Source organism: Klebsiella sp. CB_Kp196, assembly GCF_040061575.1.
GTDB lineage: Bacteria > Pseudomonadota > Gammaproteobacteria > Enterobacterales > Enterobacteriaceae > Klebsiella > Klebsiella michiganensis.
In genome coordinates this window covers 1-87,808 of record NZ_JBEAFH010000050.1, presented here as the reverse complement: position 1 = coordinate 87,808, position 87,808 = coordinate 1, and the positions used below count along the sequence as shown (strand labels likewise).

The window sequence follows — 87,808 nt, the reverse complement described above, 5'->3', positions numbered from 1 at the left end:
AAAGTATCGGCAACTAAAAATGGTTGCAGGCGTTCACAGTATCTACCGGCCCGCAAACGGAGGTAAACCCGTAGCCCGGTCAGCGCAGCGCCACCGGGATGAAACTAAGCCGGTCATCATAATTGCGCCTGACTCTGCAGCCAGTGGATAAAGGCGTCAATTTTCGGCCACTGACGGCCCGGCAGGGTCGTCACGTAGTAGTGCTGATGGCACTTCAGGGTCATCTCGCCGAACGGTGCGATCAGCTCGCCGCTCTCCAGGCGCTTTTGCACCAGCCGCTTACGCCCCATCGCCACGCCAACGTGATTCATCGCGGCAATCACCGCTAAATCCGAACGATCGAAGCCAATACCCGACGATTGCGGCAAATCGACGGAAAATGTCTGCGCCCAGCTGAACCACTCATCGGTGCCGGAATCGTTGCTCCACGCCTGACGATCGTGCAGCAGCGTACAGTGACGAAGATTGCCGGGGTTCTGCTGTAGCTGATGCTGGCGCGCGTAATCCGCCGTGCAGACCGGTACGATGGCCTCATCCATCAGAAAATGGTGGCTCAGCTGCGAGGAAGGCGCATCATCGAAGTAGATTGCCAGATCGATGCCCGCGCGCTGCATATTGACGTTATCGTTGCCGGTCAGCACGGTAAGCGAGATCGACGGATAGCGGCGGGTAAAATCGCCGAGCGCGGGAACCAGCCAGCACTGGGCGATGGACGGGCGCGAATAGACCGTTAACGTCCCCGACAGCTCCTGGTTTTTAATATCCAGAATTTCCTGGTTCAGGCTATCCAGCGAGGACTTCAGCGCCCAGAACACCCGCTTACCTTCATGCGTCAGCTCTACTTTGCGGTGCGAGCGCACAAACAGCTGGATCCCCAGCTCTTCTTCCAGCTGATTGATACGGTGGCTCACCGCGCTGGGCGTCAGCGACAGCTCCTCCGCCGCCAGCGCAAACGACTCATGCCGGGCGGCGACTTCAAAGGTATACAGCTTCGATAGCTGCCAGCCGTTAAGCAGGCGAGTGCCTAACTCTTTTAGCGTCTCCATCTCTTACTCCTTCACAATTCCCCGCCGAGTGTAAGAAATTTTTCGCGCCAGCTGCGCATTAAAGATGAATAAAAGTGATGCATAGCACACATAACAGACAATTTTAGAGCAAAATCACCTTTTTGATTCAATCTGATTCACCTGAAGGGCCGTTTATATCGTTTGTCAGCGCGTGCCGTTTTTCTGTTCAATACCCATAGATTATTCACAGGCGAGGTGGGGTATGGAATCTCAGATCTGGGTTGTGAGCACGCTGCTGATCAGCATCGTGTTGATTGTATTAACTATCGTCAAACTGAAGTTTCACCCGTTTCTGGCGCTACTGCTGGCAAGCTTTTTCGTCGGTGCCATGATGGGCATGAGCCCGCTGGATATGGTTAACGCCATTGAGAGCGGGATTGGCGGCACGCTGGGCTTCCTTGCGGCGGTGATTGGGCTGGGAACGATTCTCGGCAAAATGATGGAGGTCTCCGGCGCAGCGGAACGTATCGGCCTGACGCTCCAGCGCTGCCGCTGGCTGTCCGCTGACGTTATTATGGTGCTGGTGGGCCTGATTTGCGGGATCACCCTGTTCGTTGAAGTGGGCGTGGTGCTGCTGATTCCGCTGGCGTTTTCCATTGCCAAAAAGACCAACACGTCGCTGCTGAAGCTGGCCATCCCGCTGTGTACGGCGCTGATGGCGGTGCACTGCGTGGTGCCGCCGCATCCGGCTGCGCTGTTCGTCGCCAACAAGCTGGGCGCGGATATCGGAACGGTGATCGTTTACGGTCTGCTGGTGGGCCTGCTGGCCTCGCTGGTCGGCGGCCCGCTGTTCCTGCGGCTCCTCGGCAACCGCCTGCCGTTTAAAGCGGTGCCGGCTGAGTTTGCCAACCTCGAAGTGCGCAAAGAAGAGACCCTGCCGTCGCTGGGCGCCACGCTGTTTACGGTGCTGCTGCCGATCGGCCTGATGCTGGTAAAAACCATCGCCGAACTGAATATGACCAAAGGCGGCACGCTGTATATGCTGCTGGAGTTTATCGGCAATCCGATCACCGCCATGTTTATCGCCGTCTTTGTGGCCTACTACGTGCTGGGTATCCGCCAGAATATGGGCATGAGCACTCTGCTGACGCATACGGAAAACTGTTTCGGTTCTATCGCCAATATCCTGCTGATTATCGGCGCAGGCGGGGCCTTTAACGCCATTCTGAAAACCAGCGGCCTGGCCGATACGCTGGCGGTGATTCTGTCGAACCTCGATATGCACCCGATTCTGCTGGCCTGGCTGGTGGCGCTGATTCTGCATGCCGCCGTCGGTTCCGCCACCGTCGCCATGATGGGCGCAACCGCCATCGTCGCGCCGATGCTGCCGCTCTATCCCGGCGTGAGCCCGGAAATCATCGCTATCGCCATCGGCTCCGGTGCGATTGGCTGCACTATCGTGACGGATTCCCTGTTCTGGCTGGTTAAGCAGTACTGCGGGGCAAGCCTTAACGAAACGTTCAAATACTATACCACGGCGACCTTTATCGCTTCGCTGCTTGCACTGGCCGGTACATTCCTGCTTTCTTTCATCATCTGAGCGCAAAGAGACGTAATATGAAAAACGCTGACATGACCACTTTACTCGCCCAGTTTCCTCTACTGGAGGAGCTGATAGCCCTGAAAGAAACCACCTGGTTTAACCCGTCAACGACGTCGCTGGCGGAGGGGTTACCCTACGTAGGCCTGACGACAGAAGACGTTCAGGAAGCCCACGCCCGCCTCGATCGTTTTGCGCCCTATCTGGCGGAAGCCTTTCCGGAAACCGCCGCCACCGGCGGTATTATCGAATCCGAGCTGGTGGCCATCCCGGCAATGAAGGCCCGGCTGGAAAAAACCTTTCGTCAGCCCATTGCTGGCGATCTGCTGCTGAAGAAAGACAGCCACCTGCCGATTTCCGGCTCGATTAAGGCCCGCGGCGGCATTTATGAAGTCCTGACCCACGCGGAAAAACTGGCGATCGACGCGGGATTGTTAAACACAGCCGACGACTACCGCAAGCTGCTGACCCCCGAGTTCAGGACGTTCTTCAGCCAGTACAGCATCGCCGTTGGCTCCACCGGCAACCTGGGGATGTCGATTGGCATAATGAGCGCGCGCATCGGCTTCAAGGTGACGGTCCATATGTCCGCCGACGCCAGAGCGTGGAAAAAGGCCAAACTGCGCAGCCACGGCGTGACGGTGGTGGAGTATGAAGAGGATTACGGCGTGGCGGTTGAGCAGGGGCGTAAAGCCGCCGAGTCCGACCCGAACTGCTTCTTTATCGATGATGAGAACTCGCGCACCCTGTTCCTCGGCTACTCCGTGGCCGGCGAGCGGCTAAAAGCGCAGTTTGCCCGCGAAGGGCGCGTGGTGGATGCCAGTCATCCGCTGTTTGTTTATCTGCCGTGCGGCGTTGGCGGCGGCCCCGGCGGCGTGGCGTTTGGCCTGAAGCTGGCGTTTGGCGATAACGTCCACTGCTTCTTCGCCGAACCGACCCACTCCCCTTGCATGCTGCTGGGGGTGTATACCGGCCTGCATGACCAGATTTCGGTTCAGGATCTGGGAATTGATAATCTGACCGCCGCGGATGGTCTGGCGGTAGGCCGCGCTTCCGGTTTCGTTGGCAGGGCAATGGAGCGCCTGCTGGATGGGTTCTACTCTCTCGATGACCAGACAATGTACGACATGCTGGGTTGGTTAGCCGAGGAAGAAGGTATTCGCCTGGAGCCGTCCGCGCTGGCCGGCATGGCCGGGCCGCAGCGGGTCTGCGCCAGCCAGGCGTATCAGCAGATGCACGGTTTCACCGCCGGGCAGATGCGCAATGCGACCCACCTTGTGTGGGCAACCGGCGGCGGCATGGTGCCGGAAGAGGAGATGGCGCAGTATCTGGCAAAAGGACGGTAAACCTCCCGTCAGGTCAACGCGATGGCGACGAAGCTTCTTTCGTCGCCATTTTTTAGCGCAGCAGATGCATAAGCTCAACCGGCGAACGATGCTGATTGAGTAGATCGCGCAGAACGCGCATATAGGGGGCGCTCCAGCTATAAAACTGCCGGTAACCCTCGCATAGCGCATTGGAGCCATCCTCCAGACGCAGCTGCGGGCAGCCCCCACCGCATAATCTTAGCCAGGCGCAGCCCGCGCAGGCTGGCCCCGGCGGATTGTTGGCATACTGCACCGACTCGCCGCGCCAGGCGCGCAGCGTGGCCTCAAACAGCGGCACGACGATGCGGTTAGCATCTTCTTTAACCCAAATCGCAAACACCGCGCAGAGGAAATCCCCCCACAGCCGGGCGTCGGAAGGTTGCAGATGGGGAATAAACTTGATGGCCACGGCTCCCTGAGCGCTCAGCTGATGGTAGACACGCTCGGGGCGTTGGCACGCCTGACGATCGATAATGACTTCCTGTACCGGAAGATCGCTCGCCAGCGATTTGCAGTTCCCGCAGTGCCGATCGTCACCGTAATCGGCCTGACATCCTGTCATGTCATATCCTTAATAAACAAAATCACCTGTCGTATATGGGTTACAGCAAACAACAATGACAGGGAAAGTACTGCGAATGCGATCAAAAATTTGTCACGAACCGCCTGCGGCTGAGCAAAATCGCTTTGCTCAACGTTCATCAGATTGCGGCTGCGGGTATAGCGCCAGAGGATGAGGGCGGCGAACGGCAATATGCACAGCGAAATCCAGAATGCGATCCCCGCCTGATGCCAGTGGTGCTTAATCGCCAGCGCCAGCAGCGCGCCATAGCCTAAAAGGGTGCGAAACCAGGCCAGCGACGTACGCTCCGGCTGCAGGCCCGGATCGCTCTCGCGACGCGCCCGGCGATTATCCGGCATAGAGCACCAGCGCCATCACCACCACGATGACGAGGGTCAGCAGAATACTGATCAGCAGCAGCGTGCGGGTATAGGGAAGATCCTGTTTCAGCCGCATCGCCTTTTCGTTGCTCAGCCAGCGTATATAGCCGTAAATCGCCAGACCGCCGGCAAACAGGCACAGCAGCAGCGCCAGAATTTCGCGAATCAGCGGCGTAGCGAAATCCGGCGCCAGCTGGTCCAGGCCGACGCCACCGGCTAAAAAGCCAAGCGAAGTGCGGATCCACGCCAGAAAGGTACGTTCATTCGCCAGCGAGAAGCGGTAATCCGGCGCTTCACCAAGGCGGGATATTTTCATCATGACTCCTTGATGGATTCCCGGTTGCGTAAAATACCGCCGATTCTACCTGACTGCCAAAGCGGAGGGCATTAATAATCGCCCCGTTTCAGAGGAAGCTCAGGCCTGATAACCGTATAAAGTCGGGCTATCAGGCCGATAAATGAATAACCGGCACCCTGTGGCTGCCGGTCAGCAGGATTAATGCAGTTCCGGCCAGTACGCTTTATTGGCCGCAATCAGGTCATCAAGAATCGCTTTCGCAACGGATGCGCTCGGCACGGTTTTCGACAGCGCAATGGCCTGCCACAGCTTGTGATAAGAGCGCTGTTCCCAGGCATCCACCACCAGTTTTTCCACCGCAACCTGCTGGCTCATCATCCCTTTCTGGAAGTGGGGAATGTCGCCTACCGTCAGCGGCTCCGGTCCGTTGTGGCCAACCAGGCACGGAATTTCCACCATCGCATCGGCGTCAAAGTTATGAATCGCCCCGTTGTTTGGCACAATCAGCAGCATGCGTTCCTGAGTATTAAAGGCAATCGCCGCCGCCAGATCGACGATGTAGGACGCGTGTTCGTCAATTTCCAGATCGCCTGCGGACGAGTGGCCCGCGGCAATAATGGCCCGGCAGGCGCTAAAGACGTTTTTCTCACGGTGGTCCATCACCTCGTTGGCGCGGGTGCGTTCCGGATTGGAGTGCGCCACGACGTAGTCCGGGAACAGATAATACTTAAGGTAAGTATTCGGCATCGTATCCGGATCCAGCGCCTGCACGTCCTTCGCCTTGGCGAAGGTGTCGTTCCAGCTCGCCTCGGTATGGGGATCGTTTGATGGCGGAACATAGCCGAATTTCGCCACATGTTCGCGCAGTTTCGGCATCAGATCGTTACCCTGCAGATCTTCAATCGAGGTCCACCAGCCGAAGTGGTTCAACCCATAGTAGCGCACGCGCATCTGCTTGCGATCCTTGAGGCCGACGATTTGCGCCATCCGCCCTTCGATACCGATCGGCATATCGCAAATGTTGAGAATTCTGGCGTTCGGACGCAGGCGACGGGTCGCTTCCGCCACAATGGCCGCCGGGTTGGAGTAGTTCAGCATCCAGGCGTTCGGCGAATATTTTTCCATATAGTCCACCAGCTCCAGGACGCCGCCGATGGAGCGCATACCGTAGGCGATACCGCCAGGGCCGCAGGTTTCCTGCCCCAGCACGCCGTGGCGCAGCGGAATTTTTTCATCTTTTTCACGCATCGGGTATTTGCCCACGCGGATATGCGCCATCACGAAATCAACGTCGGTAAAAGCCGCCTGCGGGTCGGTGGTATAGCTGAATTCAATCTCCGGCGCCTGCTCTTTGAGGATCACTTTGCACGCCTCGGCGATGGTCTCCTGACGCGCGCCGTCGTTGTCGTAAAATTTCAGCGACCGCAGCGGGAAGCGATCCTGGTTCGCTAACAGCATCAGCACGATGCCCGGGGTGAAGGTACTGCCGCCGCCTGCGATAACAACTGAGAATTTTTTCATGATACTGCCTCCGTCATGGTGGTTTGTTCGGTCTGTAGAGAATCTTTGATGAGGGTTTCCAGCTGGTCACGGACCTGAGGGACGTGCAGGCCGACGATGACCTGAATTCCGTTGCCGCGGCGGACTACGCCGTGGGCGCCCAGCGCTTTAAAGACGTCGTCGCTTTGCGTCTTCGCCATATCGACCAGCGCGATGCGCAGTCGGGTGGCGCAGTTATTAATGCTTTCGATATTGCCCGCTCCGCCCAGCGCCTGCAGGAAGCCGGCGGCCTGGCCCAGTTTGGTGTCCGCGGCCCCCGCGGCGCTGGTTTTGCCGCGCGCGGCCTGATAATCCGCTTTGCTATAGAGCTTAATTTCACTCTCTTCGCGGCCCGGCGTTTTCAGGTTCAGGCGCAGAATCAACGTGCGGAAGATGACGAAGTAGAGTGCGGTGAAGCACACGCCAACGCCTATCTGGATAAACATCATTGAGGCATGGTTGTGGAACATGGGGATCCAGTTTTGCGGCAGGAACTGGTCGAGCAGGCCGCCGCCAAAGTTGCCTACCACGCCGCAGATATACATCACCGTCGCCATAGTGGCCGCCAGCACCGCATGGACGGCAAACAGCAGCGGCGAGATAAACAGGAAGGTGAACTCTAACGGCTCGGTTATTCCCACCAGTACGGCGGTCAAGGTGGCGGGAATCAGCAGACCGGCGACTTTCACGCGATTTTCCGGCGCGGCGGTGTAGTAGATCGCCAGCGCGATACCCACAGAACCAAAGACCTTCGAGTTACCGTGCAGCGCGAATCCGCCTTCCGGGAAGAGGGTTTTCAGCGCCTCGGTACTCTGGCTGAACTCATGTAAATGCTGCGCCCAGTAAACCTGAATACCGCTTTCCACTACCGCCGGGCCGAAAATAAACGGTCCGTAGACAAAGTGATGTAAACCGGTCGGGATCAGAATGCGCTCAAGGAAAATATAGACCCAGACCCCCAGCGCCCCGGCCGAGCGTAAGAAGGCCTGCAGCGATTCAATGCCCATCTGCACTTTTGGCCAGCCAAGCAGGGTCAGCCAGGCGCAGGGGATCATCGCCAGGAAGGCGACAATCACCACAAACGAGGAGCCCTGGAAAATCCCCAGAAACACCGGCAGCGGTTTATCGAAGTAGCGGTTATGCAGGGCGGTCACCAGCCCGGAGATAACAATCGCGCCGATAATGCTGGTATCGAGCGTTTTAATCCCGGCCATCATCGTCAGGCCGCTGCCTGGCGTCGGCTCCACGGAAAAATCGACGCCGAAGAAGTGGCCCCAGGTCATTCCCATGGCGTTGATGAAGTAGTTCCAGGTGAGGAAGCTGACCAGTACCGCCAGGCAGGCCCGGCCCTGGGCCTGTTTCGCCAGGCCGATCGGCAGACCGACGGCGAAAATCAGCGGCATATTACGAAAGACGGTCCAGCCGCCCTCTTCAACAATGTGAACGATCTGAGCAAATAAACTATCGGGTGCTGTGAGCGCTTCCCCGACGAACATCGGGTTGCGCAGCATAATGGCGATACCCACCACGATCCCGGCGAAAGGAAAGAGTAAAACCGGGGTAAACATGGCGCCGCCAAAGCGTTGTATTTGACTGAGCATTTGAAAATCCTCATATAACAACTCATAGGGTGAGTGGCCTTATCCATACCCGGCATGCTTCACGTACCGCGGTGAATGATTCAGGGTAATTATTTGTACTGGCCTGAAACGAGAATAGAAATTTGCCCGGTCGACAACATGCGGCGCCGTTACGATTCGTGATCGCTTTCATGGTTTTAATTGCGCCAATGTTGTCTACTTTTTAAGTAAAAATTAGACATCCTGAATTGCGCTGATTACGCCTCTGTAACGAAAAGTATTTATCCATATGTATTAACTCTATTTTTAAAGCTAATAATCCGTGCATCATCGTTTTCAACTGAGTGAATAGAGGTCTACTGGTGATCTACAAATCCATCGCCGACAGATTACGTTTGCGCCTCAACTCCTCCGATTTCGAAGTCGGCAGCCCGCTTCCCGGGGAAAAAAAACTGGCGGAAGAGTTCGGCGTCGCGCGCATGACTATCCGCAAAGCCATCGATCTGCTGGTCACCTGGGGACTGGTGGTGCGTCGGCACGGCTCCGGCACCTACGTCGCCCGCAAAGACCTGCATCATGAAACCAGCAATCTGACCGGGCTGGCCGAGGTGCTGCGCAAGCAGGGTAAAGAGGTGGTCAGCCGGGTATTGGTTTTTGAGGTGATGCCCGCCCCCCCGGCTATCGCCAGCCTGCTGCGGATACAAATTGATGAACGGATCTACTTCTCGCGCCGGGTGCGCTATGTCGATGGCAAGCCGCTAATGCTGGAGGACAGCTATATGCCGGTGAAGCTGTTTCGCAATCTGTCGCTGGTGCATCTGGAAGGGTCGAAGTTCGATTACATCGAGAAGGAGTGTGGCATAACCATTAGCGGCAACTATGAAACGCTGTCGCCGGTGCTGGCGGACAGGCAGCTGGCGCAGTCGATGAACGTGCCGGAGCAGACGCCGCTGCTGCGTATAACCTCCCTTTCCTACAGCGACAGCGGCGAGTTTCTTAACTATTCAGTGATGTTCCGTAACGCCAGCGAGTATCAGGTGGACTACCACCTGCGGCGCGTCCAGGCGGAGAATCCGTTAACCTATCCCCCAGAACAGCACCGCCAGTAGCTGCGGCGTGATAATACGTAAGAACATGACCAGCGGATAAACGGTCGCGTAAGAGAGCGCCGCCGCGCCGCTGGTGGCATGCAGGTTGTTGGCAAAGGCCAGCGCGGGCGGGTCGGTCATTGAACCGGCCAGCATCCCGCACAGGGTCAGGTAGTTCATCTTCGCCAGCATCCGCGCCAGAATACCGACAGCCAGCAGTGGGATAGCGGTGATAAAGATGCCGTAGACAATCCAGCTCATGCCATCACCGTCAATCAGCGTCGCCACAAAATCGCCGCCGGATTTCAGGCCAACCACCGCGAGAAACAGCACAATGCCCAGCTCGCGCAGCGCAAGGTTAGCGCTGGGCGGCATAAACCAGTAGAGCTTACCGATGCTGCCGATACGCCCGAGGATCAGCGCCATAATCAGCGGCCCCCCTGCCAGGCCCAGCTTCAGCGCCGCCGGGAACCCCGGAATAAACAGCGGAATGGAGCCCAGCAGCACGCCCAGGCCAATACCGATAAATACCGGCAGCATCTGCACCTGCTGCAGTTTTTGCTGGGCGTTGCCCAGCTCGGCGGCCACCGCGTCAATCGCCTCCGGACGGCCGACGAGGTTAAGAATATCGCCGAACTGCAGGCTGGCATGGCTGCTGGCGACCAGCTCAACCCCGGCGCGATTGAGTCGCGAGATCACCACGTCATAGCGCTGTTTAAAGTGCAGATCGCGTATGCGTTTACCCAATACTTTTTCGTTAGTGACCACCACGCGCTCGACTTTCAGATCGGTACCGCGCGTGGAGAGCGAAGTGGAAACCTCCTTACCAATCACCAGCTGGGCATTGTGTAAATCCTCCGGTCGCCCGACCAGGTGCAGCAGGTCCCCAAGCTGAATCAGGGTATTCGGCGCGGGCACCATTAGCATCTCCTCGCGCTTGAGGCGCGAGCAGATCAGCTTGTCGCTGTTAAGCATCGGCACATCCTGAATCGCCATATTGTTCAGGTTGGGGTTTTCGACCCGCACGTTGATGGTCTGAAGATGCGCGTGGCCGTTGCCGCTGATCTCGTCAAACTGCTGGGCTTCTTTCTCGACGTTGATGCGGAAAAACAGTCGCACCAGCCACATGGTCAGCAAAATGCCGCAGATGCCAAACGGATAGGCCATGGCGTAGCTCATCCCCATCTGATCGACGGTATCAAGCGGCACGCCAAGGTCGCGCAGGATCTGCTGCCCGGCCCCCAGCGCAGGCGTGTTGGTTACCGCGCCGGAGAAGATGCCGAGCACCACGGGAAGAGGGATATCGAACAGTTTATGCAGGACCGCGGTGACCAGGCCGCCGAGAATGACGATCAGAATAGCGAAGAGGTTCAGCCGCAGGCCGGAGACGCGCAGCGAGGCGAAGAAGCCCGGCCCCACCTGGATACCGATGGTATACACGAAGAGAATCAGGCCAAATTCCTGAATAAAGTGCAGCATAGGGCTGCTGAGCGTAATGCCCGCCTGGTCCACAAAGTGGCCGACGATAATACCGCCAAACAGCACGCCTCCGATACCGAAGCCGACACCGCGCACTTTTACATTGCCGATCCACAATCCGACGACCGCCACCAGCGCCAATACGCTAACGGTCAATGCTATATCACTCATCGTCTCTTCCCTGTGTATAACATTACTCACAATGAGGATTATGACCGGTACTCACCAGGCTGTATGCCGCCTGGCGCACAATAATCACGGGATCAGCCAACGACCATTTTGTTGAACACAGCAAGAAAGGACAAAGTAATGCGTATCACGCACAAAAAAGCCCCGAACATCGGGGCTTTATAGGTGGTTAGCTTAATTAGCTATCTAACGCGGGGCGCTCGCTGATGGCGATGCGCTGCGGTGCGATCTGTTCCGGCTCGTTGCGGGTCAAATCGATATGCAGCAGGCCGTTGGTAAAGGTTGCCCCGGAGACTTCCATATTTTCGGCGAGCGTGAAGCTCAGGCTAAACGCCTGGTTAACCAGCCCCTGATGCAGCCATTTGGTCTCTTTTTCCGGCTGCTGCGGCGCGCCTTTTACCGTCAGGCGCGTGCCTTCAAGCTGGATATCCAAATCTTCCTGACGGAAACCGGCCAGCGCAAGGGTAATGCGATAGTGGTTGTCGTCGCTTTTTTCGATGTTATAGGGCGGGAAGCTCTGGCTTTCACCGGCGGTTTGTAGCGCGTTGGCCAGTTTGTCAAAACCGATCCATTGACGCAGCAGCGGGGATAAATCGTAGTTACGCATAGTCTTTCTCCTTCTAAGAAGCGAGTGGATATCTGCAAATCCTGTGGATTCGCCTTTGCCCCCTGACGGCGGGCAGTTTTTTTGAATGAATACCGGGCCGCCTTCGCGGCCCAACAAATTAGTTGATCTCGATACGGCGCGGCTTATTCGCTTCAGGAATAACTCGCTCAAGGTCGATATACAGCAGACCGTTTACCAGGTTGGCGCCGCGAATATGAATATTTTCCGCAAGCTGGAATTTACGCTCAAAATTGCGTTCAGCGATGCCCTGATACAGGTAAGTGCGCTCTTTCTGCTCGGCGGCATGGGCGCCTTTTACGATAAGCAGATTATCCTGCGCGGTAATTTCCAGTTCGCTCTCGGCAAAACCGGCAACGGCAATCGCGATGCGGTAGTTGTTCTCGTCTACTAACTCAACGTTGTACGGAGGATAGCCGCCATTACTCTGGCTTTGATTATTTTCTAACAGATTGAAAAGGCGGTCGAAACCAATAGCAGAACGATACAGCGGGGAGAGATCGAAATTACGCATAATACATAGCTCCTGAAATCAGCGAGAATTATCTGACCTTCCATCATGGACAGGCCGTTATTACCCGGAATACCCATTCGGCGTATTCTCCGGGAGACACATTCCTAAAATGGGTATATCCATGACCTTTTCAAGGGGAAAAGGGCAATTTTTTTTGCAGTTTGCGGTCTATTGCTTAGACTGGAGGGACAGCACAAAAGGCAAAGTGCGACGCCTGCCACAGTGCGGCGCAATGGCACTATGCATCCATGGAATGGCCCGATATAACCGATATGTACGCCATTCTTCAGGCCACGGCTCTGTTGGCTGCGCCCTGCATGATTTTGTACATAGAAGGTTCTATCAACGCCCGTAACGATGACGGAAAAATGATGAAAAACGGTCTGTTAAAGCTGGTCCTGTTTAGCGGGATGATAAGTTTAGGCGGTTGCTCCAGCGTGATGTCACATACCGGCGGTAAGGAAGGAACCTATCCGGGAACGCGCGCCAGCGCGCAAATGCTGGGAGATAGCGATGCCAACTGGGGTACGAAATCCCTGGTGGCGCTGGATATGCCGCTCACGGCCGTTATGGACACGCTGCTGCTACCGTGGGATATGTTCCGCACCGATAGCTCGGTTAAATCGCGCGTGGAAAAGAGCGAAAAAGAGACGCTGGCGACCAACGCAGTGATCCCGCCAGCGCCAATGCCGAACCCCTGATTTAGCGCGCCGTTGCGGTTACCCACAGCTGGCGGTAACCGTCCACCTCTTCCATCCAGGCAAGCTGTTTGCCGTCTGGCGAAAAGACGACCGCGTCGGCCGAAGGCGGATTGGCATGCTCATCGGTCAAAAAGTCGATTTCCCCGCTCCGCGCATCACAAAGCGCGATGCGGTTTTCCAGCACAAAGCCCAGCCATTTTCCTGATGGATGCCAGTTAAACGCCGACTGGATATCGGATCGGCTGTGGGTCAGCTGCCGCAGCTTGTCTCCCTGCGCCGAGATAAGCCACATTTGCACCACGCCGGCCTCGTCGCGCATCAGAAAAGCGATGTCCGTTGCCGACGGATTAGCGCGCACCCAATGACGCGGCGTATTCACCAGTCCCGGGTAACGGCGTTGGTGGGTAAACGTTAAGCGACGCTGAACAACGCCGGCAGGGGGAGCCGGCATCGTGGTTTCCGTTCCTGCCAATGGCGCATCGCCAGACTGCTTCCAGCCCTGTTCGCTCTCCGGCAGCTCGACAATAAATAGCTCCGGCACTTTGTCGCCATTTACCGCCAGCGTATCGCCAATAAACGCCAGCGCACGGTTGCCCACCCAGCCCTCTTCATAGGCGCGATTAATCTCGTCGCTGCCCGGCGCGGGGGTCGGCGTTGTGCGGCTGACCAGCACGCACCAGTGGCTGCCGCCGTATTCTCGTGGATGATCCCCACGCGGTACTACCGGGCCATAGGGAACCGCCACGCCAACGTTGCGCAAATCCAGCGCCGGATCGCGTTCATGGAGCACGTGGTCGTTATAGGTAAAGCTGACAAATTCGCCGTTCGGGCTGAAAACATGCACATGGCTGCCGCCGCGCAGCGCGCCGGGAGTATAGGGAGCGGAAATATCCATCGCATCGAGGTTGTGCGTTTCGCCCTGCCAGGAGACCACGCCGCGACGATGGTGGAAATCGTAATGCCAGCGCTCGTCAGGGTTTTCCGGGCCGTGGATAAAGACATATTTATCTATCGATGGATGAACGGTCACCACGCCAACGTACGCGCCCTGTCCGGCACGGTAGAGGATCTCAACCTCTCCCGTCTCGACATTCACCCGCTCGATGGTTTCGCCGGTAAAAGAGGCGCCAGAGGGACGAACGTCAAAGACCAGCCACCGGCTGTCCGCCGTCCAGGCGCGCGTGTTGGTAAGCTGATGATGACGGGGAGCAAAGGTGACTTGTTTCATAAACATACCCTGATGCGAGACTTTCGCATCAGGGTATCGTATCGGAAAGAATTAGCCTACTCGTTTGACATCCCCCACCAGCAGGATGTAAGAGAGCGCGCCCACCAGCGCAATAACGGAAATATAAACCAGCGCAGGAGCAAAACCATAGTCCTGGGCCAGATAACCCACCACCAGCGGAACGGTGATACCGCCCAGCCCGCCGACGAAATTAAACATTCCACCGGTCAACCCGATAAGCCGCATCGGCGCAAGCGAAGAGACCAGCGACCAGGTAATGGAGGCGAAGCCGTTACCGAAGAAGGCCAGCGCCATCAGGACCATAATCCACACCGGATCGTTGGTATAGTTTGCGCCCATGATGCAGGTCGAGATCAGCAGGCCGCAGATAATCGGGGTTTTACGCGCGGCGCCTAATGAGAAACCTTTTCTCACCAGCCTGTCCGCCAGCCAGCCGGAGAGCAGCACGCCAACAAAGGCGGCAAGGAACGGAACCGTGGTCATAAAGCCCGCTTTCAGCGCCGTAATCCCCTTTTCCTGGGTCAGATAGTTGGGGAACCAGGTCAGGAAGAACCACAGCGTCGAGGTCACGGCAAACTGTCCAAGGTAAACGCCAATCAGTTTGCGATGGAATACCAGCTTCCAGTCGGCTTTGGTCAGCGGCTGCCGCGCCTCTTTTTTAACGGGCGCATCGCCGTCCACCAGACCACCGCCGTCGCGAATATAATCCAGCTCGGCTTTGCTGATGCTTTTCGTCAGACGCGGCGGCTGATAAACCTTAATCCAAATCAGTGACCATACGATCCCGATAGCGCCGGTAACGATAAATACCCAGTGCCAGCTCAGCATTTCCTGAATCCAGATTAATAGCGGGGTCAGGAATGCCAGCCCGACAAACTGGCCTGAGGTGTAAAAACCGACGGCTGATGCGCGCTCGTGCTCCGGAAACCAGCTGGTCACCATGCGATTATTGGTGGGAAACGCCGGCGCTTCAAATATCCCGGTAATCGCGCGCAGGCCAATCAACGACATCAGCCCCGTGGCAAATCCCTGCAGTAGCGTCGCCACCGACCAGCCAAAAATAGCGATAAAGTAGGTCAGCCTCGAGCCCACGCGGTCAAGGAACCAACCGCCGGGAATCTGGCAAAGCGTATACAGCCACGCGAAGGCGGAAAATACATATCCCATTTCCGCTTTGGTAATACCAAACTCTTCCTGAATATGCGCCGATGCCACCGCAAGGTTGGCGCGATCAACATAACAAATCACCACGGTAATAAAGATCATAATCAGCGTCAAATAACGACGACGCCCGGGTTTTGCAGCTGTAACTGAAATATCCATCGCAATCTGTCTCCAGATTTTGGGCATAGCGAGGCCGCTCACCATGCCCGGTAATTTACAGAGGGTTTATTTAAATTTTTTATTAATAACTTAACCGTAATGCGCTAAATAATTTGTGCTGGGGAAAGGCGGCAAATTTTCGCATTCCCAGGAGCATACATTAGTATGTGACTGGGATAAGAAAATGCAGCCAACGCATCAGCAGCGCAAAGTATGACGCGCATTTACCATTCGGCGACGCTACCATCCTCATGCCGCCACAACGGATTACGCCAGTCCGGCGCATTCTGACTTAATTCAATGACCCGCGCTTCATCGATTTCTACGCCAAGCCCGGGCTTCATTAATGGTTTAAAGAAACCGCCTTCCATATTGAAGTCGTCTTTATTTTTCACAAAGTCGAGTAATTCCGCGCCCTTGTTATAGTGAATGCCCATGCTTTGCTCCTGGAAGACGGCGTTATAGGAGACAAAATCGACGTGCAGGCAGGCGGCAAGCGCAACAGGCCCCAGCGGGCAGTGCGGCGCCAGCGCCACGTCGTAGGCTTCGGCCATTCCGGCGATTTTATAGCACTCGGTAATACCGCCCGCGTGCGACAGATCGGGTTGGAGAATGGCCAGCCCACCGGCTTCCAGCACGCGTTTAAACTCGAAGCGCGAGAACATGCGTTCGCCCGCCGCGATAGGAATCGAGGTTTGCGCCGCCAGCCGCGGATAATATTCCGCCTGCTCGGCAAGAACCGGCTCTTCAATAAACAGCGGGCGATATTGCTCCAGCTCTTTAATCAGCACCTTCGCCATTGGCGCGCTAACGCGGCCGTGAAAATCGAGACCGAACTCAATTTCATTGCCGAACGCTTCGCGAATTTGCGCGACGGTATTCACCGCCGCATCCACCGCGCGAGAATTATCGATCAGCCCCAGCTCTTCGCAGCCGTTTAATTTGAAGGTATCAAAACCAATACCGCGCAGCTTCTTGATGCCATCAATCACCTCTGCCGGACGGTCGCCGCCAACCCAGCTGTAGGCTTTGATTTTGTCACGCACCAGGCCGCCCATTAGCTGCCAGACCGGCGCGTTCAGCACTTTGCCTTTAATATCCCACAGCGCCTGGTCGATACCGGCGATGGCGCTCATTAAAATCGGGCCGCCGCGGTAAAAGCCCGCGCGGTACATCACCTGCCACAGGTCGTTAATCCGCGCCGGATCCTGGCCTATGAGATATTCGCCGAGCTCATGCACCGCCGCCTCTACGGTGCGCGCGCGCCCTTCAATCACGGGCTCGCCCCAGCCAACCACGCCTTCGTCGGTTTCAATTTTTAGAAACATCCAGCGCGGGGGTAAACGATACGTGGTGAGTTTGGTTATTTTCATTGCACTGCCTCTCGATACGCTTTAACAAATGCTGCCGCCTGCCGTTGGGTACGCTCTACGGATTGGCCAGCGCGATAGAGATCGCTGCCCAGCCCGGCACCGGTACAGCCTGCTTTTATCCACTGCGCCAGATTTTCCGGCGTCACGCCGCCCACCGCAAAAACGGGCACCTCCGGCGGCAAAACGGCCTTTAGCGCTTTGATGTAGTCAGGGCCAAAAGCCGAAGATGGGAAGACTTTCAACGCCTGAGCCCCGGCGTCCAGCGCGGCGAACGCTTCCGTCGCCGTCGCGCATCCGGGACAAACCGTCATGCCGTAGCTCACCGCACGGCGAATGACCTCGGGCTGAATATTGGGCGTGACGATAAGCCTGCAGCCCATTCGGGCAAGCTGGTCCACCCGCTCTGCATTAAGCACGGTGCCCGCGCCAATCAGCGCCTTATCACCATAAGCCTCAACAACGGCGGGAATACTCTTTTCCCACTGCGGTGAGTTGAGCGGAATTTCAACGGCGTCGAAGCCGGCGTCGATCGCCGCCCCCACGTGCGCCAGCGCCTCTTCCGGCGTAATCCCGCGCAGGATAGCGATAAGCGGTAAGTTAGTTTGCCACTGCATGGATGATGCTCCTTATTCCTGTCTGAAATGCGTTGTCGCCCGACACCACGGTGGTCTGACGGCCAATGGCGCTCAGTGCCTGCTGATAGCGGTTCGCCAGCGTCTCGCCGGCGACAATGGTGACCTGCTGGTCGCGAAAGCGTTGGCTCAGGGTGGCGACTTCCGCGCCAATCAGCAGTCCCGACAGAAACTCGCCGACATGCGCGCGCGGCAGCGAACCCAGCACGTGTGAAGCGCGAACTTCAAAAAGCTGCGGCAGGATGTCTGGCGAATGCAGGCCGCGCTCAAGCCCGGCGTTAAACGCGTCAGGAGCGGAGACCTGCTCCGGTAACCCGGCGCCGACCAGCGAGTGGCGCAGCAGCAGGTGGTGAAGTTCGCCGGTCATCACCGTGCGAAAGTCGTTAATTTGTTGGCGGTCTGCCTGCACCCATTTGCAGTGGGTGCCGGGCATCACGTAGACGGAAGAAGGGGCTATCGCCCGCGCGCCGAGGAGCTGAGTCTCTTCGCCGCGCATCACATTATGGTTATCGTCGCGAGAGACGCTGAGTCCGGGAATAATCCAGACGTTGTCGCTAACGGCAGTTAATTGTTCACCAATGGCGGAGAAATGAACGGGAACCGGCAAGTAGGGTACCGCCTGCCAGCCGACGTTACTGCCGACCATTCCTGCCATCACCGCCGGGGTCGCGCCGTCGCGCCAGCCCCGGGTTATTTCGCTAAACACCGCGGCGGGGGAGTGTCCGTTCAGACGCGTGACGCCTGCTTCCGATTGCCTGCTCTCCAGACACCGTTCGCCCTGATAGAGCCAGGCGCGCAGGTTGGTCGATCCCCAGTCAATTGCGATGTAGCGAGATGTCATGTGATTTCCTTTAACCTTCGTGTCGAGCTGGCGATCATGGTGAGCGCCGCCTGCTCCGCCGCTTCGCTGTCCTGATGCCGGATGGCGTCAAACAGCGCCTTATGTTCCTGGAGCGTTTTCGGCATGTTGGCCTCATCGCCCATCCACGTTCTTTCAAATACCGCCCGCTGTAGCGAGCTGATCGCCACGTTGAGCTGCTGCAGAACCGGGTTATGCACCGACTGCAGCACCGCCTCGTGATAGCGAATATCCGCTTCGTTAAACGCTTCCCTGTCCTGGTTATTGGCGATCATGTCGTTGAGCGCTTCTTCTATTTGCGCCAGGTCGCTCGACGTCGCGCGCTCTGCCGCCCAGCGGGCGATCGCGGGTTCAACCAGGTTACGTACCTCGCTCATCGCGCTAATCAGCCGCGGGTCGTAATCACTCTCCAGCACCCACTGTAAAACGTCGGTGTCGAGATAATTCCACTGGTTGCGCGGGGTAACGAACGCGCCGCGATAGCGCTTCATTTCAATCAGCCGTTTAGCCATCAACGAACGGAACACTTCGCGAATGATATTGCGCGAGGTGGCAAACTCCTCACACAGGTCGGCTTCAGCGGGCAGCGCAGAGCCGGGAACGTATTTGCCGCTGACAATCTGCTTGCCCAGCGTGATGACGATGCGATCGGTTTTATTGAGAGTCATGGAAAGTCCTTGTGCTCTGGATGTCTCTCTACTTTACCGCGACAGGCGGTTTTAACCGCAACTTTGTAGTACTAACGTGATGTCACTCGTCATCGCCATGGACACAATGTAGTACAACACAAACATGTTGTACTACAATTTAGATCACAAAAACGACAATTTGGTTTGGAGATTTTGCGGCGGGTTAAACTCAGGGCATAAAAAAACCCGCGATAAACGCGGGTTTTTCAGAAAGAGATTTTTAGTTTAAGACATATTTTTCAATAGCATATGCCACACCGTCTTCCAGATTGGATTTGGTGATAAAGTTTGCCGCTTCTTTGACGGCCGGAATCGCGTTATCCATCGCCACGCCGACGCCAGCGTATTCAATCATCGCGATGTCGTTTTCCTGATCGCCAATCGCCATCACCTCTTCCGGCTGGATGCCCAGCGCATCGGCCAGCGATTTCACGCCGGTACCTTTGGTGACGCGTTTATCAAGAATTTCAAGGAAGTACGGCGCGCTTTTCAGCACGGTGTACTTCTCTTTCACTTCAGCCGGAATGCGGGCGATAGCCTTGTCCAGAATCGCCGGCTCATCGATCATCATCACTTTCAGCAGCTGGATATTCGGATCCATCTTTTCGGCTTCGCAGAAGACCAGCGGGATCGTCGCCACGTAGGATTCATGTACCGTGTAATAGCTCACATCGCGGTTCGCGGTATACAGGGTGTTACGATCGAGCGCGTGGAAGTGGGAGCCGACATCGCGGGCCAGCTGTTCCAGATAGCGGTAGTCGTCGTAGCCCAGCGCGGTTTGCGCAACGGTACTGCCGTCGCTCGCCTTCTGCACTAAAGCACCGTTATAGGTGATGCAGTAATCTCCAGGCTGCTCCATATGCAGTTCTTTCAGATAGCTGTGCACGCCAGCGTAAGGACGGCCGGTGGTCAGCACCACGTTGACGCCGCGTTCACGGGCTGCGGCAATCGCGGTTTTCACCGCAGGAGAGATAGTATGGTCAGGCAGCAGCAGCGTGCCGTCCATATCGATTGCAATCAGTTTAATAGCCATGAAATCCCCGGGTAAGATGAGTCCTTACTCATGCTAACGCGATTAAGCCCACAAAAATAGAGCTACATTGCGCAGCAGAACCCCCCCTTTTAGGCAAGATCCGGGGAACGGGGTCTTACTCGCGGGTGAGCACGATTTTGCCAAACGCACCGCGATCGAGGTGTTCAAGCGCCTGTGCAAGCTGGTCAAAGCGGTAACGGTGCTCAATCACCGGTTTCAGCCTGGTCACGTCAACGGCGCGGACAAAATCTTCCAGTGCGCGACGGTGCCCCACGCCAATACCTTGAATCACCGGGGATTTCAGCAACAGTTCGCCCGCGGGCAGCGAGATTTCACTGCCGGCCAGCACGCCGATGACCGAAATACGCCCATGAACCGCCACGGCGCGCAGGGAATGCCTCAGGTTCTCCCCGCCAACGGTTTCAATGATGTGGTCGATGCCGCGATTGTTCGTCAGTTCGTATATCCCTTCAGCCCAGTCGCCTTTAAGCCGGTTGATGCCATAATCGGCGCCGAGTTGTTTGGCCCGCGCCAGTTTTTCATCGCTCCCGGACGTGACAAAAACCTCTGCCCCCTGCGCTTTGGCAATTTGCAAAGCGAATATCGCCACACCGCCCGTGCCCTGCACCAGTACCGATTGCCCGGCGCGTAAATGACCGCGCTCCACCAGCGCGAACCATGCGGTAAGCCCGGCGCACGGTAACGTGCTGGCCTCGGCGTCATCCAGGGTTTCCGGGGCGGCCACCAGCCCGTTTTCATTCACAATCACGTACTCAGACAGCATGCCCTGGAAGTAACCGCCGGTCGTTTTATAGGGCAAAGTGCGGGCGTCCGCTGTTGGCCTACCGTCGATCCACTCCGGGAAAAAGGTCGAGATGACGCGAGCGCCGGGTGTGAAACGCGTGACGCCCTCGCCCGTGCTTTCCACCACTCCCGCCATATCGGACGCCGGCGTAAACGGGAAGGAAAGCGCAATCGGCATGGTGCCTTCAATGACCATTTTATCGCGATAGTTGAGCGCAACGGCGTTCACCCGTACGCAGACTTCACCCGGCCCTGGCTGCGGAACAGGCGCCTGGATGAGTTTGAGGTTGTCGCGCCCGAGGGCGTCCATGGACCAGCGTTGCATTGTCTCAGTCATTTTTTCTCTCCTGCCATTAAATAAGCTTCAGGAGCGACAGTCTACCGTTGACTCAGGGTCGCCAGTGGCGATAAGTTTTCCCATTATTGATGAAAGAAAAGATACAATCCATGACCGATACGCTGAAGGATATTCCGGTTTTTGTGGCCGCCGTTGAGGCTGGGAGTTTTGCTCAGGCCGCAATCCGTTTGCATTTGTCGCGTTCGGCGGTAGGAAAGAGCATCGCTCGCCTTGAGGAGCGACTGGGGGTACGTCTGTTTCAACGAACGACCCGCAGCCAGAGCCTGACCGACAACGGCGCCCTTTTTTATGAACACTGCCTGCGCGCGCTGGAGGAAATTCGGGGCGCAGAATCGCTGCTGGAAACGGGGAAACAGCAGGTCAGTGGCCGCCTGCGCGTGGCCATGCCGGTGCTGTTTGGCCGCCAGTGCGTCGCCCCGCTGCTGATCGCGCTGGCGCAGGAACATCCAGGCCTTGAGCTGGAGATGTCATTCAGCGATCGCGTGGTGGATCTCGTCGAGGAAGGGTTTGATATGGCGGTGCGTAACGGCACGCTTCAGGACAGCAGCGTTCTGGTCGCCAGAAGGCTGGGAGAACACCGCATGGTGCTGTGCGCCGCGCCGGATTATCTGCTGAAGAAGGGCACGCCGCAAAGCGTTGATGATTTACTCCATCATGCGGCCATTAACTATCTGCAGGCAGGCAGAGTGCTCTCCTGGCAGCTTATGGATAGCGAAGGTGCCTCGCACACCTTCACTCCCCGTTCATCGCTCAATATGGATGATTTGCAGGCGATCTGCGATGCTGCGCTGGCCGGACACGGCATTGCATGGCTGCCCTGCTGGATGGTCAGCAAAGAAATTCATCAGGGAAAACTCGTTCCGCTGTTAAAGCAGGCGCCGGATGTGCGCTTCGACGTTCACGCGGTCTGGCAACAGACGCCGCATCTACCGCTGAGGGTGAGAATTGCCGTCGATACGCTCGCCAGCCGCTTACCGTCCGTGATGTCGCTGGACAGGCCTGCGCCCACAAAAAAGCCGCGCTAAACGCGCGGCCTGAGTATGGCGGTGTACGACGATTAAATATCGATGTTTGCCGCTTTGAGGGCGTTCTCTTCGATAAAGGCGCGACGCGGTTCAACGGCGTCCCCCATCAGGGTCGTGAACAGCTGGTCAGCGGCAATCGCGTCCTTGACGGTCACGCGTAGCATGCGGCGGCTGTCCGGATCCATGGTAGTTTCCCACAGCTGATCCGGGTTCATTTCACCAAGACCTTTATAGCGCTGGATAGAGAGTCCGCGACGGGACTCTTTCACCAGCCAGTCCAGCGCCTGTTCGAAGCTGGCCACCGGCTGACGACGTTCGCCGCGCTCAATAAAGGCATCGTCTTCAATCAGACCGCGCAGCGTTTCGCCCAGCGCGCAGATACGGTGGTATTCCGGCCCGGTGACAAACTCGTGATCCAGCGGGTAGTCGGTATCCACGCCGTGGGTACGCACGCGAACGATCGGCTCAAACTGCTGCAGCTCGGCGTTCTCGCGGACATCAAATTTCCACTGGCTGCCGTGCTGCTCTTTCTCGTTCAGCTCGCTCACCAGGGCGTTGATCCAGCGCGTTACGGTCTGCTCGTTCGCCAGGTCGGCCTCCGCCAGCGTCGGCTGATAGATAAGCTCTTTCAGCAGGGCTTTAGGATAACGACGTTCCATACGCGTAATCATTTTCTGCGTGGCGTTATACTCGGCAACCAGTCTCTCCAGCGGCTCGCCGGCTAAGGCCGGCGCGTTGGCGTTGGTGTGCAAAGTGGCGCCATCCAGCGCGATGGAGATTTGGTACTGATCCATCGCTTCGTCGTCTTTAATGTACTGTTCCTGCTTGCCTTTCTTCACTTTGTACAGCGGCGGCTGGGCAATGTAGACGTGTCCGCGCTCAACGATTTCCGGCATCTGGCGATAGAAGAAGGTCAGCAGCAGCGTACGAATGTGCGAGCCGTCGACGTCCGCATCGGTCATGATGATGATGCTGTGATAGCGCAGTTTGTCCGGATTGTACTCATCGCGGCCAATGCCGCAGCCCAGCGCGGTAATCAGCGTCGCCACTTCCTGAGACGCGAGCATTTTGTCAAAGCGCGCTTTCTCAACGTTAAGGATTTTACCTTTCAGCGGCAGAATCGCCTGGTTCTTACGGTTACGCCCCTGTTTCGCAGAGCCGCCCGCAGAGTCCCCTTCCACTAAGTACAGTTCAGAGTGCGCGGGGTCGCGTTCCTGACAGTCCGCCAGCTTGCCCGGCAGGCCAGCCAGATCCAGCGCGCCTTTACGGCGAGTCATTTCACGCGCGCGACGTGCGGCTTCGCGCGCGCGCGCCGCGTCGATGATTTTACCGACCACGATTTTGGCGTCAGACGGGTTTTCCAGCAGGTATTCGTTCAGCAGTTCGTTCATCTGCTGTTCGACCGCCGATTTCACCTCGGAAGAGACCAGCTTGTCTTTGGTCTGTGAGGAGAATTTCGGATCCGGCACCTTCACGGAGACCACGGCAATCAGGCCTTCACGGGCATCGTCGCCGGTGGCGCTGACTTTCGCTTTTTTGCTATAGCCTTCTTTATCCATGTAGGCGTTCAGGGTACGGGTCATTGCCGCACGGAAGCCTGCAAGGTGGGTACCGCCGTCGCGCTGCGGAATGTTGTTGGTAAAGCAGTAGATGTTTTCCTGGAAACCATCGTTCCACTGCAGCGCAACTTCAACGCCGATACCGTCTTTTTCGGTGGAGAAATAGAAGATATTCGGGTGGATCGGCGTTTTGTTTTTGTTCAGATATTCGACGAACGCTTTGATACCGCCTTCGTAGTGGAAATGATCTTCTTTACCGTCGCGCTTGTCGCGCAGGCGAATCGACACCCCGGAGTTCAGGAACGACAGCTCGCGCAGGCGTTTTGCCAGAATCTCGTATTCGAATTCGACCACGTTGGTAAAAGTTTCGTAGCTCGGCCAGAAACGAACCATGGTGCCGGTTTTTTCGGTTTCGCCGGTAACCGCAAGCGGCGCCTGCGGCACGCCGTGGGCATAAATCTGACGGTGAATTTTGTTATCGCGCTGAATGACCAGCTCCAGCTTCTGCGACAGGGCGTTAACAACGGAAACGCCTACGCCATGCAGACCACCGGAAACTTTATACGAGTTATCATCGAATTTACCGCCCGCGTGCAGAACGGTCATGATCACTTCCGCCGCCGACACGCCCTCTTCCGGGTGAATACCGGTCGGAATACCGCGGCCGTCATCCTGTACGGAGACGGAGTTGTCGCTGTGGATAGTAACAACGATGTCTTTACAGTAACCTGCGAGCGCTTCGTCGATAGCGTTATCCACAACCTCGAATACCATGTGGTGCAGACCGGTGCCGTCATCCGTGTCGCCGATATACATACCCGGGCGCTTACGCACCGCATCCAGCCCTTTCAGGACTTTGATACTGGAGGAGTCATAAGAATTCGACATCAACGTTTCTCGCTCATTTCATCTTAGGTTAATCCGCTATTTTACCCTTTTCCACGGTAAACATCTTCGAATTTTCGTCCGACATGTCCATAACGTGTTCAGCGCTAATGGCGCTGACGAAAACCTGCGACTGCGTGGCTTTTAAGCGGCTGGCCAGCAGCCCGCGCCGCGCGTCGTCAAGTTCCGAGGCAAAATCATCTATCAGGTACAGGCAGCGCCGCCCGCTTTCACGGGTCAGAAACTCGCCTTGCGCCAGTCGTAGGGCGCACATCAGCAGCTTAAGCTGCCCGCGTGACAATGTATCCTCTACCGGCGCGCCGTCGGCACGAATGCGGAAATCCGCTTTGTGCGGGCCGTGGGCGGTATAGGTTAGCATGCGGTCGCGTTCGAAATTTCGCTCCAGCACCTCGGCATAATCCGTTTCTTTCTCCCAGCCGCGCTGGAAAGAGAAGGTGAGAGCAAACTCCGGTAAAAACTGCCGACAGGTATCCGCCATGTCTTCGACGATAGCGGCACTGTATTCGGCCCGCCAGCGGCTGATTTGCTCCGCCAGCGGTATCAGCTCCAGATCCCAGGGCCGCAGCTGCGCATAGCGGCTGACCTGACGCAGCGCGGCGTTGCGCTGCTTCACCAGGCGCTTCAGGTTGCTCCAGGCGGTAAAGAATCCGGCTTCGTTGTGGAAGCATCCCCAGTCAAGGAACGCTCTTCTGTATTTGGGGCCGCCGTTGAGTAAAGTAAACCCCTCGGGCGTAATCAGCTGCATCGGCATCAGGTGCGCCAGCTCCGCCACTTTATGCCCGTCGGTACCATCGATACGCACCTTGCTGTCGCCCTGCTTATCTTTTGTCAGGCCGATAGATACTTCTCGCTCTTCGCCCTGCAGGCGACCGTGCAGGACAAAGGACTCCTGCTCGTGACGAATCACGCGGCCAATCTGCAAACTACGAAACGCCCGACCGTGGCCAAGCGTGTAGATAGCTTCAAGTACGCTGGTTTTGCCGCTGCCGTTGGCGCCAACCAGGAAGTTAAAGCCGGGGGATAAGGCGAGATCCGCATTTTCAATATTGCGGAAGTCTTTGATTAGAAGTCGGGATAGCGACATATCAGCTCGTCATCATTCAAGGGGCGTGGGTGTCGCAGCCAGTTCGTCTACCGCCAGCGCGCAGAAAGCGGAGCGTACACGAAGTACGTGAGCATTTCGAGCACTGCCGGAAGGCGAAATGGCAAGTAAACCAGCCCCTTTGCAGATTCTACAATCGCATAGGCATGACGACATAGGCTGCGGATTGAGAAGCCGCATCCTCAATCTGCACGCTCGACACGGAATCGGTCAGCAGAATACGCACATTCTCGCACTTCAGCGCGTTAAGCACATCCAGTACATAGCTGACGTTAAAGCCGATTTCCATCTCAGTCCCGGCATAGGTGACGTCCAGAATCTCTTCCGCTTCTTCCTGTTCCGGGTTATTGGCGGTGATTTTCAGCTGATTTTCACTGACGTAAAGGCGCACGCCGCGGAATTTTTCGTTAGAAAGAATCGCCGCGCGGGCAAAGGCCTGCTTGAGAATATCGCAGCCGGCATCCAGGTGCTTATCCGGGTTTTTCGGTAGTACGCGGCGATAGTCAGGGAAACGACCATCCACCAGCTTTGAAGTGAAGATAAAGTCGCCAACGTGAGCGCGGATATTGTTGCTGCCGATCTGCACGCGCAGCGGGGTATCGCCGCCGTCGAGCATACGCATCAGCTCAATCACGCCTTTACGCGGTACGATCACCGAATGATTGGGCAGGGACTCTTCCAGCGGCATCGAGCAAACCGCCAGGCGGTGGCCGTCGGTCGCCACGGTGCGCAGTTCGCTGCCTTCGGTTTCAAACAGCATGCCGTTCAAGTAATAGCGAACGTCCTGGTGAGCCATCGAAAACTGCGTCGCCTCGATCAGGCGCTTCATGGTCGCCTGCGGCAGGGTAAATTCAACTTCGCTCTGCCAGTCATCAAGGTTGGGGAAATCCGCTGCAGGCAGCGTAGAGAGCGAGAAGCGGCTGCGACCGGAACGCACCAGCATACGCTCGCCTTCCAGCTGTACCGCAATCTCCGCGCCTTCAGGCAGGCCGCGGCAGATATCAAAAAATTTACGCGCCGGAACGGTTGTTGCTCCCGCTTCGTGCGGCTGAATCAGCGCAACGCGCGCGACCATTTCCATTTCCAGATCGGTACCGGTCAGCGACAGCGCGCCATCGGTAACCTGAAGGAGCAGGTTGCCAAGAATCGGTAGCGTCGGACGACCACCTAAAGGACCGCTCACCTGTTGCAGCGGTTTTAATAAATGTTCACGTTCTACGGTAAATTTCATAGCGTCACGAGGATAATGTTCTGATTAAATTGGAAAAATCTTCTTTGATATCGTGGCTTTCTTCACGCAGTTGCTCAATCTTACGGCAAGCGTGCAGGACGGTGGTATGGTCGCGGCCGCCAAACGCATCGCCGATTTCCGGCAGACTGTGGTTGGTCAGCTCTTTTGCCAGCGCCATCGCCATCTGGCGGGGGCGCGCCACCGAACGGGAGCGGCGTTTAGACAGCAGGTCCGCTACCTTAATTTTGTAATACTCCGCCACCGTCTTTTGAATATTGTCGATGGTGACCAGTTTTTCCTGTAAAGCCAACAGATCGCGCAGCGCTTCGCGTACGAAATCGATGGTGATCGCCCGGCCGGTAAAGTTGGCGTTGGCGATAACGCGGTTCAGCGCCCCTTCCAGCTCACGTACGTTAGAGCGCAGGCGCTTGGCAATGAAGAACGCCACTTCGCCCGGCAGGCGGATGTCGTTTTCATCGGCTTTTTTCATCAGGATCGCCACGCGGGTTTCCAGCTCAGGCGGCTCGATCGCAACCGTCAGCCCCCAGCCGAAGCGTGATTTCAGACGATCTTCAACCCCGTTGATCTCCTTCGGATAGCGATCCGACGTCAGGATGATCTGCTGATTGCCTTCCAGCAGGGCGTTAAAGGTGTGGAAAAACTCTTCCTGCGAGCGCTCTTTATTAGCAAAAAACTGAATGTCATCGATCAGCAGTGCGTCAACGGAGCGGTAATAGCGCTTAAATTCTTCAATGGCGTTGTTTTGCAGGGCTTTTACCATGTCCTGTACAAAACGCTCGGAGTGCATGTAAACCACTTTCGCATTGGGTTTACGCGCCACAATTCCGTTACCCACCGCATGTAAAAGGTGCGTTTTACCCAGGCCGGTGCCGCCATAAAGAAACAGCGGGTTGTACGCGCCGCCGGGATTATCCGCAACCTGACGCGCCGCCGCGCGAGCCAGCTGGTTGGATTTACCTTCGACGAAGTTATCAAACGTATGTTTGACGTTGACGTTAGAGCGGTAGGTCGGTTCTGCCGGCGCCGGAACGTTATCCCAGCCCGGACGCACGATAGTGGGCGCAACGCGCGCCGTCTGGATCTGCTGCGCAGGTGCTGCGGCCGCAACGCTTACCGTACCTCTCTGCATCTGAACGGCAGGCTTAGCGCCCACCTCAAACCGCAGCTGTGGGGCATCCGCACCGCAAAAATCATTGAGGAGTCCATTGATATTATTGAGGTATTTATCCCTTACCCAATCGAGCACAAAACGGTTTGGCGCATACAGTGCCAGCGTGTTATCGCTCAATTCCGCCTGCAAAGGGCGTATCCACATGCTGAATTCTGTGGCTGGTAACTCATCCTGCAATCGGGCAAGACACTGCTGCCAAAGCGAAAGTGACACGGCGGACTCCACTCGAACAAAAATCGATATATAAAGAGAAACTGAAACAATCGTGATTGTTGGCACACGTCGACAAGACCCTGCATAGCCGAAAAGCCCCTGCACAAAAGGGGTGACGTGCGAACCGCTATCTGCGGTTATTACCCGATGCGGATCTCTGGATCCCGATCGGGACCGGGGATCATAGCCTAAACTGAGAAAGAGATCTTGTGTTTCTCAACAGATTCTTCCCGATTTATCCACAGGAAGGATCGAAGCTGGGTAAGTGTAATCGATCCTGGCTGGAGTGGGGCACGATTTCAGCCGCATATTGGAAAAATTAATGAACTATCCTGGTTTTGGGCTTAATCGATCTAACAAAGATCCTTTGCGATCCTTGCGCTTTATCCACCAGGTCGTATAATCCACCACCCGGCGCGTAATGCCCGTTTTCCGCAGCGTGCCATCGCCTGTTTTTTGTGCGGCAAGGTGCGAGAAATAAGGAAAGAGAATTGACTCCGGAGTGTACAATTATTACAATCCGGCCTCTTTAATCACCCACGCTGAGGCGTAGGCCGTTCGAAATTCGTTCGGATTTACGCGAAAGTCAGTGAAATTATTCAAGTTTAGGTAGAAATCGCCATGAAACGCACTTTTCAACCGTCTGTACTGAAGCGCAACCGTTCTCACGGCTTCCGTGCTCGTATGGCTACTAAAAATGGTCGTCAGGTTCTGGCACGTCGTCGTGCTAAAAGCCGCGCTCGTCTGACCGTTTCCAAGTAATAAAGCTAACCCTGAGTGGTTAAGCTCGCATTTCCCAGGGAGTTACGCTTGTTAACTCCCAGTCATTTCACTTTCGTCTTCCAGCAGCCATTACGGGCTGGCACGCCGCAAATCACCATCCTCGGCCGCCAAAATTCGCTGGGGCATCCCCGCATCGGTCTTACCGTCGCCAAGAAAAACGTCAAGCGCGCGCATGAACGCAATCGGATTAAACGTCTGACGCGTGAAAGCTTCCGTTTACGTCAACATGAACTCCCGCCAATGGATTTCGTGGTGGTGGCGAAGAAAGGGGTTGCCGACCTCGATAACCGTGCTCTCTCGGAAGCGTTGGAAAAATTATGGCGCCGCCACTGTCGCCTGGCTCGCGGGTCCTGATAGGCCTGATTCGGGTCTATCAGCGCCTGATTAGTCCGCTACTCGGGCCGCACTGTCGTTTCACGCCGACCTGTTCTCAATACGGAATTGAGGCATTGCGCAGGTTTGGATTGATAAAAGGCAGTTGGTTGACGGTGAAACGCGTATTAAAATGCCACCCTTTACACCCTGGTGGTGACGATCCCGTCCCGCCTGGACCATTTGATACCAGAGAACACTAACGATGGATTCGCAACGCAATCTTCTTATCATCGCTTTGTTGTTCGTGTCTTTCATGATCTGGCAAGCCTGGGAGCAGGATAACAATCCTCAACCCCAGCAGCAGACCACGCAGACAACGACCACAGCAACGGGTAGCGCCGCCGACCAGGGCGTACCGGCCAGTGGCCAGGGGAAACTGATTACGGTAAAAACCGATGTGCTTGACCTGACCATCAACACCCGCGGTGGTGATGTTGAGCAAGCGCTGCTTCTGGATTATCCGAAAGAGCTGAAGTCAACTGAGCCGTTCCAGCTTCTGGAAACCACGCCGCAGTTTACCTATCAGGCGCAGAGCGGCCTGACCGGTCGTGATGGCCCGGACAACCCGGCTAACGGACCGCGTCCGTTGTATAACGTCGATAAAGATGCGTTTGTGATGGCTGATGGCCAGAACGAAATCGTCATTCCTCTGACGTACACCGATAAAGCAGGCAACGTATTCACTAAAACTTTCACCCTGAAGCGCGGTGAATATGCGGTGAACGTCGGCTATAGCGTGCAGAACGCCAGCGAAAAACCGCTGGAACTGTCGACCTTTGGCCAGCTGAAGCAAACCGCCAACCTGCCGACGCATCGCGACACGCAGACCGGCGGTCTGACGACGATGCACACCTTCCGTGGCGCGGCGTACTCAACGTCTGAAACGAAGTACGAAAAATACAAATTCGATACTATCGTCGATAACGAAAACCTGAACGTCAGCACCAAAAACGGCTGGGTTGCCATGCTGCAGCAGTACTTTACTACCGCATGGGTTCCGCAGAACACCGGTACTAACAACTTCTACACCGCGAATCTCGGCAACGGTATTGTGGCAATCGGCTACAAATCTCAGCCGGTTCTGGTGCAGCCGGGTCAAACCGATAAGCTGGAAAGCACCCTGTGGGTCGGCCCGGCTATTCAGGACAAAATGGCCGCCGTTGCGCCGCATCTTGACCTGACTGTCGACTACGGCTGGCTGTGGTTTATCTCTCAGCCGCTGTTCAAACTGCTGAAATGGATCCATAGCTTCCTGGGCAACTGGGGCTTCTCCATCATCGTCATCACCTTTATCGTTCGTGGCATCATGTACCCGCTGACTAAAGCGCAGTACACCTCCATGGCGAAGATGCGTATGCTGCAGCCGAAGATTCAGGCAATGCGCGAGCGTCTGGGCGACGACAAGCAGCGTCAAAGCCAGGAAATGATGGCCCTGTATAAAGCTGAGAAGGTTAACCCGCTGGGTGGCTGCTTCCCGCTGATTATCCAGATGCCAATCTTCCTTGCGCTGTACTACATGCTGAGCGCCTCGGTTGAACTGCGTCATGCGCCGTTTATCCTGTGGATCCACGACCTGTCTGCGCAAGACCCGTACTACATCCTGCCGATCATCATGGGCGCGACGATGTTCTTCATCCAGAAGATGTCTCCGACCACCGTGACCGACCCGATGCAGCAGAAGATCATGACCTTTATGCCGGTCATCTTTACGGTGTTCTTCCTGTGGTTCCCGTCAGGTCTGGTGGTTTACTATATCGTCAGCAACCTGGTCACCATTATTCAGCAGCAGCTGATTTACCGTGGTCTGGAGAAGCGTGGCCTGCATAGCCGCGAGAAGAAAAAATCCTGATTCTCTTCATTCTTCAAGCCGCAGATGCGTTGGCTTCGTTAGTTCGCCCCGGTCACTTACTTCAGTAAGCTCCAGGGGCCTCTCTAACTTGCCGCCTTCCTGCAACTTGAACTATTTCGAGAATCTACGGTAAAGTTAATGCCAGAGAAGGCGGTCAATAGACCGCCTTTTTTACATCTACATAGAGAGTCACCATGAGCCATAACGACACTATCGTCGCCCAGGCAACCCCACCGGGACGCGGTGGTGTGGGCATTCTGCGCATCTCTGGCCTGAAGGCGCGCGACGTTGCGCAGGCGGTGCTGGGCAAGCTGCCGAAGCCGCGCTATGCCGACTACCTGCCGTTTAAAGACAGCGACGGCAGCGCGCTGGATCAGGGGATTGCGCTGTGGTTCCCCGGCCCGAACTCCTTTACCGGCGAAGACGTGCTGGAGCTTCAGGGCCACGGCGGCCCCGTTATCCTCGACCTGCTTCTGAAACGCATTCTGACGCTGCCGGGCGTGCGCATCGCCAGGCCCGGCGAGTTCTCCGAGCGCGCGTTTTTAAACGACAAGCTCGACCTGGCACAGGCAGAAGCCATTGCCGACCTGATCGACGCCAGCTCCGAGCAGGCGGCGCGTTCTGCGCTGAATTCGCTGCAGGGCGCATTCTCCACTCGCGTAAACCATCTTGTGGAAGCGCTGACGCACCTGCGCATCTACGTGGAAGCGGCCATTGATTTCCCGGACGAGGAGATCGACTTCCTCTCCGATGGCAAAATCGAAGCCCAGCTAAACGACGTTATCGCCGATCTTGACGCCGTGCGCGCCGAAGCGCGCCAGGGTAGCCTGCTGCGCGAAGGGATGAAGGTCGTCATTGCCGGGCGGCCGAACGCCGGGAAATCAAGCCTGCTGAACGCGCTGGCGGGCCGGGAGGCGGCTATAGTCACCGATATTGCCGGTACCACCCGCGACGTGCTGCGGGAGCATATCCATATCGACGGTATGCCGCTGCACATCATTGATACCGCCGGCCTGCGCGATGCGAACGATGAGGTCGAACGTATCGGCATCGAACGCGCCTGGCAGGAGATTGAACAAGCCGATCGCGTGCTGTTTATGGTCGATGGTACCACCACCGATGCGACCGATCCGGCAGATATCTGGCCAGATTTTATCGCCCGTCTACCGAAAAACCTGCCGATTACCGTGGTGCGCAACAAGGCGGATATCACCGGCGAAACGCTGGGGCTGAGCGAAGTGAATGACCACTCACTTGTACGCCTTTCGGCGCGTACCGGCGAAGGCGTAGACGTGCTGCGTAATCATCTCAAGCAGAGCATGGGCTTTGAAACCAATATGGAAGGCGGCTTTCTGGCGCGCCGCCGCCATTTGCAGGCGCTGTCCGACGCCGCAGAGCATCTTCAGCAGGGTAAAGCGCAGCTACTGGGCGCCTGGGCTGGCGAGCTGCTGGCGGAAGAGCTGCGCCTGGCCCAGCAGAGCCTGAGCGAAATCACCGGCGAGTTTACCTCCGACGACCTGCTGGGACGCATTTTCTCAAGTTTCTGTATTGGTAAATAAGTTCAGTATGTGAGCATTGACCAACCCGCACTAACTGATTGTTAATATGGGTTTTTATTGTTTGTACTGGCGCGTAGTCGTGCGGGACCATCCGCGATTTTGTATTCTGAATTAAAAACGCTGTGTCATTGTTCACTTTTTACGCTAAAAATCACATCAAATGTTTAGCGGCAAGCAAAAGAACTCACGAACTGCACCTGCATAAATCATATCGAGATTTCATTACTGACCGCCTGCAGTCTGATGAAAGCACAGCGCGATAACCTGACAGGGCAGAAAAATATCTACCCTGTCATTTTCATTCATATGAGAGGGTATAAGTCGCCGTCGCATTCACCGTTCCGGGAACCACATCGCCTGTTCTGTAGAATCTGGCGCCAAGAGTAATCACTTCGCTGGTCTGTGAATTTTCGATAATTGTCCAGGAACTCCCGAGTGGGACAGGCCTGTTGTTATTGTTGGGCTCCAGTAATTGCGTACCGACCCCCTCCGCGGTACCGGTATTTACCATGACCGTGTTATTGTCACTTACGCTGGTGCCGTCAATCTGTATTATTACTTTCGTACCGCTGATACAACTTAGCGGGATATTGAGTCCAACCTGATTAGCCGTTGAACCCACAGAAGGTAAATCCGCCCGGTCAACCGTACCCAAAGAAAGCGTGAAATCTGTAGCGCCATCTACTGTGCAGGATTGAGCCGTCAAATTTCCCGTAATATGAATATTGCCTCCGTCAGCCTCAGCCAGTGACGCTATAGCTAGCAGTAACAAAGGGAGAAAAAATAAACGCAGAAACATATTCATTCTCCTTAATCATAGTCAAGCGTGTAGGTGGCGCTGGCGTCAACGGAGCCCGGGGTTAAGTCGCCCGTGCGAATATAACGCGCGGCGAGCGGTATTTTTGCCGTCGTCCCTGAACTGGTAATCGGCGACCAGCGGTAATTCAGATTGACCGGGTGATTACCGCCGCCATGCAGATCCATCACCTGCACGGAAAGTCCTTTAGCGGTGCCATTATTCTTTAATATACTGGTATCACTGGTGCCAGGTTCCTGTGTGCCGCTAAGGGTAAAATAGACATTCGTTCCGGCAGTACAGCTCAGCGATATATCTTTTTCACTGCTCTCTCCCCAGGTGCTCCCGACCGAAGGCAGTTCGCTTTTTTGCACATCATCAAGCGTAAAACTCAGATCCGAGCCGCCGGAGAGGGTACAGCCGCTGGCCGACAACGTGCCAGTGAAATTAATATCGATATTTGCCGACCCCTGGTTGCCGTTCGCCTGACCGTAACCAACCTTTCCGGAGAGCGTACCGCCGCTTACCGAATCGGCGATTTTAATTAAATTAAGCTTTGGGGTAATCGACATATAAATCATCGCCCCCCAACCGATACTGTCATCGGTTAACAGCTTTATTGACGAGCCGCTGGTTATCCAGCCGTTGCCCGAGGCCCCTTTCGTATCCGACATGCTGGCGCCAAGCTGAACGCCAACGCCGGACAAATTGGTTTTAAAAGTCAGTCGGTCGTTATAGGTTCCCGCCGAAGCCAACGACGAATAGAGATAACCATAAAAGTATTTCTCTACCGTAAATGAGGATTCACATGACGCAAACTGAACCGAATCAAACGTTTTATCGCCGCCGGTAATCGATTGTCCAACGGCCAGATCCGGCGACACCGATATCGTTTTCAGATCAACGCTCGTTGAGGCAACACTCGAGTAACACTCTGAAGCCCAGACATTCAGCGATAGCGTGCAAGCGCATCCAGCCATTACCGCCTGGCGAAAAAACCGTGTGTTTGCCTCGCGCTGCCCTGTCAACGGCGGCCTGCATGTTGTTCTGTTTTTCATTTCACCACCTTTTCTCTACTGACATTGCGCATCAAGATTAATTACGCCAGTTTTTTCACCCTCTTGCGGCAGCTGATAATGGGCATGGCACTGCGCATTTTTTCCTTTGCCCCACTGTGCCAGGATGTCGCCCTGCTGCGGCATCCCGGTCAGATACACTGAACCGCCGTCGCTAACGATGCTGTTGACGCTGTCGTCCTCTGCCAGCGTGACGGTGGCGCCGAAAGGAACGTCCGTATTCGCGTGATGCAGATGCATCAACACCCTCGCGCCGATATGCGTTTTAAACCCCGCCAGTACAATCGCCCCTTCCGTCGGCACCACCTGCGCCGTGGAGCTATCGACTTCCGCATTGTCGGCCAGGGTGCTGGTATCAAGCCTTACCGTCGTGCGGCGATACGGCGTGAGATAAGGTACGATGGCATAACCGCGCCAGTCGGTGCTGACCCCGGTGCCGTTTTCCACGGTCACATCGCTGACCCCCGGCGAGCGCACCAGCGCCAGCGACTGGATATCCTCACTCAGCGACTGCGAAAAGGTGACGCCGTAAGGGTGCACCACCACTCCGCCCTGCACGCCATAGTTCACCTGCCTGCTGTCCGGATCGTAGTTGTAACCCATGTTCGCTTCGCCCGCGCGACCGGTATAATCGACGGATAGCGTGCCGTTATTGCCGGAATTTTCATGGTTACTGTAGCCTTCCATCACGCTATAGCTAAGGTTCGAATCCTTCAAAGCCGTACCGTACAAGCTGACCTGCTGGGTGGTGTCTCCGTGGCGGTTAGTGTTGAGGCTGTATCCGGCATAGGCTTTCGGCAGCCATTTACTCAGCGGGATACTGATATTCAACGCGCCCTGATGGTCGTCCTCTGTTCCCGGCATGCTGCTGAAGGTGTAGTTCAGGCCCAACGTCATGCCATCCCAGCTGGTGTCGTAGCCGAGGGACAGGTTTCGCTCATATCCACCTTCGTTCCAGTAATCCTGCTGGTAGCCGCTCGCATAAAGCGATCCCCAGCCCTCTGGTAGCGACTGACTGAGTGACAGCTGCCAGCGGGAACGTTTGTTATGGCTTAAGTCAAATTCATCCTGGTCGTTCAGATCGTCATCGTGAGAATCATTGACGATTAGATCCGCCGCATCCTGAAAGCTGTAGTAGCCCTTAGTGGAATAACGGTATGCCGCCAGCGTGATCGTTGAGCCGGTGCTGAGCATACTTTTTGAGTACTGGGCGCGTATGGACTGCCCCTCTTTGTGCTCGTCATTGCTCAAATCGGCCGAGGAATAGGCCCCGTCAAAGGAGATGGAGCCCAGTTCACCGAGGGTGAATCCCATCCCCAACAGCCCGTTCTGGTAGCTATCCGCCAGCTGCGTACCGCCGTATATCGTCATATCGTACGGTAGGCCGTAGATCAGCGTCATCTGGGCGAACTTCGGCTCCTGACCATCGCTGTTGCTGCGGTATTTACCGCCGGTGAAGTCATACTTAAGATGCCCTTCGCGCTGCATGATTGCCACGCTGGAGAACGGCTGGACGAAGCTGCGTTCGCTGCCGTCTGACTCTTTAATCGTTACCAGCAGGTCGCCGTTTGTGGAGTTTGGGTAGAGATCGTCGATCTTAAACGGCCCCGGCGGTACCTGCTTCTGGTAAATCACGCTATTATTCTGGCGAATGGTGACCGTCGCGTTGCTGGTTGCAATGCCATGTACCGTTGGCGCAAAGTTGTGCAGACTGTCAGGCAGCATGTCATCGTCTGAAGAAAGCTGGACGCCGCGGAACGTAAAACCGTCGTAAACATCGGAAGGAGTGGTCGCATCGCCCAGCGTTAACAGCCCCTGTACGGCTTGCACGTCGCGTTGTAAAAAGGTGTTGATGGAGCTCCAGTCGCTTTCGCTGCTCCCGCCGCTGCTAACGTCTTCGCCGCTTGTGGTGTCGTGATATTCCGGCGATTTGCTGTAGGTCCAGGTGCTGTAGTTTCGCAGCCGCCACGCGCCCAGGTTAATGCCGCTGTGCAGGTTCAGAAAATAGCTATCTTCCCTTCCAGAATCGTTCTCGTCGCGCCAGGTGTTTGAACCGTTAAAGTCATAGCCCAGCAGCAGCGCCGGCACTCCTTCATCCCACAGCGTCGGGCTGACGGAATCCTGCGCCGCGCTGTTGACGTCAGCCTGCGGTATGGTGAGATCCAGACGCATCTGGCTGTAATCGAGTCTGATCTGGCTATCCGGGACGGTTGCAGCCAGATCGTTGATACTGTTCTTGTTCCGCAGCGCATCGATATCACCAATCTTAATACCCCACTGCGCCAACAGCGCGGGGGTCACCACAGGCGTAAGCTGCCCATGTTTATCCTGCACAAAGTCCAGCGTTTGCGTGTCAACCTGCTCATGGTTCACATAAACGTCTACGTGGTAGCGACCCGGTAGCTGTGAACCGGGTTGGGAAAACTGGCTGAGATCAACGTTAAGTTTGGGTCCACTGGTCTCCAGCGCCGCCATATCGAACTCATCCTGAGCCAGCGCGCCCTGCGTTCCATACAGCGCTAAAATAATAATGCAGGCAAGCGGTTGTAATAAAAAAGCGCTGCTTTTGCCCGCTACGTCTATGGATGGTTGAGACATGATTACCCTTTCCCGTCCAGAACCAACGATCCTGCGCCATAATCATTGATATATTGCCAGGTGATTTTCCCGCCTGCCCCTGCCGGAATGGTGTAATCAGTCGAACCGTGCGGCGCGACCATGGTAAACGCCGTATCGACCACTTTGTCACCGACGTTCAGCTTAAAGAAGCTCAGATACCAGGGGGTTGGATTGGTGACGGTCAGCTTGTTGCCCGTCCTGTGAAAACCGATCGCCTCCATTGCCTCACTGGTGGGATCGGCAACGCCTTTGGGACGATAAAAAAGTTTGATTCGGTTTTTCAGCGAAAAGCGCAGCACGTTCTTGCCCTTATCCGCCGGATTGTTTGCCGGTATCGCCTTCACATCCAGCCAGTAAACGCTTTCCCGATCTGCCGGGAAATTCCCCCCTGTTCTGACAACGCGAATAGTATTTTCTGAACCAGCATCCAGTCGAAACAGCGGTGGCGTAACGGTAAAGGGCAGCGAACCGGTGGTACCAGGACGATCTCCTTTCGGGCCTTTGTCATCGACAAAACTTTGAATAAGGTAGGGAATCTGACCGTTAGCGCTGTTCATCACCTGAATGGACGCTTCCTTATCGCCGCCGTGATAAACCAGTCTCGTACCGCCGATAACGACCCCTGCGTGCGCAGATGTTACGGCGCACATCGCAGCCGCCAGCAGACCGTAAATAACTGACTTTCTCATGAACCGTTGCATCCTCTTTCCTAATCGTTTGAAAACAAGGGCCTCCGTGCCCTGGCGTTCTCCCTGATACGGAGGGTTACTGGTAGCTGATGGTGTAGTCAGCGTGAGAAACCAGCGTACCGGCAGTTGCGGTATCAGCCACAGCAACCATACGAGCGGTGAATGGAATATGTGCTTCGGTAGTGGTAGCGTCCGCCGTCAGGAAAGAGCTAACGTCGACAGCAGAAGACGGGCTGACTTTGGCTGCAGATGCGTCGTACAGCTGAACGCCAACATTAGTAGCCGCGCCGCTGTCGCTGGACTCATTTTTGAACGCCGTGTTCATAGAGCCATCGGCATTGCCAGTAAAAGTCACGCTTGCTGCGGTAACCGTATTCGGGCAAGCGGTGAGATCCAGCGTAAAGTTCGTTGCCGGACCGGTGTCGCCAGCTTTCGCCAGATCAACCGTGTTCACGGTACCCAGGTTCAGGGTTGGGTTTGTCTGATCGTTGATATCCACGGTGCAACTGTCGGCAGTAACGGTACCGACGAAGTTGATCGTTCCATCAACCGCATGAGCCACACCCATCCCTACGCTGAACAATGCTGCCACAGCAGTCATTACAAATTGCTTTTTCATTATTTAATCCTTAATAAAAATATAATCATTACTCATTCATTCTTTTAAAATAGAACCATACAACGGTTCATTCAGGGAAGAATGACCCCTAAATACATTATTTAAGATGACAAACAGCGGAGTAAAATATTGAAAAAGAAAGCCCATGGCGCATTTCAATCAGCACCCTAATGCTTACACGCCAACTTCCTTATGTAATATTAATCTGCAAAAGATTATGAAATAGAACCCCCAACCATCTCAACAGAATATTTCATCCATTATTGGACTTCGCTCAACACCCCGAAAAAAACATCAAAACCACCAAAACATTTATTAAAAAACAACAAGATACATAAAAGCACTCAACTATCATTTTACCCCCCCCCTGGTTATCCCAGTTCTAATATGTTCAGGTACTTGCTCGCTTTCTCTTAACGCACTACAAAATAACGCTTCACAACATTGCCTTTTTATACAGCCGAGCGTCGAGATTCCAGCATCGATCATGGCTGCTCTTTAAATAAAAAGTTGAATGCAGGCGGCTCTCAACCATCGCCTATTTATGGGGTCAGGATAAATGCAAAAAAAATATTATACGAGCCTCCAAAGCAGGGGTTCATAACACTCGGGGAGTCACTACTCGTATGCCATATGACGGTAGGTACTTGTGCCTTGAACAGCGCTTGCTCTGTTCCCGTAGGGGCGAGGTCTTAGGCCGAGTAACAAAGCCAACGCACATGCAACTTGAAGTATGATGGGCATAAACAGATAGTTGCGGAAAAAACACACCCTATCAGCAGGGCATCAGAAATGAGATTAAATAAAGCGTACTCACTCGCCTTAACATCCTGTTAAAGCGGGTTAATTATTTTCCTTTAGCGTCTTCACGGCGTATCGCTTTGTCTATTACCCTTATCGGTACTCCCACTTACCGGATACGACAATGATGGCTGATTACACGTTTATTGATACCGTCCCTTCGGCGGAAGATTTTTGTCGCCTGCGCGTCATATCAGGTATGTCGCCGCGCCCGCTGGAAGGCGCCCGCGCGGGTCTGCCGCGTAGCTGCTACGGCGTGCATGTCCTCTATGCGGACGTGCCCGTTGGTATGGGACGCATCGTCGGCGACGGCGCGCTGAACTTTGAAATCGTCGACGTCGCCGTGGACCCGGCCCATCAGGGAAAAGGTCTCGGTCGCCAGATCATGCAGAAAATCGTCTCCTGGCTGGATGAAAACGCGGTTAAAGGGGCATACGTCTCGCTGGTGGCGGATGTTCCCGAACTGTACGCCAAATTTGGGTTTTCCTGCGTCAGGCCAGAAAGTGAAGGTATGGCAAAGATCTGGAAATAATGCGGGACGCGATCGCTTGATTGGAAATATCAAAAAGCGATATAAAAACAAATAATTAAATTATCGCTGCACATCTTTCAACCGTTTTTCCTCCCAGGAAATCGTTGTTGTCCAAATGGCAACTCGTACTCCCGCACGAACCCCACTATTCTGTACCGCATTCTTATGCGAGGGGTTCTATGGCACGCTTTCTTATCTGCAGTTTTGCGCTGGTTCTGCTTTATCCATCCGGCATCGATATGTATCTGGTCGGTCTACCGCGCATTGCGCAGGATCTGGGGGCCAGTGAAGCGCAGCTGCATATCGCCTTTTCGGTTTATCTGGCGGGAATGGCCGCGGCGATGCTGTTTGCGGGTCGTATCGCCGATAAATCAGGGCGCAAGCCGGTGGCGATTTTCGGTGCCGTTGTCTTCATACTGGCCTCCCTTCTCTGCTCGCAGGCGCAGGTCAGCGCCCACTTCCTGGCTGGGCGTTTTATTCAGGGGATTGGCGCGGGCAGCTGCTACGTCGTCGCCTTTGCGGTGCTGCGCGATACCCTCGACGATCGCCGCCGGGCGAAGGTGCTTTCCCTCCTTAACGGTATCACCTGCATTATTCCGGTACTGGCGCCGGTACTCGGCCACCTGATTATGCTGAAATACCCGTGGCAGAGCCTGTTCTATACCATGACAGGCATGGGCGTTCTGGTGGGACTGCTCTCGGTCTTTATCTTGCGGGAAACGCGTCCCACAGCCGCGCCACATGCGGCGATGCAGCAAAATAATGTCCCCGAGTCGCTGCTTAACCGCTTTTTTCTCAGCCGAATTATCATAACCACCCTGAGCGTGACGGCTATCCTGACTTACGTTAACGTCTCCCCGGTGATCATGATGGAAGTGATGGGCTTCGATCGCGGCACCTATTCCATGGCGATGGCGCTAATGGCGCTTGTTAGCATGGTGGTGTCGTTCTCAACGCCGTTCGCTTTGACGCTATTTAAGCCCCGCACCCTGATGCTGACCTCGCAGGTGCTGTTCTTTATCGCCGGCGTGCTGCTGAGCCTCTCCACCAGCCAGACGATGACGATGCTGGGTCTGGGACTGATTTGCGCCGGGTTCTCCGCCGGCTTTGGCGTAGCAATGAGTCAGGCCCTTGGGCCATTCACCCTGCGCGCCGGCGTGGCGAGTTCTGTTTTGGGAATTGCTCAGGTCTGCGGCTCTTCACTGTGGATTTGGCTGGCGGCTATCATCGGACTCAGCGCGATGAATATGCTGATCGGGATACTTATTGCCTGTAGCATAGTGAGCATTGTTCTGATTATGGTCACCTCTCCGGCGCGGGCCGCGCAACGCTATGAAGAAACCCCTGTCGAGTCTCGATCTTAACCTGCTGCTGTGCCTGCAGCTCTTAACCCAGGAGCTCAGCGTCACCCGCACGGCGAAACGGATGAACGTTTCGCCGTCGGCAGTGAGTAAATCGCTGGCCAAACTGCGCGCCTGGTTTGACGATCCGCTGTTTGTCAAAACGCCTCTGGGGCTGTCACCCACGCCGCTGATGAGCAGTATGGAGCAGGATCTGGCGGACTGGATGCAGATGGGTAATCAGATCCTCGATAAGCCTCATCACACCATGCCGAGCGGGTTAAAGTTTGAGCTGGCGGCAGAGTCGCCGCTGCTGATGATCCTGCTGAATACGCTTTCACAGCGGATCTACCAGCGCTATCCGCAGGCGCTGATCCGCCTGCGTAACTGGGATTATGATTCGCTGGATGCGATTATTCGCGGTGAAGTCGACATCGGTTTTTGCGGCCGGGAAACCCATCCTCGCTCCCGTGAACAGCTCAGCCTGCTGCCCTGGTATATCGATTTTGAAATCCTGTTTACCGATCTCCCGCAGGTATGGCTGCGCGCCGATCATCCCGCGCTGAACGAGGAGTGGAATCTGGACACTTTCCTGCGTTATCCGCATATCAATATCTGTTGGGAACAAAGCGATACCTGGGCGCTGGATGATGTTCTGCACGATCTGGGGCATAAACGCACCGTGGCGTTGACCGTCCCGGGTTTTGAGCAGTCGCTGTTTATGGCGGCCCAGCCTCATCATACGATGTTGGCCACCGCCCCGCGCTATTGCCAGCGTTACAATCAACAGCACCATCTGCCGCTGGTTTCACTCCCGTTGCCGCTGGAGCCGTCCCAGCTGGAGAAAATACGCGTCCCCTTCACCCTCCTGTGGCATAAGCGCAACAGCTACAATCCGAAGATCGTCTGGCTGCGAGAAACGCTCAGGCAGCTCTATACTGAACCGCTCTAGCGTTGGATTAGCCCGTCTTGCGCAATAAATTGTAAAATTTATGCAATTTATTGCGCAAGGGGTGATTTCCGCATTAAAACCTGGCAATTCTGAGCGATAATATAATTCGCAATTTCTATCATTGACCATTAATCACGGAGCGACGAATGGCAACGCATTTTGCAAGAGGGATACTCAACACCCGGGAACCGCTATCAACACGCCTGTCAGCGGCCTGTCATCAATCCGCCTGCCGCCTGCCTGAGTACCGACAAAGCCGCTATCGCGCATCACGGTCACTCCTCGCAGAACTCCTCTTTATGCTGTACGGCATCAGCGAACTTCCTGAAATTATTGACGAAGAGAATGGAAAACCCGCTTTCCGCGACGAAAATCTCCCGCGTTTTTCCATCTCCTATGCCGGGAATATTGTCGGCGTCGCGTTATCCACCGAAGGTGATTGCGGCCTGGATATGGAATTACCGCACGCCTCCCGCAGTTTACATGCCTCGCCCGACACCGACCGCTACGTCTTTAACAGTAATGAGCGGGTATGGATTAGCAACCAGCACGATCCTGATGAAGCGCGCGCTCAGCTTGACGCACTCCGCAAAAGCGTCATGAAACTGACCGGTGAAAACGCCGTTAACCTCCAGCTTCTTCCGGGCTCCGGACGATTACGGACAAGCGGGACGCAGTCAATCGAAGCAGTATGCGATGCCGAAACGGTGCTGGTCTGGTCCATCGCCGCCAGTCCGGATATCGGCCAGCTGAAAGTCTGGGAATATAATGGTAAAGAGGGCTGGCGTAGCCTGCCCGACGCGCAGGCTCGCGCCAGAGAGCCGTCCGCCCGGCTGATGCGTTTCACCCATTTACCGGTAGAAAAAGCCTTCTCCCTCAACTGACCGGATAACCCGGCCATCATGATGCAAAGGAGCAATCATGTCTGATACGTTGAAAGTTGTTACGTTACTCGGAAGTCTGCGCAAAGGCTCTTTTAATGCCATGGTCGCGCGTACCCTCCCCGGCATCGCGCCCGCAGGAATGGCGGTTTCCGCGTTACCGTCCATTGGCGATATTCCTCTCTATGATGCCGACGTCCAGCAGGAAGAGGGATTCCCACAAAGCGTTCAGGATATCGCTCAGCAAATTCGCGAGGCTGATGGCGTGGTTATCGTTACACCGGAATACAACTACTCGGTGCCCGGCGGCCTGAAAAACGCCATCGACTGGCTATCTCGCCTGCCGGAACAGCCGCTGGCCGGTAAGCCGGTACTGATTCAAACCAGTTCGATGGGGGCTATTGGCGGTGCGCGCTGTCAGTATCACCTGCGTCAGATTCTGGTATTCCTCGACGCTATGGTGATGAATAAGCCCGAATTTATGGGCGGCGTGATTCAGAACAAAGTGGATCCGCAGGAGGGGAAAGTCGTCGATCAGAGCACGCTCGATCATCTGAGCGGACAGCTTAGCGCTTTTGCCGAATATATTCAGAGGGTTAAAGCCTGATAGACGCCGTCACACTCGCCAGAACGGCTGAGTGTGACGGCGCGGGTATTAATGCGCGTCGATAAACACAATCTTCAGCACAAACAGCAGCGAAACCACAATCACGCATGGGCTGAGGTCGCGCAGTCGACCGGTACCGATCTTCATTACGCAGTAAGAGATAAAGCCTAAGGCAATACCTTCCGTAATGGAGAAGCTAAACGGCATCATCACGGCGGTAATAAACGCCGGCACTGATTCGGTTAAATCATCCCACTTCACGCGCGCCAGGCTGGAGGTCATCAGGACGCCAACGTAAATCAGCGCGCCGGCTGCGGCATAGGCCGGGACCATACCCGCCAGCGGCGACAGGAAGATCACCAGCAGGAACAAGAGACCAACGACCACGGCGGTTAAGCCGGTACGTCCGCCTACGGAAACGCCCGAGGAAGATTCAATATAGGCGGTTACGGAAGAGGTGCCGATAAAGGAGCCCGCAACGGACGAGACGCTATCGACAAACAGCGCCTGCTTCATCCGCGGGAACTTACCCTGCGCATCGGCCAGACCAGCTTTATCGGTCACGCCGATCAGGGTACCGGAGGAGTCGAACAGGTTCACCAGCATAAACGAGAAGATCACGCCCGCCAGGCCGAGATTCAGCGAGCCTGCCAGGTCAACATGCCCAATGACCGTCGTGACGCTCGGCGGCATGGATACGATTCCGGTGTAGTGAACGTCGCCCAGCAGCCAGCCCAGCAGCGTGGTAACCACGATAGAAACCAGCACCGCGGCGTGGATGTTGCGGGAAGCCAGAATCGCAATAATAAAGAAGCCAAGAATGCCCAGCAGTACGCTGTGGGACGTCAGGTTGCCGATGCTCACCAGGGTTTCCGGGTTGGCGACGATCACGCCGGCGTTCTTCAGGCCCATCATACCGATGAACAGGCCAATACCGCTGGTGATACCGATACGCAGGCTAACCGGGATATTGGCGATCATCCAGTAGCGTACGCGGAAAATCGTCAACAGCAGCAGGCCAACCGCCCCCCAGAAAATCGCGCCCATCCCGACCTGCCACGGCAGGCCCATTGCCTGTACCACGACAAAAGCAAAGAAGGCGTTCAGTCCCATCGCCGGCGCCAGGGCCACCGGAAGGTTAGCGAACAGGCCCATCATGATGCTGCCGAACGCGGCGATCAGACAGGTTGTGACGAACACGGCGCTGGTATCCATACCCGCCACGCCGAGGATCTGTGGGTTAACAAAAACGATGTACACCATTGTCAGAAAAGTGGTGAAACCTGCAATCGCTTCGGTGCGTGCCGTCGTGCCGTGTTCACGTAGTTTGAACACGCGCTCCAGCAGACCCGGGCCAGATGACTGGCTGGTTTGTTGTTGACTCATTATCGGTTTCCGAACAAAGGAGGGAAAATTCGTCGCTATCCTATACCAAAATGCGACAATAAGGGCGGTTGTGAGATACTTTTTTTCATCGATTTTGCTTATACGGCAACGATTGCGTCTCACTAATCAGCAAGACGAAAACGTTAACTTATTAAAATGGAAACGACATGACCCAACCAGAAGCAGTATTTTTCGACTGTGACGGCACGCTGGTCGACAGCGAGGTGATCTGCTCCCGCGCCTACGTTCACATGTTCAGGGTATTCGGCATTACGCTGGATTTAGACGAGATTTTTAAGCGCTTCAAAGGCGTTAAGCTGTACGAGATTATCGACACCATTAACGCGGAGTACGGCGTTAATCTGGACAAGGCGACCCTTGAGCCGGTGTACCGCGATGAAGTCGCGCGCCTGTTTGATACTGAACTGGAAGTCATTTCTGGCGCACAGGCGCTGCTGGACGCGGTCAGCGTGCCGATGTGCGTGGTCTCCAACGGCCCGGTGAGCAAAATGCAGCACTCTCTCGGTAAAACCGCAATGCTGCACCATTTCCCGGAGCGTCTGTACAGCGGCTACGATATCCAGCGCTGGAAGCCCGATCCGGCCCTGATGCTGCATGCCGCAAAAGCGATGAACGTTAACGTCGAGAACTGCATTCTTGTCGACGACTCCAGCGCAGGCGCGCAGTCGGGGATCGCCGCCGGCATGGAAGTGTTCTACTTCTGCGCCGATCCGCATAATAAGCCGATCGAACATCCGAAGGTGACGACGTTTACCCGCCTCGAAGAGCTACCTGAGTTATGGCAGGCGCGCGGCTGGAATATAACGCGATAAACCCGGAGCGTAGCGCTATCAGGGCGCGTCCCGCCTGCGCTACGCTGAAAGTGGATTACGGTTGACTCAACTCCGCAGCCGCCGCTTTATCAGCCACAATCACCAGGGAAGGATGTAATTTCAGCACCGAAGCCGGAACCCGCTCGCTGACTTCGCCTTCAATCACCTGCCTTAGCGCCTGCGCTTTTGCCGCGCCGCTGACGATCAGCAGCAGGTTTTTCGCCGCCATGACGCTTTTTGGCCCCATCGTGACGTAGCTATCCGGCACCGCAGAGAAGTCGCCGTCCATCTCGCCGTGAGCGACAAGATCCACCATATCGCCGACGATAGAGACTTCCACCGTCGCATCGTGGAAGCGCGTGGTATTCGGCAAATTACCGCAAAAATGGCCGTCAGCGCCGAGGCCCATCACTATCAGATCGAGGCCCCCTTCGTCCTGTAACCGCTGGTCGTGATGCCTGAAGTTTTCATGGCTGAGCGGGTGGATATTCTCTTCAGAGATTTGCGCGGGGGTGAAAAACAGGCTGCGCAGATTGGAAATGGTCACGCCTTCACGATCCTGTCCGCGGAACGGAATCTCGTCAAAGTTGTAATAATGGACCTGAGAATAGAACGATTTACCTTTAACCGCGGCCGTCAGATGTTCATACATTTTCTTCGGCGTACTGCCTGCCGTTACCGCCAGGTTCACCCTGCGCGGCGCGGTGATGTAGCCCAGAACGTGATGGCTGGCGACCAGGCTCATCTCGGCATAATCTTCCGTCACGATTAATTTCATATTGTCTCCCTCAAGGTATTGAAGATAAGGAGCCAGCGAACTGGCTCCTTCATGCTATTTGAACAACTTCTGTACAAATTCGGCGTAGGCGGGACGCCAGACGTCCATTTCATGGTTCAGGCCCGGATACTCATGGTAATCAAAGTTGATTTTCTGCTTCTCCAGCTCCGCTTTCAGCCCGGCGATATCCTTGCCGGTAACCACGTCTTTCTCGCCCACGACGACGGTAAAGTTACGCAGCTGCTTGTTGATCGCCTGTGGGTTGTGTAGCTGCGCCTCGACGCCGGCATCCGGTACCGTGGTTGTCGTTACGCCGCTGAACGTCGCCAGCCAGCCGAAGCTCTCCAGATGGTTCATTCCGGAGACCAGCGCCTGATAACCGCCCTGCGACAGCCCGGCAAGCGCCCGGCCGTCCGCGTCTTTACGCACGTTAAAGCGCGCATCAATCAGCGGAATAATATCGTTCATCAGCTCTTTATCAGCCGCTTTCGCATTCAGCGGATAGAAGGTTTTACGCCGCTCCTGCGGCGGGAAGTTTTCCGCAATCGCGTCAGGAATATCGGTTTCGGTATCCGGCACCACCACCAGCATGGGCTTGATTTTGCCTTCCGCCAGCAGGTTATCCATGATTTGCGGAATACGGCCCTGGTCGATGGCCGACAGTCCGCTGTCGCCAAAACCGTGATAGAAATAGAGCACCGGCAGCGATTCGCCGGTACCGGTATAGCCTGGCGGCGTCCACACGTAGACGCGACGCTCAGCGTTCAGCGCCTTTGAATGATAGGTCAGGGTTCGTAGCTCGCCGTGAGCGACCGCGCGATCGTCAAGAATGCTGCCGGGGACCAGGATCAGGCTGGTATTCACCTGACGCTGTGGCTTCTGATAGCGGCTACCGGTATCGACGGAACGGAATCCGTCGACATCAAAATAGTATTCGTAGAGATTGGGAGCCAGCGCATCGCTTTTCCATGTCCAGATCCCCTGCTCATCTTTGCTCATATCATGGGAGACAAAGGTATCCGGCGTTGCCCCCGTCACCACGGACACCCGTTTTGCATCCGGGGCAAACAGGCGGAAGGTGATACTCTTATCGGCGTTAACCTGCGTAATATACTGGCTGACCGGGATCGCCGCGCTCGGCGTGACCGGAAACGGCGCGGCATGAGCGGTAAACGCCGCGCCCGCCAGCGCCAGAGCGAAGTAAATAGCATGTCGTTTCATCTTTATTCCTCTTTAGAATTTTGTCCTGACCGTTGCCAGCCTTACCACCAGATTTCAGCCTGAGCGCCAACGGCAAACTGATCGTTCTTACCATCTTCAAAAATGCTGCTGGTATTGCTGTTAGCCGCCTTATCCAGGTCGATATCCTTCGCTTTAATATAAGTCGCATAGAAACGAATTTCCGGGCGGGAGGTCAGCATACTGGTATTCACTTTAAAGGTATGGAACAGGGTAGTTTTGTAGCCGGATTCGTTATATTTCTTGCCGGTACTATCTTTGTTCTGCTGCTTGAAATAGCCCAATTCAACGCCGGTCTGATTATATTTATCCCAGATCCAGGCCGGGCGCACGACGGCGCGAAGAGACTCAAAATCGGAGTGCGCGCCGGTCTCGTAGCTGTAGACATCATTACCAAAGGAGTAAACGATGGCGTTCGCCATAATAATGTCATCACTCAAATAGGTTTCCCCCTGCGAGGTCAAGCGAACGGCGGTGCCGTTGGTATGATCGCCATAGTATCTGCCGTTGAATGTGGTATACGGACTGGATCCCGCATAGCGCGAGAAGCTGCTGGCGATGGAGTTATTCGCCAGCAGGAAGGAAAATTCGTTAAATCCGCCGTTATCAAATTTCTGCGTTAACGACGTCCCCGCCATCCAGGTATCTTTCCATTCATAATATCCATTATTACCTTCATTATATTTCTCGGATGAGCTCTGATTTGCCGCGACATACCGGCCGCTGACCATCAATGACGCCTTATCCCAAAGCGGGATCTCTTTATAACGAATATCAATAGTATTGGTGTTAATTTGCTGGCTTTTGGTCAACGTACGGTTGTAGTCATCAACGTCCTCGCGCACCAGCGCAATATCAAACTTACCCGCGCCCACCTTCCAGTTTTCAAGGCCAACGCCGGCTGCGGCATCGGTTCTTTGCGTTTTCCAGTCCAGCATCTGGATTTCAATTTTCGGCGCACCGTGCTTACCCACCCAGAAATCCGCTTCCGGCGCGAATGGCAGGAAACCTTTGGTGTTGACGTACATATCAGAGAACTGCATATAGTTCTCGCCGCCAGCGTTATCGCCAAACCAGCCGGAGGAATACTGCTGCCCGACGTTGCCGTCAAGCATCACGATCGCATCAACCCGCTTATTGCCTTCCTGATAGACCCGCTGCTTAAGTTGTAAATCAAACCAGCCCGAATATTCATTACCAAAGCGACCCAGCGAGCCAATCGCCCAGGACTTAGGTGAACCATGGGATGCGGTCCCCCAGCCGGAACGGTAATAGCCGTTATAGCTGAAGCCAATTTCATCCTTCACAAACTTGCTGAAATCCTTCATTGTCATCGAACTATAAATGGACTCGCCGTTAGCCGCGGGCTGTTCGTTTTTCACCAGAACCGCCGCCGGTTTTGCAGCGCCGCCGGCCGGTGCGGGCGCGCTGACAACCTGCGCGGACGCACTCTGCTCAGGTGCGCCAGGCTGCGTACTGGCAATCCAGAGTCGATTTCTGGCCTTCTCTTCATCTTGATATTTTTTTAGTTCGCTCTGCGTATCCTTAAGCGCCTTCTCCAGAAGCTCAAGACGCTGTTCAACGGTTAGCGATTCCGCCATAGCATGGGTTGTATAAGCGAGCGGCGCCATAATAAGTATGGCCGAGGTAATCAGATTTTTTTTAAACATAAGTTCCCTTTATATAAAAACAGGTGCAACTGAATATCGCGATAAAATGTCAACTAACGCGAAGGCGTATTTTTATTTTTCTATCGATAAAGCTCGTTACCGAAAAGGTGTTCCCCTTAAGGAAAAAAAGAACGTTATTAAAACCAGCACTATTATTTATTCGGTTAATACCATCCTGGTTTACCCACAAACAGCCTTGCATCAAATCAAAAAAAACCTGAAGCAATCCCCCTGCAGAAAACAGAAGAGGCTTGCTTCAGGTTTTGCCCGCGCTGCGGTAACAATCCCTTTCATCGGCTGATAGCGGATTATCTGGCAAAAAAAAACCTGACATCACCAGGTTAACGGTGATGTCAGGTTTTGCCTGCTTGCGCAGTAACAATCCAGAGTTTTATTCGAGCCTTGCCGCAACAAGTCACCCGATTAATGTACCACATTGTTACGCTATTAAAATCAAACCACAATTGATGAAATTATTATTTGTGACGACAATCGCACCAATTTTGTTAATTAAAAACAGGAGTAACATTAACCATAACTAATTCTGATAAATCCTTTATCAGAATTAGTCTCTGTGATTTATTACTCTTTAGGATCTTTCCCTGCTAGCAGTTTATCCAGCTCGTCGCCGCCAACGTGACGGAAATCCTGACCTTTAACGAAGTAGAAAATATATTCGCAGATGTTCTGACAACGGTCGCCGATACGCTCAATCGAGCGGGCACAGAACAGGGCGGTCAGGACGCTTGGAATGGTGCGCGAATCTTCCATCATATAGGTCATCAGCTGGCGCACGATGCCTTCATATTCCTGGTCGACTTTCTTATCTTCGCGATAAATACGCACCGCTTCATCAAGGTCCATACGCGCAAAGGCGTCCAGCACATCATGCAGCATCTGCACGGTGTGGCGCCCCAGCGATTCCAGGCTCACCAGCAGCGGCTGATGCTGCTGGGAGAATTTTTCCAGCGCGGTGCGGCAGATTTTATCCGCGACGTCGCCGATGCGTTCCAGCTCGGCGATGGTTTTAATAATCGCCATCACCAGACGCAGGTCGCTGGCGGTCGGCTGACGCTTGGCGATGATGCGCACGCAGGCCTCATCGATCGCCACTTCCATCATATTGACCTGCTTGTCGCCGTCAATAACGCGCTTTGCCAGTTCGCTGTCCTGGTTATGCATCGCGGTGATCGCATCAGAAAGCTGCTGCTCCACCAGCCCACCCATGGTCATGACCTGGGTGCGGATGTACTCCAGTTCAGCATTGAACTGGCCGGAAATATGTTTGTTAAGATTTAGGTTATCCATAGTATCTCCTGATTGCCCAATAGGTTAGAGCCTGGTAGCAGAAGGGCAATCAACCGTAGCGGCCAGTAATATAATCTTCAGTTTGCTTCTTAGCGGGCTTGGTAAACAGATCGTCCGTGTTGCTGAATTCAATCAGCTCGCCAAGATACATAAATGCCGTATGGTCGGAGCAACGCGCGGCCTGCTGCATGTTGTGGGTCACGATAACGACGGTGTAATCCTGTTTCAGTTCAGTGATCAGCTCTTCAATACGCCCGGTAGAGATCGGGTCCAGCGCCGAGCAGGGCTCATCCAGCAGCAGAACTTCTGGACGAATAGCGATACCGCGCGCGATGCACAGACGCTGCTGCTGGCCACCGGAGAGAGAATATCCGCTCTGATGCAGTTTATCTTTGGTTTCATTCCACAATGCGGCTTTGGTCAATGCCCACTGCACGCGCTCATCCATATCCGTGCGGGAAAGCTTCTCAAACAGGCGCACGCCAAAGGCGATGTTGTCATAAATCGACATCGGGAACGGCGTCGGCTTCTGGAACACCATCCCCACTTTGGCGCGCAGCAGGGCGATATCTTGGGTGTTGGTCAGAATATTATCGCCATCGAGCAGAATTTCGCCTTCCGCACGCTGCTCCGGGTACAGCTCAAACATTTTGTTGAACGTACGCAGCAGCGTGGATTTACCGCAGCCTGACGGTCCGATAAACGCCGTAACCTGGTTTTTGGTAATATCCAGGTTGATGTTTTTCAGGGCATGGAATTTTCCGTAGTAGAAATTCAGGTTACGAACTGAAAGTTTACCCGGGGTCGCATTCACCATACTCATCTCGTTCTTTTCCTCATTCGGCGCCGCGTTTCGCCGCGCCGCAAAAATTAACCGTGTTTATTCTTCGCGAAAACAACGCGCGCCAGAATGTTCAGCAGCAATACGCACAGGGTGATAATCAAGACCCCGGCCCATGCCAGTTGCTGCCACTCCGCAAAGGGACTCATGGCAAATTTGAAAATCGTCACCGGCAGGTTCGCAATCGGCTGCATCATGTCGGTGCTCCAGAACTGGTTGGAGAGCGCGGTAAACAGCAGCGGCGCCGTTTCCCCGGCGATACGGGCGATGGCCAGCAGAATACCTGTCATAATGCCCGATACCGATGCTTTCAGGGTGATCGCAGAGATCATGCGCCACTTCGGCGTACCCAACGCATATGCCGCCTCACGCAGGCTGTCCGGTACCAGCTTCAGCATGTTTTCAGTGGTACGAATAACGATAGGCACCTGCAGCAGCGCCAGCGCAATCACGCCCGCCCAGCCGGAAAAGTGCTGCATCTGCGCAACGACGATGGTGTAAACAAACAGACCGACGACAATCGACGGCGCGGAAAGCAGGATATCGTTAATAAAACGAATCACTTCGGCCAGCAAGGATTTACGGCCATATTCCGCCAGATAAATCCCCGCCAGAATCCCCAGCGGGGTACCGATAACCGTCGACCAGAGGATCAGCAATCCGCTGCCCGCCAGGGCGTTTGCCAGACCACCGCCCGCCGTATTTGGCGGCGGCGTCATTTCAGTAAACAGCGCCAGGCTCATGCCGTCGATGCCGCGGGTGACGGTGGACATCAGGATCCAGATCAGCCAGAACAAACCAAATGCCATGGTCGCCATCGATAGCGTCAGGGCGAGACGGTTTTTCATGCGGCGTTTTGCCTGCATTTTGCGACGGGATTCCGCCAGCTCCGCGGTGGTTTGTAATTCAATCGTCGCCATTAGCGAGCCCCCTCATTCTTAGCCAGGCGCATGATCATAAACTTCGATGCGGCCAGAACAATAAAGGTGATAACGAACAGAATCAGGCCCAGCTCCATCAATGCGGCAACGTGCAGTCCGGTTTCCGCTTCGGCAAACTCATTCGCCAGCGCGGAGGTGATGCTGTTGCCCGGCATATATAACGAAGCGCTATCAAGCTGGTAGGTGTTGCCGATAATAAAGGTCACCGCCATGGTTTCCCCCAGCGCGCGCCCCAGACCGAGCATTACCCCGCCGATCACGCCGTTTTTGGTGAAAGGCAGAACGATACGCCAGATAACTTCCCACGTTGTGCAGCCGATACCGTAGGCGGACTCTTTCATCATCACCGGCGTCTGTTCAAAGACGTCACGCATAACGGCCGCGATGTAAGGAATGATCATGATGGCCAGAATCACGCCCGCCGCCAGAATACCGATACCAAATGCCGGGCCCGCAAAGAGCGCGCCAACGAACGGAATGGTCGACAGAACGTTGCCAACCGGCTCCTGAAAATAGGTCGCAAACAGCGGGGCGAAAATAAACAGGCCCCACATGCCGTAAACGATACTGGGGATCGCGGCCAGCAGCTCAATAGCGATACCCAGCGGGCGCTTCAGCCAGGCGGGTGACAGTTCCGTCAGGAACAGCGCAATACCGAAGCTCACCGGTACGGCGATCAGCAGCGCGATAAATGAGGTGACCAGCGTCCCGTAAATGGGTACCAGGGCGCCGAAAATCTGGTTCGGCGCATCCCACTCTTTGGTCCACAGAAAGGCAAAGCCAAATTTCTCAATGCTTGGCCAGGACGAGATGATAAGGGAGACGATGATGCCGCCAAGCATCAATAGCACAATCAGCGCCGCCAGTTTTACCAGCACGCTGAAAATTATGTCACCCTTTTTCCCCGGAGGGTTAAATGCCGGCTTGGTTGCAGCCATAAGTTACTCTTCAGTTTCGGGCCAGAAAAAATCGTAGTTTACTGATCTTTCTGGCAAAGGTAATGCCATACCCTAAATAATTCGAGCTGCAGGCAGGCAGCTGGCTTGTGGATCCCCGGGAACATAGATGGGCTATGTGACCGGGGTGAACAAGCGCTGCCAACGCACCTGTAGCTCGAAGGCTGACGGGTATTAGTACAGCGCTTTACCGCTGCTGTCTTTTACGTTGGTCTTCCATGCCGCGCGAACTTGCTCAACCACGCTTTCCGGCAGGGTAGCATAGTCCAGCGCGTTGGCTTCTTTACCGCCGTTTTTATACGCCCAGTCGAAGAACTTCAGCACTTCGGCGGTCTGCTCTGGCTTGTTGGAAGCCTTGTGGACCAGAATGAAGGTGGTTGAAGTGATCGGCCATGCGTTGTCGCCTTTCTGATTCGTCAGATCCTGTGCAAAGGATTTGCTCCAGTCGATTTCTTTCGCCGCGTTAGCGAAGTTATCTTCAGTCGGGCTCACCGGCTTGCCATCGGCGGACAGCAGTTTGGTGTAAGCGAGGTTGTTCTGTTTTGCGTAGGCATATTCTACGTAGCCGATAGAGCCCGGCAGACGCTGAACGAACGCGGCGATGCCGTCGTTGCCTTTACCGCCCAGACCGGTCGGCCAGTTAACGGTTGAGCCCGCGCCGATTTTAGATTTCCACTCTTCGTTCACCTTCGCCAGATAGCTGGTGAAAACGAAGGAAGTACCGGAACCATCAGCACGACGAACCACCGCGATGTTCTGAGAAGGCAGCTTCATGCCCGGGTTGAGCTTAGCAATCGCCGCGTCATCCCATTTTTTGATTTTGCCCAGGTAGATATCACCCAGCGTTTTACCGTCAAGCACCAGCTCACCGGATTTCACGCCAGGCAGGTTAATTGCCAGCACTACGCCGCCGATAACGGTCGGAAACTGGAACAGACCTTCCTGAGCCAGCTTGTCATCAGCAAGAGGGGCATCAGAAGCACCGAAGTCTACGGTGTTGGCCGTAATTTGTTTTACGCCGCCAGAGGAGCCGATACCCTGGTAATTGACTTTATTACCCGTTTCCTTGTTATAGGTATCTGCCCATTTGGCATACACCGGCGCGGGGAAAGTTGCACCTGCGCCAGTCAGGCTTGCTGCTGCAAAAACAGAGAAAGCGCTCATCGATAAGGTCGCGGCGACAACTGTTGCGACGGTGGTACGCATAACGTTCATAATGTCTCCTGCTGGATTCGTAAACCATTGTTTCGAAGCTATGGTGAGCAAAATAGGACAAACAGGTGACAGTAAAATGTACGAATTATTACAGTTTTATGACAAGCAAAAAGACGGGAATTTACGTTAAATAAAAACAATACAAATCATGTTGTTACTATGGTTAATGATAGAAAGATTAGCGGAAAATTTTATTTTTATGACAGCGCAAAAGCGTCTCAAAAATGACAGGCTGTCATAAAGCGGGTGGGATCTCGCTGTTCGCTGCAAATAACCGCAAATAAAAAGGGCCGCCGGACGGCAGCCCTTTCAGCGCTGTAAAATCGTTATTCCACGGTAACTGATTTCGCCAGGTTACGCGGCTGGTCAACGTCAGTCCCTTTGATCAGCGCGACGTGATACGCCAGCAGCTGCAGCGGTACGGTATAGAAGATTGGCGCGATCGCCTCTTCAACATGCGGCATCTCAATGATGTGCATATTGTCGCTGCCGGTGAAACCCGCATCGCCGTCAGCAAAAACGTACAGCTGGCCGCCGCGAGCGCGAACCTCTTCAATGTTGGATTTCAATTTTTCCAGCAGTTCGTTGTTCGGCGCGACCACCACCACCGGCATTTCAGCGTCAATCAGCGCCAGCGGACCATGCTTCAGCTCGCCGGCAGCATAGGCTTCCGCATGAATATAGGAGATCTCTTTCAGCTTCAGCGCCCCTTCCAGGGCAATGGGATACTGATCGCCGCGGCCAAGGAACAGCGCGTGGTGTTTGTCAGAGAAGTTCTCAGCCAGCGCCTCAATACGCTTGTCGTGCGAAAGCACCTGCTCAATGCGGCTCGGCAGCGCCTGCAGGCCATGCACGATATCATGTTCAATCGACGCATCCTGGCCTTTGAGTCGCGCCAGTTTCGCCACCAGCATCAGCAGAACGGTCAGCTGCGTCGTGAAGGCTTTAGTCGAGGCGACGCCGATTTCCGTCCCGGCGTTGGTCATCATCGCCAGATCGGACTCACGCACCAGGGATGACCCAGGCACGTTACAAATCGCCAGCGACCCCAGATAGCCCAACTCTTTCGACAGGCGCAGGCCGGCGAGGGTGTCCGCCGTCTCGCCGGATTGAGAGAGAGTGATCATCAGGCTGTTGCGACGCACGGCCGATTTGCGATAGCGGAACTCGGAGGCGATTTCAACATCGCACGGCACCCCTGCCAGCGACTCAAACCAGTAGCGGGACACCATACCTGAGTTGTAGGAGGTGCCGCAGGCGATGATCTGAATATGCTCGACCTTAGACAGCAGCTCGTTAGCCTGCGGGCCCAGCTCGCTTAAATCAACCTCGCCGTGGCTAATGCGCCCGGAGAGGGTATTTTTGATGGCGTTCGGCTGCTCGTAGATCTCTTTCTGCATATAGTGACGATAGATACCTTTATCGCCCGCGTCGTACTGCAGACTGGATTCAATATCCGGGCGCTGCACTTCGGCGCCGGATTTGTCAAAGAGAGTCACGGAACGGCGGGTGACTTCCGCAATATCGCCCTCTTCGAGGAAGATAAAGCGGCGGGTAACCGGCAGCAGCGCCAGCTGATCGGAGGCAATGAAGTTTTCCCCCATCCCCAGGCCAATCACCAGCGGGCTTCCTGAACGAGCGGCCAGCAGCGTACCCGGATCGCGGGAATCCATGATCACGGTACCGTAAGCGCCGCGCAGCTGCGGGATAGTCCGCAGAACCGCATCACGCAGAGTACCGCCCTGTTCCAGCTCCCAGTGAACCAGGTGCGCAATAACCTCCGTGTCAGTCTCGGAGGCGAAAACGTAGCCCCTCGACTGCAACAGCTCGCGCAGCGGCTCATGGTTTTCGATGATCCCGTTATGCACCACCACAATATAGTCAGAAACATGCGGATGCGCGTTACCTTCAGACGGTTCGCCGTGCGTCGCCCAGCGGGTATGGGCAATCCCGGTACCGCCGTGCAACGGATGCTCTTCCAGCGCCTGGGCCAGCATCTGTACTTTCCCGAGGCGGCGAACGCGGTTCATATGACCTTCGTTATCGACGACGGCCAGACCGGCGGAGTCATAACCGCGGTATTCCAGACGACGTAAACCTTCGAGAAGGATTTCAGCAATATCACGCTGCGCGACTGCGCCAACAATTCCACACATAGTTTTTAATTCCGATTTTGGCTGTATGCCATACGTTGTCGGTCAACCTGTTTACCCGTATTTTCGGGCGCCCCGAGCCTTGTAGAGAGTGGGGTTATTTTTATGGGTACTGCCGTGGGGGGAGGATTATTTTATCCCCTCACCCCGCTCTTTCCCCCGAAAAGGGCGAAAGAGAAATCGCGTTACTTTTTCTTCACCGGGCGCTGCCAGCCCTGTTTATGAACCTGCGGCACGCGGCTTAACACTAATTCATTATCGGCAACGTTACGCGTTACCGTTGTTCCTGCGGCAATGGTGACCCCCTTGCCGACGGTCACCGGAGCGACCAGCTGGCTGTCTGAGCCAACAAATACGTCATCGCCGATCACCGTTTTATGCTTATTTGCGCCATCATAGTTACAGGTGATGGTGCCCGCGCCGATATTCACGTTATCGCCTATCTCGGCGTCTCCGAGATAGGAGAGATGCCCGGCCTTCGTGCCTTTACCCAGACGCGCCTTTTTAATTTCAACAAAGTTGCCGACGTGCGCGCCTTCGAGAAGTTCAGCGCCTGGGCGCAGCCGCGCGAACGGCCCAATGGTACAGGCGGCGGCCAGATGAGCATCCTCTACCACGGTATAGGGGCTGATCTCGCAATCATCACCAATGATGCTGTTCTTGATGACGCAGCCGGTGCCAATCTTTACCCGATCCCCCAGCACCACGTCACCTTCGAAGATAACGTTAGTATCAATTTCGACATCGCGCCCGTGTTTCAGCACGCCGCGCAGATCAAAACGCGCCGGATCGCGCAGCATAACGCCCGCGAGCAGCAGTTCTTCAGCCTTTTCAGACTGCCAGACGCGCTCAAGCCGGGAGAGCTGCAGGCGGTTATTCACGCCTTCCACTTCGCTTAGACGCTGAGGATGAACAGCGGCAATTTCACGACCTTCTTCATAGGCCATGGCGATAATATCGGTGATGTAGTATTCACCCTGAACGTTGTTGTTGGTGAGCTTAGCCAGCCAGCGTTTAAGATCCGCGCCATTGGCGACCAGAATCCCGGTATTAATTTCCTGAATCCGGCGCTGCTCGTCGCTGGCGTCCTTATGCTCGACAATGCCCGTCACCGCGCCGTTATCGCGCGTGATGCGGCCGTAGCCGGTCGGATCGTCAAGCTTCACCGTCAACAGACCGATGCCGCCCTGCGGTTTCGCTTCCCGCAGACGCTTCAATGTTTCGACGGAAATGAGCGGCACGTCGCCGTACAGCATCAGGATATCTTCATCATCGCTGAAGAACGGCGCCGCCTGCTGCATAGCGTGGCCGGTACCTAGCTGTTCGGCCTGCAGGACCCAGTTGAGGTTATCTTCGTGCAGCGTCTGGCGAAGCAGATCGCCGCCGTGCCCGTACACCAGATGTACGGCGGAAGCGCCTAATTCTTTAGCTGCATCAATAACATGCTGCACCATTGGCTTCCCGGCCAGCGAATGCAACACCTTAGGAAGATCGGAATACATGCGGGTACCTTTGCCAGCGGCAAGAATAACCACGCTCATCGGACTGTTTGACATACGCATCCTGACTGCTGTTGGAACGAAAAGTAAAAGCCTTTCACGTTGAAATATCTACATATTTTTCATCATGAAACGAGACGAAGATAAAATGCACAAGCGTAACGCTATACACCATTTTAGGTGGGTATTTTTAGTCAGCGCAAACCCGTTTAGCGCAAAAAAAGCATTTTAATGAGTGGCAATGCCGGCTATCCCTCTGCTTTTGCTGTTTTTTTGGCGGGTAAATAAAGAAAACCCATAAAATAAAACACAGTTTTAATATTCATTAATTGTGACGTGATAAATAGAAACACCATTTCATTTTCCTGATAATGCCGGTTAATAATTACCCAGGAGAAAAGAATGAATAACAAAATACCTTTGGCATTAACCCTTTGCAGTACGATGATCGCGCTACCGCTGCAGGCCAACGATGGTCATCAGTGGCGGGCAATCGCCTTTGGGCAATCTACCGACAGCAATTTTTCCTCGAATGTTCTGCCGGAAAAAATTGGCGTCAACGATGTCACCATCGCCGGAAAAAAACTGACGCCGCAGGACGTCGCCGACCTCAGCCAGCCCATTACCATCGAGAGCCGGGGAGGTAAAATAGCCAATTCTCACGACGGACTGACCTTCTTTTACACCCGGCTACCGACCAGCCAGAATTTTATCCTGCAGGCTACGGTGACCGTCAATCAGTTTGGCCCGGAAAATGGCGCGCGTCCTGCGGCACAGGAAGGTGCGGGACTGCTGGTCCGCGATGTAATAGGAGTTCCGCGTCAACAGCCGCTGAAGGTCGGCTACGAAGAGTTTCCGGCGGCATCCAATATGGTGATGAACGCCATTATGACGCAGGATAAAAAAGATGGCTCACATATCAAATTGCAGGCTATCAGCCGGGAAGGGATAACCCAACCGTGGGGCAATGCGGGCGCATCAATAAAGCGTCAGAGCTATAAAGAGAAAATCGATATCCAGCAAACGCCGACGTTCCAGCTCAGACTGGAACGCACCAACGACGGGTTTATTACCTCATGGGCAGCAACGGGCAGTAATGAATGGGTAAGCCAGCAGGTTCCTCACGCCGATCTGGTTGCCCGGCAGGATAAAGAACATTACTACGTCGGCTTCTTCGCCTCACGTAATGCAAAAATCACCGTCAGCAACGCCTCGCTCACCACCTCAGCGGCACATACGGTTCCCTCCGCGCCGTATGTCGCTAAAGGCTGGCCGCCGGTTATGCAAATTGCTTCGGGAACAGTAAGCCAGAGCAAAGCTTACATCCTACAGGCGCGCACCAACAGCGATGGGCGCATCACCGTTCGTCAGGATGAAGTGGTGATCGGGCAGGATAAAACCGTGAAGGCCGGGGAAATGTTTACCCAGCCTGCCGTACTGAAAGATAAAAGCACGTTCGAAATCCGCTTCACTCCGGCTACCGGCGCGGAAACGCTGACCCAGACGCTGACGGTTGAACAGAGTCCCCAAGTGACAGGCAATACGCTCTACGCCGCGCCAGAGGGACAATCTCAGGCAAAAGGGACGGCGGACTCGCCGCTGGATTTCGTCTCCGCTATCAAACTCGTCCCGCCCGGCGGGCAAATTGTATTAGCCGCCGGAGATTACCCGCAAACGGCCATTCCTGTCAGCGCCAGCGGCCTGAAGGACAAAATCAAAACGCTAAAAGCCGACGGAAAAGCGGTGATTCACGGGCTGCTGCTGGATGCCAGCTACTGGCATATCGATGGGATTGAGATTACGGACAAGAGCCTGCGCGTACAGGGCAGCCATAACCTGATCGAGAACGTCACCGCGTATCGTAACGATGATACCGGCATTCAAATTTCCTCTCCGGCGGATGTTGGACGCCCGCTGTGGGCCAGCTTTAACCGGGTAGTGAATTCTGAATCCTTTAGTAACGAGGATCCGGGCAAAATTAACGCCGACGGCTTCGCGGTGAAAATGCGCGTAGGAGAGGGTAACCGGCTGGAGGGCTGTTACTCGCACGATAATATCGACGACGGTTTCGACCTGTTTAATAAAATTGAGGACGGTGCAAACGGCGTTGTGGCGATCGAGAACTCTATTGCCCGCAATAATACCAGTAACGGGTTTAAGCTCGGTGGGGAAGGGCAGCCGGTCGCCCACGAGGTACGTAACAGCATCGCCATCGATAACCATCTGGACGGTTTTACCGACAACTTTAACCCCGGCAAGCTGGTGGTGGTTAACAACGTCGCGGTAGATAACCAGCGCTTTAACTACCTGTTCCGCCCGAGTCCGTACGGTGCGCCGGAAACGCAGGGCACCTTCAGCGAGAACCTTTCCCTGCGCAGCCAGCCTGGGAAATATGACGATGCCGTTGTCGGGAATATTGACGATAGCAACTATTTTATCCACGGCGGCAGAAGCATCAACGCCCAGGGAAAACGCATTAACAGCGCCGATTATCAGACGCTGGCGCTGCCGGACCCGCTGACGCGTGAGGCCGACGGCAGCTTCAACACCGGTAACTTCCTCAGCCGCGACTAACCCGCTATGCGTGAAAAACATAAAGGTCGCCCTGGGGCGACCTTTTCACTTTCTGTCTGCTTCACACCGCATGTGTTGTCGTTTTAGTTAGCGGTACAGCGCAAAAACAGTCTGGAAAGTTGACTTCTTAGTGGTTGAACGTACCGAAGGTTACGTTCATAGCACTGAAGAAAGCGACGATTTTATTAAGCAGTTTCATGATCTCTTCCTGGATAGCGATTACGTTTTTGATGAATTTTTTTTGTGACTCACATCACAAAAGCAAGTCTACGCTTCATCTTTTAAACGATCAACAAAAATGAGACATGCATCACAAAATTTTTAAACCCGCTTTTTAGTTTTGTTTTTTCTGAAACGAAGCCATTAAAAAAGCCAGCCTGGAAACCAGACTGGCTTTTAGCGTTCAAGCCGGTGTTACATCGCTTTTTTGGTCAACTCGATAACGCGCAGTTTAGCGATCGCTTTGGCCAGTTCCGCAGACGCCTGAGCGTAGTCCACGTCACCATGAGAGCTCTTAATGTGCTCTTCAGCCTTACGTTTCGCTTCCAGGGCTCGCGCTTCGTCGAGATCCTGGCCACGAATTGCCGTATCAGCCAGAACGGTCGTGCTACCCGGCTGCACTTCAAGAATGCCGCCTGACAGGTAGATAAATTCTTCGTGACCGTGCTGCTTAACGATGCGAATCATACCAGGCTTAATGGCGGTGAGCAGCGGCGCGTGCCCCGGGTAAATACCCAGTTCACCTTCGCTACCCGTTACCTGGATTTTCTCGACCAGACCAGAGAACATTTGTTTCTCTGCGCTGACGACGTCCAGGTGGTAAGTCATTGCCATATCACCCTCCGATTAAGGCGTTAAAGTTTTTTGGCTTTTTCCACGGCTTCGTCGATAGAACCGACCATGTAGAACGCCTGCTCCGGCAGGTGATCGTATTCGCCTTCCATGATGCCTTTAAAGCCACGGATGGTGTCTTTCAGGGAGACGTATTTGCCCGGAGAACCGGTAAATACTTCTGCCACGAAGAACGGCTGGGACAGGAAGCGCTGAATCTTACGCGCGCGAGCTACCACCAGTTTATCTTCTTCAGACAGTTCATCCATACCCAGGATGGCGATGATGTCTTTCAGTTCCTGATAACGCTGCAGGATGGACTGAACGCCACGAGCGGTGTCGTAGTGCTCCTGACCAACAACCAGCGGATCCAGCTGACGGCTGGTGGAGTCCAGCGGGTCAACTGCCGGATAGATACCCAGAGAAGCGATCTGACGGCTCAGTACCACGGTTGCGTCAAGGTGCGCAAAGGTGGTTGCTGGAGACGGGTCAGTCAAGTCATCCGCGGGTACGTATACCGCCTGTACGGAAGTGATAGAGCCGGTTTTGGTGGAGGTGATACGTTCCTGCAGAACGCCCATCTCTTCCGCCAGAGTCGGCTGGTAACCTACCGCTGAAGGCATACGGCCCAGCAGTGCGGATACTTCAGTACCGGCCAGGGTGTAACGATAGATGTTATCGACGAACAGCAGAACGTCACGACCTTCGTCACGGAACTTCTCAGCCATGGTCAGGCCGGTCAGCGCAACGCGCAGACGGTTTCCCGGCGGCTCGTTCATCTGGCCATACACCAGGGATACTTTATCGATAACGTTGGAGTCGGTCATTTCGTGGTAGAAGTCGTTACCCTCACGAGTACGTTCACCTACGCCCGCAAACACGGAGTAACCGGAGTGCTCGATCGCGATGTTACGGATCAGCTCCATCATGTTTACGGTTTTACCTACACCCGCACCACCGAACAGACCAACTTTACCGCCCTTCGCAAACGGACACATCAGGTCGATAACTTTGATGCCGGTTTCCAGCAGTTCCTGAGAGTTTGACAACTCTTCGTAGGAAGGTGCTGCGCGGTGGATAGCCCAACGCTCTTCTTCACCGATGTCGCCTTTCATGTCTACCGGTTGGCCCAGTACGTTCATGATACGACCCAGCGTTGCTTTACCTACCGGGACTTCGATCGGATGCTCGAGGTCTTTTACTTCCAGACCGCGACGCAGACCGTCGGAAGAACCCATGGCGATGGTACGAACAATACCGCCGCCGAGCTGCTGCTGAACTTCCAGCACCAGATTCTCACTACCATTTTGTACCTCAAGAGCCTCGTACACGCGCGGTACGGCATCCTGAGGGAATTCGACGTCGACCACGGCGCCGATTACCTGGACAATTTTTCCAGTAGCCATCTTGAATCCTCTACGAATTAACCTGGTTATACCGCGGATGCTCCACCGACGATCTCGGTGAGTTCCTGAGTAATGCTGGCCTGACGAGCTTTGTTGTATACCAACTGCAGCTCTTTAATCAGGCTGCCGCCATTGTCGGTCGCGGCTTTCATCGCCACCATACGTGCGGCCTGCTCGCTGGCCAGGTTTTCTACCACGCCCTGATAAACCTGAGATTCCACATAACGGCGCAGCAGGGTATCCAGCAGCGCTTTCGGATCGGGTTCATACAGGTAATCCCAGGATTTACGCTTCAACTCACCATCTTCTGAAGCCGGTAACGGCAGCAGCTGAGTGATGGTTGGAACCTGAGACATGGTGTTAATAAATTTGTTGCTGACAATATACAGCTTGTCCAGACGGCCTTCATCGTAGGCCTGCAACATCACTTTTACCGGACCAATCAGTTCGGACAGGGATGGGTTATCCCCCATACCCGTCACCTGGGCGACAACATTACCGCTAACGGAATTAAAGAACGACACGCCCTTGGAGCCGATCATTGCGAGTTCGCACTGAACGCCTTTATCGGACCATGCTTTCATTTCCGCCAGCAGCTTTTTGAACAGGTTAATGTTCAAGCCACCGCACAGACCACGGTCGGTAGACACCACCAGGTAGCCCACGCGTTTAACGTCGCGTTCTTCCAGGTAAGGGTGCTTATATTCCAGATTACCGTTCGCAAGGTGACCGATCACTTTGCGCATCGTATCTGCATAAGGACGGCTGGCCGCCATACGCTCCTGCGATTTACGCATTTTGGAAGCGGCGACCATTTCCATCGCTTTAGTGATCTTTTGCGTGTTCTGGACGCTTGCGATCTTACTACGTATCTCTTTTGCGCCGGCCATGAGCTTCTCCTCAATGCCTTGCGGCCTGCCCTAGAGCAAGCCGCCAGACTTTACCAGGATTGGGTTGCTTTGAAGGAATCGAGGATGCCTTTCAGCTTGCCTTCGATTTCGTCGTTATAGCCACCGGACTGGTTGATCTCTTGCATCAACGGAGCGTGATCACGGTCGACGTAAGCCAGCAGAGCGGCTTCAAAGCTACCGATTTTCGACAGCTCGACATCCGCCAGATAACCACGTTCTGCCGCGAACAGAACCAGAGACTGCTGCGCAACGGACATCGGCGCATACTGTTTCTGTTTCAGCAGTTCGGTCACTTTCTGACCGTGGTCCAGCTGCTTACGGGTTGCATCATCAAGGTCAGAGGCAAACTGGGAGAACGCCGCCAGTTCGCGATACTGTGCCAGAGCGGTACGAATACCACCGGACAGTTTCTTCATGATCTTGGTCTGAGCTGCACCACCAACACGGGATACGGAGATACCCGGGTTAACCGCAGGACGAATACCGGAGTTAAACAGGTTGGTTTCCAGGAAGATCTGACCATCGGTAATGGAAATTACGTTGGTCGGAACGAACGCAGAAACGTCACCCGCCTGGGTTTCGATAATCGGCAGCGCAGTCAGAGAACCGGTTTTACCCTTCACTTCACCTTTGGTGAAAGCTTCAACGTATTCGACGTTAACACGTGCAGCACGCTCCAGCAGACGAGAGTGGAGGTAGAATACGTCGCCCGGGAATGCTTCACGTCCAGGCGGACGGCGGAGCAGCAGGGAGATCTGACGATAAGCAACGGCCTGTTTAGACAGGTCATCATAAATGATCAGCGCATCTTCACCGCGGTCGCGGAAGTATTCACCCATTGCACAACCGGCGTACGGCGCCAGGTATTGCAGTGCGGCAGATTCAGATGCGGTTGCAACCACAACGATGGTGTTAGCCAGCGCGCCGTGTTCTTCCAGTTTACGTACCACGTTAGAAATCGTGGACGCTTTCTGGCCGATGGCTACGTAGACGCACTTGATGCCGGAATCACGTTGGTTGATGATGGCGTCGATAGCCAGCGCGGTTTTACCGGTCTGACGGTCGCCGATGATCAGTTCACGCTGTCCACGACCGATTGGGATCATGGCATCAACGGATTTATAACCGGTCTGCACCGGCTGATCGACGGACTGACGTTCGATTACGCCCGGCGCGATAGCTTCAACGGCGGAGAAGCCGTCGTGCTCCAGCGGACCTTTACCATCAATCGGTGCACCCAGGGTGTTAACCACACGTCCCAGCAGGCCGCGGCCAACCGGAACTTCAAGGATACGGCCAGTACATTTAACCTTCATACCTTCGGCGAGGTCAGCGTACGGACCCATCACAACTGCACCTACGGAGTCGCGCTCCAGGTTCAGTGCGATAGCGTAACGGTTACCCGGCAGAGCGATCATCTCACCCTGCATACAATCGGCCAGGCCGTGAATGCGGATAACACCGTCACTTACAGAAACGATAGTACCTTCGTTATGAGCCTCGCTCACAACATTGAACTGAGCAATGCGCTGCTTGATCAGTTCGCTGATTTCGGTGGAATTCAGTTGCATGCTCCAGTCCCCTTAAGACTGCAAGACGTCTGCAAGGCGTTCAAGACGGCCGCGTACGCTACCATCAATGACCATATCACCCGAACGGATGATTACGCCTGCCATTACAGACTTATCGATTTTGCAATTCAGCTTAACTTTGCGTGACAGACGTTTTTCCATCGCGGCGGTAATTTTCGCAAGCTGTTCGTCACTCATTTGAGCGGCAGAAATAACTTCTACCTCTGCGGTTGCCTCACTGGCAGCGCGCAGGTGAATGAACTGCTCGAGAACATCAGGGAGCGCTTTCAGACGACCATTTTCAGCCATCACCCGGATCAGGTTTTGACCATTTTCGTCCAGTTGCTCACCACAAACCGCGATAAACACATCAGAGAGCGTTTCCGGCGCCAGTGCGCCAGAGAGTAGCTCTGCCATTTCTTCGTTTTTAGTCACTTCAGCAACAAACGCCAGCATATCCTGCCAGCGTTCAACGCTGTTGTGTTCGACGGCAAAGTCAAAAGCTGCTTTGGCGTAGGGGCGAGCTACCGTTACAAATTCAGACATCAGCCCCTCCCTCCTTACAGTTCAGCGACAAGTTTATCCACGATGTCGCTGTTAGCAGCTTCATCCACGGAACGTTCGATGATCTTCTCGGCGCCAGCAACAGCCAGGATAGCAACCTGCTTACGCAGCTCCTCACGGGCACGTTTACGTTCGGCATCGATTTCAGCCTGCGCCTGTGCGACGATTTTGGTGCGTTCCTGTTCTGCTTCCGCTTTTGCTTCATCCAGGATCTGAGAGCGACGCTTGTTCGCCTGCTCGATGATTACCTGGGCTTCCGCTTTCGCTTTTTTCAGCTGGTCGGTCGCGTTGGCCTGTGCAAGGTCCAAATCTTTCTTAGCGCGTTCTGCAGAAGCTAAACCGTCAGAAATTTCTTTCTGGCGCTTTTCGATGGCAGCCATTAAAGGCGGCCATACATACTTCATGCAGAACCATACGAAGATAACAAACGCGATGGCCTGGCCGAGGATTGTTGCGTTCATGTTCACAGCACAATACCTCTTAAAAAATAACTCTGTGGCTTAGGTTTCTTTCGAACAACTTACTACGCGACGGCGAACATCACGTACAGACCCAGACCTACAGCGATCATCGGGATAGCATCCACCAGACCCATAACGATAAAGAACTGAGTACGCAGCAGAGGAATCAGATCCGGTTGACGCGCTGCGCCTTCCAGGAATTTACCCCCGAGGATGCCGATACCGATCGCAGCACCGATTGCCGCCAGACCCATCATCACAGCGGCAGCCATGTACAGCAGATCCATATTCAGGTTTTCCATGACAGTCTCCAGTTTGTTTCAGTTAAAACGTAGTATGTTGGTAAAAATCAATGCTCTTCAGATGCCATCGACAGATAGACGATCGTCAGAACCATGAAGATGAAGGCTTGCAGCGTAATAATCAGGATGTGGAAAATGGCCCATGGCACATTCAGAATCCACTGTGACCACCACGGCAACAGGCCAGCAATCAGAATGAAAATCAGCTCACCGGCATACATGTTGCCGAACAGTCGCAGACCCAGTGATACAGGTTTTGACAGCAGGCTTACCCCTTCAAGGATTAAGTTGACAGGAATGAACGCCCAGTGATTGAACGGCTGCAGGGTCAGTTCTTTAACGAACCCGCCCACGCCTTTCATTTTGATGCTGTAGAAAAGAATCAGGATAAATACGCCAAGCGCCATCGACAGGGTGATGTTAACGTCAGCTGACGGCACCACGCGCAGAGCAGGCAGACCGAGAACGTGTTCGCCGATCCAAGGGATAAAGTCGATAGGCAGCAGATCCATCAGGTTCATCAGGAATACCCAGACGAACACGGTGAGGGCCAGCGGAGCAATGACCTTGCTCTTGCCGTGATACATATCTTTGACGCTGCCATGGACGAAGCCGATGATCATCTCAATGAAGGTCTGGAATTTACCAGGTACGCCGGTTGTCGCCTTTTTAGCCACGCTGCGGAACATAAACAGGAATAACAGACCGAGCACCACTGAGAAAAACATGGAGTCAATGTTGAGCGTCCAGAAGGTGGCCGGGGGGTTGTGCGGATCCACCAGCGAGAATGTACGCAGGTCCAGCTGAAGGTTGTTCAGATGGTGGCCTATGTAATCCTGCGGCGTCATATTTTCTGAAGCCATGATGCCTTTTACCCTTTGTTGTTAATTACAGCTGGCGCCAGAACTTGTACCACCAGCACCAAAACCCACGTCACTATCAGCGGCAAAAATACCACTTTCAAAACCGCCAGCGCCACCGCCAGAAAGGCGAAGGTCAGCAACACCTTGAAGGCTTCACCAATGGCGAAGGACCAGGCCACTCGGCCTTTAGCTGGTGTATGCGCCTGATGACGCCAGGCAAAAATCATAAATATCATGTTTGGCAAAAGAACCGCCAAACCTCCACTCACCGCGGAGATGCCCCAGAAAGGGTCTTTGAGGCTGAACAGCAGTCCACTTGCTATTACTGCCAGTAACTGAATAAACAGAAGCTTACGAGCAACGTTTCGACTCAAGAGCGACACTGACATCACGTTTTTACTCCTGCTCCCTTCGAGGTATGTCGCGTGTCGTATAAAACGTCCTTTAAGACGAAGAGTCAAGCATCAAAAAGCGGACAAATTATACGGTGACGCCTCGTGATTTCAAACAATAAGTAGCAAAATAGTGAATAAATGTTTAATTATTTTCCGACAGACAACTTTTCATGCATTTCACCGATCTGTGAGCCGTCATGCAAAACTGCAAATACCGCGAAAAATCGGCAATTAAAGCGTGCATCAGATCACATAATAAACATTTTTCGCGAAATCGAATTAATTCTGTACATAAAACTCAATTTTTTATCCGTTTGATATTCAACATAAAAACCAGGTATTCTTTCTAAAACAATCCCATATACAATAAAAACCTTTTATTGACATTCATAATAAAAATTTAACATCAGTATGAAGTGCAAGCAGCGAGATTTTTAGCGTACTGATATTTTCAATGTTGACTATTCTGTTGGTAAAGCAACAGGGCAAAGTTAACGGAAAGAAAACCCCTGGTAACCCCAGGGTTAAAGACAGTCCGATAATACCCTGCCGTGACTTTTATTTTTGTAACATCCACGGACCGTGTTTTTTTCACATTTTTTGATAAAAATTAAATCATTTTTGGCTGAATCACCACAAGGTGACGCTCCCCTTCCAGCTGAGGCACATGCAGTTCGACAACTTCCTTAATGACGACCCCTTCCGGCAGATTTGCCATTTCATCTTCCTGCGCTAAGCCCTTGAGCGCATAAAAGTGACCGTTCTCTGCAGGTAAATGATGGCACCAGCTCACCATGTCATTCAGCGACGCAAATGCGCGGCTAATCACGCCGTCAAACGGCGGCTCTGCCGGGAACTCTTCCACCCGGCTTTGTACCGGGGTGACGTTATCCAGTTTGAGCTCATGCTGGACTTGCCGAAGGAAACGTACTCGCTTGCCCAGACTGTCCAGCAGGGTGAAGTGGGATTCAGGACGCACGATAGCCAGCGGGATACCCGGCAGCCCAGGCCCCGTACCGACATCGATAAAACGCGTTCCTTTAAGGTATGGCGCAACAACAATGCTGTCGAGGATGTGGCGTACCAGCATCTCGTCAGGATCGCGAACCGAGGTCAGGTTATAGGCCTTATTCCACTTATCCAGCATGCCAACGTAGGCGACAAGCTGGTTTTTCTGGTGATCGGTAAGTGAAATACCTGCTTCATCAAGCAGACGAGAAAGTTTGTTGAGCACGATCGTTACCTGTTTAAAAACAATGAGCCCGGAGGCGATACGCTTACCGGGCTGAGAAATTGACCTGACGGATATCTGATGCGCTATTCGCCCATGTATCGTTCAGTGGAATATCAGGCGCTACGGCGCAGCATTCCCTGCTTTTTTAACCACACCAGCAAAATCGAGATTGCCGCAGGCGTAATGCCGGAAATACGCGATGCCTGCCCTATCGAAGACGGCTTATGGTCGTTCAACTTGGCAATGACCTCGTTCGACAGCCCATTCACCTGGCGATAATCAAGCGTAGCAGGCAGCAACGTGTTCTCGTTGCGCTGTTGTTTCTCGATTTCATCCTGCTGGCGCGCGATGTAGCCTTCGTATTTTACCTGAATTTCGACCTGTTCAGCCGCTTGCTTGTCCTCAAGACCCGGCGAGAACGGCGTCATCTGCACCAGCTGTTCGTAGGTCATTTCCGGACGACGGAGCAAATCTTCACCGTTAGCTTCACGGGACAAAGGCGCCGTCAGTCGAGCATTCACTTCCGCAGCGCTTTCCGCCAGCGGATTAACCCAGCTGGTTTTCAGACGCTGACGTTCACGTTCAATGCTCTCAAGCTTCTCGTTGAAACGCGCCCAGCGTTCGTCATCCACCAGACCCAGTTCACGACCTTGTTCGGTCAGGCGCAGATCGGCGTTGTCTTCACGCAGCATCAGGCGGTATTCCGCACGAGAGGTAAACATGCGGTACGGTTCTTTGGTACCGAGAGTACACAGATCGTCTACCAGGACGCCAAGGTAAGCCTGAGAGCGGCCAGGCGCCCACCCCTCTTTCTCGGCGGAGAAACGAGCAGCGTTCAGGCCTGCCAGCAGGCCCTGAGCGGCAGCTTCTTCATAACCGGTGGTGCCGTTAATCTGGCCGGCAAAGAACAGGCCATGGATAAATTTAATTTCCAGCGTCGGTTTCAGGTCGCGCGGGTCAAAGAAATCGTACTCAATAGCGTAGCCAGGGCGAACGATTTTTGCATTTTCCATCCCCTGCATTGAGCGGACGATTTGCATCTGGACATCGAACGGCAGGCTGGTGGAGATGCCATTTGGATAAATTTCGTTGGACGTCAGGCCTTCCGGCTCGAGGAAAATTTGATGCTGGTTACGATCGGCAAAGCGCATGACCTTGTCTTCGATCGAAGGACAGTAGCGGGGACCGATCCCTTCAATCACGCCGGCATACATCGGGCTACGATCGAGGTTATTACGGATCACGTCATGCGTTTTCTCGTTGGTATGCGTGACGTAGCACGGCACCTGACGCGGATGCTGCGAAGCATCTCCCATAAACGAGAAGACCGGCATCGGATTATCGCCGTGCTGCTGTGCCAGAACGCTGAAATCAATCGTCCTCGCGTCGATACGCGGCGGGGTACCGGTTTTCAGGCGGCTGACGCGCAGCGGTAGTTCACGCAAGCGGCGGGACAGCGGGATCGACGGAGGATCGCCTGCACGACCGCCGCTGTAGTTATCCAGGCCGATATGGATCTTACCGTCGAGAAAGGTTCCGACGGTCAGTACCACCGCTTTGGCGCGGAATTTAAGCCCCGTCTGGGTGACGGCGCCAACAACACGATCGTTTTCGACAATCAGATCTTCCACCGCCTGCTGGAAGATCATTAAATTAGGCTGGTTTTCCAGCGCGGTACGTACGGCCTGCCGGTACAGCACACGGTCTGCCTGAGCGCGAGTTGCCCGTACGGCCGGGCCTTTGCTGGCGTTTAGTATCCTAAACTGGATGCCGGCGTGGTCAATTGCCTTCGCCATCAGGCCGCCAAGCGCATCCACTTCTTTTACCAGGTGTCCTTTCCCAATGCCGCCAATCGCCGGGTTGCAGCTCATCTGCCCCAGAGTGTCGATATTGTGTGTCAAAAGCAGAGTCTGTTGACCCATTCGCGCTGCGGCCATCGCGGCCTCAGTGCCTGCATGACCCCCGCCAATGATGATGACGTCAAAAGGATCCTGATAAAACATGGTGGTATGCCTCGCATAAAGCGGTTTGAAAATAGAGTGAAGCCCGGGCCGTGGATTCTACTCAACTTTAGCCTTTCGAGAAAGCGCCGGGATCCTGAGTATTAAAAAGAAGATCTTTTATTTAGAGATCTGTTTTATTGTGATCTCTTATTAGGATCGGCTTGTCTTGTGGATAAGTCAGATCCGCGATTTAAGATCAAACGCTTAAGAAGGATCGCTTTCTGTGAATGATCGGTGATCCTGGTCCGTATAAGCTGGGATCAAAATGAAGGGTTATACACAGCACAAAAATCAGTCAAGGGTTATACTTTGGATAACTACCGGTTGATCCAAGCTTTTAAGCATAGTTATCCACAGAAGAAAGTATGATCTTTACAATTCTCAGAGCAAGTTTTTCCAGGATCCCAGCCAAATCTCGGCCGGATCTTCCGGAATTTCATGTTCGAGAACGTTAATTTTTAGCGTTTCACCGATCTGTTTTGCCCCGCAGGCGTTGAGCGCCGTCTCGAGCTTATCAATTGCTCCGCAGAAGGTATCGTATTCACGGCTACCGATGCCGACTGCGCCAAAACGGACCGCAGAGAGGTCGACCTGCTTCTCCTGAAGCGCTTCATAGAAAGGCAGAAGATTATCGGGAATGTCCCCGGCGCCATGCGTCGAAGAGATAACCAGCCAGATCCCTTCCGCCTGCAGATCGTCGATCAGCGGGCCGTGCTGAATAGTCGTGCTGTGTCCAGCCTCTTCCAGCTTTTCCGCCAGATGTTCTGATACATATTCTGCGCTACCCAGCGTACTGCCGCTGATAAGAGTTATCTCTGCCATGATCGCCCGCTCCACTATTCAGAGTGGCGTATTGTACGCTGTGAGCGAGCTGGGATCTACCTGTGGAAAAATGTGGGATTAAAAAGCCCGATCACGGGCGGATGGTACGCATAATCGGGTTTTGCAGGACGATCAGCGTTTCAGTGGACTGAATTTCATCAATTGTTTGGATCTTGTTGATAAGTACATGCTGGAGCGCATCAATCGATCGGCACATCACCTTTATAAAGATGCTGTAGTGTCCGGTGGTGTAATAGGCTTCAGTAACCTCATCCAGGCTGTTTAGCCTGGCCAGCGCGGAGGGGTAGTCTTTCGCGCTCTTCAGAATGATGCCGATAAAACATCCTACATCGTAACCCAGCTGCTTGGGGCTGACGTCGATGCGTGCGCCGGTAATAATTCCGGCCTGCTTCATTTTCTCTACCCGCACGTGAATGGTCCCCGGGCTGACGCCAAACTGTTTTGCCAGTTCAGCATAGGCGGTGCGCGCGTTGGCCATTAAGGCCTCTAGAATGCCGCGGTCCAGATTGTCGATCTGATAATTTTCCATAGGTTTTTCTTATGAAGTTTGACGAATATTTCTATTTTAGCCTCAAATTTTAATGAATCAAAATCGATGCAGGCTTTTTGTTGTTGGATTATTGAATTGCAGCGCTGTTTTGTTGCTTAATCAATGGCAACAGGACGCAGGAGTTATAAAAAATGAAAACCGCATACATCGCAAAACAACGCCAGATTAGTTTCGTTAAGTCACACTTTTCCCGCCAGCTTGAAGAGAAGCTCGGCCTGATCGAAGTCCAGGCGCCGATCTTAAGCCGCGTGGGCGATGGGACCCAGGATAACCTCTCTGGTTGCGAAAAAGCGGTTCAGGTTAAAGTGAAAACACTGCCAGACGCCCAGTTCGAAGTGGTTCATTCACTGGCGAAGTGGAAGCGTCAAACCCTGGGACAACACGACTTCAGCGCGGGCGAAGGGCTGTACACGCACATGAAGGCCCTTCGCCCCGATGAAGACCGATTAACTCCCATCCACTCCGTTTACGTTGACCAGTGGGACTGGGAGCGCGTAATGGGCGACGGAGAGCGCCACAGCGGCACGCTGAAAGCAACCGTTGAAGCGATCTATGCCGGGATCAAAGCGACCGAAGACGCCGTCAGTAAAGAATTTGGCCTTACGCCTTTCTTGCCGGAGACGATCCAGTTTGTTCACAGCGAGGAGCTTTTAAGCCGCTATCCGGATCTTGATGCCAAGGGCCGCGAGCGGGCGATCGCGAAAGAGCTGGGCGCGGTATTCCTGATCGGTATCGGCGGCAAGCTTTCCGATGGCCAGCGTCACGACGTTCGCGCGCCGGATTACGATGACTGGAGCACGCCTGCCGCTGAAGGCTATGCCGGTCTGAACGGTGATATTCTGGTGTGGAACCCGGTGCTTGAAGATGCATTCGAGCTCTCTTCAATGGGGATCCGCGTCGATGCCGAAGCGCTGAAGCGTCAGCTCGCGATGACCGGCGACGAAGATCGCCTGCAGCTGGAATGGCACCAGGCGCTGCTGCGCGGAGAGATGCCGCAGACGATTGGCGGCGGCATTGGCCAGTCTCGCCTGACGATGCTGCTGCTGCAGCTTGAGCATATCGGCCAGGTGCAGTGCGGCGTGTGGCCAACCCAGGTTCGTCAGAGCGTTGCTGCGCTTCTTTAATCAGTGATTAACGCCGCCAGCGTCTCAGCAGGCGGCTACGCAACCCGGTATCAAAGCGCCAGATATGATCGAATACGCGCATAATGCCGGGCTTGCCGTGTACCGACATCGCCACTGCATGAAAACGATGTTGATGTTTATGCTGTAGCTCTCCCACCTTATTGATCACCTCATCCGGCAAGCGCTGGGCGATAAAATCAGAAATCACCACCGCATCCGCATCGACCCACTGCGGATTCTGCATACGCTCAATCACCGCCCGGAAGCAGCTGGCCAGATCGGTGCCGCCGCGAAAGCGCTGGCTCAAGAAACGAATCGCCTGTTCCAGCCCCTGCGGGCCGGTGAGTTCGTAGTGCACCACTTCGCTGGAAAACAGCATAATGAAGCAGCGGCGGTTATCCGCCAGAGCGACCCGCATCAGCGCCAGACAAAACGCCTTGGCGCACTGTTCATTGAAACCGCCCATTGAGCCGGAAGTATCGACGCAGACGATAAACGGCCCGCGCGGCTGTTCATCAACGTCCTGGCGCGTTACCGGCCGTTCGGTGATCTTTTCCTTCCACGCATCGCCATGTAGTCGATAGGTCAGCAGCTGCTTTTCAACCAGCTTGCGGTAGAACTCAAACTCCAGCTCGGTGATGCCGAGGGTGGCCAGCTCAGGCGGCAGCAGACGTAGAATATCGTCGCTTTGCTGAAGACCGTCGACCTGCTCCGGTACGGTAGCCGGTTCGCGCACCAGGCTGCGGAAGGTCTCCATCGGCGCATCTTTTTTCGGCACCGCTTTCGCTTCACGCGAGCGCCCCAGCTGTTCGGCGAGCTGCATGAGTTCAGGTTGTTGGCTTAAAAAGTCCCCGTAGCGAACGATCAGCTGGTAATCGCCTCGCTTCAGCTCTCCGGCGCTCATGTCCCACAGGTGTCCCGCCGCATTATCATTCTCCACCAGCACGGGCTCGAGCTGGCCGCTGAGGGTCATGCGCTCCTGAACTTCGCTCAGCAGCTGATCGCGCTCTTCATCCAGCAGCTGCTGATTAAGAGAGGTTGCCTGCACCACCAGGCTCAGACGCCAGCGCTGAAGGAATAACGTGTGCAGCGCCGGCGTAAAGGTGCTGTTGTTGTCCACCAGCTGCTGCGCCTGGCTGGCAAAAGGGGAGTGCAGCTTATGCAGCTGGCTCAGAATTTGCGGCAGCTGGACGATAAACTGCGAGGTGGAAAGCCGCTGTGATTGCTGATAGCACTGAACTTCCGCATCCAGCTCGGGCGGGACGTTGGTCTCTTTTAGTCGCGATCTGACCGCTTCCCGCCAGCGAGGAATGTCGGCGGCGATAATATTTTTGAGCCGCGGAAATTTTTCAAAGAATACCGCGAGTTGAGGCGCTGCCAGCAGGGCCAGCAGCATCTCATCGATCATGCCCTCTTCGCCGACTGCCAGCATGACATTCAGCATGTCCAGCGTCATGACTGGCGGGCCTGTTTAATCTGCGTTCCCACGTCCTGCAGGCTGGCTTCAATGCGCCCCAGCCACTCGCCGGGAATAAACAGACATTTTTGCTGTTCGCTGAAGCGGTTATGTTGCTGATGCCATTCGTCGTCCAGCGCCTCCAGCTGTTGCCTGATTTCTGCCGGCATATTTTCCCGTGATTCGCTACCGGGCAGGGAGAGTCGCGACCCCTGCAGGCTCACATCGCGCACGACCAGATGCTGGCTGGTATCGACATCCATATTCAGCTGCTGGGCAAAACCAATGCCGTTGAGCTTGCCGCGGATCTCACCCCCTTTCTCCAGCCAGTGAGCAAGCTCTTCACGAACAAACGTAATATGAATCACTTCCAGGTCGTGCAGTTTTAGCGGCTGCTGGAGAAGCAGCGTTAGCGTGGGGTCCTGCACTTCAGCAGGCAGTTCATAATGAGGTTTACGGCTGAACATCCCGCCGAGACGGGTGACTTTTAGCGCGGTCTTATCGCTTTGCTGCTGTTGAAGCTGAATGCGCCGTTGAATAATCGACCCGAGGCGGGTGAGCATCGCCTGCTGCTGCCAGGCGTGGCTGGTCATTAAGGTCTCAATCTGCACGGACATCAGATTCATCGTCTCAATATTGTGCCACAGGCAATCCTTCAGCAGGATCAGGTCTATTGGTGCAATGGTGTCGCGGCCGCTGAAAAAGGCGCTGGCCTGCAGCAGACGAATGGCTTTTTTCCAGCGACGATCTGAGACGTAGGGCGCGTTTGGCAACGTATCCAGCTGCTGGCGCAGCTGGAAAATCAGTTCAAATACGCTGTCCGGTAGCTTCACGCTGCCGATATCCTGCTGCCATTGCAGAAATTCCTCGTCGCTGACCTGCAAACTCGCCGGGACAGGATTACTGTTCTCGTCCTGCTGGCTTATCAGCATTGAGCGGAAGTTCGTTTTATCCTGTACCTTATCCAGCCATAGGCGAATAAGCATACGATCGTATAAGGCTTCCAGACTGTTGTCTGCCTCCGGGAGCTCGTTCGACGCCGCCACCAGCAGGCGCATGGGGATCTTCTCTTCGGTCGCCCCGTTGCGGAAATGGCGTTCGTTTATCGCCGTCAGCAGCGTATTGAGAATCGCCGGGCCCGCTTTCCAGATCTCATCGAGAAAAACAATTTCAGCTTCCGGAAGATAGCCGGCGGTCAAACGTTCGTAGCGCCCTTCATCTTTCAGCGCCTGAATGGAGAGTGGGCCAAAGACCTCTTCCGGCGTGGAGAAACGGGTCATCAGGTATTCAAATGCGCGAGCCTGCTGGAAGGCGAACTTGAGGCGACGGGCAATCAGGCTTTTGGCGATCCCCGGCGGGCCCAGCAGAAAAACGCTCTCGCCGCTGAGGGCGGCAAGCAGGCAAAGGCGTATTGCGTGGCTGCGTTCGAAGAGTCCTTTTTCCAGCGCGGCGCTGAGCCGGGAAATTCTTTCTGCCAGTAAATGTGATTGAGCCATAATAGAGTTGCGTGCTTTTTAGAATGTCGTTGTTAGGTCGAGTATAGATGTTTGATTAGGGGTGGTAATAGCCTGAAGAATCGATTTATTTTCTTTGAGTCAGGTTAAGATGATGTCAGTTAGGGGTACGATTCAGCAAATAATCGTGCATACTGTGCGCTTTTTGTGGGCCAAGGGACTAGGCACACATTTGTTTTATAAACGAAAAGACTAGTCTATGAGCACTGATAATAAGCAATCGCTGCCGGCAATAACGCTGGCGGCAATCGGCGTGGTATACGGCGATATCGGCACCAGTCCACTGTATACACTTCGTGAATGTCTGTCAGGTCAGTTTGGCTTTGGCGTTGAGCGTGATGCTGTTTTTGGCTTCCTGTCGCTCATTTTTTGGCTATTAATTCTTACTGTTTCACTCAAATACATCACCTTCGTGATGCGGGCAGATAACGCCGGTGAAGGCGGGATCCTTACGTTAATGTCGCTGGCGGGGCGAAACACTTCCGCGCGCGCCACGTCCATCCTGGTGATCCTTGGGCTTATCGGCGGCAGCTTCTTTTATGGCGAGGTGGTCATTACCCCTGCCATCTCGGTGATGTCGGCGATAGAAGGTCTGGAAATTATCGCTCCGGACCTGGATACCTGGGTTGTGCCCATATCCATCATTGTCCTGACGCTGCTATTTGCCATTCAAAAGCACGGTACCAGCATGGTGGGTAAGCTGTTCGCGCCGATTATGCTGATCTGGTTCCTGCTGCTGGCGGTACTGGGCGCGCGCAGTATTTTCGCTAACCCTGAAGTGCTGCAGGCGTTGAACCCTTACTGGGCGGTTCATTTCTTCCTCGAATATAAAACCGTCTCGTTTGTGGCGCTGGGGGCGGTGGTGCTGTCGATTACCGGCGTGGAAGCGCTGTATGCCGACATGGGGCATTTCGGCAAATTGCCGATTCGCCTGGCCTGGTTTTCGGTCGTGCTGCCTTCGCTGGTACTGAACTACTTTGGTCAGGGGGCGCTGCTGCTTAAACATCCGGAAGCGATTAAAAACCCGTTCTTTCTGCTGGCGCCGGAGTGGGCGCTGATCCCAATGCTGATCATTGCCGCCCTGGCGACGGTTATCGCTTCCCAGGCGGTTATCTCCGGCGTCTTCTCTCTGACTCGCCAGGCCGTGCGTCTGGGGTACCTGTCGCCGATGCGTATTATTCACACCTCGGAAATGGAGTCCGGGCAGATTTACATCCCGTTTATCAACTGGCTGCTCTATATCTCGGTGGTCATCGTTATTGTTAACTTTGAGCACTCCTCGAATCTGGCGGCGGCATACGGTATTGCGGTGACGGGAACGATGGTGCTGACCACCATTTTGTTCACGACGGTGGCGCGGCAAAACTGGCACTGGAATAAGTTTATTGTGGCGCTGCTGCTGGTTGCCTTTATGTGCATTGATATCCCGCTCTTCTCCGCGAACCTCGATAAAATCGTCTCCGGCGGCTGGCTGCCTCTGACCCTCGGTCTGGTGATGTTTACCATCATGACCACCTGGAAGAGCGAGCGTTTCCGCCTTCTGCGTCGGATGCATGAGCACGGTAATTCTCTGGAGGCGATGATCTCTTCTCTTGAAAAATCGCCGCCGGTTCGCGTGCCGGGTACCGCTGTTTATATGTCCCGGGCGCTGAACGTGATTCCTTTCGCGCTGTTGCACAACCTGAAGCATAACAAGGTGCTGCACGAGCGGGTGATTTTGCTCACGCTGCGTACCGAAGACGCGCCGTACGTACATAACGTTCGTCGCGTACAGATTGAACAGATATCGCCGTCGTTCTGGCGCGTCGTTGCCAGCTACGGCTGGCGCGAAACGCCGAACGTCGAAGAGGTTTTCCACCGCTGCGGGCTGGAAGGCCTGAGCTGCCGGATGATGGAGACCTCCTTCTTTATGTCGCATGAGTCGTTGATCATCGGCAAGCGGCCGTGGTATCTGCGCCTGCGCGGCAAGCTGTATCTGCTGCTGCAGCGCAACGCCCTGCGGGCGCCGGATCAGTTCGAAATCCCGCCTAACCGGGTTATTGAACTCGGCACCCAGGTTGAGATTTGATTCACTAGGGCCCTTCTTAATGAAGGGCTTTTTTGTTTTATCTGCTCGCTTCAGACTTTCTCGCTGCTGCGTTGCGAAACGTTTCGATGACGATCACAATTCTCACATCTGGTGATGGTTTTCTGTTCTCTTATTGCTAATACTTATACCAGCGAAACGTTTCGCTAATGGAGCAAAAGAGAAAATGAAAAAAGGTACCGTCCTCAATGCTGATATCTCGTCGGTCATCTCCCGTCTGGGGCATACCGATACGCTGGTTGTTTGCGACGCTGGTTTACCGGTTCCCCGCAGCAGCGCGCGTATTGATATGGCGTTAACCCACGGGGTTCCCTCCTTTATGCAGGTTCTGGAGGTGGTGACGAGCGAAATGCAGGTTGAAGCGGCTATCCTTGCGGAAGAGATTAAAACCCTTAATCCGCAGCTCCATGCGACGTTGCTCACTCACCTTGAGCAGCTGCAGCAGCACCAGGGAAACACCATTGAAATTCGTTACACCAGTCATGAGCAGTTTAAAAAAGAAACCGCAGACAGTCAGGCGGTGATTCGCAGCGGGGAGTGTTCCCCGTATGCGAACGTTATTCTCTGTGCCGGCGTGACGTTCTGAGGTCGCCGATATGGAAGCCTTATTGCAACTAAAAGGGATCGATAAAGCGTTCCCTGGCGTCAAGGCGCTCTCCGGCGCCTCGCTAAATGTCTATCCAGGTCGCGTGATGGCGCTGGTCGGGGAGAACGGTGCCGGCAAATCTACCATGATGAAGGTGCTGACCGGTATCTACTCCCGCGATGCCGGTTCGCTGCTGTGGTTGGGGAAAGAGACCACTTTCAACGGACCTAAATCTTCTCAGGAAGCCGGAATCGGCATCATTCACCAGGAACTCAACCTGATCCCCCAGCTGACGATCGCCGAGAATATTTTCCTCGGTCGTGAGTTTGTGAATCGCTTTGGCAAAATTGACTGGAAAACGATGTATGCCGAAGCTGACAAGCTATTGGCAAAGCTGAACTTACGCTTCAACAGCCAAAAGCTGGTGGGCGATTTGTCGATCGGCGATCAGCAGATGGTCGAGATCGCTAAAGTGCTGAGCTTTGAGTCGAAGGTCATCATTATGGATGAACCCACCGACGCGCTAACCGACACCGAGACCGAATCCCTGTTCCGCGTGATCCGCGAACTGAAATCGCAGGGGCGCGGTATTGTCTATATCTCTCACCGTATGAAAGAGATCTTCGAAATTTGCGATGACGTCACGGTCTTCCGCGATGGGCAGTTTATCGCCGAGCGCGAAGTGGCCAGCCTGGATGAAGATCTGCTGATTGAGATGATGGTCGGCCGCAAGCTGGAGGATCAGTATCCGCATCTGGACAAAGCCCCGGGCGCGGTTCGCCTTAAGGTCGACAACCTGTGCGGCTCAGGGGTGGAGAACGTCTCCTTTATTCTGCGCCAGGGCGAAATCCTCGGCGTTGCCGGGCTGATGGGCGCCGGACGAACCGAACTGATGAAGGTGCTCTACGGTGCGCTGCCGCGCAGCAGCGGATCGGTTACCCTGGATGGGCATGAGGTCATTACGCGTTCTCCGCAGGATGGCCTGGCCAACGGCATTGTTTATATCTCCGAAGACCGCAAGCGCGATGGTTTAGTGCTCGGCATGTCGGTTAAAGAGAATATGTCGCTCACCGCGCTGCGTTACTTCAGCCGCAGCGGCGGTAGCCTGAAGCATAAAGATGAACAGCAGGCGGTAGGTGATTTTATCCGCCTGTTTAATGTGAAAACGCCGTCGATGGAGCAGGCTATTGGGCTGCTATCGGGCGGTAACCAGCAGAAGGTGGCGATTGCCCGCGGCTTGATGACCCGTCCGAAGGTGCTGATCCTTGATGAACCGACCCGCGGCGTCGACGTCGGGGCGAAGAAAGAGATCTACCAGCTGATTAACCAGTTTAAAGCCGAAGGCCTGAGCATCATTCTGGTCTCTTCGGAGATGCCGGAAGTGCTGGGCATGAGCGATCGCATCATGGTGATGCATGAAGGGCACCTCGGCGGTGAATTCACACGCGAGCAGGCCACCCAGGAAGTATTGATGGCTGCCGCTGTGGGCAAGCTTAACCGTGTGAATCAGGAGTAAAAAAGATGAATAACCCGGCTGTTTCTGGTCGTCGCTACTTCACAAAAGCGTGGCTGATGGAGCAAAAATCGCTGATTGCCCTGCTGGTGCTGATTGCGATTGTCTCGACCATGAGCCCCAACTTTTTTACCGTGAATAACCTGTTCAATATTCTGCAGCAGACTTCAGTTAACGCCATTATGGCGGTCGGGATGACGCTGGTTATCCTGACTTCGGGCATCGACCTGTCCGTCGGCTCCCTGCTGGCGCTGACCGGCGCGGTGGCGGCTTCCATTGTCGGGATTGAGGTCAACGCGCTGGTGGCGGTGGCCGCTGCGCTGGCGTTAGGTGCGGCAATTGGCGCCGTGACCGGCGTGATCGTGGCGAAAGGGCGCGTACAGGCATTTATCGCCACGCTGGTCATGATGCTGCTACTGCGCGGCGTGACGATGGTGTATACCAACGGCAGCCCGGTAAACACCGGCTTTACCGACAACGCCGATCTGTTTGGCTGGTTCGGGATTGGCCGTCCGCTGGGGATCCCAACGCCGGTGTGGATTATGGCGATCGTCTTCCTGGCCGCCTGGTACATGCTGCACCATACCCGCCTGGGTCGTTATATCTACGCGCTCGGCGGCAACGAAGCGGCAACGCGTCTTTCCGGCATCAGCGTGAATAAAGTTAAAATCATCGTCTATTCTTTGTGCGGCATGCTGGCCTCGCTGGCCGGCATTATTGAGGTTGCGCGTCTCTCTTCCGCGCAGCCGACGGCGGGCACCGGATATGAACTGGATGCGATTGCGGCGGTGGTGCTCGGCGGTACCAGCCTTGCGGGCGGTAAAGGCCGTATTGTCGGGACGCTGATTGGCGCGTTGATCCTTGGCTTTCTGAACAACGGACTGAATTTATTAGGCGTTTCATCCTATTACCAGATGATCGTGAAAGCGGTGGTTATTTTGCTGGCGGTACTGGTAGATAACAAGAAGCAGTAACTGATAACTCTACAGGACATCTTAACTATGAATATGAAAAAACTGGCGACCCTGGTCTCTGCTGTAGCGTTAAGTGCGACCGTAAGCGCAAACGCGATGGCAAAAGACACTATCGCTCTGGTTATCTCAACCCTTAACAACCCGTTCTTTGTCTCGCTGAAGGATGGCGCGCAAAAAGAAGCGGACAAACTGGGCTATAACCTGGTGGTTCTGGACTCGCAGAATAACCCGGCCAAAGAGCTGGCTAACGTGCAGGATTTAACCGTTCGTGGTACCAAACTGCTGCTGATCAACCCAACGGATTCCGATGCGGTGGGTAACGCCGTGAAGCTGGCTAACCAGGCTAAAATTCCGGTTATCACCCTCGACCGTCAGGCGTCAAAAGGCGACGTGGTGAGCCATATCGCGTCTGATAATGTGCTGGGCGGTAAGATGGCCGGTGACTATATCGCGAAGAAAGTCGGTGAAAGCGCGAAGATCATTGAACTACAGGGCATTGCCGGGACGTCCGCGGCGCGCGAGCGTGGCGAAGGTTTCCAGCAGGCCGTTGCTGCGCATAAGTTTAACGTTCTGGCCAGCCAGCCGGCAGATTTTGACCGTACCAAGGGCCTGAACGTCATGCAGAACCTGCTGACGGCGCATCCTGATGTACAGGCCGTATTCGCCCAAAACGATGAAATGGCGCTGGGCGCGCTGCGTGCCCTGCAAACGGCAGGCAAATCTGATGTGATGGTTGTTGGATTTGACGGCACTCCGGATGGCGAAAAAGCGGTAAATAGTGGCAAACTGGCAGCGACCATCGCCCAGTTACCGGAACAGATCGGCGTGAAAGGCGTTGAGACAGCCGATAAAGTGCTGAAGGGCGAAAAAGTGGAAACCAGCTATCCGGTTGAGTTGAAACTGGTCATTAAGCAATAATGTGCGATTCGGATCGGCGACGGTCCGAGGGACAACATAATAAAGAAAAGCAGGGCATGCGCCACCGGATTCTGGTGGCGCGCTTTCCGGGAATATTGATTATGAAAACCGCAGGCAAACTTGTCGTCCTTGGCAGTATCAACGCCGATCACATCCTGAATCTTGACGCCTTCCCAACGCCGGGTGAAACCGTTACCGGTCATCACTATCAGGTCGCTTTTGGCGGTAAGGGCGCAAACCAGGCGGTTGCTGCCGGACGCAGCGGAGCCAATATCGCCTTTATCGCCTGTACCGGCGATGATGATATTGGCGAACGCGTTCGTCGTCAGCTGAAAAGCGATAATATCGACGTCGCGCCGATCAGGGCCGTTGCCGGAGAATCAACCGGCGTGGCGCTGATTTTTGTTAACGCTGAAGGTGAGAATACTATCGGTATTCATGCTGGCGCTAACGCCGCGCTCAGCGTGGCTCAGGTTGATGCGGAAAAAGAGCGTATTGCCGGCGCGCAGGCGCTGCTGATGCAGCTGGAATCGCCGCTGGAAAGCGTACTGGCCGCGGCGAAAATCGCTCACCAGAATCAAACCTCAGTTATCCTCAATCCGGCGCCGGCACGTGAACTGCCCGATGAACTGCTCACGCTGGTGGATATCATTACCCCTAACGAGACCGAAGCGGAAAAGCTCACCGGCGTTCGCGTAGAAAGCGACGATGATGCGGCAAAAGCCGCCAAAGTGCTCCATGATAAAGGTATTGGTACGGTGATCATTACGCTTGGCAGCCGTGGCGTTTGGGCCAGCAGCGAAGGTGAAGGTCGTCGGGTTCCCGGTTTTAAAGTGCAGGCGGTTGATACCATCGCCGCTGGCGATACCTTTAATGGTGCGCTGGTCACCGCGCTGCTTGAAGGTAGTGAACTGGCGCAGGCGATTCGTTTTGCCCATGCCGCCGCTGCTATCGCCGTCACCCGCAAAGGGGCTCAGCCCTCCGTGCCCTGGCGAAAAGAAATAGACGAATTTTTACGTCAACAGGGGTAACGATTGGCTACCATGAAGGATGTAGCCCGCATTGCGGGCGTTTCCACTTCGACGGTTTCTCATGTCATCAACAAAGATCGTTTCGTTAGCGAAGCGATTACCGCTAAAGTCGACGCCGCGATTAAGAGCCTGAACTACGCACCGTCCGCGCTGGCGCGCAGCCTCAAATTAAATCAAACCCGCACCATAGGCATGCTCATTACCGCCAGTACCAATCCGTTTTACTCGGAGCTGGTGCGCGGCGTGGAGCGCAGCTGCTTTGAACGGGGTTATAGCCTTGTGCTATGTAATACCGAAGGCGATGAACAGCGGATGAACCGTAATCTGGAGACGCTGATGCAAAAGCGTGTCGATGGTTTACTGCTGCTGTGCACTGAAACGCATCAACCTTCGCCGGAGATTATGCAGCGCTACCCTTCTGTACCGACGGTGATGATGGACTGGGCGCCGTTCGACGGCGATAGCGATCTGATTCAGGATAACTCTCTGCTGGGCGGCGATATGGCGACGCAGTATCTGATCGACCAGGGCTATACGCGGATTGCCTGTATTGCGGGTCCGCTGGATAAAACTCCTGCCCGACTGCGCCTGGAGGGATATCAGGAAGCGATGGCCCGAGCCGGACTCACGGTACCTGAAGGATATGTGATTAGCAGCGATTTTGAGTTTGGCGGCGGTTTCAGCGCCATGCAGAAGCTGCTGATGCTGCCAGCGCTGCCGCAGGCGGTGTTTATCGGTAACGATGCGATGGCGGTAGGCGCCTATCAGGCCCTTTATCAGAGCGGTCTGCGTATCCCACAGGATATGGCGCTGGTAGGCTATGACGACATTGAACTGGCGCGCTATATGACGCCGCCGTTAACCACAATTCATCAACCGAAAGATGAACTGGGCGAGCTGGCCATCGATGTGCTGATTCACCGTATGGCCGACCCGGGACAAAAACAGCAGCGCGTACAGTTAACCCCCGAGCTGGTGGTTCGCGGCTCAGCCTAACGCTTATGCCGCTCCTTAATCAGGTTGCGGCCATCTTTTGCTCTTAATAAGGTAAATACCAGCGCCGATACCACGGTAATAACCCCCATAGTAATAAAGGTGTAGTGAAACTGCTCGATGGTATTTGCGCTATCGAATCCTTCATAAAACCGCAGCACCGCCGCGCTAACGGCGACCCCGAGACTGATCGATAGCTGCTGCGTCACGGCCAACATGCTGTTGCCGCTGCTGGCGTTTTCATCGGTTAAATCGGCGAGCGTGATGGTGTTCATGGAGGTGAACTGGGTGGACATTGCCATTCCCAGAATGAAGAGCGGCAGCAGCAGCATCCAGATCGACATATCCGGCGATTGCAGCGAAAACTGAGCGATCATCAGGCCAATAAATATCGTGACCCCAACCAGCGTTTTACGGTAACCAAACCAGCGAAGAATCTGGGTGACGGTTGATTTCGCAATAATCGAACCAATAGCCGTAGGCGCTATCATGCAGCCGGCGACGATCGCCGGATAACCGAAGCCAACCTGTAACATCAGCGGCATCAGGAACGGAACGCAACCGGTACCCAGGCGCGTGGCCAGGTTTCCCGCAATCCCGACAGAGAAAGTATGCGTCTTGAATAAAGAAAGCGAAATGAGCGGCGTGGGATGGCGGCGAGCGTGACGAATATAGGCCCACAGTAAAACGATGCTCAGGGCGATAACCGCCAGAGCCATCCATGTGGCGACAATTTTCTCGCCAAACAGCTCGATTCCGCTGGAAAACAGAACCAGGCTCAGGCCAAACAGGATAAAACCGAGCGTGTCGAAGCGGCGCCGTGGCGTGGTGAAATCCGGCATATACTTGCGGGCATACACGATCCCGATAATACCGATGGGAATATTAATCAGGAAAATCCAGTGCCAGCTGGCCCAGGTCACCAGTACGCCGCCGAGCACGGGACCGAGGATAGGGCCGACCAGTCCAGGCATCGTGACGAAGTTGAGCACCGGCAGCAGTTCGCTGCGCGGATAGGCGCGCAGTAGCGCCAGCCTGGCTACCGGCATCATCATGGCCCCGCCGATGCCCTGAATGACGCGGAAGATAACCAGTTCCATCAGGGAGTTGGAAAGCGCGCAGGCCAGGGAACCGAGGGTAAACAGGCTGACGGCGATGATAAACACTTTTCGCGTGCCGAAGCGGTCGGCCAGCCAACCGCTGACCGGGATAAGCATGGCCACCGTCAGCGTATAGCTGATAATGGCCGACTGCATCGCTAGCGGTGAACGGTTGAGACTATGGGCGATAGCGGGAAGGGCTGTATTCAGAATGGTGGCGTCGAGCGCCTGCATAAAAAAAGCCATCGCTGCGATCCATGGCAGCCCGGCCATACTGCGGGCTTTCTTTTTGGTCATTCGATACCCTTGCTATTTATCGGAATGGTTGGGAGCGCTCAACAACGCCTGGCAGGCGCTCAGCGCCCGCAAGCCGTCGCTATCCAGAATGGCATCAACGATTGCCTGGTGCAGATCCAGTTTCACCACTTCATTCTGCGTAATCGACGTGAAGTAGGTGTGATAGACCGAATGAAATAAAGAAGCGAAAGAGATCAGGAAAGGGTTGCCGCTCATTTCATATATATGTTCATGCCAGGCCATATCGACTTCAATCCAGCGTTCGCGCTGAAAGTTCCTCTTCAGCTCAACCATCTCCTCCATCAAAGCGTTTAGCTGGGCTTTTTGCTCCGGCGTCCCTGAGGTTGACGCCAGGAAACAGGTTTGAGGTTCCAGACTGCCGCGCATCACGAGGAAATGGCTGACAACATCGGAGAAGTTATCTTCTGTTAACCACCAGGCCAGGAGTTCTTTATCGAGAAAGTTCCAGCTGCTGCGTGGCATCACCCGCGTTCCGATGCGCGGTCGTGGTAAAAGCATGCCTTTTGCCGCTAGCGTCTTCACCGCTTCACGCACGGCGGTGCGGCTCACGCCAAACTGCTCGCCCAGTTCCATCTCGCCTGGAAGGATACTTTCTGGCTGATATTCACCGGTCAAAATTTTTTGAGCCAGCTTCTCCGCTAATACCCAGGAGATATTCTTTTGTGCCGCCAACTGCTGTGCGCTTAAAGACATACGTGCCGTTCCTTTCTCTTTTTTACCTTACCAGTATGCCATCTGGCGGCTTACTTCGTTGGTTAAAACGGCAAAACGCCGGTTTTTTGCTACATTACGCGCCGTAATGATGAAAAAAGAGGCGGTTAAAAAGTTTTTTGCATTTAGCCCTTGTCACTTCGGAATAACTCCCTATAATGCGCCTCCACTGACACGGAACAACGGCTTACAGCCCGCCGGG

80 protein-coding genes and 1 other annotated feature are annotated in these 87,808 nt (G+C 54.7%); of the genes, 26 read left to right on the top strand and 54 right to left on the bottom strand.

The annotated features are described in order from the left end of the window. Positions 1-116: 116 nt before the first annotated feature. On the bottom strand, positions 117-1,046 hold the full coding sequence (gene dsdC, locus ABLU87_RS17090; RefSeq protein ID WP_014227320.1) for a DNA-binding transcriptional regulator DsdC: 930 nt from the start codon (positions 1,044-1,046) through the stop codon (positions 117-119). A gap of 223 nt (positions 1,047-1,269) precedes the next feature. Between dsdC and dsdX the strand changes: the two genes are divergently transcribed. Together dsdX and dsdA are read left to right on the top strand one after the other, a co-directional pair. Continuing rightward, positions 1,270-2,607 carry a D-serine transporter DsdX gene (dsdX, locus tag ABLU87_RS17085; RefSeq protein WP_004116631.1) on the top strand — a complete coding sequence of 446 codons (1,338 nt, stop codon included), beginning with the start codon at positions 1,270-1,272 and terminating at the stop codon, positions 2,605-2,607. A 17-nt stretch (positions 2,608-2,624) separates the two neighbouring features. Then, entirely contained in the window at positions 2,625-3,953 is a 1,329-nt protein-coding gene (dsdA, locus tag ABLU87_RS17080) for a D-serine ammonia-lyase (protein ID WP_038423886.1), read from the top strand. A gap of 52 nt (positions 3,954-4,005) precedes the next feature. Here dsdA and ABLU87_RS17075 read toward each other — a convergent pair whose 3' ends face one another. From ABLU87_RS17075 to ABLU87_RS17055, 5 genes are all read right to left on the bottom strand, one after another. Continuing rightward, entirely contained in the window at positions 4,006-4,536 is a 531-nt protein-coding gene (locus tag ABLU87_RS17075) for a radical SAM protein (protein ID WP_004855659.1), read from the bottom strand. Continuing rightward, positions 4,533-4,895 carry a DUF202 domain-containing protein gene (locus ABLU87_RS17070; RefSeq protein WP_014227322.1) on the bottom strand — a complete coding sequence of 121 codons (363 nt, stop codon included), beginning with the start codon at positions 4,893-4,895 and terminating at the stop codon, positions 4,533-4,535. The genes ABLU87_RS17075 and ABLU87_RS17070 overlap by 4 nt, the downstream gene beginning before the upstream one ends. Beyond that, complete coding sequence (locus tag ABLU87_RS17065) at positions 4,885-5,232, bottom strand: DUF202 domain-containing protein (RefSeq protein ID WP_004855665.1); 348 nt, start codon at positions 5,230-5,232, stop codon at positions 4,885-4,887. Before ABLU87_RS17065 ends, ABLU87_RS17070 begins: the two co-directional genes overlap by 11 nt. 180 nt (positions 5,233-5,412) lie before the next feature. Further along, positions 5,413-6,735 carry a 6-phospho-alpha-glucosidase gene (locus tag ABLU87_RS17060; protein ID WP_004855669.1) on the bottom strand — a complete coding sequence of 441 codons (1,323 nt, stop codon included), beginning with the start codon at positions 6,733-6,735 and terminating at the stop codon, positions 5,413-5,415. Further along, entirely contained in the window at positions 6,732-8,354 is a 1,623-nt protein-coding gene (locus ABLU87_RS17055) for an alpha-glucoside-specific PTS transporter subunit IIBC (RefSeq protein ID WP_046877114.1), read from the bottom strand. The genes ABLU87_RS17060 and ABLU87_RS17055 overlap by 4 nt, the downstream gene beginning before the upstream one ends. A 341-nt stretch (positions 8,355-8,695) precedes the next feature. Between ABLU87_RS17055 and ABLU87_RS17050 the strand changes: the two genes are divergently transcribed. Further along, positions 8,696-9,442, top strand: a complete 747-nt coding sequence (locus ABLU87_RS17050; RefSeq protein WP_014227323.1) for a GntR family transcriptional regulator — start codon at positions 8,696-8,698, stop codon at positions 9,440-9,442. Here the strand turns inward: ABLU87_RS17050 and ABLU87_RS17045 are convergent. The 3 genes from ABLU87_RS17045 to ibpA all read right to left on the bottom strand — a co-directional run bounded on the left by ABLU87_RS17045 (position 9,410) and on the right by ibpA (position 12,228). Next, positions 9,410-11,071 (bottom strand): putative transporter, encoded by a 1,662-nt coding sequence (locus ABLU87_RS17045; protein ID WP_004855675.1) that lies wholly within the window; start codon positions 11,069-11,071, stop codon positions 9,410-9,412. The two genes, ABLU87_RS17050 and ABLU87_RS17045, sit on opposite strands and share 33 nt — an antisense overlap. A gap of 196 nt (positions 11,072-11,267) precedes the next feature. Next, positions 11,268-11,696: a small heat shock chaperone IbpB gene (gene ibpB / locus ABLU87_RS17040; protein WP_014227324.1), complete on the bottom strand. Its 429-nt coding sequence runs from the start codon at positions 11,694-11,696 to the stop codon at positions 11,268-11,270. A 118-nt stretch (positions 11,697-11,814) separates the two neighbouring features. Further along, positions 11,815-12,228: a small heat shock chaperone IbpA gene (ibpA, locus tag ABLU87_RS17035; RefSeq protein WP_004126917.1), complete on the bottom strand. Its 414-nt coding sequence runs from the start codon at positions 12,226-12,228 to the stop codon at positions 11,815-11,817. After that, positions 12,222-12,296 (bottom strand) — a sequence feature (ROSE (Repression Of Heat Shock gene Expression) occurs in the 5'-region of heat shock genes and acts as an RNA thermometer to modulate expression.). (Overlaps the previous gene by 7 nt.) A 303-nt stretch (positions 12,297-12,599) precedes the next feature. On the opposite strand from ibpA, the gene ABLU87_RS17030 reads away from it, so the two are divergent. Further along, complete coding sequence (locus ABLU87_RS17030; protein ID WP_162097183.1) at positions 12,600-12,929, top strand: YceK/YidQ family lipoprotein; 330 nt, start codon at positions 12,600-12,602, stop codon at positions 12,927-12,929. A 1-nt stretch (position 12,930) separates the two neighbouring features. Here the strand turns inward: ABLU87_RS17030 and ABLU87_RS17025 are convergent, their stop codons facing one another. From ABLU87_RS17025 to ABLU87_RS16990, 8 genes are all read right to left on the bottom strand, one after another. Further along, complete coding sequence (locus ABLU87_RS17025; RefSeq protein WP_122116937.1) at positions 12,931-14,157, bottom strand: DUF3748 domain-containing protein; 1,227 nt, start codon at positions 14,155-14,157, stop codon at positions 12,931-12,933. Positions 14,158-14,208: 51 nt separating this feature from the next. Continuing rightward, positions 14,209-15,546, bottom strand: a complete 1,338-nt coding sequence (locus ABLU87_RS17020; protein ID WP_071846050.1) for an MFS transporter — start codon at positions 15,544-15,546, stop codon at positions 14,209-14,211. Between the two features lie 179 nt (positions 15,547-15,725). After that, positions 15,726-16,874: a galactonate dehydratase gene (dgoD, locus tag ABLU87_RS17015; RefSeq protein WP_025107562.1), complete on the bottom strand. Its 1,149-nt coding sequence runs from the start codon at positions 16,872-16,874 to the stop codon at positions 15,726-15,728. Continuing rightward, positions 16,871-17,488, bottom strand: coding sequence for a 2-dehydro-3-deoxy-6-phosphogalactonate aldolase (locus tag ABLU87_RS17010; RefSeq protein WP_014227330.1), 618 nt, complete (start codon positions 17,486-17,488; stop codon positions 16,871-16,873). Before ABLU87_RS17010 ends, dgoD begins: the two co-directional genes overlap by 4 nt. Further along, entirely contained in the window at positions 17,472-18,347 is an 876-nt protein-coding gene (locus tag ABLU87_RS17005) for a 2-dehydro-3-deoxygalactonokinase (protein ID WP_025107561.1), read from the bottom strand. The genes ABLU87_RS17010 and ABLU87_RS17005 overlap by 17 nt, the downstream gene beginning before the upstream one ends. Then, positions 18,344-19,033, bottom strand: a complete 690-nt coding sequence (gene dgoR, locus ABLU87_RS17000; protein ID WP_014227332.1) for a D-galactonate utilization transcriptional regulator DgoR — start codon at positions 19,031-19,033, stop codon at positions 18,344-18,346. Before dgoR ends, ABLU87_RS17005 begins: the two co-directional genes overlap by 4 nt. Positions 19,034-19,274: 241 nt before the next feature. Then, positions 19,275-20,087: a sugar-phosphatase gene (gene yidA / locus ABLU87_RS16995; protein WP_004855697.1), complete on the bottom strand. Its 813-nt coding sequence runs from the start codon at positions 20,085-20,087 to the stop codon at positions 19,275-19,277. Positions 20,088-20,202: 115 nt separating this feature from the next. Next, positions 20,203-21,228, bottom strand: a complete 1,026-nt coding sequence (locus ABLU87_RS16990; protein ID WP_025107560.1) for an NAD(P)-dependent alcohol dehydrogenase — start codon at positions 21,226-21,228, stop codon at positions 20,203-20,205. Between the two features lie 110 nt (positions 21,229-21,338). Between ABLU87_RS16990 and ABLU87_RS16985 the strand changes: the two genes are divergently transcribed. After that, entirely contained in the window at positions 21,339-22,274 is a 936-nt protein-coding gene (locus ABLU87_RS16985; protein ID WP_049079291.1) for a LysR family transcriptional regulator, read from the top strand. Positions 22,275-22,306: 32 nt separating this feature from the next. Here the strand turns inward: ABLU87_RS16985 and gyrB are convergent, their stop codons facing one another. From gyrB to dnaA, 4 genes are all read right to left on the bottom strand, one after another. Beyond that, a complete protein-coding gene (gyrB, locus tag ABLU87_RS16980) occupies positions 22,307-24,721 on the bottom strand; it encodes a DNA topoisomerase (ATP-hydrolyzing) subunit B (protein WP_004126944.1) in 2,415 nt (804 codons plus the stop codon). Positions 24,722-24,749: 28 nt separating this feature from the next. Beyond that, entirely contained in the window at positions 24,750-25,823 is a 1,074-nt protein-coding gene (gene recF / locus ABLU87_RS16975; protein WP_004126948.1) for a DNA replication/repair protein RecF, read from the bottom strand. 148 nt (positions 25,824-25,971) lie between these two features. After that, complete coding sequence (dnaN, locus tag ABLU87_RS16970) at positions 25,972-27,072, bottom strand: DNA polymerase III subunit beta (protein WP_004107206.1); 1,101 nt, start codon at positions 27,070-27,072, stop codon at positions 25,972-25,974. 4 nt (positions 27,073-27,076) lie between these two features. Beyond that, positions 27,077-28,477: a chromosomal replication initiator protein DnaA gene (gene dnaA / locus ABLU87_RS16965; protein WP_004871826.1), complete on the bottom strand. Its 1,401-nt coding sequence runs from the start codon at positions 28,475-28,477 to the stop codon at positions 27,077-27,079. 621 nt (positions 28,478-29,098) lie between these two features. Here dnaA and rpmH point away from each other — a divergent pair. From rpmH to mnmE, 5 genes are all read left to right on the top strand, one after another. Continuing rightward, positions 29,099-29,239: a 50S ribosomal protein L34 gene (rpmH, locus tag ABLU87_RS16960; RefSeq protein WP_004871828.1), complete on the top strand. Its 141-nt coding sequence runs from the start codon at positions 29,099-29,101 to the stop codon at positions 29,237-29,239. A 15-nt stretch (positions 29,240-29,254) separates the two neighbouring features. Next, positions 29,255-29,614, top strand: a complete 360-nt coding sequence (rnpA, locus tag ABLU87_RS16955; protein WP_004871829.1) for a ribonuclease P protein component — start codon at positions 29,255-29,257, stop codon at positions 29,612-29,614. Further along, positions 29,578-29,835 carry a membrane protein insertion efficiency factor YidD gene (gene yidD / locus ABLU87_RS16950; RefSeq protein ID WP_004871831.1) on the top strand — a complete coding sequence of 86 codons (258 nt, stop codon included), beginning with the start codon at positions 29,578-29,580 and terminating at the stop codon, positions 29,833-29,835. The genes rnpA and yidD overlap by 37 nt, the downstream gene beginning before the upstream one ends. A 2-nt stretch (positions 29,836-29,837) precedes the next feature. Next, positions 29,838-31,484: a membrane protein insertase YidC gene (gene yidC / locus ABLU87_RS16945; protein WP_004855708.1), complete on the top strand. Its 1,647-nt coding sequence runs from the start codon at positions 29,838-29,840 to the stop codon at positions 31,482-31,484. Between the two features lie 194 nt (positions 31,485-31,678). Beyond that, on the top strand, positions 31,679-33,043 hold the full coding sequence (gene mnmE / locus ABLU87_RS16940; protein ID WP_025107558.1) for a tRNA uridine-5-carboxymethylaminomethyl(34) synthesis GTPase MnmE: 1,365 nt from the start codon (positions 31,679-31,681) through the stop codon (positions 33,041-33,043). Between the two features lie 298 nt (positions 33,044-33,341). On the opposite strand, the gene ABLU87_RS16935 is transcribed toward mnmE, so the two are convergent. From ABLU87_RS16935 to ABLU87_RS16915, 5 genes are all read right to left on the bottom strand, one after another. Further along, positions 33,342-33,842 (bottom strand): fimbrial protein, encoded by a 501-nt coding sequence (locus ABLU87_RS16935; RefSeq protein ID WP_025107557.1) that lies wholly within the window; start codon positions 33,840-33,842, stop codon positions 33,342-33,344. 11 nt (positions 33,843-33,853) lie between these two features. Beyond that, positions 33,854-34,723: a fimbrial protein gene (locus tag ABLU87_RS16930; RefSeq protein ID WP_183129317.1), complete on the bottom strand. Its 870-nt coding sequence runs from the start codon at positions 34,721-34,723 to the stop codon at positions 33,854-33,856. Positions 34,724-34,912: 189 nt separating this feature from the next. Then, positions 34,913-37,513 (bottom strand): fimbria/pilus outer membrane usher protein, encoded by a 2,601-nt coding sequence (locus ABLU87_RS16925; RefSeq protein WP_122116940.1) that lies wholly within the window; start codon positions 37,511-37,513, stop codon positions 34,913-34,915. 2 nt (positions 37,514-37,515) lie between these two features. Next, positions 37,516-38,223: a molecular chaperone gene (locus ABLU87_RS16920; protein WP_032751796.1), complete on the bottom strand. Its 708-nt coding sequence runs from the start codon at positions 38,221-38,223 to the stop codon at positions 37,516-37,518. Between the two features lie 76 nt (positions 38,224-38,299). Beyond that, positions 38,300-38,842, bottom strand: a complete 543-nt coding sequence (locus ABLU87_RS16915) for a fimbrial protein (protein ID WP_025107553.1) — start codon at positions 38,840-38,842, stop codon at positions 38,300-38,302. 925 nt (positions 38,843-39,767) lie between these two features. Here ABLU87_RS16915 and ABLU87_RS16910 point away from each other — a divergent pair. From ABLU87_RS16910 to ABLU87_RS16890, 5 genes are all read left to right on the top strand, one after another. After that, positions 39,768-40,175 (top strand): GNAT family N-acetyltransferase, encoded by a 408-nt coding sequence (locus ABLU87_RS16910; protein WP_048262966.1) that lies wholly within the window; start codon positions 39,768-39,770, stop codon positions 40,173-40,175. Positions 40,176-40,354: 179 nt separating this feature from the next. Beyond that, on the top strand, positions 40,355-41,539 hold the full coding sequence (locus ABLU87_RS16905) for an MFS transporter (RefSeq protein WP_025107551.1): 1,185 nt from the start codon (positions 40,355-40,357) through the stop codon (positions 41,537-41,539). After that, entirely contained in the window at positions 41,508-42,467 is a 960-nt protein-coding gene (yidZ, locus tag ABLU87_RS16900; RefSeq protein WP_025107550.1) for an HTH-type transcriptional regulator YidZ, read from the top strand. The genes ABLU87_RS16905 and yidZ overlap by 32 nt, the downstream gene beginning before the upstream one ends. Positions 42,468-42,613: 146 nt before the next feature. Beyond that, positions 42,614-43,351 carry a hypothetical protein gene (locus ABLU87_RS16895; RefSeq protein ID WP_122116941.1) on the top strand — a complete coding sequence of 246 codons (738 nt, stop codon included), beginning with the start codon at positions 42,614-42,616 and terminating at the stop codon, positions 43,349-43,351. A gap of 37 nt (positions 43,352-43,388) precedes the next feature. After that, positions 43,389-43,955 carry an NADPH-dependent FMN reductase gene (locus ABLU87_RS16890; protein WP_004855733.1) on the top strand — a complete coding sequence of 189 codons (567 nt, stop codon included), beginning with the start codon at positions 43,389-43,391 and terminating at the stop codon, positions 43,953-43,955. A 48-nt stretch (positions 43,956-44,003) separates the two neighbouring features. On the opposite strand, the gene adeP is transcribed toward ABLU87_RS16890, so the two are convergent. Continuing rightward, entirely contained in the window at positions 44,004-45,341 is a 1,338-nt protein-coding gene (gene adeP, locus ABLU87_RS16885) for an adenine permease AdeP (RefSeq protein WP_014839859.1), read from the bottom strand. Between the two features lie 167 nt (positions 45,342-45,508). Between adeP and yieH the strand changes: the two genes are divergently transcribed. Continuing rightward, positions 45,509-46,174, top strand: coding sequence for a 6-phosphogluconate phosphatase (gene yieH, locus ABLU87_RS16880; RefSeq protein WP_122116942.1), 666 nt, complete (start codon positions 45,509-45,511; stop codon positions 46,172-46,174). A gap of 55 nt (positions 46,175-46,229) precedes the next feature. Here yieH and ABLU87_RS16875 read toward each other — a convergent pair whose 3' ends face one another. From ABLU87_RS16875 to ABLU87_RS16865, 3 genes are read right to left on the bottom strand one after another with little or no spacing between them, the layout of a single operon-like run. Next, complete coding sequence (locus tag ABLU87_RS16875) at positions 46,230-46,952, bottom strand: glucosamine-6-phosphate deaminase (protein ID WP_025107547.1); 723 nt, start codon at positions 46,950-46,952, stop codon at positions 46,230-46,232. A gap of 54 nt (positions 46,953-47,006) precedes the next feature. After that, positions 47,007-48,173, bottom strand: a complete 1,167-nt coding sequence (locus tag ABLU87_RS16870) for an alpha/beta hydrolase-fold protein (protein WP_122116943.1) — start codon at positions 48,171-48,173, stop codon at positions 47,007-47,009. A gap of 41 nt (positions 48,174-48,214) precedes the next feature. After that, positions 48,215-49,861, bottom strand: a complete 1,647-nt coding sequence (locus ABLU87_RS16865) for a carbohydrate porin (protein WP_014839861.1) — start codon at positions 49,859-49,861, stop codon at positions 48,215-48,217. A gap of 46 nt (positions 49,862-49,907) precedes the next feature. Here ABLU87_RS16865 and ABLU87_RS16860 point away from each other — a divergent pair, with 46 nt between their 5' ends. Further along, complete coding sequence (locus tag ABLU87_RS16860) at positions 49,908-50,162, top strand: hypothetical protein (RefSeq protein ID WP_048262974.1); 255 nt, start codon at positions 49,908-49,910, stop codon at positions 50,160-50,162. A gap of 281 nt (positions 50,163-50,443) precedes the next feature. Here ABLU87_RS16860 and phoU read toward each other — a convergent pair whose 3' ends face one another. From phoU to glmU, 7 genes are all read right to left on the bottom strand, one after another. Continuing rightward, positions 50,444-51,169: a phosphate signaling complex protein PhoU gene (gene phoU, locus ABLU87_RS16855; protein WP_004107251.1), complete on the bottom strand. Its 726-nt coding sequence runs from the start codon at positions 51,167-51,169 to the stop codon at positions 50,444-50,446. A 49-nt stretch (positions 51,170-51,218) separates the two neighbouring features. Continuing rightward, positions 51,219-51,992 carry a phosphate ABC transporter ATP-binding protein PstB gene (gene pstB / locus ABLU87_RS16850; RefSeq protein WP_004855746.1) on the bottom strand — a complete coding sequence of 258 codons (774 nt, stop codon included), beginning with the start codon at positions 51,990-51,992 and terminating at the stop codon, positions 51,219-51,221. Between the two features lie 47 nt (positions 51,993-52,039). Beyond that, positions 52,040-52,930 (bottom strand): phosphate ABC transporter permease PstA, encoded by an 891-nt coding sequence (gene pstA, locus ABLU87_RS16845; protein ID WP_004855748.1) that lies wholly within the window; start codon positions 52,928-52,930, stop codon positions 52,040-52,042. After that, positions 52,930-53,889, bottom strand: coding sequence for a phosphate ABC transporter permease PstC (gene pstC / locus ABLU87_RS16840; protein WP_004107261.1), 960 nt, complete (start codon positions 53,887-53,889; stop codon positions 52,930-52,932). Before pstC ends, pstA begins: the two co-directional genes overlap by 1 nt. Positions 53,890-54,081: 192 nt before the next feature. Then, complete coding sequence (gene pstS, locus ABLU87_RS16835) at positions 54,082-55,122, bottom strand: phosphate ABC transporter substrate-binding protein PstS (RefSeq protein WP_004127017.1); 1,041 nt, start codon at positions 55,120-55,122, stop codon at positions 54,082-54,084. Between the two features lie 326 nt (positions 55,123-55,448). Beyond that, positions 55,449-57,278, bottom strand: a complete 1,830-nt coding sequence (gene glmS, locus ABLU87_RS16830; RefSeq protein WP_196942142.1) for a glutamine--fructose-6-phosphate transaminase (isomerizing) — start codon at positions 57,276-57,278, stop codon at positions 55,449-55,451. A gap of 182 nt (positions 57,279-57,460) precedes the next feature. After that, positions 57,461-58,831: a bifunctional UDP-N-acetylglucosamine diphosphorylase/glucosamine-1-phosphate N-acetyltransferase GlmU gene (gene glmU, locus ABLU87_RS16825; protein ID WP_025107543.1), complete on the bottom strand. Its 1,371-nt coding sequence runs from the start codon at positions 58,829-58,831 to the stop codon at positions 57,461-57,463. A gap of 345 nt (positions 58,832-59,176) precedes the next feature. On the opposite strand from glmU, the gene ABLU87_RS16820 reads away from it, so the two are divergent. After that, positions 59,177-61,348, top strand: coding sequence for a right-handed parallel beta-helix repeat-containing protein (locus ABLU87_RS16820; RefSeq protein WP_049104201.1), 2,172 nt, complete (start codon positions 59,177-59,179; stop codon positions 61,346-61,348). 414 nt (positions 61,349-61,762) lie between these two features. Here the strand turns inward: ABLU87_RS16820 and ABLU87_RS16815 are convergent, their stop codons facing one another. From ABLU87_RS16815 to asnC, 13 genes are all read right to left on the bottom strand, one after another. After that, positions 61,763-62,182 carry a F0F1 ATP synthase subunit epsilon gene (locus ABLU87_RS16815; RefSeq protein WP_004107274.1) on the bottom strand — a complete coding sequence of 140 codons (420 nt, stop codon included), beginning with the start codon at positions 62,180-62,182 and terminating at the stop codon, positions 61,763-61,765. Positions 62,183-62,202: 20 nt separating this feature from the next. Then, complete coding sequence (gene atpD, locus ABLU87_RS16810; RefSeq protein ID WP_004107276.1) at positions 62,203-63,585, bottom strand: F0F1 ATP synthase subunit beta; 1,383 nt, start codon at positions 63,583-63,585, stop codon at positions 62,203-62,205. Positions 63,586-63,611: 26 nt separating this feature from the next. Next, a complete protein-coding gene (gene atpG, locus ABLU87_RS16805) occupies positions 63,612-64,475 on the bottom strand; it encodes a F0F1 ATP synthase subunit gamma (RefSeq protein WP_004107278.1) in 864 nt (287 codons plus the stop codon). Between the two features lie 50 nt (positions 64,476-64,525). Continuing rightward, a complete protein-coding gene (gene atpA / locus ABLU87_RS16800) occupies positions 64,526-66,067 on the bottom strand; it encodes a F0F1 ATP synthase subunit alpha (RefSeq protein WP_004127029.1) in 1,542 nt (513 codons plus the stop codon). A gap of 12 nt (positions 66,068-66,079) precedes the next feature. Further along, the gene (gene atpH, locus ABLU87_RS16795; RefSeq protein ID WP_004855764.1) at positions 66,080-66,613 is read right to left on the bottom strand and encodes a F0F1 ATP synthase subunit delta; all 534 of its coding nucleotides are present in this window, start codon (positions 66,611-66,613) and stop codon (positions 66,080-66,082) included. A 14-nt stretch (positions 66,614-66,627) separates the two neighbouring features. Beyond that, positions 66,628-67,098 carry a F0F1 ATP synthase subunit B gene (gene atpF, locus ABLU87_RS16790; RefSeq protein ID WP_004107293.1) on the bottom strand — a complete coding sequence of 157 codons (471 nt, stop codon included), beginning with the start codon at positions 67,096-67,098 and terminating at the stop codon, positions 66,628-66,630. A gap of 56 nt (positions 67,099-67,154) precedes the next feature. After that, positions 67,155-67,394 carry a F0F1 ATP synthase subunit C gene (gene atpE / locus ABLU87_RS16785; protein WP_000429386.1) on the bottom strand — a complete coding sequence of 80 codons (240 nt, stop codon included), beginning with the start codon at positions 67,392-67,394 and terminating at the stop codon, positions 67,155-67,157. Positions 67,395-67,441: 47 nt separating this feature from the next. Continuing rightward, positions 67,442-68,257, bottom strand: a complete 816-nt coding sequence (gene atpB, locus ABLU87_RS16780) for a F0F1 ATP synthase subunit A (protein ID WP_004127037.1) — start codon at positions 68,255-68,257, stop codon at positions 67,442-67,444. Positions 68,258-68,265: 8 nt separating this feature from the next. Further along, positions 68,266-68,646, bottom strand: a complete 381-nt coding sequence (gene atpI, locus ABLU87_RS16775) for a F0F1 ATP synthase subunit I (RefSeq protein WP_004127040.1) — start codon at positions 68,644-68,646, stop codon at positions 68,266-68,268. Positions 68,647-69,262: 616 nt separating this feature from the next. Next, positions 69,263-69,886 (bottom strand): 16S rRNA (guanine(527)-N(7))-methyltransferase RsmG, encoded by a 624-nt coding sequence (gene rsmG / locus ABLU87_RS16770; RefSeq protein ID WP_004855770.1) that lies wholly within the window; start codon positions 69,884-69,886, stop codon positions 69,263-69,265. 113 nt (positions 69,887-69,999) lie between these two features. Continuing rightward, positions 70,000-71,889 (bottom strand): tRNA uridine-5-carboxymethylaminomethyl(34) synthesis enzyme MnmG, encoded by a 1,890-nt coding sequence (mnmG, locus tag ABLU87_RS16765; RefSeq protein WP_348866039.1) that lies wholly within the window; start codon positions 71,887-71,889, stop codon positions 70,000-70,002. 381 nt (positions 71,890-72,270) lie between these two features. After that, positions 72,271-72,711: an FMN-binding protein MioC gene (gene mioC, locus ABLU87_RS16760; protein WP_009653317.1), complete on the bottom strand. Its 441-nt coding sequence runs from the start codon at positions 72,709-72,711 to the stop codon at positions 72,271-72,273. A gap of 91 nt (positions 72,712-72,802) precedes the next feature. Further along, positions 72,803-73,261, bottom strand: coding sequence for a transcriptional regulator AsnC (gene asnC, locus ABLU87_RS16755; protein ID WP_004107306.1), 459 nt, complete (start codon positions 73,259-73,261; stop codon positions 72,803-72,805). A gap of 152 nt (positions 73,262-73,413) precedes the next feature. Here asnC and asnA point away from each other — a divergent pair, with 152 nt between their 5' ends. Next, a complete protein-coding gene (gene asnA / locus ABLU87_RS16750) occupies positions 73,414-74,406 on the top strand; it encodes an aspartate--ammonia ligase (RefSeq protein ID WP_025107541.1) in 993 nt (330 codons plus the stop codon). 7 nt (positions 74,407-74,413) lie between these two features. Here asnA and viaA read toward each other — a convergent pair whose 3' ends face one another. Then, the gene (viaA, locus tag ABLU87_RS16745; protein ID WP_014839869.1) at positions 74,414-75,862 is read right to left on the bottom strand and encodes an ATPase RavA stimulator ViaA; all 1,449 of its coding nucleotides are present in this window, start codon (positions 75,860-75,862) and stop codon (positions 74,414-74,416) included. Beyond that, on the bottom strand, positions 75,859-77,358 hold the full coding sequence (gene ravA, locus ABLU87_RS16740; RefSeq protein ID WP_014227354.1) for an ATPase RavA: 1,500 nt from the start codon (positions 77,356-77,358) through the stop codon (positions 75,859-75,861). Before ravA ends, viaA begins: the two co-directional genes overlap by 4 nt. Positions 77,359-77,575: 217 nt before the next feature. On the opposite strand from ravA, the gene kup reads away from it, so the two are divergent. The 7 genes from kup (at position 77,576) to rbsR (ending at position 85,480) form a co-directional block, all read left to right on the top strand. After that, positions 77,576-79,444: a low affinity potassium transporter Kup gene (kup, locus tag ABLU87_RS16735; RefSeq protein WP_014227355.1), complete on the top strand. Its 1,869-nt coding sequence runs from the start codon at positions 77,576-77,578 to the stop codon at positions 79,442-79,444. Between the two features lie 184 nt (positions 79,445-79,628). Continuing rightward, positions 79,629-80,048 (top strand): D-ribose pyranase, encoded by a 420-nt coding sequence (rbsD, locus tag ABLU87_RS16730; RefSeq protein WP_004855789.1) that lies wholly within the window; start codon positions 79,629-79,631, stop codon positions 80,046-80,048. A 10-nt stretch (positions 80,049-80,058) separates the two neighbouring features. Next, the gene (rbsA, locus tag ABLU87_RS16725; protein WP_049084098.1) at positions 80,059-81,564 is read left to right on the top strand and encodes a ribose ABC transporter ATP-binding protein RbsA; all 1,506 of its coding nucleotides are present in this window, start codon (positions 80,059-80,061) and stop codon (positions 81,562-81,564) included. A 5-nt stretch (positions 81,565-81,569) separates the two neighbouring features. Then, positions 81,570-82,535, top strand: a complete 966-nt coding sequence (gene rbsC, locus ABLU87_RS16720) for a ribose ABC transporter permease (protein WP_004855792.1) — start codon at positions 81,570-81,572, stop codon at positions 82,533-82,535. A gap of 27 nt (positions 82,536-82,562) precedes the next feature. Continuing rightward, positions 82,563-83,453, top strand: a complete 891-nt coding sequence (rbsB, locus tag ABLU87_RS16715) for a ribose ABC transporter substrate-binding protein RbsB (RefSeq protein WP_004855794.1) — start codon at positions 82,563-82,565, stop codon at positions 83,451-83,453. Positions 83,454-83,551: 98 nt separating this feature from the next. Beyond that, positions 83,552-84,484, top strand: coding sequence for a ribokinase (rbsK, locus tag ABLU87_RS16710; protein WP_177342542.1), 933 nt, complete (start codon positions 83,552-83,554; stop codon positions 84,482-84,484). A 3-nt stretch (positions 84,485-84,487) separates the two neighbouring features. Next, positions 84,488-85,480 (top strand): ribose operon transcriptional repressor RbsR, encoded by a 993-nt coding sequence (gene rbsR / locus ABLU87_RS16705; protein ID WP_014227359.1) that lies wholly within the window; start codon positions 84,488-84,490, stop codon positions 85,478-85,480. On the opposite strand, the gene mdtD is transcribed toward rbsR, so the two are convergent. Further along, positions 85,477-86,874 (bottom strand): multidrug transporter subunit MdtD, encoded by a 1,398-nt coding sequence (mdtD, locus tag ABLU87_RS16700; protein ID WP_004855800.1) that lies wholly within the window; start codon positions 86,872-86,874, stop codon positions 85,477-85,479. The genes rbsR and mdtD overlap by 4 nt on opposite strands. A 12-nt stretch (positions 86,875-86,886) precedes the next feature. Next, complete coding sequence (locus tag ABLU87_RS16695; RefSeq protein ID WP_122117544.1) at positions 86,887-87,588, bottom strand: FadR/GntR family transcriptional regulator; 702 nt, start codon at positions 87,586-87,588, stop codon at positions 86,887-86,889. Positions 87,589-87,808: the final 220 nt, after the last annotated feature.

What these genes read in the sequence shown, in the direction of transcription:
- dsdC (WP_014227320.1), bottom strand. Translation starts at nt 1,046, where the DNA reads ATGGAGACGCTAAAAGAGTTAGGCACTCGCCTGCTTAACGGCTGGCAG.
- dsdX (WP_004116631.1), top strand. Translation starts at nt 1,270, where the DNA reads ATGGAATCTCAGATCTGGGTTGTGAGCACGCTGCTGATCAGCATCGTG.
- dsdA (WP_038423886.1), top strand. Translation starts at nt 2,625, where the DNA reads ATGAAAAACGCTGACATGACCACTTTACTCGCCCAGTTTCCTCTACTG.
- ABLU87_RS17075 (WP_004855659.1), bottom strand. Translation starts at nt 4,536, where the DNA reads ATGACAGGATGTCAGGCCGATTACGGTGACGATCGGCACTGCGGGAAC.
- ABLU87_RS17070 (WP_014227322.1), bottom strand. Translation starts at nt 4,895, where the DNA reads ATGCCGGATAATCGCCGGGCGCGTCGCGAGAGCGATCCGGGCCTGCAG.
- ABLU87_RS17065 (WP_004855665.1), bottom strand. Translation starts at nt 5,232, where the DNA reads ATGAAAATATCCCGCCTTGGTGAAGCGCCGGATTACCGCTTCTCGCTG.
- ABLU87_RS17060 (WP_004855669.1), bottom strand. Translation starts at nt 6,735, where the DNA reads ATGAAAAAATTCTCAGTTGTTATCGCAGGCGGCGGCAGTACCTTCACC.
- ABLU87_RS17055 (WP_046877114.1), bottom strand. Translation starts at nt 8,354, where the DNA reads ATGCTCAGTCAAATACAACGCTTTGGCGGCGCCATGTTTACCCCGGTT.
- ABLU87_RS17045 (WP_004855675.1), bottom strand. Translation starts at nt 11,071, where the DNA reads ATGAGTGATATAGCATTGACCGTTAGCGTATTGGCGCTGGTGGCGGTC.
- ibpB (WP_014227324.1), bottom strand. Translation starts at nt 11,696, where the DNA reads ATGCGTAACTACGATTTATCCCCGCTGCTGCGTCAATGGATCGGTTTT.
- ibpA (WP_004126917.1), bottom strand. Translation starts at nt 12,228, where the DNA reads ATGCGTAATTTCGATCTCTCCCCGCTGTATCGTTCTGCTATTGGTTTC.
- ABLU87_RS17030 (WP_162097183.1), top strand. Translation starts at nt 12,600, where the DNA reads ATGAAAAACGGTCTGTTAAAGCTGGTCCTGTTTAGCGGGATGATAAGT.
- ABLU87_RS17025 (WP_122116937.1), bottom strand. Translation starts at nt 14,157, where the DNA reads ATGAAACAAGTCACCTTTGCTCCCCGTCATCATCAGCTTACCAACACG.
- ABLU87_RS17020 (WP_071846050.1), bottom strand. Translation starts at nt 15,546, where the DNA reads ATGGTGAGCGGCCTCGCTATGCCCAAAATCTGGAGACAGATTGCGATG.
- dgoD (WP_025107562.1), bottom strand. Translation starts at nt 16,874, where the DNA reads ATGAAAATAACCAAACTCACCACGTATCGTTTACCCCCGCGCTGGATG.
- ABLU87_RS17010 (WP_014227330.1), bottom strand. Translation starts at nt 17,488, where the DNA reads ATGCAGTGGCAAACTAACTTACCGCTTATCGCTATCCTGCGCGGGATT.
- ABLU87_RS17005 (WP_025107561.1), bottom strand. Translation starts at nt 18,347, where the DNA reads ATGACATCTCGCTACATCGCAATTGACTGGGGATCGACCAACCTGCGC.
- dgoR (WP_014227332.1), bottom strand. Translation starts at nt 19,033, where the DNA reads ATGACTCTCAATAAAACCGATCGCATCGTCATCACGCTGGGCAAGCAG.
- yidA (WP_004855697.1), bottom strand. Translation starts at nt 20,087, where the DNA reads ATGGCTATTAAACTGATTGCAATCGATATGGACGGCACGCTGCTGCTG.
- ABLU87_RS16990 (WP_025107560.1), bottom strand. Translation starts at nt 21,228, where the DNA reads ATGACTGAGACAATGCAACGCTGGTCCATGGACGCCCTCGGGCGCGAC.
- ABLU87_RS16985 (WP_049079291.1), top strand. Translation starts at nt 21,339, where the DNA reads ATGACCGATACGCTGAAGGATATTCCGGTTTTTGTGGCCGCCGTTGAG.
- gyrB (WP_004126944.1), bottom strand. Translation starts at nt 24,721, where the DNA reads ATGTCGAATTCTTATGACTCCTCCAGTATCAAAGTCCTGAAAGGGCTG.
- recF (WP_004126948.1), bottom strand. Translation starts at nt 25,823, where the DNA reads ATGTCGCTATCCCGACTTCTAATCAAAGACTTCCGCAATATTGAAAAT.
- dnaN (WP_004107206.1), bottom strand. Translation starts at nt 27,072, where the DNA reads ATGAAATTTACCGTAGAACGTGAACATTTATTAAAACCGCTGCAACAG.
- rpmH (WP_004871828.1), top strand. Translation starts at nt 29,099, where the DNA reads ATGAAACGCACTTTTCAACCGTCTGTACTGAAGCGCAACCGTTCTCAC.
- yidD (WP_004871831.1), top strand. Translation starts at nt 29,578, where the DNA reads ATGGCGCCGCCACTGTCGCCTGGCTCGCGGGTCCTGATAGGCCTGATT.
- yidC (WP_004855708.1), top strand. Translation starts at nt 29,838, where the DNA reads ATGGATTCGCAACGCAATCTTCTTATCATCGCTTTGTTGTTCGTGTCT.
- mnmE (WP_025107558.1), top strand. Translation starts at nt 31,679, where the DNA reads ATGAGCCATAACGACACTATCGTCGCCCAGGCAACCCCACCGGGACGC.
- ABLU87_RS16935 (WP_025107557.1), bottom strand. Translation starts at nt 33,842, where the DNA reads ATGTTTCTGCGTTTATTTTTTCTCCCTTTGTTACTGCTAGCTATAGCG.
- ABLU87_RS16925 (WP_122116940.1), bottom strand. Translation starts at nt 37,513, where the DNA reads ATGTCTCAACCATCCATAGACGTAGCGGGCAAAAGCAGCGCTTTTTTA.
- ABLU87_RS16920 (WP_032751796.1), bottom strand. Translation starts at nt 38,223, where the DNA reads ATGAGAAAGTCAGTTATTTACGGTCTGCTGGCGGCTGCGATGTGCGCC.
- ABLU87_RS16915 (WP_025107553.1), bottom strand. Translation starts at nt 38,842, where the DNA reads ATGAAAAAGCAATTTGTAATGACTGCTGTGGCAGCATTGTTCAGCGTA.
- ABLU87_RS16910 (WP_048262966.1), top strand. Translation starts at nt 39,768, where the DNA reads ATGATGGCTGATTACACGTTTATTGATACCGTCCCTTCGGCGGAAGAT.
- ABLU87_RS16905 (WP_025107551.1), top strand. Translation starts at nt 40,355, where the DNA reads ATGGCACGCTTTCTTATCTGCAGTTTTGCGCTGGTTCTGCTTTATCCA.
- yidZ (WP_025107550.1), top strand. Translation starts at nt 41,508, where the DNA reads ATGAAGAAACCCCTGTCGAGTCTCGATCTTAACCTGCTGCTGTGCCTG.
- ABLU87_RS16895 (WP_122116941.1), top strand. Translation starts at nt 42,614, where the DNA reads ATGGCAACGCATTTTGCAAGAGGGATACTCAACACCCGGGAACCGCTA.
- ABLU87_RS16890 (WP_004855733.1), top strand. Translation starts at nt 43,389, where the DNA reads ATGTCTGATACGTTGAAAGTTGTTACGTTACTCGGAAGTCTGCGCAAA.
- adeP (WP_014839859.1), bottom strand. Translation starts at nt 45,341, where the DNA reads ATGAGTCAACAACAAACCAGCCAGTCATCTGGCCCGGGTCTGCTGGAG.
- yieH (WP_122116942.1), top strand. Translation starts at nt 45,509, where the DNA reads ATGACCCAACCAGAAGCAGTATTTTTCGACTGTGACGGCACGCTGGTC.
- ABLU87_RS16875 (WP_025107547.1), bottom strand. Translation starts at nt 46,952, where the DNA reads ATGAAATTAATCGTGACGGAAGATTATGCCGAGATGAGCCTGGTCGCC.
- ABLU87_RS16870 (WP_122116943.1), bottom strand. Translation starts at nt 48,173, where the DNA reads ATGAAACGACATGCTATTTACTTCGCTCTGGCGCTGGCGGGCGCGGCG.
- ABLU87_RS16865 (WP_014839861.1), bottom strand. Translation starts at nt 49,861, where the DNA reads ATGTTTAAAAAAAATCTGATTACCTCGGCCATACTTATTATGGCGCCG.
- ABLU87_RS16860 (WP_048262974.1), top strand. Translation starts at nt 49,908, where the DNA reads ATGTCAACTAACGCGAAGGCGTATTTTTATTTTTCTATCGATAAAGCT.
- phoU (WP_004107251.1), bottom strand. Translation starts at nt 51,169, where the DNA reads ATGGATAACCTAAATCTTAACAAACATATTTCCGGCCAGTTCAATGCT.
- pstB (WP_004855746.1), bottom strand. Translation starts at nt 51,992, where the DNA reads ATGAGTATGGTGAATGCGACCCCGGGTAAACTTTCAGTTCGTAACCTG.
- pstA (WP_004855748.1), bottom strand. Translation starts at nt 52,930, where the DNA reads ATGGCGACGATTGAATTACAAACCACCGCGGAGCTGGCGGAATCCCGT.
- pstC (WP_004107261.1), bottom strand. Translation starts at nt 53,889, where the DNA reads ATGGCTGCAACCAAGCCGGCATTTAACCCTCCGGGGAAAAAGGGTGAC.
- pstS (WP_004127017.1), bottom strand. Translation starts at nt 55,122, where the DNA reads ATGAACGTTATGCGTACCACCGTCGCAACAGTTGTCGCCGCGACCTTA.
- glmS (WP_196942142.1), bottom strand. Translation starts at nt 57,278, where the DNA reads ATGTGTGGAATTGTTGGCGCAGTCGCGCAGCGTGATATTGCTGAAATC.
- glmU (WP_025107543.1), bottom strand. Translation starts at nt 58,831, where the DNA reads ATGTCAAACAGTCCGATGAGCGTGGTTATTCTTGCCGCTGGCAAAGGT.
- ABLU87_RS16820 (WP_049104201.1), top strand. Translation starts at nt 59,177, where the DNA reads ATGAATAACAAAATACCTTTGGCATTAACCCTTTGCAGTACGATGATC.
- ABLU87_RS16815 (WP_004107274.1), bottom strand. Translation starts at nt 62,182, where the DNA reads ATGGCAATGACTTACCACCTGGACGTCGTCAGCGCAGAGAAACAAATG.
- atpD (WP_004107276.1), bottom strand. Translation starts at nt 63,585, where the DNA reads ATGGCTACTGGAAAAATTGTCCAGGTAATCGGCGCCGTGGTCGACGTC.
- atpG (WP_004107278.1), bottom strand. Translation starts at nt 64,475, where the DNA reads ATGGCCGGCGCAAAAGAGATACGTAGTAAGATCGCAAGCGTCCAGAAC.
- atpA (WP_004127029.1), bottom strand. Translation starts at nt 66,067, where the DNA reads ATGCAACTGAATTCCACCGAAATCAGCGAACTGATCAAGCAGCGCATT.
- atpH (WP_004855764.1), bottom strand. Translation starts at nt 66,613, where the DNA reads ATGTCTGAATTTGTAACGGTAGCTCGCCCCTACGCCAAAGCAGCTTTT.
- atpE (WP_000429386.1), bottom strand. Translation starts at nt 67,394, where the DNA reads ATGGAAAACCTGAATATGGATCTGCTGTACATGGCTGCCGCTGTGATG.
- atpB (WP_004127037.1), bottom strand. Translation starts at nt 68,257, where the DNA reads ATGGCTTCAGAAAATATGACGCCGCAGGATTACATAGGCCACCATCTG.
- atpI (WP_004127040.1), bottom strand. Translation starts at nt 68,646, where the DNA reads ATGTCAGTGTCGCTCTTGAGTCGAAACGTTGCTCGTAAGCTTCTGTTT.
- mnmG (WP_348866039.1), bottom strand. Translation starts at nt 71,889, where the DNA reads ATGTTTTATCAGGATCCTTTTGACGTCATCATCATTGGCGGGGGTCAT.
- mioC (WP_009653317.1), bottom strand. Translation starts at nt 72,711, where the DNA reads ATGGCAGAGATAACTCTTATCAGCGGCAGTACGCTGGGTAGCGCAGAA.
- asnC (WP_004107306.1), bottom strand. Translation starts at nt 73,261, where the DNA reads ATGGAAAATTATCAGATCGACAATCTGGACCGCGGCATTCTAGAGGCC.
- asnA (WP_025107541.1), top strand. Translation starts at nt 73,414, where the DNA reads ATGAAAACCGCATACATCGCAAAACAACGCCAGATTAGTTTCGTTAAG.
- viaA (WP_014839869.1), bottom strand. Translation starts at nt 75,862, where the DNA reads ATGACGCTGGACATGCTGAATGTCATGCTGGCAGTCGGCGAAGAGGGC.
- ravA (WP_014227354.1), bottom strand. Translation starts at nt 77,358, where the DNA reads ATGGCTCAATCACATTTACTGGCAGAAAGAATTTCCCGGCTCAGCGCC.
- kup (WP_014227355.1), top strand. Translation starts at nt 77,576, where the DNA reads ATGAGCACTGATAATAAGCAATCGCTGCCGGCAATAACGCTGGCGGCA.
- rbsD (WP_004855789.1), top strand. Translation starts at nt 79,629, where the DNA reads ATGAAAAAAGGTACCGTCCTCAATGCTGATATCTCGTCGGTCATCTCC.
- rbsA (WP_049084098.1), top strand. Translation starts at nt 80,059, where the DNA reads ATGGAAGCCTTATTGCAACTAAAAGGGATCGATAAAGCGTTCCCTGGC.
- rbsC (WP_004855792.1), top strand. Translation starts at nt 81,570, where the DNA reads ATGAATAACCCGGCTGTTTCTGGTCGTCGCTACTTCACAAAAGCGTGG.
- rbsB (WP_004855794.1), top strand. Translation starts at nt 82,563, where the DNA reads ATGAATATGAAAAAACTGGCGACCCTGGTCTCTGCTGTAGCGTTAAGT.
- mdtD (WP_004855800.1), bottom strand. Translation starts at nt 86,874, where the DNA reads ATGACCAAAAAGAAAGCCCGCAGTATGGCCGGGCTGCCATGGATCGCA.
- ABLU87_RS16695 (WP_122117544.1), bottom strand. Translation starts at nt 87,588, where the DNA reads ATGTCTTTAAGCGCACAGCAGTTGGCGGCACAAAAGAATATCTCCTGG.